The sequence below is a fragment of the Nocardia sp. 852002-51101_SCH5132738 genome (genome assembly GCF_001665695.1).
GTDB classification, from domain to species: domain Bacteria; phylum Actinomycetota; class Actinomycetes; order Mycobacteriales; family Mycobacteriaceae; genus Nocardia; species Nocardia nova.
Map to the genome: position 1 here is coordinate 1 of NZ_LZML01000024.1, position 115,343 is coordinate 115,343.

General features: G+C 69.0%; 108 protein-coding genes and 2 pseudogenes (1 of these 110 running past the window's edge). 81 read left to right on the forward strand and 29 right to left on the reverse strand.

Annotation, left to right across the window (positions count from 1 at the left end; translation table 11 throughout):
• From A5789_RS03085 to ruvB, 5 genes and pseudogenes are all read left to right on the forward strand, one after another.
• Positions 1–556: pseudogene (locus tag A5789_RS03085) on the forward strand (hypothetical protein); the annotation flags it as partial.
• A gap of 91 nt (positions 557–647) precedes the next feature.
• Positions 648–1,166, forward strand: coding sequence for an O-acetyl-ADP-ribose deacetylase (locus A5789_RS03090; protein WP_063019257.1), 519 nt, complete (start codon positions 648–650; stop codon positions 1,164–1,166).
• Positions 1,167–1,287: 121 nt separating this feature from the next.
• On the forward strand, positions 1,288–1,857 hold the full coding sequence (gene ruvC, locus A5789_RS03095; protein WP_030513910.1) for a crossover junction endodeoxyribonuclease RuvC: 570 nt from the start codon (positions 1,288–1,290) through the stop codon (positions 1,855–1,857).
• Entirely contained in the window at positions 1,854–2,459 is a 606-nt protein-coding gene (gene ruvA, locus A5789_RS03100; RefSeq protein WP_030513911.1) for a Holliday junction branch migration protein RuvA, read from the forward strand. Before ruvC ends, ruvA begins: the two co-directional genes overlap by 4 nt.
• Before the next feature lie 5 nt (positions 2,460–2,464).
• Positions 2,465–3,604, forward strand: coding sequence for a Holliday junction branch migration DNA helicase RuvB (gene ruvB / locus A5789_RS03105; protein WP_227463130.1), 1,140 nt, complete (start codon positions 2,465–2,467; stop codon positions 3,602–3,604).
• Positions 3,605–3,632: 28 nt separating this feature from the next.
• Here the strand turns inward: ruvB and A5789_RS03110 are convergent, their stop codons facing one another.
• Complete coding sequence (locus A5789_RS03110) at positions 3,633–4,157, reverse strand: DivIVA domain-containing protein (RefSeq protein ID WP_030513913.1); 525 nt, start codon at positions 4,155–4,157, stop codon at positions 3,633–3,635.
• Between the two features lie 22 nt (positions 4,158–4,179).
• Positions 4,180–4,812 (reverse strand): TetR/AcrR family transcriptional regulator, encoded by a 633-nt coding sequence (locus tag A5789_RS03115; protein ID WP_369817498.1) that lies wholly within the window; start codon positions 4,810–4,812, stop codon positions 4,180–4,182.
• Between the two features lie 70 nt (positions 4,813–4,882).
• Between A5789_RS03115 and A5789_RS03120 the strand changes: the two genes are divergently transcribed.
• From A5789_RS03120 to A5789_RS03150, 7 genes are all read left to right on the forward strand, one after another.
• The gene (locus A5789_RS03120) at positions 4,883–6,376 is read left to right on the forward strand and encodes an NAD(P)/FAD-dependent oxidoreductase (protein WP_063019249.1); all 1,494 of its coding nucleotides are present in this window, start codon (positions 4,883–4,885) and stop codon (positions 6,374–6,376) included.
• Between the two features lie 136 nt (positions 6,377–6,512).
• Positions 6,513–6,974 carry a preprotein translocase subunit YajC gene (yajC, locus tag A5789_RS35270; protein ID WP_082940432.1) on the forward strand — a complete coding sequence of 154 codons (462 nt, stop codon included), beginning with the start codon at positions 6,513–6,515 and terminating at the stop codon, positions 6,972–6,974.
• A 138-nt stretch (positions 6,975–7,112) separates the two neighbouring features.
• Entirely contained in the window at positions 7,113–8,933 is a 1,821-nt protein-coding gene (secD, locus tag A5789_RS03130; protein ID WP_063019245.1) for a protein translocase subunit SecD, read from the forward strand.
• Positions 8,930–10,132: a protein translocase subunit SecF gene (gene secF / locus A5789_RS03135; RefSeq protein ID WP_064902601.1), complete on the forward strand. Its 1,203-nt coding sequence runs from the start codon at positions 8,930–8,932 to the stop codon at positions 10,130–10,132. The genes secD and secF overlap by 4 nt, the downstream gene beginning before the upstream one ends.
• Positions 10,132–11,868, forward strand: a complete 1,737-nt coding sequence (locus tag A5789_RS03140) for an ABC transporter substrate-binding protein (RefSeq protein ID WP_063019240.1) — start codon at positions 10,132–10,134, stop codon at positions 11,866–11,868. Before secF ends, A5789_RS03140 begins: the two co-directional genes overlap by 1 nt.
• A 50-nt stretch (positions 11,869–11,918) precedes the next feature.
• Positions 11,919–12,476 carry an adenine phosphoribosyltransferase gene (locus A5789_RS03145; RefSeq protein WP_369801481.1) on the forward strand — a complete coding sequence of 186 codons (558 nt, stop codon included), beginning with the start codon at positions 11,919–11,921 and terminating at the stop codon, positions 12,474–12,476.
• Positions 12,477–12,625: 149 nt separating this feature from the next.
• Positions 12,626–13,039 (forward strand): hypothetical protein, encoded by a 414-nt coding sequence (locus tag A5789_RS03150; RefSeq protein ID WP_146098662.1) that lies wholly within the window; start codon positions 12,626–12,628, stop codon positions 13,037–13,039.
• 53 nt (positions 13,040–13,092) lie between these two features.
• On the opposite strand, the gene A5789_RS03155 is transcribed toward A5789_RS03150, so the two are convergent.
• Positions 13,093–13,395: a hypothetical protein gene (locus tag A5789_RS03155; protein WP_064902602.1), complete on the reverse strand. Its 303-nt coding sequence runs from the start codon at positions 13,393–13,395 to the stop codon at positions 13,093–13,095.
• Positions 13,396–13,551: 156 nt separating this feature from the next.
• On the opposite strand from A5789_RS03155, the gene A5789_RS03160 reads away from it, so the two are divergent.
• The 3 genes from A5789_RS03160 to A5789_RS03170 all read left to right on the forward strand — a co-directional run bounded on the left by A5789_RS03160 (position 13,552) and on the right by A5789_RS03170 (position 18,368).
• On the forward strand, positions 13,552–13,995 hold the full coding sequence (locus tag A5789_RS03160) for a nitroreductase/quinone reductase family protein (protein ID WP_063019237.1): 444 nt from the start codon (positions 13,552–13,554) through the stop codon (positions 13,993–13,995).
• A 187-nt stretch (positions 13,996–14,182) separates the two neighbouring features.
• Positions 14,183–15,787: an ABC-F family ATP-binding cassette domain-containing protein gene (locus A5789_RS03165; RefSeq protein ID WP_064902603.1), complete on the forward strand. Its 1,605-nt coding sequence runs from the start codon at positions 14,183–14,185 to the stop codon at positions 15,785–15,787.
• Positions 15,788–15,908: 121 nt separating this feature from the next.
• Positions 15,909–18,368, forward strand: a complete 2,460-nt coding sequence (locus A5789_RS03170) for a bifunctional (p)ppGpp synthetase/guanosine-3',5'-bis(diphosphate) 3'-pyrophosphohydrolase (RefSeq protein ID WP_082940433.1) — start codon at positions 15,909–15,911, stop codon at positions 18,366–18,368.
• Here the strand turns inward: A5789_RS03170 and A5789_RS03175 are convergent.
• Positions 18,344–19,222: a DMT family transporter gene (locus tag A5789_RS03175; protein ID WP_064902604.1), complete on the reverse strand. Its 879-nt coding sequence runs from the start codon at positions 19,220–19,222 to the stop codon at positions 18,344–18,346. The two genes, A5789_RS03170 and A5789_RS03175, sit on opposite strands and share 25 nt — an antisense overlap.
• 883 nt (positions 19,223–20,105) lie before the next feature.
• Here A5789_RS03175 and A5789_RS03180 point away from each other — a divergent pair.
• The 14 genes from A5789_RS03180 (at position 20,106) to A5789_RS03245 (ending at position 35,722) form a co-directional block, all read left to right on the forward strand.
• Entirely contained in the window at positions 20,106–21,233 is a 1,128-nt protein-coding gene (locus A5789_RS03180) for a hypothetical protein (RefSeq protein ID WP_064902605.1), read from the forward strand.
• Positions 21,234–21,246: 13 nt separating this feature from the next.
• Positions 21,247–22,119, forward strand: coding sequence for a hypothetical protein (locus A5789_RS03185; protein ID WP_030513929.1), 873 nt, complete (start codon positions 21,247–21,249; stop codon positions 22,117–22,119).
• Positions 22,116–22,760, forward strand: coding sequence for a hypothetical protein (locus A5789_RS03190; RefSeq protein ID WP_030513930.1), 645 nt, complete (start codon positions 22,116–22,118; stop codon positions 22,758–22,760). Before A5789_RS03185 ends, A5789_RS03190 begins: the two co-directional genes overlap by 4 nt.
• Positions 22,761–22,866: 106 nt before the next feature.
• Positions 22,867–23,163 carry a hypothetical protein gene (locus A5789_RS03195; protein ID WP_030513931.1) on the forward strand — a complete coding sequence of 99 codons (297 nt, stop codon included), beginning with the start codon at positions 22,867–22,869 and terminating at the stop codon, positions 23,161–23,163.
• Positions 23,160–23,423 carry a hypothetical protein gene (locus A5789_RS03200; protein ID WP_308248237.1) on the forward strand — a complete coding sequence of 88 codons (264 nt, stop codon included), beginning with the start codon at positions 23,160–23,162 and terminating at the stop codon, positions 23,421–23,423. Before A5789_RS03195 ends, A5789_RS03200 begins: the two co-directional genes overlap by 4 nt.
• Positions 23,424–23,522: 99 nt before the next feature.
• Positions 23,523–24,356 (forward strand): hypothetical protein, encoded by an 834-nt coding sequence (locus tag A5789_RS03205; RefSeq protein WP_064902606.1) that lies wholly within the window; start codon positions 23,523–23,525, stop codon positions 24,354–24,356.
• Between the two features lie 80 nt (positions 24,357–24,436).
• Positions 24,437–25,912 carry a hypothetical protein gene (locus A5789_RS03210; RefSeq protein ID WP_030513934.1) on the forward strand — a complete coding sequence of 492 codons (1,476 nt, stop codon included), beginning with the start codon at positions 24,437–24,439 and terminating at the stop codon, positions 25,910–25,912.
• A complete protein-coding gene (locus tag A5789_RS03215) occupies positions 25,909–27,399 on the forward strand; it encodes an SCO6880 family protein (RefSeq protein ID WP_030513935.1) in 1,491 nt (496 codons plus the stop codon). The genes A5789_RS03210 and A5789_RS03215 overlap by 4 nt, the downstream gene beginning before the upstream one ends.
• A 6-nt stretch (positions 27,400–27,405) precedes the next feature.
• A complete protein-coding gene (locus A5789_RS37610) occupies positions 27,406–30,789 on the forward strand; it encodes a hypothetical protein (protein ID WP_227463132.1) in 3,384 nt (1,127 codons plus the stop codon).
• Between the two features lie 35 nt (positions 30,790–30,824).
• Positions 30,825–31,094: a transposase gene (locus A5789_RS03225; RefSeq protein ID WP_227463133.1), complete on the forward strand. Its 270-nt coding sequence runs from the start codon at positions 30,825–30,827 to the stop codon at positions 31,092–31,094.
• Between the two features lie 10 nt (positions 31,095–31,104).
• Positions 31,105–32,808 carry a peptidoglycan DD-metalloendopeptidase family protein gene (locus A5789_RS03230; protein ID WP_064902607.1) on the forward strand — a complete coding sequence of 568 codons (1,704 nt, stop codon included), beginning with the start codon at positions 31,105–31,107 and terminating at the stop codon, positions 32,806–32,808.
• Positions 32,809–32,957: 149 nt separating this feature from the next.
• On the forward strand, positions 32,958–33,467 hold the full coding sequence (locus tag A5789_RS03235; RefSeq protein ID WP_082940443.1) for a hypothetical protein: 510 nt from the start codon (positions 32,958–32,960) through the stop codon (positions 33,465–33,467).
• 36 nt (positions 33,468–33,503) lie between these two features.
• Positions 33,504–35,339 (forward strand): type IV secretory system conjugative DNA transfer family protein, encoded by a 1,836-nt coding sequence (locus A5789_RS03240; RefSeq protein ID WP_063019269.1) that lies wholly within the window; start codon positions 33,504–33,506, stop codon positions 35,337–35,339.
• Positions 35,336–35,722: a DUF4913 domain-containing protein gene (locus A5789_RS03245; protein WP_227463134.1), complete on the forward strand. Its 387-nt coding sequence runs from the start codon at positions 35,336–35,338 to the stop codon at positions 35,720–35,722. Before A5789_RS03240 ends, A5789_RS03245 begins: the two co-directional genes overlap by 4 nt.
• Positions 35,723–35,813: 91 nt before the next feature.
• On the opposite strand, the gene A5789_RS03250 is transcribed toward A5789_RS03245, so the two are convergent.
• Positions 35,814–36,386, reverse strand: coding sequence for a hypothetical protein (locus A5789_RS03250; protein WP_063019267.1), 573 nt, complete (start codon positions 36,384–36,386; stop codon positions 35,814–35,816).
• A gap of 198 nt (positions 36,387–36,584) precedes the next feature.
• Positions 36,585–37,451, reverse strand: coding sequence for a peptidylprolyl isomerase (locus tag A5789_RS03255; protein ID WP_064902609.1), 867 nt, complete (start codon positions 37,449–37,451; stop codon positions 36,585–36,587).
• Between the two features lie 165 nt (positions 37,452–37,616).
• On the opposite strand from A5789_RS03255, the gene hisS reads away from it, so the two are divergent.
• The 4 genes from hisS to A5789_RS03275 all read left to right on the forward strand — a co-directional run bounded on the left by hisS (position 37,617) and on the right by A5789_RS03275 (position 41,278).
• A complete protein-coding gene (gene hisS, locus A5789_RS03260; RefSeq protein ID WP_064902610.1) occupies positions 37,617–38,894 on the forward strand; it encodes a histidine--tRNA ligase in 1,278 nt (425 codons plus the stop codon).
• A 14-nt stretch (positions 38,895–38,908) separates the two neighbouring features.
• Entirely contained in the window at positions 38,909–39,565 is a 657-nt protein-coding gene (locus A5789_RS03265) for a hypothetical protein (protein ID WP_063019261.1), read from the forward strand.
• A 309-nt stretch (positions 39,566–39,874) separates the two neighbouring features.
• A complete protein-coding gene (locus A5789_RS03270) occupies positions 39,875–40,054 on the forward strand; it encodes a hypothetical protein (protein ID WP_063019260.1) in 180 nt (59 codons plus the stop codon).
• A 216-nt stretch (positions 40,055–40,270) separates the two neighbouring features.
• Positions 40,271–41,278: a malate dehydrogenase gene (locus A5789_RS03275; protein WP_063019259.1), complete on the forward strand. Its 1,008-nt coding sequence runs from the start codon at positions 40,271–40,273 to the stop codon at positions 41,276–41,278.
• 25 nt (positions 41,279–41,303) lie between these two features.
• Here A5789_RS03275 and A5789_RS03280 read toward each other — a convergent pair whose 3' ends face one another.
• The 3 genes from A5789_RS03280 to A5789_RS03290 all read right to left on the reverse strand — a co-directional run bounded on the left by A5789_RS03280 (position 41,304) and on the right by A5789_RS03290 (position 44,382).
• Entirely contained in the window at positions 41,304–42,173 is an 870-nt protein-coding gene (locus A5789_RS03280; RefSeq protein ID WP_063014369.1) for a TIGR03619 family F420-dependent LLM class oxidoreductase, read from the reverse strand.
• Between the two features lie 208 nt (positions 42,174–42,381).
• On the reverse strand, positions 42,382–44,055 hold the full coding sequence (locus A5789_RS38350) for a hypothetical protein (RefSeq protein ID WP_104365099.1): 1,674 nt from the start codon (positions 44,053–44,055) through the stop codon (positions 42,382–42,384).
• A 3-nt stretch (positions 44,056–44,058) separates the two neighbouring features.
• Entirely contained in the window at positions 44,059–44,382 is a 324-nt protein-coding gene (locus A5789_RS03290) for a type VII secretion target (RefSeq protein ID WP_030513950.1), read from the reverse strand.
• 175 nt (positions 44,383–44,557) lie between these two features.
• On the opposite strand from A5789_RS03290, the gene A5789_RS03295 reads away from it, so the two are divergent.
• The 4 genes from A5789_RS03295 to A5789_RS03310 all read left to right on the forward strand — a co-directional run bounded on the left by A5789_RS03295 (position 44,558) and on the right by A5789_RS03310 (position 49,884).
• A complete protein-coding gene (locus A5789_RS03295) occupies positions 44,558–45,550 on the forward strand; it encodes an NAD-dependent epimerase/dehydratase family protein (RefSeq protein ID WP_063018875.1) in 993 nt (330 codons plus the stop codon).
• A gap of 90 nt (positions 45,551–45,640) precedes the next feature.
• Entirely contained in the window at positions 45,641–46,684 is a 1,044-nt protein-coding gene (locus tag A5789_RS03300; RefSeq protein WP_064906032.1) for an Rv2578c family radical SAM protein, read from the forward strand.
• A gap of 171 nt (positions 46,685–46,855) precedes the next feature.
• A complete protein-coding gene (locus A5789_RS03305; RefSeq protein WP_064906034.1) occupies positions 46,856–48,808 on the forward strand; it encodes a 2-oxoacid:acceptor oxidoreductase subunit alpha in 1,953 nt (650 codons plus the stop codon).
• Positions 48,805–49,884, forward strand: a complete 1,080-nt coding sequence (locus tag A5789_RS03310; protein ID WP_064906036.1) for a 2-oxoacid:ferredoxin oxidoreductase subunit beta — start codon at positions 48,805–48,807, stop codon at positions 49,882–49,884. The genes A5789_RS03305 and A5789_RS03310 overlap by 4 nt, the downstream gene beginning before the upstream one ends.
• A 15-nt stretch (positions 49,885–49,899) precedes the next feature.
• Here A5789_RS03310 and A5789_RS03315 read toward each other — a convergent pair whose 3' ends face one another.
• Entirely contained in the window at positions 49,900–50,448 is a 549-nt protein-coding gene (locus A5789_RS03315) for a hypothetical protein (protein WP_063018867.1), read from the reverse strand.
• Between the two features lie 98 nt (positions 50,449–50,546).
• A complete protein-coding gene (locus A5789_RS03320) occupies positions 50,547–51,446 on the reverse strand; it encodes a neutral zinc metallopeptidase (protein ID WP_030513956.1) in 900 nt (299 codons plus the stop codon).
• 306 nt (positions 51,447–51,752) lie between these two features.
• Here A5789_RS03320 and aspS point away from each other — a divergent pair, with 306 nt between their 5' ends.
• Both aspS and A5789_RS03330 read left to right on the forward strand, forming a co-directional pair.
• Entirely contained in the window at positions 51,753–53,537 is a 1,785-nt protein-coding gene (gene aspS, locus A5789_RS03325) for an aspartate--tRNA ligase (RefSeq protein WP_063018883.1), read from the forward strand.
• A 138-nt stretch (positions 53,538–53,675) separates the two neighbouring features.
• Positions 53,676–54,650: a DUF389 domain-containing protein gene (locus A5789_RS03330; protein ID WP_064906038.1), complete on the forward strand. Its 975-nt coding sequence runs from the start codon at positions 53,676–53,678 to the stop codon at positions 54,648–54,650.
• 13 nt (positions 54,651–54,663) lie between these two features.
• Here the strand turns inward: A5789_RS03330 and A5789_RS03335 are convergent, their stop codons facing one another.
• Complete coding sequence (locus A5789_RS03335) at positions 54,664–55,731, reverse strand: hypothetical protein (RefSeq protein WP_064906039.1); 1,068 nt, start codon at positions 55,729–55,731, stop codon at positions 54,664–54,666.
• Positions 55,732–55,980: 249 nt separating this feature from the next.
• On the opposite strand from A5789_RS03335, the gene A5789_RS03340 reads away from it, so the two are divergent.
• Entirely contained in the window at positions 55,981–57,150 is a 1,170-nt protein-coding gene (locus A5789_RS03340; protein WP_030513960.1) for a phosphotransferase family protein, read from the forward strand.
• A 1-nt stretch (position 57,151) separates the two neighbouring features.
• Here the strand turns inward: A5789_RS03340 and A5789_RS03345 are convergent, their stop codons facing one another.
• The gene (locus A5789_RS03345) at positions 57,152–58,111 is read right to left on the reverse strand and encodes a TauD/TfdA family dioxygenase (RefSeq protein WP_082940434.1); all 960 of its coding nucleotides are present in this window, start codon (positions 58,109–58,111) and stop codon (positions 57,152–57,154) included.
• 67 nt (positions 58,112–58,178) lie between these two features.
• Between A5789_RS03345 and A5789_RS03350 the strand changes: the two genes are divergently transcribed.
• The 7 genes from A5789_RS03350 to A5789_RS03380 all read left to right on the forward strand — a co-directional run bounded on the left by A5789_RS03350 (position 58,179) and on the right by A5789_RS03380 (position 66,569).
• Complete coding sequence (locus tag A5789_RS03350; protein ID WP_064906043.1) at positions 58,179–58,769, forward strand: helix-turn-helix domain-containing protein; 591 nt, start codon at positions 58,179–58,181, stop codon at positions 58,767–58,769.
• Between the two features lie 29 nt (positions 58,770–58,798).
• Positions 58,799–60,151: a replication-associated recombination protein A gene (locus A5789_RS03355; RefSeq protein WP_082940435.1), complete on the forward strand. Its 1,353-nt coding sequence runs from the start codon at positions 58,799–58,801 to the stop codon at positions 60,149–60,151.
• 63 nt (positions 60,152–60,214) lie between these two features.
• Entirely contained in the window at positions 60,215–62,881 is a 2,667-nt protein-coding gene (gene alaS / locus A5789_RS03360) for an alanine--tRNA ligase (RefSeq protein WP_064906045.1), read from the forward strand.
• Entirely contained in the window at positions 62,881–63,489 is a 609-nt protein-coding gene (gene ruvX, locus A5789_RS03365) for a Holliday junction resolvase RuvX (protein WP_082857441.1), read from the forward strand. Before alaS ends, ruvX begins: the two co-directional genes overlap by 1 nt.
• Positions 63,482–65,215: an endolytic transglycosylase MltG gene (gene mltG, locus A5789_RS37620; protein WP_064906047.1), complete on the forward strand. Its 1,734-nt coding sequence runs from the start codon at positions 63,482–63,484 to the stop codon at positions 65,213–65,215. The genes ruvX and mltG overlap by 8 nt, the downstream gene beginning before the upstream one ends.
• A complete protein-coding gene (locus A5789_RS03375) occupies positions 65,205–66,047 on the forward strand; it encodes a shikimate dehydrogenase (protein WP_064906049.1) in 843 nt (280 codons plus the stop codon). The genes mltG and A5789_RS03375 overlap by 11 nt, the downstream gene beginning before the upstream one ends.
• A gap of 48 nt (positions 66,048–66,095) precedes the next feature.
• The gene (locus A5789_RS03380) at positions 66,096–66,569 is read left to right on the forward strand and encodes a B-4DMT family transporter (RefSeq protein WP_030513968.1); all 474 of its coding nucleotides are present in this window, start codon (positions 66,096–66,098) and stop codon (positions 66,567–66,569) included.
• A gap of 60 nt (positions 66,570–66,629) precedes the next feature.
• Here the strand turns inward: A5789_RS03380 and aroB are convergent, their stop codons facing one another.
• The 4 genes and pseudogenes from aroB to A5789_RS03400 form a co-directional block, all read right to left on the reverse strand.
• Positions 66,630–67,766, reverse strand: a complete 1,137-nt coding sequence (aroB, locus tag A5789_RS03385) for a 3-dehydroquinate synthase (RefSeq protein WP_064906051.1) — start codon at positions 67,764–67,766, stop codon at positions 66,630–66,632.
• A gap of 659 nt (positions 67,767–68,425) precedes the next feature.
• A pseudogene (locus A5789_RS37625) lies at positions 68,426–68,941 on the reverse strand (shikimate kinase); the annotation flags it as partial.
• A gap of 56 nt (positions 68,942–68,997) precedes the next feature.
• Positions 68,998–70,218, reverse strand: coding sequence for a chorismate synthase (gene aroC, locus A5789_RS03395; RefSeq protein ID WP_063019646.1), 1,221 nt, complete (start codon positions 70,216–70,218; stop codon positions 68,998–69,000).
• Between the two features lie 44 nt (positions 70,219–70,262).
• Positions 70,263–70,835 (reverse strand): A24 family peptidase, encoded by a 573-nt coding sequence (locus tag A5789_RS03400; RefSeq protein WP_064906053.1) that lies wholly within the window; start codon positions 70,833–70,835, stop codon positions 70,263–70,265.
• Between the two features lie 172 nt (positions 70,836–71,007).
• Between A5789_RS03400 and A5789_RS03405 the strand changes: the two genes are divergently transcribed.
• The 5 genes from A5789_RS03405 (at position 71,008) to A5789_RS03425 (ending at position 74,321) form a co-directional block, all read left to right on the forward strand.
• Positions 71,008–72,144 carry a Xaa-Pro peptidase family protein gene (locus A5789_RS03405; protein ID WP_063013415.1) on the forward strand — a complete coding sequence of 379 codons (1,137 nt, stop codon included), beginning with the start codon at positions 71,008–71,010 and terminating at the stop codon, positions 72,142–72,144.
• A gap of 80 nt (positions 72,145–72,224) precedes the next feature.
• Positions 72,225–72,788: an elongation factor P gene (efp, locus tag A5789_RS03410; protein WP_063013413.1), complete on the forward strand. Its 564-nt coding sequence runs from the start codon at positions 72,225–72,227 to the stop codon at positions 72,786–72,788.
• 99 nt (positions 72,789–72,887) lie between these two features.
• Complete coding sequence (gene nusB / locus A5789_RS03415; RefSeq protein WP_063013411.1) at positions 72,888–73,397, forward strand: transcription antitermination factor NusB; 510 nt, start codon at positions 72,888–72,890, stop codon at positions 73,395–73,397.
• On the forward strand, positions 73,397–73,654 hold the full coding sequence (locus tag A5789_RS03420) for a YciI family protein (protein ID WP_064906055.1): 258 nt from the start codon (positions 73,397–73,399) through the stop codon (positions 73,652–73,654). Before nusB ends, A5789_RS03420 begins: the two co-directional genes overlap by 1 nt.
• Before the next feature lie 109 nt (positions 73,655–73,763).
• The gene (locus tag A5789_RS03425) at positions 73,764–74,321 is read left to right on the forward strand and encodes a hypothetical protein (RefSeq protein ID WP_104364371.1); all 558 of its coding nucleotides are present in this window, start codon (positions 73,764–73,766) and stop codon (positions 74,319–74,321) included.
• Between the two features lie 14 nt (positions 74,322–74,335).
• Here the strand turns inward: A5789_RS03425 and A5789_RS03430 are convergent, their stop codons facing one another.
• On the reverse strand, positions 74,336–75,313 hold the full coding sequence (locus A5789_RS03430; protein ID WP_064906057.1) for a zinc-binding dehydrogenase: 978 nt from the start codon (positions 75,311–75,313) through the stop codon (positions 74,336–74,338).
• Positions 75,314–75,404: 91 nt separating this feature from the next.
• On the opposite strand from A5789_RS03430, the gene A5789_RS03435 reads away from it, so the two are divergent.
• Positions 75,405–75,977, forward strand: a complete 573-nt coding sequence (locus A5789_RS03435) for a TetR/AcrR family transcriptional regulator (protein ID WP_227463135.1) — start codon at positions 75,405–75,407, stop codon at positions 75,975–75,977.
• Here A5789_RS03435 and A5789_RS03440 read toward each other — a convergent pair.
• Together A5789_RS03440 and A5789_RS03445 are read right to left on the reverse strand one after the other, a co-directional pair.
• Positions 75,967–77,211, reverse strand: coding sequence for an SLC13 family permease (locus A5789_RS03440; protein ID WP_063013403.1), 1,245 nt, complete (start codon positions 77,209–77,211; stop codon positions 75,967–75,969). The genes A5789_RS03435 and A5789_RS03440 overlap by 11 nt on opposite strands.
• Positions 77,212–77,273: 62 nt before the next feature.
• Positions 77,274–78,416: a serpin family protein gene (locus A5789_RS03445; protein WP_064906062.1), complete on the reverse strand. Its 1,143-nt coding sequence runs from the start codon at positions 78,414–78,416 to the stop codon at positions 77,274–77,276.
• 293 nt (positions 78,417–78,709) lie between these two features.
• On the opposite strand from A5789_RS03445, the gene A5789_RS03450 reads away from it, so the two are divergent.
• Positions 78,710–79,261: a DUF4334 domain-containing protein gene (locus A5789_RS03450; RefSeq protein WP_064906064.1), complete on the forward strand. Its 552-nt coding sequence runs from the start codon at positions 78,710–78,712 to the stop codon at positions 79,259–79,261.
• Between the two features lie 4 nt (positions 79,262–79,265).
• Here A5789_RS03450 and A5789_RS03455 read toward each other — a convergent pair whose 3' ends face one another.
• The 3 genes from A5789_RS03455 to A5789_RS03465 form a co-directional block, all read right to left on the reverse strand.
• Positions 79,266–80,006, reverse strand: a complete 741-nt coding sequence (locus tag A5789_RS03455) for an HD domain-containing protein (RefSeq protein WP_064906066.1) — start codon at positions 80,004–80,006, stop codon at positions 79,266–79,268.
• Positions 80,007–80,053: 47 nt separating this feature from the next.
• Positions 80,054–80,680, reverse strand: a complete 627-nt coding sequence (locus A5789_RS03460; RefSeq protein WP_064906068.1) for an alpha-ketoglutarate-dependent dioxygenase AlkB — start codon at positions 80,678–80,680, stop codon at positions 80,054–80,056.
• 81 nt (positions 80,681–80,761) lie between these two features.
• Complete coding sequence (locus tag A5789_RS03465; protein ID WP_227463136.1) at positions 80,762–81,628, reverse strand: alpha/beta fold hydrolase; 867 nt, start codon at positions 81,626–81,628, stop codon at positions 80,762–80,764.
• 208 nt (positions 81,629–81,836) lie between these two features.
• On the opposite strand from A5789_RS03465, the gene pyrR reads away from it, so the two are divergent.
• From pyrR to A5789_RS37630, 14 genes are all read left to right on the forward strand, one after another.
• On the forward strand, positions 81,837–82,499 hold the full coding sequence (gene pyrR / locus A5789_RS03470) for a bifunctional pyr operon transcriptional regulator/uracil phosphoribosyltransferase PyrR (protein ID WP_082856957.1): 663 nt from the start codon (positions 81,837–81,839) through the stop codon (positions 82,497–82,499).
• Positions 82,496–83,461, forward strand: a complete 966-nt coding sequence (locus A5789_RS03475; RefSeq protein WP_063013393.1) for an aspartate carbamoyltransferase catalytic subunit — start codon at positions 82,496–82,498, stop codon at positions 83,459–83,461. The genes pyrR and A5789_RS03475 overlap by 4 nt, the downstream gene beginning before the upstream one ends.
• A 109-nt stretch (positions 83,462–83,570) precedes the next feature.
• Positions 83,571–84,911, forward strand: a complete 1,341-nt coding sequence (locus tag A5789_RS03480; protein WP_064906072.1) for a dihydroorotase — start codon at positions 83,571–83,573, stop codon at positions 84,909–84,911.
• A complete protein-coding gene (locus tag A5789_RS03485) occupies positions 84,911–85,426 on the forward strand; it encodes a hypothetical protein (RefSeq protein WP_063013389.1) in 516 nt (171 codons plus the stop codon). The genes A5789_RS03480 and A5789_RS03485 overlap by 1 nt, the downstream gene beginning before the upstream one ends.
• 37 nt (positions 85,427–85,463) lie before the next feature.
• On the forward strand, positions 85,464–86,582 hold the full coding sequence (carA, locus tag A5789_RS03490; protein ID WP_063013387.1) for a glutamine-hydrolyzing carbamoyl-phosphate synthase small subunit: 1,119 nt from the start codon (positions 85,464–85,466) through the stop codon (positions 86,580–86,582).
• Positions 86,582–89,908, forward strand: coding sequence for a carbamoyl-phosphate synthase large subunit (gene carB, locus A5789_RS03495; RefSeq protein WP_064906074.1), 3,327 nt, complete (start codon positions 86,582–86,584; stop codon positions 89,906–89,908). Before carA ends, carB begins: the two co-directional genes overlap by 1 nt.
• Positions 89,909–89,922: 14 nt before the next feature.
• On the forward strand, positions 89,923–90,312 hold the full coding sequence (locus A5789_RS03500; RefSeq protein WP_063013383.1) for a hypothetical protein: 390 nt from the start codon (positions 89,923–89,925) through the stop codon (positions 90,310–90,312).
• Positions 90,309–91,133: an orotidine-5'-phosphate decarboxylase gene (pyrF, locus tag A5789_RS03505; RefSeq protein WP_064922846.1), complete on the forward strand. Its 825-nt coding sequence runs from the start codon at positions 90,309–90,311 to the stop codon at positions 91,131–91,133. Before A5789_RS03500 ends, pyrF begins: the two co-directional genes overlap by 4 nt.
• A 611-nt stretch (positions 91,134–91,744) precedes the next feature.
• Positions 91,745–92,065, forward strand: coding sequence for an integration host factor, actinobacterial type (gene mihF, locus A5789_RS03510; RefSeq protein WP_030513994.1), 321 nt, complete (start codon positions 91,745–91,747; stop codon positions 92,063–92,065).
• 7 nt (positions 92,066–92,072) lie between these two features.
• Positions 92,073–92,654, forward strand: coding sequence for a guanylate kinase (gmk, locus tag A5789_RS03515; protein WP_063013381.1), 582 nt, complete (start codon positions 92,073–92,075; stop codon positions 92,652–92,654).
• Between the two features lie 64 nt (positions 92,655–92,718).
• Positions 92,719–92,994 (forward strand): DNA-directed RNA polymerase subunit omega, encoded by a 276-nt coding sequence (gene rpoZ, locus A5789_RS03520; RefSeq protein ID WP_025350704.1) that lies wholly within the window; start codon positions 92,719–92,721, stop codon positions 92,992–92,994.
• 53 nt (positions 92,995–93,047) lie between these two features.
• The gene (gene coaBC / locus A5789_RS03525) at positions 93,048–94,265 is read left to right on the forward strand and encodes a bifunctional phosphopantothenoylcysteine decarboxylase/phosphopantothenate--cysteine ligase CoaBC (RefSeq protein WP_030513996.1); all 1,218 of its coding nucleotides are present in this window, start codon (positions 93,048–93,050) and stop codon (positions 94,263–94,265) included.
• 200 nt (positions 94,266–94,465) lie between these two features.
• Entirely contained in the window at positions 94,466–95,680 is a 1,215-nt protein-coding gene (metK, locus tag A5789_RS03530; protein WP_064902668.1) for a methionine adenosyltransferase, read from the forward strand.
• A 290-nt stretch (positions 95,681–95,970) separates the two neighbouring features.
• Complete coding sequence (locus A5789_RS37630; protein WP_228794680.1) at positions 95,971–98,211, forward strand: primosomal protein N'; 2,241 nt, start codon at positions 95,971–95,973, stop codon at positions 98,209–98,211.
• Between the two features lie 45 nt (positions 98,212–98,256).
• Here the strand turns inward: A5789_RS37630 and A5789_RS03545 are convergent, their stop codons facing one another.
• On the reverse strand, positions 98,257–99,096 hold the full coding sequence (locus A5789_RS03545; RefSeq protein WP_063013375.1) for an NAD(P)H-binding protein: 840 nt from the start codon (positions 99,094–99,096) through the stop codon (positions 98,257–98,259).
• A 73-nt stretch (positions 99,097–99,169) separates the two neighbouring features.
• Between A5789_RS03545 and A5789_RS03550 the strand changes: the two genes are divergently transcribed.
• From A5789_RS03550 to A5789_RS03575, 6 genes are all read left to right on the forward strand, one after another.
• Positions 99,170–99,751: a TetR/AcrR family transcriptional regulator gene (locus A5789_RS03550; RefSeq protein WP_064902667.1), complete on the forward strand. Its 582-nt coding sequence runs from the start codon at positions 99,170–99,172 to the stop codon at positions 99,749–99,751.
• Positions 99,752–99,850: 99 nt separating this feature from the next.
• On the forward strand, positions 99,851–100,507 hold the full coding sequence (locus A5789_RS03555) for a PadR family transcriptional regulator (RefSeq protein WP_369817501.1): 657 nt from the start codon (positions 99,851–99,853) through the stop codon (positions 100,505–100,507).
• 55 nt (positions 100,508–100,562) lie between these two features.
• On the forward strand, positions 100,563–101,585 hold the full coding sequence (locus tag A5789_RS03560) for a triacylglycerol lipase (protein WP_082940437.1): 1,023 nt from the start codon (positions 100,563–100,565) through the stop codon (positions 101,583–101,585).
• A gap of 67 nt (positions 101,586–101,652) precedes the next feature.
• Positions 101,653–102,213, forward strand: coding sequence for a peptide deformylase (def, locus tag A5789_RS03565; RefSeq protein WP_036523470.1), 561 nt, complete (start codon positions 101,653–101,655; stop codon positions 102,211–102,213).
• Positions 102,214–103,137 carry a methionyl-tRNA formyltransferase gene (fmt, locus tag A5789_RS03570; protein ID WP_064902666.1) on the forward strand — a complete coding sequence of 308 codons (924 nt, stop codon included), beginning with the start codon at positions 102,214–102,216 and terminating at the stop codon, positions 103,135–103,137.
• Positions 103,138–103,565: 428 nt separating this feature from the next.
• Positions 103,566–104,897 (forward strand): RsmB/NOP family class I SAM-dependent RNA methyltransferase, encoded by a 1,332-nt coding sequence (locus tag A5789_RS03575; RefSeq protein WP_030514005.1) that lies wholly within the window; start codon positions 103,566–103,568, stop codon positions 104,895–104,897.
• A gap of 13 nt (positions 104,898–104,910) precedes the next feature.
• Here A5789_RS03575 and A5789_RS03580 read toward each other — a convergent pair whose 3' ends face one another.
• A complete protein-coding gene (locus tag A5789_RS03580; RefSeq protein ID WP_082940438.1) occupies positions 104,911–106,116 on the reverse strand; it encodes a YeiH family protein in 1,206 nt (401 codons plus the stop codon).
• Between the two features lie 103 nt (positions 106,117–106,219).
• Between A5789_RS03580 and A5789_RS03585 the strand changes: the two genes are divergently transcribed.
• The gene (locus A5789_RS03585; protein ID WP_063013369.1) at positions 106,220–107,149 is read left to right on the forward strand and encodes a LysR family transcriptional regulator; all 930 of its coding nucleotides are present in this window, start codon (positions 106,220–106,222) and stop codon (positions 107,147–107,149) included.
• Positions 107,150–107,158: 9 nt separating this feature from the next.
• Here A5789_RS03585 and A5789_RS03590 read toward each other — a convergent pair whose 3' ends face one another.
• Complete coding sequence (locus A5789_RS03590) at positions 107,159–107,890, reverse strand: RNA polymerase sigma factor SigF (RefSeq protein ID WP_063013420.1); 732 nt, start codon at positions 107,888–107,890, stop codon at positions 107,159–107,161.
• 194 nt (positions 107,891–108,084) lie between these two features.
• Entirely contained in the window at positions 108,085–108,498 is a 414-nt protein-coding gene (locus A5789_RS03595) for an ATP-binding protein (protein WP_227462764.1), read from the reverse strand.
• 132 nt (positions 108,499–108,630) lie between these two features.
• Here A5789_RS03595 and rpe point away from each other — a divergent pair, with 132 nt between their 5' ends.
• Entirely contained in the window at positions 108,631–109,296 is a 666-nt protein-coding gene (rpe, locus tag A5789_RS03600; RefSeq protein WP_030514010.1) for a ribulose-phosphate 3-epimerase, read from the forward strand.
• Here the strand turns inward: rpe and A5789_RS03605 are convergent.
• Positions 109,265–109,735: a hypothetical protein gene (locus tag A5789_RS03605; RefSeq protein WP_030514011.1), complete on the reverse strand. Its 471-nt coding sequence runs from the start codon at positions 109,733–109,735 to the stop codon at positions 109,265–109,267. The genes rpe and A5789_RS03605 overlap by 32 nt on opposite strands.
• A 491-nt stretch (positions 109,736–110,226) precedes the next feature.
• Between A5789_RS03605 and A5789_RS03610 the strand changes: the two genes are divergently transcribed.
• The 4 genes from A5789_RS03610 to A5789_RS03625 all read left to right on the forward strand — a co-directional run bounded on the left by A5789_RS03610 (position 110,227) and on the right by A5789_RS03625 (position 113,195).
• Positions 110,227–110,847 (forward strand): riboflavin synthase, encoded by a 621-nt coding sequence (locus A5789_RS03610; RefSeq protein ID WP_064902665.1) that lies wholly within the window; start codon positions 110,227–110,229, stop codon positions 110,845–110,847.
• 81 nt (positions 110,848–110,928) lie between these two features.
• Positions 110,929–112,179, forward strand: a complete 1,251-nt coding sequence (locus A5789_RS03615) for a bifunctional 3,4-dihydroxy-2-butanone-4-phosphate synthase/GTP cyclohydrolase II (RefSeq protein ID WP_063013364.1) — start codon at positions 110,929–110,931, stop codon at positions 112,177–112,179.
• Positions 112,180–112,207: 28 nt separating this feature from the next.
• Positions 112,208–112,687 (forward strand): 6,7-dimethyl-8-ribityllumazine synthase, encoded by a 480-nt coding sequence (gene ribH / locus A5789_RS03620; protein ID WP_030514014.1) that lies wholly within the window; start codon positions 112,208–112,210, stop codon positions 112,685–112,687.
• A gap of 4 nt (positions 112,688–112,691) precedes the next feature.
• The gene (locus tag A5789_RS03625) at positions 112,692–113,195 is read left to right on the forward strand and encodes a PH domain-containing protein (RefSeq protein ID WP_082940439.1); all 504 of its coding nucleotides are present in this window, start codon (positions 112,692–112,694) and stop codon (positions 113,193–113,195) included.
• A 4-nt stretch (positions 113,196–113,199) separates the two neighbouring features.
• Here the strand turns inward: A5789_RS03625 and ggt are convergent, their stop codons facing one another.
• Complete coding sequence (gene ggt / locus A5789_RS03630; protein WP_064902664.1) at positions 113,200–115,143, reverse strand: gamma-glutamyltransferase; 1,944 nt, start codon at positions 115,141–115,143, stop codon at positions 113,200–113,202.
• A gap of 100 nt (positions 115,144–115,243) precedes the next feature.
• Here ggt and A5789_RS03635 point away from each other — a divergent pair, with 100 nt between their 5' ends.
• Positions 115,244–115,343, forward strand: partial view of an amino acid permease gene (locus A5789_RS03635; protein WP_064902663.1) — the 5' end (the start) only. Its footprint extends 1,370 nt past the window's final position; the window shows 100 of its 1,470 coding nt (coding positions 1–100); its start codon is at positions 115,244–115,246; its stop codon lies beyond the right edge, outside the window.

Genomic DNA, 115,343 nt, shown 5'->3' on the forward strand with positions numbered 1-115,343 from the left:
CTCCATCGGGCTGGGATTGGTGAAGTCGGACGCGCCGGCGGATACCTCGCCGGCCCGCAGGTCGCGCGCCCCCCGCGCCAGGCGCTCACGCGCCCGATCGCGGCCCCGCGGCTCTGCGGTCGCGCGCGCGCCGACCGCCGCCCCCGCGGTGGCGCCGCCTCCGCCACCTCAGCTCCCCTCGGCGAAACTGAACCCCTACAACGGTTTTCATCACGGCGTCTCGCTGCTGCACGGCTGGCTACCGCTGACCATCGAGATCGTCGCCGCCGTCCTGCTCGTGGTCGCCATCGTGCGCTGGAGCCGGCGGTGGTGGCTGATCCGGGTGCCGATCTGCCTAGCCCTCGGGGTGGTGGCCGCCTTCGCCGCCCGCACCGTGATGAACAACGAGGGCCTGGCCTCCGATCCCGCTCCGGTGCGGCTGTGGATCTGGGTGGGCGTCGCGGTCGCCGCGATCGCGCTGGTGGTCGTCGGCTGGCCGGGCGCGCGGTGGTGGCACATCCATGGGCGCTGGGAACACGGCGTAATTGTCGGTGGCGTTCCTCGAGAAACCCTGTGAACTCGCTCGGAGTCCGGTCCGGCCGGGCGGCCGGGGAAGATGGGGTCGAAGTCCGGCGCCGCGCGAGCCCCGCGCGGGCACAATGGGGAATATGGCCGAAATCGTGCTGTTGCGCGGGGATATCACCGAACAAGACGTGGACGCTGTGGTCAATGCCGCCAACTCCGGGCTGCTGGGTGGCGGTGGGGTCGACGGTGCGATCCACCGCCGCGGCGGACCCGACATCCTCGCCGCGTGCAAGCAGTTGCGGGCGACGACCTATCCCGATGGCCTGCCCACCGGGGCGGCCGTGGCGACGACGGCCGGCAACCTTCCCGCCCGCTGGGTGATCCACACCGTCGGCCCGGTCTGGGCGGCGAAACACGACCGCTCCGCCCTGCTGGCCTCCTGCTACCGCGAATCCCTGCGTGTCGCAGAGGAATTGGGAGCCCGCACGATCGCCTTCCCGGCGATCTCCACCGGCGTGTACGGCTGGCCTCTCGACGACGGCGCCCGGATCGCCCTCGACACCGTCCGGACGGCGCGTACCGGCGCCGCCGAGATCCGTTTCGTCCTGTTCGGCGCGACCGCGCATCGGGTGTTCGAGTCCGCGCTGGCCGCACTGGAATAGCCGGCTTCGTCGCTCCGCGGTGCGGGGTCGCGGCGTCCCGGCTCCGTGTCGGTGGCCGCCGGTGCGGGGGCTCTCGGTTAGACTTCGAACAATTGTTCGCGAATCGACAGGGGTGCATTTCGTGCGGGTGATGGGTGTCGACCCCGGGCTCACCCGGTGCGGCCTGAGCATCGTCGAGGGCGGTCTGGGGCGGCAGGTCACCGCGCTCGACGTCGACGTCGTGCGGACACCGGCCGATATGGACCTCGCGCAGCGGCTGCTGGGCGTCGCCGACGCCGCCGAGCACTGGATGGACACCCATCGGCCCGAGGCGGTCGCGATCGAGCGGGTCTTCTCCCAGCACAACGTCCGCACCGCGATGGGCACCGCACAGGCCGGCGGGGTGATCGCGCTGGCCGCCGCGCGGCGCGGCATACCCGTCGCCTTCCACACTCCGAGCCAGGTCAAAGCGGCGGTGACCGGCAACGGTTCCGCGGACAAGGCTCAGGTGACGGCGATGGTGACCCGCATTTTAGGCTTGCAGACGGCGCCGAAACCGGCCGACGCGGCCGACGCCCTGGCGCTGGCGATCTGCCACTGCTGGCGGGCGCCGATGCTGGAGCGGATGGCGAAGGCGGAGGCCCAGGCCGAACAGGCGCGGCGCAGATACGCCGAAAGGCTTGCCCAGCAACGAAAGGCGGTGACCAGGTGATCGCGTCGGTGCGCGGTGAGGTGCTCGAGATCGGGCTCGACCACGCGGTGCTGGAGGCTGCGGGCGTCGGATACCGGCTCAACGCCACCCCCTCCACGCTGGCCGGTCTCACCCGCGGCGACGAGGCCCGCCTCTACACCGCGATGATCGTGCGCGAGGATTCGATGACGCTGTACGGCTTCGCCGATACCGAGGCGCGCGATCTGTTCGGGCTGCTGCAAACCGTCTCCGGTGTCGGTCCCCGGCTGGCGATGGCGGTGCTGGCGGTGCTCGAGCCCGAGGCGCTGCGAAAAGCGTTGGCGGAGAGCAACGTCGCCGCACTGACCCGCGTACCGGGCATCGGTAAACGCGGGGCCGAGCGCATGGTGGTCGAATTGCGCGACAAGGTGAATCTGGTTCCCGTGCAGTCCGCCCCGCCCGGCGCGGCGCCCACCCCGGTCGTCACCCCGGTGCGTGATCAGGTCGTGGAGGCGTTGACCGGTCTCGGGTTCCCGGTGAAGCAGGCCGAGCCCGCCGTGGACGGTGTCCTCGCCGAACAGCCCGAACTGGGTACCTCGCAGGCCCTGCGGGCCGCACTGGCGATCCTCGGCCGGAATCGGTGACGCCGATGCACGACGACGAATTCCCTTCCGGCAGTGACGGTATCGCGCCCGGCACCGACGATGTCGACACCGGTGCGGACGGCGGCGAATCCGCGGTCACCGCGAACTACCTGACCTCCGACGGCGACATCGAGGCCGGCCTGCGCCCGAAATCCCTGGACGACTTCATCGGCCAGCCCCGGGTGCGCGAGCAGCTGGCTCTGGTCCTGCGCGGTGCGACCCAGCGCGGCGGCACCCCCGACCACGTCCTGCTGTCCGGCCCGCCCGGGCTCGGCAAGACCAGTATGGCGATGATCATCGCCGCCGAACTCGGTACCGCGCTGCGCATCACGTCCGGACCGGCTCTGGAACGCGCCGGTGACCTGGCCGCGATGCTGAGCAATCTCGTCGAGGGCGACGTGCTGTTCATCGACGAGATCCACCGCATGGCCCGCCCGGCCGAGGAGATGCTGTACCTGGCGATGGAGGATTTCCGGGTCGACGTCGTGGTCGGCAAGGGACCGGGAGCGACCTCGATCCCCTTGGAGATCGCGCCGTTCACCCTGGTCGGTGCCACCACGCGCTCGGGCGCGCTGACCGGCCCGCTGCGCGACCGCTTCGGCTTCACCGGCCATATGGACTTCTACGAGCCCGAGGAACTGCAGCGCATTCTGCAGCGTTCGGCGGCGATCCTCGGCGTGCGCATCGAATCCGATGCGGCGGCAGAGATCGCCGGCCGCTCCCGGGGTACACCTCGCATCGCCAACCGGCTGCTGCGCCGGGTCCGCGACTATGCCGAGGTACGGGCCGACGGCCTGGTCACCCGGGACATCGCCAAGGCCGCGCTGGCGGTCTACGACGTGGATTCGCTGGGATTGGACCGGCTCGACCGCGCCGTCCTGGGCGCGCTGGTCCGCGGCTTCGGCGGCGGCCCGGTCGGTGTGTCGACGCTGGCGGTGGCCGTGGGGGAGGAGGCTGCCACCGTCGAGGAGGTGTGCGAACCGTTCCTGGTTCGCGCCGGTATGGTCGCGCGCACCCCGCGCGGGCGGGTCGCCACCGCCGCCGCCTGGGAGCATCTGGGCCTGGTGCCGCCGCCGGATCTGGTTTTCGGATCCATCGAGGTCCGAGGCCGCGAAATCCAGCCCACCCTCGACCTGTTCGACTGATCGCGTCCGGCCCGCCAGTTCGATCGCGTCAGCTCACCAGCGCCGCGACCGCATCCACGAAGGCATCCACCTCGCCGCGATGGTAGGCCCGGACCCCTGCCGCGGCGGTGCCGAATGCGGGGCGGATCGCCGCCGCGTCCCATCCCGTCGCGGCCTGTGCCAGTAGCGCGGCGACGCGCTCGCGGAACGCGTCGACCTCGTCGGCGACATATCCGCTCCGGCCCAGCGGCGGCGCCGAAAACCGCAGCCGGGAAACATATTCCGGCGACGGCGGCCACGCCACCTGCGGCCGGGCCGGGCCGTAGCGCGCGGATTCCAGCGCCACGCAGGCGCGATCGAGAAATGCGTCCACCTCGTCGCGGTCGTAATCGCGGCGGCCGGGAGCGGCCAGGCCGAATTCGTGTCCGCGAATGGCGGCCGCGCTCACAATGGCCCGGCCCGCGAAGGCATCGGCGAGGGCGGCGCAGAACGCGTCGACCTCGGCGGGGTCGTAGCCGCGGTGCCCGATCGGGGCCCGGCCGAAACGGATCCCTCGCACATACTCCGGCGTCACCCGCACATTGTTACAACACCGCTCAGCCGGCGCGCACCCCGTCGATCAACAATCGCGGAATCGCCTGGGCCAGTCCGGCGGTCGACTCCGGATCGGGATCGCGCAGGCCGTGCACGATGGCCGCGAGCAGCATGCCGGTCACCGCCTTGGCCGTATTGGCGGCGTCGAGGTCGGCCCGCAGATAGCCCAATTCCACACCGTGCTCGAGATATCCGGTGGTCAGCGCGTCGGCGGTGTCGAGCAGGCCGTAGAGCCGCATCGTCAACTCCGGATCGATGCCGGTCGCCTGGAACAGCAGCAACTGCGCGACCCGGCGGTCTTCGAGGAAGATCCGGTGCAGCGCGACGCCGATGCGGTCCAGCTGACGCCGGTAATCGGCGAGCGAGGTCGCCGCGTCGGGCGCGTTCTCCGTTCCGAGCGCCTCGATGATCCGCGCGGCGAGATCGTCGATCACGTGGTCGATGATGTCGCGCTTGTTCTCGAAGTAGCGATAGAACGTCCCGTGCCCGATTCCGAGGGCCGTGGCGATATCGGCGATTCCGGTGGCGTGATAGCCCTTGTCGGCGAAGCAGGCGAAGGCGGTGTCGATGATCTGTTGCCGCAGTTCGGCCTTGCGTCGCTCCAGATGTGTGGATGGCTTCGGCACGGACCCGATGATACGGTGTTCCGCAACGGAATGATGTGTCATTCCGTATCAGATACGTCAGGTAACAGGGAGGTTCGGCGTGGCACCTCAGTACGACGCCGTGGTGGTCGGTGCGGGATTCGGCGGTATGGGGGCCGGAATTCAGCTGGATCGTCTCGGTCTGAAGAATTTCGTGATCCTCGAGCGCGAGGACGGCCTGGGCGGGACCTGGCACGTCAATCACTACCCGGGCCTGGCCGTCGATATCGCGTCGGTGACCTACTCGTATTCGTTCGAACCGAATCCGCACTGGTCGCGGCTGTTCGCCCCGGGGGCCGAGCTCAAGAAGTACGCCGAGCACATCGCGGACAAATACGACCTGCGCCGCCGGATGCGGTTCAACCAGGTCGTCGGCGGCGCTCGCTGGGATTCCGAACACGCGCACTGGGTGGTGTCGGTCGAGGGTGGCGAAACCCTCACCGCGCGCTATCTGCTCACCGCGACCGGATTCCTGTCCCAGCCCTACACCCCGCCGTTCCCGGGCATCGACAGCTTCGCCGGCAAGATCATCCACACCACCGCGTGGGAGGACGATTTCGATCTGACCGGCCGGCGCGCCGCCGTCATCGGCACCGGCGCCACCGCCGTACAGCTCGTGCCGGAGGCCGCGAAGAAGGTCGCGGAACTGACCGTCTTCCAGCGCACGCCGATCTGGGTCGTACCCAAGGTCGACACCGCCATTCCGAAGCGCGTTCAACGGCTGTTCGAGAAGGTGCCGCTGACCCAGAAGGCGGCGCGACTGGTCAACACCGGCGCTCTGGAACTGCTGATGGTCTCCGGTGTCCTGCACTACAAGCAGGCCAAACTCGGCAACAAGGGCGCCGCACTGCTGGCGAAGGCGCATCTGCGCGCGCAGGTGCGCGACAAGGAGACCCGCGACAAGCTGACGCCGCACTACGACTTCGGCTGCAAGCGGCCCACCTTCTCCAACACCTACTTCAAGACCTTCAACGAACCGCACGTGCGGCTCGAGACCAATGCGATCGACCATGTCGAGGCCGACGGCATCGTGACCGCGGACGGGCACAAGACCGAGATCGACACGCTGATCCTCGCGACCGGCTTCAATCTCTGGGATGTGAACTTCCCGGCCGTCGAGATCATCGGACGCGACGGGGTGAATCTCGGAAAGTTTTGGCGCGACAACCGATTCCAGGCCTACGAGGGCATCACGGTGCCGAAGTTCCCGAACTTCTTCAGCCTCAACAGCCCTTACTCCTACAGCGGTCTGTCCTACTTCACCACCATCGAGGCGCAGATGAAGCACATGGACCGGCTGCTGCGCGAGGCTCGCCGGCGCGGTGAGGAGGTCTTCGAGGTGCGGGAAGAGGCCAACGCGCGCTTCCTGGACTACGTGACCGAGAAGCTCGGCTCGTCGGTCTTCTACGCCGGGAGTTGCTCGACGGCCCGCAGCTACTACTTCAACCAGCACGGCGAGGCCGCGCTGCTGCGCCCGAACAGCACGATCACCACCCACCGCGAAGCGGTGAACTTCCCGCTCGACGACTACGTCTACGGCGCGCCCGCCGCCTGAGGCACCGCTGCGGCGGGGTTCGCGCCGGTGTGGCGCACCTCGCCGCGCGCACCGCGGGTGTGGCGATATTCCAGGTTGCTGGCAGACTGTGTGGGTACAGCCCATCCAACCCACCAAACTAGGACCGACTACGACGATGGCGAACCTGCTGTTTCCGCTGCTACTGGTAGTTCTGCTCGTACCGATGTTTCTCGGTGTCCGCCGCCAGAAGCGCGAAGCGCAGAAGGTCGCCGATATGCAGGAGAGCGTGAAGGTCGGTGACCAGGTCACCACCACCTCCGGCCTCTACGGCACCGTGGTCGACCTCGACGAGGAGACCGTCGACCTGGAGATCGCCGAGGATGTGGTGACCACCTGGCTGCGCGCCGCCATTCGCGATGTGCGCCCCGGTGGCGACACCGCCGACTCCGCCGAGGCGACTTCCGACACCGAGGAGTCCGGCGACGGGGCGATCGCCGCCCCCGCAGCGGAGACTGCCGGCACCAACGGGACGAACGGTTCGGCCTCCGCGAACGGCTCGGCGGCCAACGGATCGGCCTCGGCCTCCGGTGTGGAGGAATCCGTCGAGGACACCGCAGCCCGGCTGCGCAAAGACTGACCCGCTTCCGCCGTCGCAGCGCTCCGCCGCCGCGACGGCGGTGCGGCGTGTCCGTGGGCCCGCGTTCGCCGGTGCTCCGTGCTCGCAGGTCATGCCGCAATTCCGGCCGCCACCCTCACCGCCTAGGAGATATGTACTGTGCCACCTTCCAAGGGAACGGGGCATCCGCTGCGGCTGCTCGGCGTCTACGCCGTGCTGCTCGCGGTGATCTACGCGTTGGTGTTCTTCACCGGTGACAAGTCGCCGGAACCCAAACTGGGAATCGACCTGCAGGGTGGAACCCAGGTCACGCTGACCCCGCGCACGCCCGACGGCGGTAAGCCGAGCAAGGACAGCCTCAAGCAGGCCCAGCAGATCATCGAATCCCGGGTCAACGGCCTCGGTGTGGCCGGTTCCGAGGTGGTGATCGACGGCAACAACCTGGTCATCACCGTGCCCGGCAGCGACGGGCAGCAGGCGAAGTCGCTGGCCACCACGGCCAAGCTGTACATCCGCCCGGTGGTCGGACAGCCACTCCCGGTCGGGCCCGACGGCAAGGTCCAGACCGGTGGCGAGCCCGCTCCCGGCGCGGAGCAGCCCGGCACCCCGCCCGCCAACCCCCCGGCGCCGGCTCCGGGGGCGGGCCAGCAGGCACCCGCACCGGGTGCGTCGCCCGGTACCGAGTCGAAGCCGTCGAACGAATCCGGCACCGCCTCGGGGACGGCCTCTTCGGGTGAGACGTCCGGCACCGGCGAATCCTCGGGCACGACCGCGCAGAACCGGGTCTTCCCGGCTCCGGCGCAGGCTCCGACGACGCCGGCTCCGGCACCCTCTCCGGAGCCCGGTGCGCCGAATCCGGCGCTGACGCCGCAGCAACAGGCCAAGCAGGAGATCGACGCGGCGCGTGCGCTGCGGCAGAGCACCGACCCGCAGGTCCAGCAGCTGGCGGCCCAGCAACTGGACTGCCACAAGCCCGACCCGCTGGCCGGTAACGACGATCCGAAGCTGCCGCTGGTGACCTGCTCGTCGGACGGCAACGCGGTGTACCTGCTGGCCCCGATGCGCATCGACGGCCAGGACATCAAGGATGCGAGTTCGTCGCTGAACCAGCAGTCGCAGTGGGCGGTCGATCTGACGTTCAAGAACGCCGACGCGTGGGCCGATCTCACCAAGGAATACCTGCAGAAGCAGGTGGCCTTCACCCTCGACTCGAAGGTGATCAGCGCGCCCGTCGTGCAGCAGGGGCCGCAGCTCGGCGGTACCACCCAGATCACCGGCCAGTTCAACGCCTCCACCGCCAAGGAACTCGCCAACTCGCTGAAGTACGGCTCGCTGCCGCTGTCGTTCGAGGTCTCGGAAGCCTCCACGGTGTCGGCGACGCTCGGCCTGGCCTCGCTGCACGCCGGTCTGATCGCCGGTGCGATCGGTTTGGTCGCGGTGCTGCTGTACTGCCTGCTCTACTACCGGATGCTCGGCTTCCTGGCCGGGTTCTCGCTGGTGGCCTCGGGTGTGGCGGTATACGGGATCATCGTGCTGCTCGGCAGGTGGATCAACTTCACCCTCGACCTGGCCGGTATCGCCGGTCTGATCATCGGTATCGGTATGACCGCGGACTCGTTCGTGGTGTTCTTCGAACGCATCAAGGACGAGATGCGCGAGGGCCGCAGTTTCCGCTCGGCCGTCCCGCGCGGCTGGGCTCGCGCGCAGCGCACCAACCTCTCGGGTAAGACCGTCAGCCTCATCGCCTCGGTGGTGCTCTACATCCTGGCGGCCGGGCAGGTGAAGGGCTTCGCGTTCACCCTCGGCCTCACCACCGTGCTCGACGTGGTGGTGCTCTACCTGGTGACCTCGCCGCTGATGATGCTGGCCTCGCGCTCGCCGTTCTGGGCGAAGCCGTCGGTCAACGGTCTGGGCGCGGTGCAGCAGATCGCGCGGGAGCGTAAGGCGGCGGGCACACTCGTAGGGACGGGGTCACGATGAGCGACAATCGCTGTCAGGTGTTGGAGGAACCGATCGTGGACGAGTCGCTGCCCGCCGGGGAAGCGCCGAAGCACGGATTCTTCGAACGCCTCTACACCGGTACCGGCGGCTTCCGGATCGTCGGCCGGCGCAAGCTGTACTACGGCATCGCCGCCGTGCTGGTCCTGATCGCGGTGCTGAGCATCGCGGTGCGCGGCTTCACCCTCGGCATCGATTTCGCCGGTGGTACGAAGATCCAGATCCCGGCGACCAGCGGTATGACCACGACCTCGGTCGAGGACACCTACTCCCAAGCCCTGGGACACAGCCCGGTCACCGTGCAGAAGGTCGGATCCGGTTCCTCGGCCTCCTTCGAGATCCGTTCCGAGACACTGGATTCCGCGCAGCAGGACAAGATCGCGGACGCGCTGTTCACGAAGTACCACCCGAAGGATTCCAGCGGTACGGCCAGCCGCAGCGTCATCAGCGTCACCGAGATCAGCGAGACCTGGGGTGGGCAGATCACCCGCAAGGCGATCATCGCGCTGGTGGTGTTCGTCCTGTTGACGATGGTCTACATCGCCATTCGATTCGAACGCGATATGTCGATCGCCGCCATCGCCTCGCTGTTCTTCAACCTGATCGTCACCGCCGGCATCTATTCGATCGTCGGCTTCGAGGTGACGCCCGCCGCGGTGATCGGTCTGCTGACCATCCTGGGCTACGTGCTCTACGACAACGTCGTGGTGTTCGACAAGGTCGAGGAGAACACCCGCGGTGTTCTGCATCTGACTCGGCGCACCTATGGTGAACAGGCCAATCTCGCCGCCAACCAGACGCTGATGCGCTCGATCAACACGACGGTGATCGGCATTCTGCCCATCGTCGGCATGCTGGTGATCGCGGTCTGGCTGCTCGGTGTGGGCACGCTGAAGGACCTCGCGCTGGTGCAGCTGGTCGGCATGATCGTCGGCGCCTACTCGTCGATCTTCTTCGCCGTGCCGCTGCTGGTGTCGATCAAGGAACGCTTCGGCCCGGTGGCCGCGCACACCCGTAAGGTGCTCGCCAAGCGCGCCGCCGGCGATACCGGCCGCACGGGTGAGGCGCTGGGTCGTCGCACCTCCGGTGCCCCGGTCGCGACCCGCACCCGCGACAGCGGTTCCGCCGCACCGAGACCCGGTGCCCGGCCCACCGGGAAGCGGCACAAGAGAACCCACTGATGAGGCGAAGGGGGTCGGATCGCGTGCGGCGGACGCTCCGGCGGACATTCGGTGTGATCGCGGCCGGGGCACTGCTCACCGGGGTGATCGCGGGTTGTTCGAGCAAGAACCAGGTGCCATCCATCGGATATGCCGTCGACGCGGTGCCGGCCACCTACAACGGCGGGAGTTCGGCCGGTGTCGCGGGCGGCTCCGCGGCGCTGTTCGCCCGCGTGCTGACCGGGTTCTACTACACCGGTCCGGACGGCCAGCCCGTCGCCGACACCGATGTCGGCACCGCGAACGAGGTGGCCGGTGAGGCGCAGACCATCCGGTACCGGCTCAACCGCGACGCGGTCTATTCCGACGGCGTACCCACCTCGTGCGATGATCTCGTGCTCGAATGGGCCGCGCGCAGTGGGCGATTCACCAAACCGGGCCCGGGCGGCGCGATTCCGCTGTTCGACGCCGCCTCCACCACCGGCTACTCCGATATCGAGCGGGTCGAATGCCAGCCCGGATCCAAGGACGCCACCGTCGTGTTCCGGCCCGATCATCACTTCCTGGCGTGGCGGACGCTGTTCAACGCCGGGGATCTGATGCCGTCCCATATCGCGGCCAAGGCCGCGGGTGTGCCGAATGTGGTGGCGGCGGTGCAGTCCGGCGACCAGGCCGCATTGGACCGGCTGGCGCAGTTCTGGAATACCGGCTGGAATCTGAAATCCGGTGACATCAACGCCGACCTGCTGCCGTCGTCGGGGCCGTATCGCATCGAGTCCTACAGCGACGGTGACGGTTTGGTGCTGGTCAAGAACGACAAGTGGTGGGGCAACAAGCCCGCCACTCCCCGAATCGTGGTGTGGCCCAAGAACGCCGACCTGAAGAAGAAGATCTCCGACAACTCCGTCGAGGTGGTCGACATCGGCGCAGGCTCGGTGAAAGACCTGGGCCTGAACAAGTTTTCGGTGAATCAGGAACCGGGCCGCGGCGCCGAGCAGTTGGTGCTGTCCACCGCGGGCGTCTTCGCCTCCGCCGATGCCCGGCGCGCGTTCGCACTGTGCGTCCCGCGGCAGGCGTTGTTCGACACGCTGGGACATCCGGGTTTCGACAACAAGTCCGGCCTGGGATCCGGCCCCCTCGATTCCCGGACGGTCCAGGCCGATTCGGTGTACTACCCGGCGATCACGGGTCCGGCGGACAAATACCGCGCGGGCGACGCGCCGGGCGCGCAGCGCGCCCTGTCCGCGGCCGGGGTGGCCAATCCGACGATCCGGATCGGCTATCGCAGTCCCGACGACCGTCGTGCGCGCACGGTGGCGATGATCGCGGATGCCTGCAAGGCGGCGGGCGTGACCGTCGTCGACGCCGGTGCGGCGGACTTCACGCCCGCGGAACTGGGCGCCGGCAAGGTGGATGCCGTACTCGGTGGCACCGCGGCCGCCGTGGGCCCCGCCGGTTCCCTGCCGGGGATCGAGGCGACCGCTGCGTTGCGCACCGGCCAGGGCGCGAATTTCGGGCGGTTCGGCAACGGGCGTTACGATGCGATCGCGGATCAGCTTGCGGCGGACGACAATTCGGTGACGGTGTTGAATCTGGACACCGAGGCCGAGAATCTGCTGTGGAACGAGATGCCGTCGATCCCGCTGTTCAACACGCCTCGGACCGTAGCGTTCGGGAAAGGGCTGGAGAACGGGGTCGCGAGCCCCACCAAGGCCGGTGCGGGCTGGAATATGGACCGCTGGGTGTTGCGGCGGTGAGCGTCCTCGGACGCTGGATGAGGGAGCGGGTGTAGATGAGTAAGCACACGATGGTGGAAACGGCCGAAACCGCGGAGGAGAAGGTTGCGCGGACCGCCGAGGTGGTCGGGCGACTGACGCGCTGGCACGACGATTTTCCCACCCCCGGTGTGCGTTTCGCGGATCTGACCCCGGTATTCGCCGATGCCGAAGGCTTCCACGCGGTGATCGAATGCCTGGCCGCCTGTGCTCCCGACGCCGATCTGGTGGCCGGCGTGGACGCGCGCGGATTCCTGCTGGGCGCGGGTGTGGCGGCGCTGCTGGGGACCGGGGTCGTGGCCGTGCGCAAGGGTGGCAAGCTGCCGCCACCGGTGCTCTCGCGTGAGTACACCCTCGAATACGGCTCCGCCGCACTGGAAATTCCGGCCGACGGCATCGACCTCGGTGGCCGCAAGGTGCTGCTGCTCGACGATGTCCTCGCCACCGGCGGCACGCTGGCCGCCGCGGCGGAACTGTTCCGCAGTGCCGGGGCGCAGGTGGTCGCGACCGCGGTGGTACTCGAGATCGGCGAGCTCGGCGGGCGCGCTCGCCAGGGCGAATACCCGCTGACTTCGATCGTGCAGGTGTAAATCGCGTGTCGGTTGTGGGGCCCGCGCGGGGGTCGTTATGCTGACGTGCGGCAAGGGGGCCCGGATGAACGACCGACGGACGATCGCATGAACGAGTACCGCAGTGCGCGCGACAATGCCGGAGCAGGAGGCGCCGACCGGTGGTGGCGATGAGCCGTAGTCGGCGTACCCGAATCGGGGCCGCTCTGGCGGGCGCGGTGGGCGTGGCGTTCATCGTCGGCGCCGCGACCGCCGCGGCTACTCCTTCGGTGGCGCTGCGCGGCGGCGCCACCGTCACGGCCCGGGTCACGGGGGAGAAGGCCGGGCAAACCTGCCGGATCACCGGCTCGGATATCGATATGCCCTGGCGTACGGTCGGTTCGGACGGCTCGGTGGAGCTGGACAGCGGACCGGTCTCGTCCGGACGCCACAGCGCTCGCGTCGTCTGCCGAGATCCGCGCACGGGCGCGGCCTCACAGCATGCGGTGGGTAAGGAAGAGGACGTCTTCACCGGGCATTGGGCCCCGGCCTTCGAATTCCTGCACCATCACCGGATGGAGTTCCTTACCCCGCACGAGCCCTGAGCTGGTTCGACCCCGGGCTGATCGAACACCGAGTCGATCCGCTTCCGGCGCCACTAGATCCGCGCCAGCAGCCGGGCGATGATCCCGGTCACCACGAGCCAGAACACCGCTGCCAGACCGTAGTTGATGATGATGTCCCAATCTCGGGAGCCGGTGTTGAACAGGCCCGGGAAGAACAGCGCCAGCGGTTCGGCCAACCCCTTGATGAAGGTGAAGAACCGGTTGGTCTGGTTGGCGTCGAAGACCTGCAGCAGGATGTAGACGATTTCGATCAGAGCGAGCACACCGCCGATCGTGCTGACGATCGCCGCCGGCCCACCCGTGCGGTTCGTGCCATAGGTTCTATATCTGTACATGCCGGCCGGATACCCGCCTGACGGCGTTGAACGCAGCCGATTTTGTCCAGAGGTCTGAACTTCTACAAATGTGAGCGCTGCTCTTGACAGGGGTGCGCCCGTGGGCGATGATTGAGTCATCGAAGAGAGCAGCGCTCACAAAAGCGAGGAGTAGTCATGAACGCCACCCGGTACATCGCGCCCACCGGCATCGACCCGATCATGAACCGGATGTTCAACGCCCTGCCGAAATGGGGCATCAGCGTGATGGGTTCCCGGCTGCTTGCCGTGCGCGGTCGCACCTCCGGGGAGTGGCGGACCACGATGGTCAACGTCCTGCAGGATGCGGACGGAACCCGGTATCTGGTCGCTCCTCGCGGTCGTACCCAGTGGGTCCGCAATATCCGCGTCGCCGGCGGCGGAGAGTTGCGGCTCGGGCGCAAGACCGAGGTGTTCACGGTGACCGAGGTCGCCGATGCCGACAAGGTACCCGTGCTGCGGCTGTACCTGAAGAAGTGGGGCTGGGAGGTCGGCAAATTCTTCGAGGGCGTGACCGCAAACGCCACCGACGCCGAACTCGCCGCCATCGCGCCCGGCTTCCCGGTCTTCCGAATCAACTGAGCCGCAACGGCTTCCGTCGCCGGTGACGCGTATCACCGGCGACATGATCTTGCGGCCCGCCTTTCGGTCCGCTAAAGTTGCCGAGTCTTGTTTCCGTTGATCGGAGTTCTGCCGTTGCTCTTCTGAGGTAGCCATCGCGTGGCCCGCATATCTGCGCGCCATTCCCGCCGCCCTCAGGAGCACGCATATGTCTATTTCGACTATTTCTCTGTCCGATCTCACCTTCGTATGGCCCGACGGCACCCCTGTGTTCGACGGTCTCGACGCGGTGCTCGGACCCGGCCACGTCGGTGTGGTGGGCAGTAACGGAGCCGGAAAATCCACGCTGTTGCGCCTGGTCACCGGGGAATTGCGCCCGGTGCGTGGTTCGGTGACGGTGGCGGGGCGGCTCGGATATCTGCGCCAGGATCTCGGCTTGGCCGCGGGACAGCGCGTCGACGCCGTACTCGGCATCGGCGAGGTGCGCGCCGCGCTGCATCGCATCGAATCCGGCGCCGGAACCGAGGCCGATTTCGAGCAGGTCGGAAACCGCTGGGATGTCGAGGAATCGGCGATCGCGCTGCTCGGCCGGCTGGGCCTGAACTACCTCGCCGACGATGTCGCGCAGCTGGATCGGCGCCTGGACACCCTGTCCGGCGGGGAGACGGTACTGCTCGGACTGGTGGCCGAACTGCTGCGCGAACCCGATGTGCTGTTGCTCGACGAACCCACCAACAATCTGGATTCCGCTGCGCGGCAACGCCTTTACGACGTGGTCGAGGGATTCTCCGGCACCGTGCTCACCGTCAGCCACGACCGCGAACTGTTGCGGCGGGTCACCACCGTCGCCGAACTGCGGCGCGGTGAGATCCGCACCTTCGGCGGGAATTTCGACGATTACGAGCAGATCATCGAGGCCGAGCAAGAGGCCGCGCGCGCGGCGATCCGCGATGCCCGCAGCGATGTGCGTAAACAGTCGCGCGAACTGGTGGAGGCCAGGATCAAACTGGACCGGCGCCAGCGCTACGGGCAGAAGATGTGGGACACCAAACGCGAGCCGAAGATCGTGATGGCCGAGCGCAAACGCCAGGCGCAGGTGTCGGCGGGCAAACTGCGCAACAACCACATCGCGAAAGTGGAGGACGCCAGATCGACCCTGGAGCAGGCCCAGGAACTGCTGCGCGACGATCGGGAGATCCGCGTCGACCTGCCGGGAACCAGGCTCTATCCCGGCCAGGACGTGGTGACGATGGAACAGGTGCGGCTGGCCAACGGACCGGTGGTCACGCTGCGGGTGAACGGTCCCGAACGCATCGCCCTCACCGGGCGCAACGGCGCCGGCAAGACGACCCTGCTGCACCGTCTCGTCGAGGAACCGCCGAAGGTGCCGTGGCGGCTGCTGCCGCAGCGACTCGACATCTTCGACGAGCGGCTGTCGGTCTTCGACAACGTCTCCGCGGCGGCGCCACACGCCGGCGCCGAGCAGATCCGCGCACAACTGGCGCGGTTCCTGTTCCGCGGCGCCGACGCCGATGTCGCGGCCGGGGCGCTGTCGGGCGGCGAGCGGTTGCGGGCCGCGCTGGCGATGCTGCTGCTCGCCGAACCGGCGCCGAAACTGCTGCTGCTCGACGAGCCCACCAACAACCTCGACCTGCCCAGTCTCCGCCACCTCGCCGAGGCGCTGACCAGCTTCGAGGGTGCGCTGATCGTAGTCAGCCACGACCCGCGCTTCCTCGATGAGATCGGCATCACGCGCCGCCTCGAATTGACCCCGGACGGGTTGGTGGATGAATCGGACTCCGGAACCGGTTGAACGAACGGGGTGCGTCGGGCCGGACCGGTGCGCCTTGGGGAAAACTCCTACTAAAGTGGGTGTTCTGGGCTGTTGAAGCGGTCGGCTAGGGTGTGGCGATCGAGGCGTGAGAGGTGGTGGCATGACTCAGCATCTGGAGAAGGCGAATGCCGGGAATTCGGCAGCTGGTGATGCCGCGCCGGCTGCCGCACCGGCGGCTCCGCCGGCCACCCCCGCCGCGCCGCGTCCGGCGGCGTCGAAGTCGGGCGCCGACCGGAGCGGGCAGCCCGCGGCGCCCTCGCCGCGGAACATGCCGATGAAGCAGCCGGGTACGTCGGCGGCGGTGCCGAGTTCGGCCTCGCGCCGGGTGCGGGCCCGGCTGGCCCGCCGGATGACCGGGCAGCGGGGTATCGCCGCGGTCAAGCCGGTGCTGGAGCCGCTGGCGACCGTGCACCGGGAGCTGTATCCCAAGGCGAATCTGCAGTTGCTGCAGCGCGCCTTCGACGTGGCCGACGAGAAGCATTCGCATCAGTTCCGCAAGTCGGGCGACCCGTACATCACCCACCCACTGGCGGTGGCCAACATCCTCGCCGAACTGGGGATGGACACCACCACGCTGGTGGCCGCTCTGCTGCACGACACCGTCGAGGACACCGGCTATTCGCTGGACGAGCTGACCGCGGATTTCGGATCCGAGGTGGCGCATCTGGTCGACGGCGTGACCAAGCTGGACAAGGTCAACCTCGGCGCGGCCGCGGAGGCCGAGACGATCCGCAAGATGATCATCGCGATGGCCCGCGATCCCCGGGTGCTGGTGATCAAGGTCGCCGACCGGCTGCACAATATGCGCACCATGCGCTTCCTGCCGCCGGAGAAGCAGGCGAAGAAGGCGCGCGAAACGCTGGAAGTCATTGCGCCACTGGCGCATCGGCTCGGTATGGCCACGGTCAAATGGGAGCTCGAGGATCTGGCGTTCGCGATCCTGCACCCCAAGAAGTACGACGAGATCGTGCGGCTGGTCGCCGACCGCGCACCGTCGCGCGACACCTACCTGGCGCGGGTGCGGGCCGAGATCGTGAACACGCTGGCGGCGAGCCGCATCAACGCCATCGTCGAGGGCCGGCCCAAGCACTACTGGTCGATCTATCAGAAGATGATCGTCAAGGGTAAGGATTTCGACGACATCCACGACCTGGTCGGCATCCGGATCCTGTGCGACGAGGTGCGCGACTGCTACGCCGCCGTCGGCGTGGTGCATTCGCTGTGGCAGCCGATGGCGGGCCGGTTCAAGGACTACATCGCCCAGCCGCGCTACGGCGTCTACCAGTCGCTGCACACTACCGTGGTGGGACCGGACGGCAAACCGCTGGAGGTGCAGATCCGTACCCAGGACATGCATCGCACCGCCGAATTCGGTATCGCCGCGCACTGGCGCTACAAGGAGACCAAGGGCAAACATTCCGGCGACGTCGCCGAGGTCGACGATATGGCCTGGATGCGGCAGCTGCTGGACTGGCAGCGGGAGGCGGCGGATCCGGCCGAGTTCCTGGAGTCGCTGCGGTTCGACCTGAAATCCCCGGAGATCTTCGTGTTCACGCCGAAGGGCGATGTGATCACGCTGCCGCAGGAGTCGACTCCCGTCGACTTCGCCTACGCGGTCCATACCGAGGTGGGCCATCGCTGCATCGGCGCGCGCGTCAACGGGCGGTTGGTGGCGCTGGAACGGCAGCTGGAGAACGGTGAGGTCGTGGAGATCTTCACCTCGAAGGCGCAGAACGCCGGCCCAAGCCGGGACTGGCAGAACTTCGTGGTGTCGCCGCGGGCGAAGGCCAAGATCCGGCAGTGGTTCGCCAAGGAACGCCGCGAGGAGGCGCTCGAGGCCGGTAAGGAGCAGATCTCCAAGGAGGTCCGTCGCTCCGGTCTGCCGCTGCAGCGGCTGATGAGCGTGGACGCGATGTCCGCATTGGCGCACGAACTGCACTATGCCGACATCTCCGCGCTGTACGCGGCGGTGGGCGAGAACCAGGTCTCGGCGCACCACGTCGTGCAACGCCTGATGGCGCAGCTCGGCGGCGTCGGCGACGTGGAAAACGAACTGGCCGAACGGAGTACGCCGTCGACGCTGCCGGCGCGGCAGCGCACCATCGGCGATGCCGGGGTCGAAATCCCCGGCGCTCCCGGTACGGTCGCGAAGCTGGCCAAATGTTGTACACCGGTGCCGGGCGACGAGATCATGGGCTTCGTGACCCGCGGCGGCGCGGTGAGTGTGCACCGGACCGACTGCACGAACGCGGATTCGCTACGCGCGCAACAGGAACGGATCATCGAGGTCAAATGGGCGCCCTCGCCGTCGTCGGTCTTCCTGGTGGCGATTCAGATCGAGGCGCTGGACCGCACCCGGCTGCTGTCGGATGTGACCAAGGTGCTGGCCGACGAGAAGGTCAACATCCTGTCCGCGTCGGTGATGACCTCCGGTGACCGGGTGGCGATCAGCAAGTTCACCTTCGAGATGGGCGATCCGAAGCATCTGGGTCATCTGCTGAACGTGGTCCGCAATGTGGAGGGCGTCTACGACGTCTACCGGGTGACCTCGGCGGCCTGATCCGCCGGGGGCAGCTCCGCCTGGGCACGCGACAGCTGTACCGCGGCCACGCACATCACCAGCACGGAAGCGATGACGACGATCGTGCCGATCGTGCCGGTCCGCAGTCGCTCGTCGAGCACGGTGAGGCCGAGGAAGGCCGCGCCGAGCGGTTCGGCGACGGTGAAGGCCGGCAGCGAGGCCGACAGCGCCCCGACCTGGTAGCCGCGCTGTTGCAGATAGAGCCCCACGATGCCCGCGGCGACCAGGGTGTACAGCTGCCAACTGGTGAGCGCCGTGCCGAGTCCGCGCCCGAACAGATGGATGACGTGCTGGGTGAGCGCGGCGGAGACGCCGAACAGCAGACCGGCCGCGGTTCCCAGCATGAGCGCCTGCAATCCGGTCACCCGGACCACCACCGCCACCACGACCGCGGCGGCGACCACGCCGAGAACCAGCACCAGCGGCCACATCCAGGTCGACCACGGCGCATCGGGGATGCCCTCGGTGGGGTCGCCGACGACGAGGAAACAGGCCAGCGCGGCCGAGAGGGCGATCGCGTGTGCCCACATGACCGGCGAGACCGGGCGGCGGCTGTAGTGCGCGGCCAGCGGCAACGCGAAGACCAGGGCCGTCACCAGGATCGGCTGCACGATCAGTACCGATCCCAGCGCGAGCGCCACCACCTGGAAGATGAAGCCGCCGGCGTCGCCGATGATGCCGGCCCACCAGCGCGGATTGCGAACGAGCTGGGCTACCAGCGCGTCACCGGCCGGCACGTCGGCCGCCGCGCGTTGCTGGGCGACCGCCGACACGGCGAACAGCAGGGCGCCGACGAAGGCGCAGACGACCGCGGCGACGGGAAAGTTGCTCACCCGATCAGTCTGCCGTCCGCGACCGGGTGCCCGGCATCGGGGACCGGTCTGCCGATCCGAGGGGGTGTGGTGACGGCGCTGCGAGACCGCGGAACCGCGATGGCTGTATCGGAATAGGCGGAATGTGCGCTACGGGCGAATGGCAATTGTTCGGCAACACATTTCGGGCCGCTGTCCGCAGTGGCGGCGAGTTGCCCTCCGCCGGGCGCGAATTGCGCATTCGCCGCAAATTTGCCGAGGCTCATACCGACTCTCGGTGCCGGTCGGCCGGTCCGGCCGCGGCGAATCCTTCGCGCAGGTAGGAAGGTTCGCGGGCGGCGATCGAGGATGTGCTCACGCGCCGACGGGGGCCTGCACTCCGAGCCGGATTCTGTTACGGTTTATTGCGTTTCGGGGCGCGCGCGATGTTCGGCGACAACTCGAATCCACATGATGATCGCCGGACGGGTCGCAGTGGCACTCGACCCTCAGAACTGTTGCAGACAGCGGGTTTAAAGGGGGTCAGATCATGCTGACCGTGCTGACATGCTCGGCGGCGACCGTACCGGTCGCGTCGGGTCCTCATTGCGGATTTCGCGCATCCACATCCGCGCCGGCCCTCGATTCGGCGTTCGAGATACCCCCGTTCACACCCGTTGACCTGCCTGGATGTGGTATTGCCCGAATCTCGGCGGCCTCGGACGGCGCGTCGAGTTCGCCGAATTCGTCGGGTACGGGACAATTTCCGTTCGGGAAGGGCCTCGGTGACGCCGCACCCGGTGGTGTGCCGTTGGCGACGTCCCATGGCGGTACCGCTGACAACAACTACCCGTTCTCCACGAACTGATCGCCGAGAGGGTCCGACGATGCTGCACGACGTGCCCGGCTCCGCGGGGATGAGGGAATGTTGAAGCCGTACAAAGAAGTCCAACGGTGGTTCCCGGCGCTGGAACCCGAACATGCCGTTCCCGCGGCCGCGCCGGGAGAATCCGACGCCGTCGACGACGAGGCGGAACCTGGAGCGGCGCGGTACCCGCACTACATCCGTGACACCGAGCCCGAGCCGTTCGACATTCCGTTCGCCGACGAACCGGCCACCCGGCGCAGCGAATTCGTCGGGGGCTGGACCGACTGGGTCGGCAGCCACGCACCCGGGCCGGACGACGACTACCCGGTCCACGAGGGTGAGGTACTGCGCCTGCCCCGCGACGCCGAGACCGGCGACGGCCGGGCTCGTGGCCGCCGCCGGACCCGCCCGGCCGGTGCCGACGGCGACGATGCGGAGGGATCCGGGGCGCGCTCACCGGGCGACGACGCGGACGAGCGCGACGATGTGGACACTCCCGAGTGGATTCTGCCGCCCCGGCGCGAACACGGCGACGGCGCCGCCGGCCGGATCGTGCGCCGCGCCCCCGGCCCGGCCTCACCGGCCCTGCGCGACTACATCCGCCCGAGCCGGCTGCGGGTCGCGCTCGTCCTCGCGGTAGCCCTGTTATTGCTGGTCGCCGCAGGCGGTTTCGCCCTGTACGTGCTGCGCTCCGGTCACGACGGAAAACAGTCGGTGGCGCCGCTGCCGGCGCGCCCGGCCGTGGGTGACGACGCGCCGATGCTGCGGCTCACCTCGGCGTTCGGCGCCGATTCCGGCCCGCGGGTGGGTTCGGCCGGGCACTGCCCGACCGAACGGTCCGCGCGCGTGGTGCGCGGCGCCGAGGTCGGCGGCACCGATTCCGGGCCGGACGCGATCATGTGGTTCCAGCACGCCTTCTACGTCGAACGCTCGGCCGAGCGTGCGCGCGAGGTGGTGGCGCCGGATGCGGTGGTCTCGCCGGCGCCGGTGATCCAGCGCGGCATCGCCTCGGTGCCGCTGGGCACCGACTATTGCGTGCGGGTGGTCACTTTGGACGACAACAGGTATTCGGTGGAGGTGACCGAACGGCGGCCGGGCGCGGCCCCCGCCACCTACGACAAGCAGTTGGTGACCACCGCGGTGGTCGGCGGCCGCACCCTGATCACGGGCATCACGGCCGGGTAAGAGGAGAGCTGAGATGGGACAGGACTGGAGCCGATGGCTCGACGAGACGTCCGACGCGGACGTCGCGGCGGGCTCGCGACCGCGTGGACGGGCGCCGGTGGTCCGGTTACGCAAGGGGCGGCGTGACGACGGCGAGGGCGGCGGCCTGCCGCGTCCGATCCTGGTCGTTGGCGGCTGCGGTGGCGCCGGAACCACCACCACCGCACTGGGACTCGCGGGTGAACTGGGCGCGGAGGCGGCGGCCGTCGCCGTCGACGCCACCGTGGCCGGCAGCGATCTGGCCCTGCGCGGCGCCGACGAACATCTGAGCCCGATCAGTCTGCAGCAGTGGCTGTACGGCCGCGGTGACGACGAACCGGCGCCGCTGAAGGAATGTCTCTCGCAAGCGAGCTCCGGTATCGGCCTGCTGTGGCGCGACGCCTCCCCGTTGCGCCGCCGCGCCACGTATCTGACGGTGGCCCGGGCCGTCGCCGACGCCGGGTACACGCCGGTGTACGACGGCGGCAGCCCGATCGCCGCCCGTCAGCTGCGGCCGCTGCTCGAGGACGCGGAAGTGGCTCTGGTGCTGTCGATTCCGGCGCGTGCCGACGCCGCCAATCGTTTGCGGGTCACGCTGGAATGGCTCGACGACGAATTCGGCGGTCACGCCGAGGGGCAGGGTGGCGGCATAGTGGGTGACACCACCATCGTGATCTCACATCAATTGCCCGGCAACAACTCTCGGGTGGCCGACCATCTGCGCGAACACCTCACCGGCTGGGTGCGCGACATCCGCGAGATCCCGTACGACACCCACCTGGCGCGCGGAGAGCTGGTGCGCCACAACGCACTCGATGCCGAAACCCGGAGGGCGTACCGGCGGCTGCTCAGCGGGATGGCATCATGACCGCGGCCATGAAGGAACCTCGCTCTTCCGAAAACCCGCCTGCGGCAGGCGTTGTCGCACCGGCGGAGTCTCGTCGCGCACCCATCTGGGACCGTCCGGTACCGGGCGCCGGACGTGCGCCGCTGGTGTGGTTGCTGGGGGTGCACGGCGGCGCCGGAGCCAGTACCCTCGCGCATGTGCTTGCGCCTGCGGCGGATTCGCACCGGCGCTGGCCCGGTGTGTTCGAACGCGAATCACCTTTCGTGGTGCTGGTCGCCCGCGAGACCATCGCCGGGCTGACCCGCGCCCATGATCTGCTGCGCCAGCACCGGGCCGGGCTCGCGGGGCCGAGCGAGGTGCTGGGCCTGGTGACCGTGGCCGCGCGCCCGGGCCGGATCCCGGCCGAGATCCGGCGCTACCGCGATGTGGTCGGCGCATTGGCCGGGGAGGTGTGGCAGATGCCCTGGATCGAGGAGTGGACGCTGGTCGAACCCGATCAGCTGCCGGTGTGGTCGCCCAGCGACCCGCCGCCACAGCAGCGCAAACGCAAACTCGATCCGCTGCAAGAAGTTCCGCACGAGGTGGACGCGCTGGGAATGAGCATCGTCGACCTCGTGCGGGAGACGGTCGGCGCCGGTTCGCAACAGGAGGAGCAACGATGATCGTGCCCGGACGTTGTGCTGCCGCGAACACGCCGACAGCTGTTTCCGACGGTGTACCTCCGGTACCCGGCTTTGTATTCCGATCACCTATTGAGAAGGACGCTCGATGAGTACCATCCTGGCCGCTGTACACGAGACGTACGGCGTTGTTCTCGCTCAGGTCGGGAATCCGACACCCGAGACGCCGCCGGCCGCCGACAAGCTCATGAAACTGGTGCGCTACTTCACGTGGTTCGTGCTGCTGTCGGGCATCTTGGGCATCACCTACGCCGGTGGCCGCTTCGCCTGGGAGAAGTGGACCGGTGGCGGCCTGGAATCGCCGAAGATGGTGGCGGGCGCCATGATCGGCGGCATCGTCGCCACCAGTGCGGGCACGATCATGAACGCAGTCATCGGATCGTGAGGGGCGCCGCGATCGTGCTGGCCTACAAGCAGATGCCCGCGGACGTGATCGAACCGATCATGCAACTGATCAACTGGTTACTGTGGTGCGTGCTGTTGCTGTGCCTGGCCTGGATGATCATCTCCGCGGGCCGGCTGTGGTCGGCGATGCGCGACGACATGGCCGTCAACGACGCCTCGCACGGCATCGTGATGAGCCTGCTCGGCGCCATCGTGGCCAGTTCGGCGAGTGCGATCGCATTGACCCTGCTTCCTGCGTGAGCCGGTGACAGATTTCCGTATGCACGCCGACGACACCACGGCGACAACAACATTCGACGAAACGACATTCGACGACGACCTGCGACGGGAGGTGACGGTATGAGTAACAAGGACACCTACGACGAGCGCAGCGGCGTCTCCTTCGGCGTCATCGTCTCCGCTGCCGTGATCGCCCTGATCGTGATCGTCGGCGTCTTCGTCTACGTCGGCCGCGACACCTCCTCTTCCGGCGCCCGGAAAGCGGATCCGCCGCCCTCGCCCGTCGCGGGCTCGGGCGCGACCGGATTCGCCGGACCCGATACGGATCTGTTCGGCCGGCGAGTCGATATTCCCAACAACCCTGCGGGACAACCGCTTCCGCAGAATTCCGCGCAGCAGCACAGCTCGTCGGATTCGGACTGGCTGACCGCGGCACCCGCCGGCACCACCGAACCGCGCGGCTGGCAGCGGGTCTACGGCGCCTCGGTGCCGTTCTCCACCAGCGACGGTCCGACCCGGATCGACGACAAGGGGCTGGCCGTCGGCTATTCCCACACACCGCAGGGGGCGGCATTGGCGGCGGCGCAGATCACCTATCGGCTCAACGCGCGGCCCGGCGACCGGGATCTGTACGTGCGCCAGGTGCGGGTCTCGGCCCAGCAGATCGCGGCCTACGACAAGGCGCGCGGTGACGGCAAGCTGCCCGATCAGCAGCCGGCGCGGATCACCAAGTACCTTGTCGCACCCGATGCGTTCCAGATCGAGAACTACGCCGACGATATGGCGATCGTGCGGCTGGCCGCCCGCGGGCCGAACAACGACGGCAAGCAGGTGTGGGCGGCGATCCGGCTGATCATGGTGTGGGACAACGGGGATTGGCGACTCAAACCCACCGACACCAGAGCCACGCCGAGTGAATACGTCGACACCCTGCAGGGGTGGACCCGATGGTGAGCACAGCGTTTTCGAGAAAGGCACGAGAGTCAGCCGATGGTCCGGATCGATTCCCTGCGACGCATCGAGGAGTGGATCTCATGGTGAGGCGCATCGTCACGATCCTCGCGGTCGTGTTCACCGTCATGATCGCGACCCCGACGGTGGCCTACGGGCAGACCTACGGATTCGACCAGACCTGTAACGAGATTCACGACGATCTCGACGGTCTGGGCTTGCCCGGCGTATCGCTCGGCGACGCCGCCTCCGCGGCGTGCAAGGCCGGCAACGCCGCCACCCATCCCGGTGACGCCGCGAACGCGGTGAAGGACAAGGCGTGGGATTCCACCTTCGGCAAGGTGGTCGACTCGTTGATGAACGGTCTGGGCGAGGCGCTGATCCTGGCGCTCACCTTCTGGATGAAGGTGCCCAACGATCGCATCAGCGACGGAGGAGCGCTGTTCCAGAAGATCAACGACTACACCTATCAAGCGCAGATTCTGCTGCTGATCGTGTCGGTGATCCTGTCCGGCGCCAGACTCGCCGAAGCCAGACGCGGTGCGGCACTGAGCGAGGCCGCGGAATCGTTCCGGATGTTCGCCCGCGTGGTCTTCAGCTCCTGGATGCTGGGTGCGGTGGTGGTCGCGGGTACGCAGGCATCGGACCGCTTCTCGCAGTGGGTGATCGAGGACGCCACCAACGGCAATGCTCGCAGCCTCGCCGAGTTGATGGTGAAAACCTCCAAGCTGCAAGCCTTTTCGCCCGGCCTGGTGCTGATCATCGCGATCGTCGGCCTGCTCGGCGCGCTGGCGCAGATCGTGCTGGCTATCGTGCGCCAGGGCATGCTGGTGGTGGCCGCGGGTGTGTTGCCGCTGGCCGCGGCGGCGTCGGGCACCAGTACCGGCCGCCAGGCGTATCCGAAGCTGATCGGCTGGATCATCGCGTTCATGCTGTGGAAACCGGTGGCCGCGATCGTCTACATGATCGCCTTCGTCACCGCCGGTGACACCAACTCGACGACTCCGACCTCGGGTCTGCCGGACGCCGACCAGGCGCAGCGGATGCTGGTCGCGATCGTACTGCTGTGCAGTGTCGCCTTCGTCCTGCCCGCGCTGATGCGGCTGGTCACCCCGGCGGTGGCGATCGCCGGCAGCGGTGGATCCGGCCTGGGCGCCACCGGAGCGGTGCTGCTGGGAGCAGCCGCACTGGGCGCGGTGGGTACCAAGGCGGTCGGCGTGCGCACCCAGGCGGCGGCGGGAGCGCCGGGATATGTGGGGCGCAACGGAGGTCAGCGTCCGCCCGGCGGTACCGGTCGCGGCGGCAGTCCCCGGCCCGTTCCGCCGCGCGGCCCGCGCCCCGGCGGCGGTGGCGGGGGTCAGCAGGCGCCCGCGAGTCCACGCGCACCCGGCGGTGCCGCGGCGGTACCATCCGGCGCGTCGCGAGCCATGAACAACATCGCGACGGCCCGGGCCGCGGGCGCGCACCTCAACCGCGCCGACGAAGCCATGGGCGATATCGCCGGTGACCGCTGGACCAACCGCGCACCCGACCTCGGCAGGAGCACCATCCCGCGATGACGACGACCGACACCTACGAGCGCCGCTCGTACGGGCTGTGGCAGAAGCCCCGCAGCGCAGGCCTTTTCGGGTTGCGCTGGGGGGAGACGGTGCTCGGCTTCGTCGTCGTCATCACCGCCCTGATGACGGCGCTGGTCGCCGGGCCGAAACCGGCGCTGTTCGTCGCGATCATCGGTGTGGTCGTGATGGTTCCACTGGTGTGGCGGACGGGGGGCCGCTCCGGTTACGAGACGGGATTGATGATGTTCCATTGGTTGCGCGGCCGCAGCAAGGGCGAGCACGTCTATCGCGGCGGCCGGTTCTCCCGCATCCCCGGCGGCGTCGCGCGCCTGCCCGGACTGATGGCGCCCTCGCGGCTGTACGAGGGAATCGACGCCGGCGGCTACAGCTTCGGCATGATCCACCTGCCGCAATTCGCGCAGTACACGGTCGTGCTCCGGGCTTGGCCGCAGGGACACGAGGCGGTCGACCAGCCGGTGATCGATCGGTGGGTGTCCGCCTGGGGAACCTTCCTGGCCTCGCTGGGCCAGACCTCCGACATCGTCGCGGTGGTTCCGGTGATCGATACCGTGCCGGAGACCGGAAACCGTTTGCTCACCGAGGTTTCCACCATCACCCGGCCGGAATCGCCGGCGCTGGCGCAGCAGGTGATGTACGAGCTGGCGACCGAATTGCCGCAGGAGCGCGTGCAACTGCTGCCGCGCGTGGCGATCACGTTCAAGGCCACCACCGCCGAGCGACGCAAGAATCCGGCCGAGGAGGCCGTCGAGATCGGTCGCCGGCTGCCGGGGATCTGCGCGGCGCTGGCCGAAGCGGGCGTGCGGGCGCAGCCGATGTCGGCCGACGAGGTGATCTCGTTCATCCGTCGCAGCTACGACCCGGCCGCGCAGGCCGATCTAGAAGTGGCCGCCGGCGAGATCGGCGGGCACGGGCTGGATTGGGCCGACGCGGGCCCGATCTCGCACGAGGAACGCTGGGATCAGTTCATCCACGACGGCGGCCGCTCGGTCACCTGGGAGATGGACGCCGCACCCGAGGGCGCGGTCGACGAGCGGGTGCTGCAGCGCCTGCTGGCACCGAATCCGGAGGTCCCGCGCAAGCGGATCGCGATCGTCTACCGTCCGCATTCGGCCGCCGACGCCGCCGAGATCGTGGACGACGACTACAAGAACGCGCTGGTCGCGCAGCAGAGCGAACGGGGCGTGGTCTCCGCCTCGGCGACGCTGCGGGTGGGCGCCACCCAGCAGGCGCGTGAGGAACAGGCGCGCGGTCACGGCGTGACCCGATTCGGTGCGCTCGTCACCATCACCGAACCGCTGCGCGGTGATCTGCCGCGGATCGAAGCCATTACCCGCGACCTGTCCACACAGGCCCGGTTGAAGATCCGGCGTTGCTACCGCTACCAGGCGGCGGCCTTCGCGGCCTCACTCGGCTGCGGGGTGATCCTGCCGGAACACGCGAGTATTCCCAAGGCATTGGCGGGGTGAGCGCAGATGGCAGGTGAGCACGAGCCGCCGGTTCGCTACCGGGGCGAACCACCGCGCTACAGCGAACGGGTGGTGGATCCGGAGAACCCGGTCCAGGCCCGGCCGCGCACGCGCACGGGCCACGACGACGAATGGGGCATCGAGGCCTACGCGCCCGGCCTGCCCCGCTCGGAATACGGTGGCGCACCTGCCGATTGGGACGACGTACCGCTGCGCCCGGCGCGCCGGCGAGCACGACGCGAGGAGGGTGAGCGCACCCGACCGGACGCCGCCGCGCCCCAGGAACGCGGTGGGCGCGCGACGGGGCACTCGCGCACGGATGCCGGCGCGGACGGTTCGGGACGCACCCGAGGAACGGCTCCCCGGCGGGAGACCGAGCGTCGCCCGGCACCCGAACCGGACGTGAGCGGCGGTGCGCCGCACCGTGGTTCGGGCAGTGACCCGATCTCCGGCGAGCGAGGCTCGGGAAGTCCGCGGCGGCGCGGTGACGATGCGGCGAGGCCCGGATCCGCCGGGGGCGACCGTGCGATGCGGCGGGCCGAGTCGGAGCCGGGGCGTCGTCGTCCGGCGGACGGCGACCGAGACGGATCGGCCGGGCGCGACGGGAACCGCCGCGGGACCGGCGATGCGGGCGGCGCCCGCGGCCGTGCGGGCGGGGATGGGGTGGAGTCCGAGCGGAACCGGGGCGGCCGGTCGACATCGGAGTCGGCGCGCAACCGGTCCTACGGTGGCCGGGACATCGACCGGTCGAGCACGCACCCGGGCCGTGATACCGGATCGAACGGTGACGCGGCACCGCGAACGACCCTGTCCGAGAACGACGAGACGCGCGACGACGTCGCGACGACCCGCACGGCGACGCCGCGAGCCGGTCGCCGGGTCGTGGGCGCGGAGGACAGCGCGGACCGTGAAAGCCATGGCGCCGAGCGCGATACGGTGACGCCGACGACAGCGAGCGGCCTTCGACAGCAAGGGGCCGGCACGGCCGAGGAGTCCGGGCGGGACGGGAGCGCGGCCGGAGCGGTTCCGCCACCGCCCGGAGATGCGGACTCGCCGACCGCGACGCGCCCGGCGCCGAGCGACCACGACTCACCGGACCAGGGTGCGGACCTCGTGGACGGCGACCGCGCCGCTCGTGCCGAGGAGGCCGAGCGGGACGCCTCCACGGACCGCACCGGGTCCGCGCGCACCCGCGCGAGCGGTCGAGCCGGTGCGGCGGACGGCGCCGCCGCCGACGACCGGACCGCGGCACGCTCCGGCGGCGACACCGCGTCCGCGTCCCGCGTCGCCGACCACGATGCGCCGCACGACAATTCGGCCGGTGCCCGCACCCGGCGCCGGGTGAGCGGGCCGGAGGACCGGTCCGACGATCGAGAGATTTCCTATGCGCATGGCACCCCGCACTCGGCCGAGCTGCCGGCCGGATTCGACCAGGTATCGCCCGAGACGCGCGGAGGGCGCTACATGACCGGCGACTACGAGCCGGCGCCGCGGCGGAGTACGCGCACCGAATACAATTCGGGGTCGTCGCGCCGCCGGACGGAAGCGCCCGCGCGGCGATCCGGCCGGGGACAGCGCACGCTCCGTGATCGCAACGGCTCCAAAATGGCGTCCTACGAACAGCTTTCGCGGACCGCTCGTGCCGACGCCGAAGCGGGCAATCGGCGGGATCGGCGCAGTAAACCGGTCAAGAAGAAGAATCAGGGCCCGCCTCTGCTCGACGACGCGGCCCGGGCGCGGCTGGAGGCGGTGGCCCGCGAGGGCGCCGGATTGCGCGCCGCCTGGGCGGCGTTCCGGATTCGCACCGACGACCTGCGCCGCGTCAACGCCGCGGCCCGCATCGAATCGGTCGTCGAGGACGGATTCGACCGCGGCACGGCGCAATTGACCGATCGCGGCTATGTCGGCCCCGGCGGCGGCCGGATGAACGTGGTGGGCCGCCCGGTCGAATACCGGGCCACCACCGCGCAGGTCGCCGGACTGTGGCCGTGGTCGGTGGGCGCCGGCGCCCCGCTGATCGGCACCCCGCTCGGCTCGCATCTGCACACCGGCGCGCCGGTGTGCTTCGACCCGATGAACTGGTTCATGCGCGGCAGTTTCATCACCGCCCCGAGCCTGTTCGTGCTGGGGCTCAACGGTTTCGGTAAGTCGTCGCTGGTGCGCCGCATCGTGCTCGGCGGTGTGGCCCAGGGCATCACGCCGCTGATCCTGGCCGATGTGAAACCCGACTACCGCAAGCTGGTGGAGATGGTCGGCGGCCAGGTCATCGACCTCGGCTACGGCCACGGCAAACTGAATCCGCTCGCCGGTGGTGTGCTCGGCTCGATCGTGCCGCTGCTGGACGACCTGCCCGCACTGCAACTGCAGGTGACCCAGGAATTGCGGGCCCGCCAGGTCACGTTGATCGCGGGTCTGGTGGAACTCGTGCGCGGCGCCCGCGTGCGCGACTACGAGGAGACGTTGATCTCCACGGCGCTGCGCATCCTGTACCGCGAGGGCAGCGGCTTCGCTCCGGAATCGCCGCCGATCATGGAGGATCTGCTCGAGGTGGTGGTCGGCGGCGGCCAGGAGCTGATGCTCGATGCCGGCGCCGACAACGCCGAGGAATACCACGAGGCCACCAAGGGGCTGCGGCGGTCGCTGCGCGCACTGACCCAGGGACCGTTCGGCGCGGTCTTCAACGGTCAGACCACGACACCGATCGACACCTCCTCGGTGGCGGTCTGCATCGACGTCTCGCACATCCCGACCGGGGACAAGAAGCTCAAAGCCGGTGTGATGCTGGCCTGCTGGGCCGACGGCTTCGCCTCGGTGGAGGCCGCGCACGTCCTCGCCGACGGCAAACTGGGACCACAGCGCTACTTCCAGGTCGTCATGGACGAGCTGTGGCAGGTGCTGGGACTGGGCGACTTCATGGTCGACCGCGTCGACGAACTGACCCGTCTGCAGCGCGGCATGGCGACCTCGCTGATCATGATCAGCCACACCATCAAGGACCTGCAGTCGCTCGGATCCGAGGCCGCGATCGCCAAGGCGCTGGGCTTCCTGGAACGCGCGCGCGCCAAGATCTTCGGTGCGCTGCCGCCCGAGGAGATCAGCCGCCTGGACTCGACGATCCCGTTCACCTCCGCCGAGGAGGAGATGGTCACCAGCTGGTCGGCCCCGCAGGCGCTGACCGGCGAGGCGCTCAAACCCGGCCAGGCCCGACCGCCCGCGCCCGGCACCGGAAAGTTCCTGCTCAAGATCGGTGAGGATCGCCGCCCCGGCATCCCGTTCCATATGGAGTTCACCGTGTCGGAAAAAGAGAGCGGAATCCACGAGACCAACCAGCGTTTCAGCGAATTCACCGAATCCACGGCCCGGCGGGGCGACGAGGGGAGTGCCGCGTGATGCCGCACAGGTCATACCGAAGAGTGTCGCCGCAGGTGCGGAAGGCGGCGGTGGAGCAGGTCGTCGCGCTGACCGACAAACTGCGCAGCGAGTCGGAGGCCTGCCGGGTCGTCGCCGAACAGATCGGCGTGCACACCAATTCGGTGCGCAACTGGGTGCGTGCCGCGGAGGGGCCCAGCCTGGAACGGATGGACGCGGTGGCCCTGCGCCGCAAAGTGGCGCTGCTGCAGCAGCAGTTGGCGGCCGCGGCGGAAATGAATCGCACCCTGGTGGAAACCCTGAACGAAACCCGCCGCGCGACATGACGGGTGCGCGGTGAACGCGAAAACCCTCACCGCCCTCGTCCTCGGCGGTGTCGTCTCTCTGATCACCCTCGTGGTGGTGATCGTGTTGCCCTCCTCGGAGGATCCGTGCGCCGATCAGCCGACCGCGCCCGGTTCCGGCCTGCCGGACACCTCCGGCGCGCCGTGGGCAGCGGGGGCGCCGGAGTCGGGCTCCACCACACCGACCGCCACGACGGACCCGCGCGGCTCCACCTCCGCCTCCACCAGTGCCGCCGATATCCCTGCGGCACAGGCGAATCCGAGTGCGACCGGCGCGCCCTCGCTGGCCGCGGGGATCGCGCCGATCCGGCGCACCTGGCCGCTGCCGGGCGGATCCTTCACGGTGTCGGACACCTTCGGTGCGCGCGGAGGCACCCATCTCGGTGTGGATCTGGCCGCACCGGACGGCACCCCGGAGTTCTCGGTGGCGGACGGCGTCGTCGTCGCCGCCGGTCCCGCCTCCGGCTTCGGCAACTGGATCGTGATCGACTCCGTCGACGTCAACGGCCGTCCCTTCTCCGCCGTCTACGGCCACGAGTGGGCGAGCGGGGTGAAGGTGCGGGTCGGGCAGCGGGTGCGGGCCGGTGAGGAGATCGGCGCGGTCGGGTCGGCGGGCGAATCCTCCGGTCCGCATCTGCATTTCGAGATCGTGCCCGGCGGGCGCCTGACCGGCGGGCGTCAGATCGATCCGCTGCCGTGGCTCGACGGCGCGCTGACACCCAATGCCGGTGGCGCCTTCCCGTATTCGACGAACCCGCTGTGCAGCCGCGGATTCGGCAGCGCCGGCGGCGCGCTCGCCGACGGCAAGGTGCCGCCGGAGCTCGAAATCTGGTATCGCCGTGCGGGTTCGCTGTGCCCGGAGATCACCGCCTCGGTGCTGGCCGCGCAGGGCCGTCAGGAATCGGGATTCCAGCGCGGGCTCACCTCGCCCGCCGGCGCCGAGGGACTGGCTCAATTCCTGCCCACCACAGCGCGGGCCACCGATCCCGACGACGGGCGGCCGTATCTGCTCGACGCGGACGGCAACGGGGAGACCAGTCTGTGGGACGACGGCGACGCGATCATCGCTCAGGGGCGCTACATGTGTTCGATCGCCCATCAGGTCGAGCGGTGGATCGGCGAGGGCAAGGTGCACGGTGATGTGGTGCCGCTGTCGCTGGCCGCCTACAACGCCGGCGAGGGTGCGGTCCTCGCCTCGGGCGGGATGCCCAATCAGGTGGCCGCGCACTTCTCCGAAACCCGGCCCTACGTCACGAATATCCTCGCGATGGAGGCGCAGTACCGGGCGCCGGGGTCGATGGGCCGATTCCAGCCCGGTCACGGTTCGGCGGGCGCCGATATCCTCGCCGCGGCCCAGCAGTGGATGGGCACGCCGTACGTGTGGGGCGGCGGTGGCCCGCAGGGGCCGACCGGCGGTGGACTGGACGGCCCGGGGCTGACCTCGGCCGCGGTGTTCGCGGCGTCCTCGGGCGCGAAGACGTTGCCGCAGACCGCCGAACAACAGTGGGAGGCGGGGGCCGAGGTGCCGATGCGCAACGCGCAGCCGGGCGATCTGGTGTTCTCCCGCTTCGGGGTGCGCGGGCCGGCCGAGGTCGGCATCTACGCCGGCAACGGCCGGATGATCCGTTCCACCGACCCCTCGGGCGTGAGCGAAGCGCCCGTGCCCGGCGACGCGCGGTTACGGAGGGTGTTGTGACGGTACGACGATCGGGACACGCCGGGATCGCCGGATCGCCGGGAGTCGCCCGGCACCGACCGGGACCGATAATCTGGAGACAGCGTCCGGAGTTCCGGGCGCCGGGCCGCCGACCTACGGGACGGGCCGTCTACGCGAACCTGGTGGTGATGCTGGTGGTGAGCGTCGCACTGCTGTCCGGCTGCGCGGGCGGGTCCGAACGAGCCGAACCACCGGCGGCCACGTCGACTCCGCGTCAGCTCGAGGCCGCCCCGGCACCGGATCCCGGCACTCCCGACGGCGTCGCCGTCGCCGCGCTGCGCGAGATCTTCACCTGGTATCCGGCCACCGAGACGCAGGGCGCCTCGCTCGCCCGGGCCCGGAAGTGGCTGGGCCCCAGCCTGCTTCGCACACTCGACGCACCGCCGGGCGAGGAGACTCCGAAACCGACGCTGCGCTGGGCCGAATGGGGGCGTTCGGGTGTGCGCGTGGAAGCGTTCACCTTCGCATCCGGCGAGCAGGCCCCGGGCAACGGCGATTCGGACCACCAGCAGTTCAAGATCGGTATCGAGCAGACCGCCGTGCACACCGACGGTACCCGCGAGACGCTACCCCCCACGACGGTGATCGCCACCGTCGTCCGCACCCCCGACGGCTGGCGGCTCGACGGATTCCGTTGAGCCGCAGCCACATACTCGGTCATTCCAGGAGGCGAGATGGCGAAGAAGGTGAAGGACCCGGCCGATCCGGGACCGGACCTCGCGCTGTATCTGATCTACATCGGTTTCGCGGTGGTCGGCACCCTCTGGGGCGCACTGCATCTGGGCAACAAGCTGTCGACGGTGCCCCAGGACGTGCCGATCAATCCGATCGCCTGCATCGCGAAGATCGCGCGGGGACAACTGACGTGGCCGACCGCCTCCACGGTGATCGTGCTGCTCGTCGTGCTCGTCGTCGTCGGCATCGTGTTCATGCGGCGGGAGATGAAGAAGCGCCGCAGCCGCGGAAAACTGCCGGTTGACGACAAGGCCCAGTACATGGGGAGCGGCGGGGCGATCGCGGCACTCACCGAGGCCGGGGTGCGGGACAAGGCCCGGCAGCTGGGCGTGCGGCTCGGCTACGAGGATTCGCCCGGCGTGCCGATCGGTGTCGGGGTGATCGATGGTGTGATGCTGTTCGGTTCGTACGAGGATTTGCATCTCGACATCTGGGGCCCCCGCCAGGGTAAGACCTCCGCGCGGGTGATTCCGGCGATCCTGTCGGCGATCGGCCCGGTCCTCGTCACCTCCAACAAGCGCGATGTGGTCGACGCGACCCGAGATGTGCGGGAGAGCAAGGGTTCTCGCACGTTCGTCTTCGACCCACAGGGCGTCGCGGGTGAAGAGCACGCCCTCTGGTATTGGGATCCGCTGGGCTGGGTGGACGCCCGGCACGAAGGATGTGAGATGCGAGCGGCACGACTCGCAGGTCACTTCGCCGACGCCGACGACGGTGGCGAAGGTACCCCCGACAGCTTCTTCGACCCGGAGGCCGAAGATCTGCTGGCGGGTATGTTCCTCGCTGCCGCCGTAGCCAACCGGTCGATCACCCAGGTATGGGACTGGGTGACGGATCCGAGCGACACCGAATCCGTCCAGTTGTTGCGCGCCGCCGGGCACCATTACGTGGCCTCGGGTCTGGCACAGCAGTACAACGCCTCCGAACGGGTCCGTGACAGCATCTTCGGTACGGCGAAGAAGATGGTCCGCTGCCTGAAGTTGTCGAATGTGCACCAATGGGTCACGCCGGGCACCGATCGCTACGCGTTCGATGAATGGGACTTCCTGAACCGCAACGGAACCCTGTACTGCCTGTCGCTGGAGGGCCGCGGTTCGGCCGGCCCGCTGGTCAGTGCCCTCACCGAAGCGGTCGTCGACGTCGCGATGCGTAAGGCGACCCATGAACACATGGGCCGGCTCTCCATTCCGCTGCTCGCGGTGCTCGACGAGGCGGCCAACATCGTGCGCTGGAAGGATCTGCCGAAGCAGTACAGCCACTTCGGATCTCGCGGCATCGTCGTGATGACCGTCCTGCAGTCGTGGGCGCAGGGCGTGCGGTGCTGGGGTCAGGCCGGTATGGAGGCGCTGTGGGCGGCGGCCAATATCAAGGTCCTCGGCCCCGGCGTCGACGATATGGCATTCCTGGCGGCCCGTTCGGAGGCGATCGGCGACTACGACTCCATCTCGTCGTCGGTCTCGGAATCCAAAGGCGGCAAGAGTTATTCGCGTTCGCTGGGCTCCTCGCGGACCCTCAACGCGAACGCGCTGGCAACCCTGCCGCGCGGGCGGGCCGTGGTGTTCTCCTCGGGTGCGCCCGCGGTGCTCGTCCGGACCGTGCCGTGGTGGGAAGGGGAGTACGCTGCCGAGGTGCGCAAGTCGATCGAACAGCATGATCCGCAGCGTCGCACCACGATGAGCGACCTCGTGGGTGAGCGGACCGTCCTCGACGGCGGATCGATGCCCGGTGAGCCGCCCGAGACCTACGGACAGCCCGAGGAGGTTCGCCCGCTGTGAACGACCAGCCCCAGGACATGATCTACTCGAACGTGGTCGAGTTCGTGGAGAACTACCTCAGCCTCGTCTACCGGCGTCAGGTCACCGACCTCACCGATACGGTGTGGTGCCCCGAGTGGTGGAAGCACGCCGAGGCGGCCATGCGCCTCGAAGCACTCTGGCGCGCATGGGAGTACCTGCGCCAGGATCCGCAGACGGGGATGAGTGTGTGGTTCCTCGACCACGCGGACCCGCATATGGGGCGGTTGTTCGATCCGCGCGGGCCGTTCAAATACTGCAGTGTCCGCAACGGCCACAAGGATATGCTCAGCCCCCTCCCGCTCACCCCGCCGCAGCAGGGCATGTTCGGCGAACCCAGCAAGGCCGACCCGAACAAGGGCTGATCCGCGACCCGTCTCCGCGAGAACGACCGTCGCCGAAAACGACTGTGCCGCCACCCGTTCCGGGTCGGCGGCACAGTCGTGAGCGGGTTCGTCAGCGAGAACGATCGCGGCCGCGTTCGCGTTCGCGCATCCGCTCGTCGTGTTCACGCGCGCGGGTGACCCGCGGCGGTTCCTCCGGCCGGGTGCGGACCGCGGCCTGCGGCGGCTGCGCCTGACTGACGTCCATGAGCATGCGCACGGCCGCCAATTCCGGCGCCACCCCGACGCGGGACAGATGGGCGGCCAAGGCCTGGCGCCGCTCGGGGGAGTCGTAGCGGGTCAGTTCGCGTTCACGCGCCTTCTGCCGCTCGGCGGTGCGGGCGCCGCGCGCCACCCGGGAATGTTCCAGGCGGTCCTTCTCCAGCGAGATACCGCGTTCCAGGGCGGGCCGCTCGAGCATCCGGGCCAATTCCAGGTTGCGCGGATCCTTCGCCTTGGCTTCGCGAGCCTCGCGCAGCAACCGCTCCCGGGTCTCCTTGACCCGCTCCTGGGTGACCTTCACGCGCGCTTCGGCTTCTCGCTGACCACGTTCGCGGGTGCGCAGTGCGACCAGTGTCGCAAGCTGCAACATTTGCCTCATCAAAGCCGCTGTCTCGCGGCCGATGTCGTCGAGTTCCTCGGCCATTGCCTGCTCCCCGATGCTGCAGTTGTCTCTGTGGACGATTGTGGTGCTTCGTATCGGACTCCGCCACACGAACGGTCGATCCGTGGTGGCGGCGCCCCACCTTCAGCGCTGTCCGTTCTATGAGGTTACCAGCGCGGAGCAGGGCAGCCTAACCCCGGATCCGGTCCATCGCAGGCGGATCCGGGCCCGCGCCGGGGATCAGCTCAGCTGCATCGTCTTCACCGTGACCGGCTGCTTCGGCGCGCCGTCGCCGGTCGACGGGTCCTCGACGCCGTCCTTGGCGATGGCGTCGAGGGTCTTCAGCCCGGCCTCGTCGACGGTGCCGAAGATGGTGTACTGCGGCGGCAGCTGGGAATCGCCGTAGACGAGGAAGAACTGGCTGCCGTTGGTGTCGGGGCCGCTGTTGGCCATCGCCACCACACCACGCTTGTACTGCACCGGAACCCGCTGGGCGTTGGGGTCGCCGGGCGCGAATTGGTCGGTCGGGTACTCGTTGGGGAAGGCATAACCCGGCCCACCGTTGCCCTGACCGCTCGGATCACCGCACTGCAGCACCTTCAGTCCCTCGCCGGTGGTCAGGCGGTGGCAGGGGGTGCCGTCGTAGAACTTCTGCTGCACCAGGCTGACGAAACTGTTGACCGTGCAGGGCGATTCACCGGCGTTGAGCGAAATGCCGATCGGCCCCCGGTTGGTGTCGACGGCGACCTTCGGCGAGTCCGCGGTCGAGACCTCCGCCTGCTCGGGCTTGTGCACCGGTTTGGCGGCCTGGCCGGCATCGGTGTAGGCGCAGCTCACCGTCGCGGTCTTGGGCTTGGCCTCCGGCGGGGGAGCGGCCTGCGGGGTGGACGAGAGCGAGGCGTCGGGGGTCTTGGCCGCGGCGTTCACGGTGTCGTCGCCGCGGGTCAGGTAGTAGATCCCGACGCCGGCCGCGACGACCACGACCACACCGAGCGCCGATCCGGCGATCGCCAGCTGCTTACGCTTGCGCGCACGCTGCGCCTGTCGCTCCAGTCGGCGTTCCAGCTTGCGCTTGGCCGCCGCTCGTCGCTGTTCGTTGGTCGGCACTACCCGGTCCTCCCGTGTCGGTTGCGTATCGGCATAAGAGTGTGCCATCACTTCCTGAGACGACCCCTAACTTCCCCGGATCGTTCCGTACAATCGCGCTGCTCGGCCTCGTGCTGGGTGAACCGGTTGGACTTGCCGCGTCCGGGTGGGGGAAACTGGACCATTGTGACCAAGACCAGCAGCTTCACCGCCCCGAAAGGGATTCCGGATTATGTGCCGCCCACCTCGGCGGAGTTCGTCGCCGTACGGGACGGGCTCGTGCACGCGGCGCGACTGGCCGGATACGGACATGTGGAGTTGCCGATCTTCGAGGACACCGCGCTGTTCGCGCGCGGTGTGGGCGAATCGACCGATGTGGTCACCAAGGAGATGTACACCTTCGCCGACCGCGGTGAACGCAGTGTGACCCTGCGGCCGGAGGGTACGGCCGGGGTCATGCGGGCGGTGATCGAACACGGCCTCGACCGCGGTCAGCTGCCGGTCAAGCTGTGCTATTCCGGCCCGTTCTTCCGCTACGAGCGGCCCCAGGCCGGACGTTACCGGCAGTTGCAGCAGGTGGGCGTGGAAGCGATCGGCGTCGACGATCCGGCGCTGGACGCCGAGGTGATCGCCATCGCCGACGCGGGCTTCCGGTCGCTGGGGCTCGAGGGCTTCCGGCTCGAGATCACCTCGCTCGGCGACGAGACCTGCCGGCCGCAGTATCGCGAACTTCTCCAGGAGTTCCTGTTCGCCCTGCCGCTGGACGAGGAGACCCGCCGCCGCGCCGAGATCAACCCGCTGCGGGTGCTCGACGACAAGCGCAAGGAGGTCCGCGCCCTCACCGGCGAGGCGCCGCTGATGCTCGACCACCTCTCCGACTCGGCGAAGGCGCACTTCGAGCAGGTGCTGGGCCACCTGGACGCGCTCGGCGTGCCGTATGTGGTCAACCCCCGCATGGTGCGCGGCCTGGACTACTACACCAAAACCACGTTCGAATTCGTGCACGACGGCCTGGGCGCGCAGTCGGGTATCGGCGGCGGTGGGCGCTACGACGGGCTGATGGCGGAACTGGGCGGCCAGCCGCTGTCCGGGATCGGGTTCGGGCTCGGTGTCGACCGCACCATGCTGGCGTTGCAGGCCGAGGGTAAGGCCGCGGGCGAACCCGCGCGGGTCGATGTGTTCGGGGTGCCGCTCGGGGAGGCGGCGATGGCCCGGCTGGTGGTGCTCGCGGCCGACCTGCGCGCGGCCGGGATCCGGGTCGACCTGGCCTATGGCGGGCGTGGCGTGAAGGGCGCGATGAAGGCCGCCGACCGGTCCGGTGCGGCGTTCGCGCTGGTCCTCGGCGACCGGGACCTGGCCGACGAACAGGTGGGCTTGAAGGATCTCGGCTCCGGTGAGCAGCGCCAGATCCCGCTCGCCGAGGTGGTGGCGCAGGTGTCGGCGGCGCTGGGCGCGCAGCGGTAGTACGGCGCGGCCTAGTGAACGACGCGAATTCCGCGGCGCAGCAGCCGGTCGGCCTCGACCTCATCGCACCGGAGCTGTACGCGCCGATGCTGCGGCGGCTGGCGCTGGGTGCCATCGGTGCGGGTGTCGTCGTCGGCGTGGTGGTCGGGCTGGTCGTGAGCTGGCCGGCCGGTGTCGTGGTCGGCGCGGTGCTCGGCGCGCCGACGGCGATCTACGCGCTGGCGGTGCGGCGACGGCGAATGTGGTTGTCGGGCACCGTGATCGAGGCTCGGACGCTGGTGGGGCGACGGCGGCTCGACGTCGCCGCGGCGACGGGTGTCGAGGTGCTCGTGTATCCGGGACGGCTGAGCCGGATAGCGCTGCGGATCACCGCGGGCGGCCGGACCCAGACCGTGCCGCTAGCCATGTACACCGACGCCGGCAGCGGACGTGAACTGCACATCCTGGGATTGCGGAAGCTCGCCGACGCGCTTTCCTCCACCGAGTTGGCCGCCGCGCTGGCGCTGTCCGGATTGCTGGTCGGACAGTTGCGGGCCGAGGCTCGGGACGCCGGACTGGAGGAGCGGCCGCTGTATCGGGCGGTGCAGCTGGTGCGGGCGCGCGATATCGTGCAGCCGGTGCGGCTGAGCGACAGTGACATCGCCACACTGAGCCGAGATATCGCTTCCTGAGCGGCGATCGGTATGAAACGGACATAAATTCGTCGGCTCGGAGCGCCGCGCGAACGATATGCCGTCACGGTTCGATAACGGGGTTCCGATCGGGAGCAGCACAGGGCGAATCGGCATTTGCCCCGGTGGGCAACCTCTCGGCTTACTCCGCCGATTGTGATTCGCAGCTCCTGACCGGGGCTGTGACCACACCGGTATCCGGCAAGTCCGGGGTTTGACTCTTTCATGTCTGGAAATACTGATGCGCGCAGCGAACACTGAGAGTCGCAAGTCTTTCAGGATCGGAAGAGTTCGAACGAAGGGTTCGCCATGCATACCATCAAATTCCGCAAAGCAGCCGCGGTTGCCGCCATTGCAGTGGCCCTCGGTGCTGTCGTCGCCCCCGCCGCGTCTGCCGCGACCCCATCGGGCACCTCTCCGACGGCGAGCGACATCGACGGTTCCGTCGCGATCTGCGTCCCCTTGGGCAGTGTCGTATTCTGCATCTGAGCTACCGCGAGAAGGGGTGCCGCCGGAGGGGCGGCGCCCCTTCTCCGTGCTGTGAGTGGCGGGCGAGACCGCCGGGCGGATCATCGAAATCGGTTGCGGGACGGTACCGATGCGCTAGCGCTGTCTGGTTGCTCACGGTGCCGGCTTTCGGCCGGTGAGGGTCGTTAGGGTGAAGATCGAAGCCGACCGTCGAGTTCTCGTGAACAAGGAGTTGTCGTGAGCAATGCCACCCGCACGCCCGTGACCGTCACCGTCACCGGAGCCGCCGGTCAGATCGCCTACGGGTTGCTGTTCCGCATCGCCTCCGGCGCCATGCTCGGCCCGCAGACGCCGGTGCGGCTGCGGTTGCTCGAGATTCCGGCGGCGGTCGGCGCCGTCGAGGGGGTGGCGATGGAGCTCGAGGACGGTGCCTTCCCGCTGCTCGATTCGATCGATATCAGCGACGATCCGTGGGTGGGATTCGACGGCGCCTCGGTCGCCGTTCTGGTCGGCGCCCGCCCGCGCACCGCGGGGATGGAGCGTTCGGATCTGCTGGCGGCCAACGGGCCGATCTTCACCGATCAGGGCGCGGCGATCAATGCCAGCGCGGCCGGCGACGTGAAGGTGCTGGTGGTCGGAAATCCGGCCAACACCAACGCCTTCATCGCGATGAGCAACGCACCCGACGTCCCGGCCGCGCGCTTCACCGCGTTGACCCGGCTCGACCACAACCGGGCCATCGCCCAACTCGCCGCGCGCAGTGGCGCCCCGGCCGCCTCGATCACGCGAATGACGGTGTGGGGCAACCACTCCGCGACGCAGTATCCGGATATCAGCCACACACTGATCGGCGGGCAACCGGCCGATCGCGTGGTCGACGATCCGGCCTGGGTGCGCGAGAGCTTCATTCCCACCGTCCAGCAGCGCGGTACGGCGATCATCGCCGCGCGCGGGGCGTCCTCGGCGGCCAGTGCGGCGAGTGCGGCCATCGACCACATTCACGATTGGGTGCTGGGCACGCCGGCCGGTGACTGGGTGTCGATGGCGGTGCCCTCCGACGGCTCCTACGGGGTGCCGGAGGGGCTCATCAGTTCGTTCCCCGTGACGTGCGCCGGCGGCGAGTACTCGATCGTGCCGGATCTGGAGATCGACGAATTCTCGCGCGAGCGTATCGATCTCAGCGTTGCCGAGCTGGCGGCCGAGCGCGAGGCGGTGATCGATCTCGGCTTCGCCAAGCGCGGCTGAGCCGATCGACCGCTCGCGCCGCCGATCACACCTTGGCGATGACCTTCTCCGCGTACTTCTCCAGATGCGCGATCTTGTCCGCGAGCGGCTCGGTGTCGTCGCCGGCGACGTAGGGGTAGCGGAAGCCGACGATCACGTCGGTGACGCCCTTGTCCTCGAGCCGCTTGATGCCGTCGGTGGTGTAGGCGTCCAGCGAGGCCGCATGAATCTCGAACGGCGTGGACGCGTCACGCTCGGAACGCAATTCGTTCAGCCGGGCGAGCATGCGGTCGAGATCCTCCGGATCGCCACCGGCATGCATCCAGCCGTCGCACAGCCGCACGGCGCGCCGCAACGCGGCATCGCTGTGGCCGCCGACCAGGATCGGCAGCGGTTCGGTGGCACCCGGGGTGATCTTGATCTTCGGGATGTCGTAGAACTCGCCGTGGTATTCGAAGTACTCGCCCCGCGAGAGGCCGCGCACGATTTCGATGCATTCGTCCATGCGCTTGCCGCGCCGCTCGAACGGCACCCCCATGATCTGGAAGTCCTCGGGCCACGGGCTGATGCCGACTCCGAGCGAGAAGCGGTTGCCGCTGAGGTAGGCGAGCGAGGCGGCCTGTTTGGCCACCAGCACCGGCGGGCGGATCGGCAGTTTCACCACGAAGGGGGTGAACCGCAGCGTGGTGGTCACCGCCGCCAGCGCGGCGGAGAGGATGAACGCCTCGATGAACGGTTTGCCGTCGAGGAATTCCCGGTTGCCGTCCGGGGTGTACGGGTAGGTCGAATCCGACTCCGCGGGATAGGCGACGCTGTCGGCGATGGTCATACTGTGGAATCCGGCCGCCTCGGCGGCCTGTGCCAGCGGTACGTAGTGCGCCGGATCGGTCATCGCCTCCGCGTAGGTGAAACGCATCGGTGGTCCTCTCGGGTGTTGCCGATATGAAACTAGAACAGATTCTAGTTGTGCTGGCGATCCTAGTGGGATAGGCAGTGCGTTGTCCCGAGTTCGGCCACTGATCGGGCTAATGAACCTGTTCTAAGTACGGCTCCCGACGACGAATGGCCCGGACCGTACGGTCCGGGCCATTCCGGGTCATGATTCGGCCGACGCGCCGCGGCGATCAGAGCTGGTCGTTCTCGTAATCGCTGATGAGCTCGTCGGAATGGGTCTGGCCGATGACCTCGGGCGCGGTCTCTCCCAGCGGGCCGGTGAGGTCGGTGTTGCCGGTGAGGCTCTGGTAGTTCTGCACCGTGCGGCCGCGCTCGTCGTCGGAGTTGCGCTGCCCGGCGGCCGGTGTGCCGCCGCCCATGAAACCCGAACCGGGCGTGCCCTGGCCGGGCATTCCGGGCATGCCCGGACCGAACGGCATCCCGGGGATTCCCGGCCGGGCGCCCGGAACCGAGGAGCCCAGGCCCGGTTTGGCCGCTGCGCCGCCACCGGACGCGGTGCCGCCGAGCCCGCCCATGAGACCGCTCAGCCCGCCGCCGGCACCACTGCCGCTCATCGAACCCGGGTGCGCGCCGTTACCGCCGAAGGCGCTGGCATGCGTCGAAGCCCCGGGCAGGCCGGAACCGGTCAGGTCACCGAGACCGGCGGCCTGGGTGTCCGCGCCGCCGCCCGACAGCAGATTCTGGGCCTGCTCCACGATCGGCTGCCCGACGTTCTGCGCGACCGCCTGGGCGGCATCGGCCGCCTGCGGCGCGTACTGGCCGGCGAGCTGGTTGACCACATTCGCCAATTGGCCGGTGTAGCCGCCCAATTCGCCGCGGGTGGCGTTGACGATCGTGACCGCCTGGCCGAGATATTCGGTGGCCGTGGCGATCAGCGTGGCCTGACCGGGCGGAGTCAGGGCAACCGGCGCGAGCGCGGTGGCCTGAGTCGCGAACGACTGGGCGACCTGAGTGAGCTGGACGTTGCCGCGCTGCACCACCGCCGCTGCCTCGTCGGTGAGTTTCGAGATGTCGAAGCCGCGCTGGCTGGCGTCCTCACCGTGCGCCTGGACCTGTTGGCCCGCCGCCTGGGCGCTACCGGCCGACTGGCCCTGCCAGACCTGCTCGACCGACTTCATCGCGCCCATGCCGATCTGCATGGCGCTCTGGATGACCTGTGAGGACTGGCTGAGCAGATCGGCCGGATTCAGGGCCCCCATCACACCGGTGCCGAAACTCGACAGCAGGTCGAGGAACGGTTTGAACAGCACGTCGATACCCGGCAGCGCGGGCAGGGCCATACCGTTCATCAGCGCGGCCACCGGATCGGCGGGCATCGGCGGCAGATTCGCCGGCAATGCCGCGGCGACCGGGGCGCCGGCCTGCTGGACCGCGCCGGCGGCACCGTCGAGTGCGGCCGGCGCCTGGTTCAGCGCGGCCTGGGCCCCCTCGAGCACGTGCTGCGCGCCGGGCACTGCGCCGAGCGCTCCGGCGGCCTGATGCAGCGCCTCGTGGCCCGCGCCGAGCAGCGGCGACGCGGCGTCGCCCAGCACACCGGTATGGGCGTCGCCGGCATCGGGGGTGCCGGAACCTCCGCCGGGCAGGTGCGGAGCGCCGACTCCGTGGGAACCGTTGTCCTCGAACTCTTTCCGTGCGGTGGTGAAGGCCGGCGCCGATGCGGGCGGCGTATCCGGCGGCAGCTGCGGCAGCGGGATATCGGTGATCGGGCCCTGCTGTGCGGCCGAGGCCAGCACGGGATCCGGGGTGGATACCGGTGCGGCGGGCGCGATCGGTGAGGTGTCGGCGGCGGGTGCGGCCGGGGCGGCGATGACGCCGGAGTCTGTTCCGGAACCGATGGTGTGCACCGATCAGCCTCCGATCGCGTTGCCGATGGCGCCCAGGGCGCCGGCGGCGGCTCCGTCGTTGTCGCCGAGGATCGCGACGGTGCCGAATGCGGACTGCCCCAAGTGATTACATTTGGCCGACAGGTCGTTGACATCGCTGCAATGCAGTACCTGCGCGGCGGCGAACATCGCCAGATAGTCGGCGCCGATGAGCCCGAAAACGGGCGTCATCGCGGCTACATGCGTCGCGGTGTCCATATCGGCCGCTCCCGCGATTTCGGTTCCGATGCTCTGATGTGTCGCCCCGAACGCGCTGATCGCGCTCTGGTCGGCGGTGAGATCGCTCATCGAACTGCCCCCCAATCATCGTTGGTCAACTGAGTCGTCAACGTCGAACAAGCCTCGCGACCGGGCGTCGACCGGAGGCTGGGCTGGGCTCAATATAACCGACCCGGCCGACGCGATTCGAGTCCGACAAACTAGAACATGTTGCAAATTAGAACGGGTTCTATATTCTCGTCGCATGAAGGTCGCAGTCACCGGCGCAGCCGGCTTCCTTGGCACGAATCTGCTCCACCAGCTGGTGGAGCGCGGTCACGAGGTGACCGCCATCGACCGGGTAAGGCCCTCCGGCGCAACGGATCCGAGTGTGACCTGGGTGAGTGGCGACGTGCTGGATCCGGTGTCGATGCGTTCGGCACTGGCCGGGGCCGAGGTGGTCTACCACCTCGTCGCCGTGATCACCCTCGCGCATCGCAACGATCTGGCCTGGCGGGTGAACACCGAGGGAGTGCGGGTGGTGGCCGAAGCGGCACTCGCCGTCGGCGCCCGGCGCATGGTGCACGCGAGTTCGATCCACGCGTTCGATCAGTACACCTGCGGCGGCCGTATCGACGAGAACGCGCCGCGCTCGGTCGATCCGGGGTTGCCGGTCTACGACCGCTCCAAATTCCAGGGCGAGGTCGAATTGCGCGCGGTCGTCGACCAGGGTCTCGACGCCGTGATCTGCAATCCGACCGGTGTCTACGGCCCGGTCGACCACTCCGACTCCAGGATCAACACGACGCTGTGGGACGCCGCGCGCGGCCGGGTGCCGGTGATGATCGGCGGCGGATTCGATCTGGTCGATGTGCGTGACGTCGCCACCGGCCTGATTCTCGCGGGCGAGCGCGGGCGTACCGGCGAGAACTATCTGCTCTCGGGCGCGATGGTGACGATGCTCGAGGTCACCCAGCTCGCCGCCCAGGTCAACGGAAAGCGGGGCCCGCGCTTCGCCATCCCGGCCAAGGTGATCTCCGGTGCGCTGCCCGTGCTGGAACCGATCGGGAAGATGCTGGGCAGCGATCGGGTGTCGCGGGCGGCGATGGGCGCATTGCTGTCGGCACCCGTGATCGACGGAACCAAGGCGCGGACCGAACTCGGATACCTGCCCCGGCCGACCGAGGAAACCGTGCGTGACCTGGTGGCTTTCTATAAGGGTGAGTCCGTGCGCACGGTCGCGAGCAGTATGGCCTGAGATCGTTGCGGGGTCGGCGCCGCGGCGTGCGCGGGGTGCGTCCGCGGCGCGGTCCTTGACATCGTATCGAACGGGTGTTCGACTTGATGGGTGCGATGGCAGAACCAGAACCCGGCAGCCGACGACGGCGCGCTTCCAGGGCTGGAGCGTGCCGGTTTCGTCCGCAGCGTGCAGACGCCGGAATTCGAGGGCGTCACCTTTCACGAGGTGCTGTGCAAGAGCGCGCTGAACAAGGTGCCGCAGCGTTCGGCGGTGCCGTTCGAATGGACGATCAATCCGATGCGCGGCTGTTCACACGCTTGCAGATACTGCTTCGCCCGGCCCACCCACGAATATCTGGACCTGGACGCCGGCCGTGATTTCGACACCCAGATCGTGGTCAAGACGAATGTGGCCGCGGTGCTGCGCGAGGAACTGCGCCGTCGCTCGTGGCGGCGCGAGCCGGTCGCGCTGGGCACCAATACCGATCCCTATCAACGGGCCGAGGGGCGCTATCGCTTGATGCCGGGGATCATCGCCGCCCTCACCGACGCGGGTACGCCGTTCTCGATTCTCACCAAGGGCACGTTGTTGCGGCGGGACCTGCCGCTGCTCGTGCAATCGGCCCAGGTGGTCCCGGTGAGTCTGGCGGTGTCGATCGCGACGGTCGATGAAGAACTGCACCGCGCGGTCGAGCCGGGTACGCCCGGCCCGCGGGCGCGGTTGGAACTGGTGCGCGCGCTGGCCGAGGCCGGATTCGACGTGAACGTGATGGTGGCTCCCGTCATTCCGTACCTCACCGACGACGTCGCCCACCTGGACCGGTTGCTCGTCGCGATCGCGGCGTCCGGCGGGGCGCGGGCCACCGTGCTGCCCATGCATCTGCGCGGCAGTACCCGGGGCTGGTTCCTGCAGTGGCTGGCCGAACATCACCCGGCGCTCCTGCGGCGATACCGGCAGTTGTACGGTCGTGGGGCGTACGTCACACCGGAGTATTCTGCGTGGTTACGGCAGCGGGTGGACCCGCTGCTCACCCGGTATCGGCTCGACCGGCACCGGGAACGACCGGCACGGGGCCGGGCCGCGGGCCCCTCCGAGCCGGGCGATGACATACAGGCAGTACGGTCCGACCCGCAGTTGGCGTTGTTCGGTTGATCGCTCCGCCGGATACCGGCGGACCCACCGGCCCCTGGGGGCCCGGCCGCGTGCGGCCGAAATTCGTTGTACCGCATGCTCGCCGGGTTGTTCGTTCCACGGATTCTCCGGCGAGCCGCGGAGTAACTTGGCGTGTGGTACCTCATCCCTACGAGGAAGTGATGCAGGCGCATGGTGTCGAATCAGGGCGTTGACGGCCCCACCGGCAGCGAAAAATTGGAGAAGGTCGTCATCCGCTTCGCCGGTGATTCCGGCGACGGTATGCAGCTGACCGGAGACCGATTCACCCACGAGGCGGCCGCCTTCGGCAACGACCTCGCCACCCAGCCGAACTTTCCGGCCGAGATCCGAGCACCCCAGGGCACGCTCCCCGGGGTGTCGTCGTTCCAGATCCAGATCGCCGACTACGACATTCTCACCGCGGGCGATCAGCCCGACGTACTGGTCGCCATGAACCCGGCCGCGCTGAAGGCGAACGTCGACGATCTCGCACGGGGCGCGACGGTCATCGTCAATACCGACGAGTTCACCAAACGCACCCTCGCGAAGGTCGGCTACGAGCGAGATCCGCTGACCGACGACAGCCTCGGTGACTTCGTGGTGCACCGGGTGCCGATGACGTCGCTGACACTGGCCGCCACCGAACCGGCCGGAGTCGGCAAGAAGGACGGCCAGCGCGCGAAGAACATGTTCGCCCTGGGACTGCTGTCGTGGATGTACGGCCGGCCGCTCGGCGGTACCGAGGCCTTCATGCGCGAGAAGTTCGCCGCCACGCCGGAAATCGGCGAGGCGAACGTGCTGGCGTTCCGGGCCGGCTGGAACTACGGCGAAACGACCGAAACCTTCGCCACCACATACGAAGTCGCGCCCGCCGCGTTGCCGCCGGGCACCTACCGGCAGGTCACGGGCAATACCGCCCTGGCCTACGGCGTGATCGCGGCCGGGCAGCTGTCCGGGCTACCGGTATTCCTGGGCACCTATCCGATCACGCCGGCCTCCGACATCCTGCACGAGCTGAGCAAGCACAAGAACTTCGGCGTCACCACCTTCCAGGCCGAGGACGAGATCGCGGGAATCGGTGCGGCACTGGGAGCTTCGATCGGCGGCGCACTCGGCGTGACCAGCACCTCGGGTCCCGGGCTGGCGCTCAAGAGCGAGACCATCGGGCTGGCGGTGATGACGGAACTGCCGCTGGTGATCATCGACGTCCAGCGCGGCGGGCCCTCGACCGGTCTGCCCACCAAGACCGAACAGGCCGATCTGCTGCAGGCGCTGTACGGGCGCAACGGCGAATCGCCCGTCGCCGTCGTGGCTCCCCGCTCACCGGCGGACTGTTTCGCCGCCGCGGTGGACGCGGCGCGGATCGCGCTCACCTATCGCACTCCGGTGCTGCTGCTGTCCGACGGCGCCATCGCCAACGGATCCGAACCCTGGTCGATTCCGCGGGTGTCCGACCTCGAGCCGATCGACCCGGCATTCGAGCCACCGGTGGACGACGGCGCCGCGGCCGGGGCACCGTTCCAGCCCTACGCGCGCGACCCGGAAACCCTCGCCAGGCCGCTGGCCAGGCCCGGCACCGGCGGCCTGGCCCACCGGATCGGCGGGCTGGAGAAGGCGGACGGCAGTGGCAACATCTCCTACGATCCGGCCAACCACGAACTGATGGTTCGCCTGCGTCAGGCGAAGATCGACGGCATCGCGGTGCCCGATCTCGAGGTCGACGACCCCGACGGCACCGCCGAATTGCTGCTGATCGGCTGGGGCAGTTCCTACGGCCCGATCGGTGAGGCGTGCCGGCGGGCGCGCCGCCGCGGCGTGCCGGTCGCGCAAGCACATCTGCGGCACCTCAATCCGCTCCCCGCCAATACCGGCGACGTGTTGCGGCGCTATCGCCGGGTGGTGGCGCCGGAGATGAACGGCGGCCAGCTCGCGCTGCTGCTGCGCGGCAAATACCTGGTCGACGTGCAGCCGTGGACGAAGGTGGCCGGGACCGCCTTCTCCGCCCAGGAGCTGGTCGGCGTCATCGACGCGGCACTGGACGGATCCATCGGCGAGCTGGAACAGAACAAGGCCTTCGATGCCCGGGCCCGGGCGACCTACCGCACGACAGGGGGATACCGATGACCATCCTCGACACCTCGCTCATCGGCGCCGATCTCGGCCTGACCGGCGTGTCCGGAGTACCCGGCGCCGAGGGGCCGCAGAAGGTCAAGGACTTCACGTCCGATCAGGAGGTGCGCTGGTGCCCGGGATGCGGTGACTACGTCATTCTCGCGACCGTCCGCGGCTTCCTCGCCGAGCTGGGTCTGCGGCGGGAAAACCTGATGTTCGTCTCGGGAATCGGATGTTCCAGCCGATTCCCGTACTACCTGGACGCCTACGGCATCCACTCCATCCACGGTCGCGCCCCGGCCATCGCCACCGGACTCGCGGTGACCAGGCCGGATCTGTCGGTCTGGGTGGTCACCGGTGACGGCGACGCCCTCTCGATCGGCGGCAATCACCTGATCCACGCGCTGCGCCGCAACGTGAACATGACGATCCTGCTGTTCAACAACCGGATCTACGGCCTGACCAAGGGCCAGTACTCACCGACCTCCGAATTGGGGAAGGTGACCAAGTCGACGCCGCTCGGTTCGATCGACCATCCGTTCAACACATTGTCGGTGGCGCTGGGAGCGGAGGCGAGTTTCGCCGCGCGCGCCCTCGACTCCGATCGCGCCGGCCTCACCGAGGTGCTGCGCGCCGCGGCCGAACACCGCGGGACCTCGTTCGTGGAGATCCTCCAGGATTGCCCGATCTTCAACGACGGCTCCTTCGACGCGCTGCGCCGCGACAACGCCGAATCGCACCTCATCCGCTTGCGGCACGGGGAACCGATCCGGTTCGGCGCCGACGGTGAATTCGCGGTGGTACGCAACGGTTTCGGGCTCGAGGTCGTCGCGACCGCGGAGGTTGCCGAGAGGGAGATCGTGGTGCACGACGCCCACTGCGAACGATCCGAATACGCCTATGCGCTCTCGCGGTTGACCTCCCAGGACCTGACTCACGTCCCGATCGGCATCTTCCGCGACGTCACCCGCCCCACCTACGACGACGGCGTCCGTGCGCAAACCGCGATGGCCGTCGAGCGCAAACCGGTTGGGCCGCAGTCGCTTCAGGACCTGTTGAACGGCAGGGAAACCTGGACGGTCGGCTGAGCCGGCCGGGCCGGCTCAGCGGTCGGCGACGAAGGCGTCGACCAATTTCTTGCACAGGTCCGCGAAACGGCTGCGGTCGGCCTTCTGTGCGTCGGTGAGTCCGTCGGTGCCGCCGGGGGAGTACACCACCAGATGCACATCCTGGTCGGGTGTGGCTCCCAGGAAGTCGAGCAGGGTGGATCCGCCGTTGCCGTCCTTGGGCATGCCCAGATCCGCTGCCGCCAGCTTCTTGGCGTCCTCGGCGGCGGCGTGGACGGCGTCGAGGGAGACGTGTCCGTTGCGCTGCCGCGGTGCCTTGTCGGCCGGACGATCCGGATCGGCGGCGTCGGGGCTGTCGACCGCATGCCCGTCGGAATAGACGAGCAGGGTCGGGACCGGGGTCACCCCGGCGTGCTCCCCGCCCGGGATCGTGGTCAGAGCCACCGACAGTCCGGCCGCGGGTTCGTCGGCCACGGCGGTCATCGCGCCGCCGGCGATCGTCAGCGCCGCGGCGCATACCGCCACGGCCGCCCGCACACCCGGCAATCCTCGTCTCGCACCGCCGAATTCCCGCACAATGTTCACTTCTGCCCTCCACCCGTCTCGGTCTCGCCGACCATTGTGAACCGCACCGCTACCGACATCCGAGCGACCCGCCCGCTCGAAGAGCTGGCCGCCCACGCTCAGCGCAGGGCCGGCGGATTGTTCAGATCCGCTGCCGAGAAGGTGTCACACGCCGCGACCTGGCCGTTCCGGTAGCCGGTCAGGAACCATTTCTGCCGTTCGGTGGACGAACCGTGCGTCCATCCTTCCGGATTCACCCGCCCGGTGGCGGCCTTCTGGATCCGATCGTCGCCGACCGCCGCCGCGGCGGAGAGCGCGTCTTGGATATCGTTGTCGGACAACGGCTTCAGCAGCGGCTGGGATCCGCCGGGCGCCGGTGTCTTGTCCGCGTAGCTCGCCCACAGGCCCGCGTAGCAATCGGCCTGCAATTCCAGGCGAACCGATCCCGAGTCGGGGCCTTTGGGATCGCGCTGGGCACGGCCGCTGTCGCCCAGCAGGTTCTGGATGTGGTGCCCGAACTCGTGCGCCACCACGTACTCCTCGGCCAGCGGACCACCCGCCGCACCGAACTTGTCCCGCAGCTCCTGGAAGAACCCGGTATCGAAATAGGCCTTGCGGTCCGCCGGGCAGTAGAAGGGTCCGACAGCGCTGGTCGCATTGCCGCATCGAGTGTTGACCGAGCCGGTGAACAGCGTCACACCGGGCTTCGTGTATTGCACCCGGGTCTGACGCGGCAGCACCCCGCCCCAGACGCCGTCGAGACTCTGCGCGGTCAGCACCACCCGGCACTGCGCATACCGGTTCGCGTCACCGTTGGTTTTGCAGACGGAGGTGTCGACACCGCCGGTCTGCGTTCCCGATGTTCCGCTGCCGAGCAGATTGCCCGGATTCACGCCGAACAGCACCGCCAGAATCAGCACGATCAGGCCACCGCCACCGCCCAGGGCGAGTTTGGGACCCATTCCGCCTCCGGTGGAGACCCGGTCCGGATCGATATCCATACCTTCGTTGAAGGTCATCGTTGCTGCTCCTGTGGATCGAGTGGGCTGCTCGGCGCTCGGTCAGCCGAAACAACCTTTACAGCTTTGCATGAGCGCCCGCGGCTCGAGGGCCGAGTGGCTTTCGTGTCCGCCGAGTGCCCCGACGGCGAACCCCGCGGGCGCGACGGCGGATCCGCGGGTGTCCGCCGTCGGGGCCGAGGCGTGCGCGACCCGGCGGGACGCGGGAGCCGGATATCGGTTTCCGTCCGCCGAACCTGTCTCACTACCATGGGGGCGCACCAGGTCATCCCGCGCCCGGTGCACCGTGTCGTCGAAAGGAATCCCGTGCTGCGCACCCACTTGGCTGGTTCGCTGCGAAGCGAGCACGCCGGTCTGACCGTCACCCTCACCGGCTGGGTGGCCCGGCGGCGAGACCACGGTGGCGTGATCTTCATCGATCTGCGCGATGCGTCGGGGGTCGCGCAGGTGGTCTTCCGCGAGGGTGAGCCGGCCGAGCAGGCCCACAGGCTGCGCGCGGAGTACTGCGTGCGGGTCACCGGTGTGGTCGAGGCGCGTCCGGACGGCAGTGAGAACCCGAACCTGCCCACGGGTGCGATCGAGGTGAACGTCACCGAACTCGAGGTGCTCAACGAGGCCGCGCCGCTGCCGTTCCAGCTCGACGATCAGCCCGGTGAGGAGGCGCGCCTGAAGTATCGCTACCTCGATCTGCGCCGCGAGGGCCCCGCCCACGCCATCCGGCTGCGGTCGAAGGTCAACGCCGCGGCCCGCGAGGTGCTGGCCCAGCACGCGTTCGTCGAGGTCGAGACTCCGACGATGACGCGGTCCACCCCCGAGGGCGCGCGTGACTTCGTGGTGCCCGCACGCCTGCAGCCCGGCAAGTTCTACGCCCTGCCGCAGAGCCCGCAGCTGTTCAAGCAGTTGCTGATGGTCTCCGGTGTGGAGCGCTACTACCAGATCGCCCGCTGCTACCGCGACGAGGATTTCCGCGCCGACCGCCAGCCCGAGTTCACCCAGCTCGACCTGGAGATGAGCTTCGTGACGCAGGAGGATGTGATCCTGCTGTCCGAGGACATCCTGGTCGCGCTGTGGAAGCTGATCGGCCACGAGATCCCGACCCCCATTCCGCACATGACCTACGCCGAGTCGATGCGCCGCTACGGCACCGACAAGCCCGACCTGCGCTTCGGCATCGAGATCACCGAATGTGCCGAGTACTTCAAGGACACGCCCTTCCGGGTCTTCCAGGCGCCGTATGTCGGCGCGGTGGTGATGCCGGGTGGGGCCAGCCAGCCGCGGCGCCAGCTCGACGCCTGGCAGGAGTGGGCCAAGCAGCGCGGGGCCAAGGGCCTGGCCTACATCCTGGTCGGCGAAGACGGCACCCTCGGCGGCCCGGTCGCCAAGAACCTGTCCGACGCCGAACGCGAGGGGCTGGCAAAGCACGTCGGTGCCGCGCCGGGCGACTGCATCTTCTTCGGCGCCGGAGAGGAGAAGTCGAGCCGGGCGCTGCTGGGCGCGGCGCGTGGCGAGATCGCGCGCAAGTGCGGCCTGATCGACGAGGACGCCTGGGCGTTCGTGTGGATCGTGGACGCGCCGATGTTCGAACCCGCCGCCGACGCCACCGCGAGCGGTGATGTGGCCCTTGGGCATTCGGCCTGGACCGCGGTGCACCATGCGTTCACCTCGCCGAAGCCGGAGTCCATCGACACCTTCGACACCGATCCCGGCTCGGCGCTGGCCTACGCCTACGACATCGTCTGCAACGGCAACGAGATCGGCGGCGGCAGCATCCGCATCCATCGCCGCGACGTGCAGGAGCGGGTGTTCGAGGTCATGGGCATCAGCCACGACGAGGCGCAGGAGAAATTCGGATTCCTGTTGGACGCCTTCGCTTTCGGCGCGCCGCCGCACGGTGGTATCGCCTTCGGCTGGGACCGCATCACCGCACTGCTGGCCGGAGTGGATTCGATCCGCGAGGTCATCGCGTTCCCGAAGTCCGGCGGCGGTGTGGACCCGCTGACCGACGCGCCGGCCCCGATCACCGCGCAGCAGCGCAAGGAAGCCGGGCTCGACGTGGTGCTCGACGAGCACGGCAAGCCGAAGACCACGTAGGTCCGATCCGCGAACCGCTTCGATCCGAACCCGTGAGCGCCGCCGTGGTTGGGGGCAGCCGCGGCCGCGCACCGGTTAGTCTGCAGATCGTCCGGCGCCACTCGGTGCCGGACGATCTGCAGACGACAGGGGATTGAGGTGCTGCACCTGCGGGCGGTGTGCCCACCGGAGTCGACCGACGCCGCGGTGACCGCGCTGCGGTCCGAGCCCGGCGCCACGCTCATCACCGTGCAGCGCGGCGCCTCGGTCGAACCGCCCGGTGATCTCGTCCAAGCCGATATCGCGCGCGAGTCGGCCAACGACGTGCTGGCCGGTCTGCGCGGGCTGGGCATCAACGACTACGGCGGCATCATGCTCTCCCCGGTGGAAACGGTGCTGTCGACCCCGGCCGACCGCGCGGTCGAGGCGGCGCCGGGCGATCCGTCGGATGCGATCGTCTGGGAGGAGCTGCTCGCCCAGACCCACGAGGAATCGACGCTCAGCCCCACATTCCTGTCGTTCATCACGATCGCGTGCCTGCTGGCCGTCGTCGGTGTGGCCACCGATTCGCCGGTGACGGTCGTCGGCGCCATGGTGGTCGGCCCCGAGTTCGGGCCGCTGGCCGCCATCGCGGTCGCGGTGGTGCGCAGGAACTTTCGCCTCGCCCGCCGCTCGATCCTGGCCTTGCTGATCGGCTTCCCGGTGGCGATGGGGATCGCGGCACTGGCCTCACTGGTGTGGGAACAGTTCGGCTGGATCACCGTCGATCGCATCCACGCCATCCGCAACGTGGACTTCATCTACGAGGTGGGGCCGTTTTCACTGGTGGTGGCGCTGCTCGCGGGTGCGGCGGGGATGATGTCGCTGGTGACCGCGAAGTCGGCGGCGCTGGTCGGGGTGTTCATCTCGGTGACGACGATTCCGGCCGCGGGTTTCGCCGCGGTCGCCGCCACCGTCGGCGAATGGCACAAGGCCTTCGAGTCGATCGGCCAGCTGGGCGTGAACATGGTCGGCATCGTCGTGGCGGGCATCATCGTGCTGCAACTGCGTCCCCACCACGGGCACGCGCTGGGCCCGCCACGTCCGAAGCGGCTGAATGTGCTGGCGCGCTGGTGGTCCGGCGACGACCGCTGAGCCGGCGGCCGGCTCAGGCGATCAATCCGCCGGTGAGCATCCGGTAGGAGTAGGTGACCGCGATAACAGTGAGCGGTCCCACCACCAGCAGGCCGATGCCGCACAGTGCGGTGGCGACGATGGTCAGCGCGGCGACGGTCAGGGCCAGCAGCAGCGTCGGGACGAAATTCGAGACCACCAGTTGCACACTGGCTTTGATCGCGCTGAACGGATCGAGGTCCTGGTCGATGACGTAGTGCAGCGAGAACATGCACAGATAGCCGACGATGAGTGCCGGCAGGATGCACAACACCGCGCCGACGCAGGCCGCCACGAAGACGAGCAGCGCGGTGATCAGCACGTTGCCGGCGTTGACGAAGCCGAAGAACGAGGCGAAATCCGGTGGTGTGCCGTCGGTTTCGTACAACGCGCCGCGAATCATCGCCGCCTGCAGCAGCCAGACCACGACCGCCGCGAGCAAGCCGATCAGCATCACCGGCATCAGCGAGTTCATATGCGTGACGTTCACCACCACCGTCACCATCAGATAGGCGACGAATCCGACGAGCGTGATCGCGACCCAGGGAATCGGATTGGCGCGGAAGCGATCCCACGCGAAGCTGAGCGCCCGGCCGATATTGAGACCCGGTGCCGCGGCGTAGCCCGGTCCGCCGGGGTATCCCTGCGGCGCGCCGTAACCGGGCGTGCCCTGTGGCGGCATGCCGTTATCCGGTGCGCCCCAGGTCGGATCGGCGGGCGGCGGATAGGCGCCCGGCGGGACGCTGCCGGGCGGACCGTAGGTGGGCCCGGGCTGTCCCTGTGCTCCGGACGCCACCGGGGGCACCCCGCCCGGAGTGACCGGCGGCGGCTCGCCCGGCGCCCCGCCGTACCGGGAGGCGCCGTACTGCGGGGCCCCGGTGCCCTCGAACTGCGGATATCCCGTGGCTCCGGCCATTTCGGGCCCGCCCGGCGTTGCGGGATGTTCGCCTGTCCCGGCGCCGGGTCGTCCTGGACCGGTGGGATGCTGCCCGGGCCGGCTCTCCGGTCGCCGTTCACCGCCTTCGCCGGTGTCGCGGGGTGCGGACTGCGGGGAGTCGGTCATCGTCGGACCTTTCGAATCACCTGGGTTCTGGTGCGGCACACTGCAGTTGAGATTTCGACACAACCGGACACGGCCGGGCGTGTCAAGTGACGGGCCGCGGTATCCGGCCGGATCCGCGACCCGGCCGACGATGAGCGTAATGAGCATCTCGGTCCGGTCGCAGCCGCTCGGCGGGGACACGCCGACGACGCGCGAAAGGTTGCCGAACCGCTCGCTGAAAGTGACCTGGAGCGAGTAACTTGGTTGGCGATGACCGCACTACTGGCCGAACGCGCCGCCGAAGTCGTGTCCGCGGCACAACAGTTGCTCACGAAGCGCATGGGTGCTGCGGTGAAGCTGAGCGATCCCATCGAACTCAGCGGCAGTGGCAGGACGACGGTGCTGCGCGTACGCGTAGCGGAGAACTCGTTCTCACTTCCCCGTACCCTGATCGTCAAGCAGGTCCGTGGCGCCGCCCAGGAGCGCCGGATCGGTGGTTTGGCACCCGGGGTCGCGAGTATCGATTCGGCGTTTCTGCGTGAGGCGGTGTCCTATCAGTTCACCACCGCGCTCAGCAGCGAGCACCGTCCCGGCGCCTATCTGCTGGCGCACAGCCTGCCGGATCGGCTGCTGATCCTCAGCGATCTGGGCGAGAACATGTCGCTCACCTCGGTGCTGCAAACCGGCGCCGAACCCGCCACCCGCAACGCTCAGATGGCGTTCGCGCAGGCATTGGGCCGCATGCACGCCGCAACGGTCGGCCGGGAGGCCGATTTCGTGGCGCTGCTGCGGCGGGTGGAGGTGGTGCACCGGGTCGACGGGATCGCCCAGCAGGCCGAGGCCGCCATCGGTGAGGTCCCCGGAATGCTGGCCCGTGAGGTCGGCATCGACGTGCCGGGCGAGATCGCGGAGCGCATCGTGCGGGGCAATCGCCTCTTCTCCGCGGGCCGCTTCCGCGCGTTCAGCCCCTCCGACCTGTGCCCCGACAACGTGATCCTCAACGACGAGGGCGCTCGGTTCCTCGACTACGAATGGGGCGGTTTCCGCGACGCCACGCTCGATATCGCCTACGCGCTGGTGTCGTTCCCCGGCTGCCTGTGCGACTTCGAACTCTCCCGCGAGCGGGCGCATCAGATGGTCGAGGCCTGGCGCTCGGAGGTCGTGGGCGTGTGGCCGGCCCTCGCCGACGACGATCTGCTTGCCGAACGCATCCTCGAGGCCCGGCTCATCTGGGTCTGGCTGACGACGTTCTGGTTCCTGCCCGCCGATCACACCCGCATCGCGGCGGCCCGCGAACACGGACTGTCGGTGCCGCGCTCGGCCGCCCTGATCAATCGCTGGGCCGCCCTCGCCGAGGATGCGCGCTGCACCGGCGACGACACGCTCGGCGACTTCGCCGAGCATGTCTCCGCCACCCTCGAGGAACTCTGGGAGGAGTGACTCAGCGGGCCGGGCGCGGCCCGACGATCGAGGCTCGTTCCATGATCCGGGTCTGCGGCCAATAGTCGCTGGCGGCATAGTGCTGCACGGCCCGGTTGTCCCAGAAGGCGACGGTGTCGGGCTCCCAGTGCAGCCGCACCTGGTGTTCGGGATAGTCGGCCTGGCGGCAGAGCCGGTCCAGCAACTCGCGGCTCGCCTCGGGATCCATGCCGTCGATGCGGTCCACGAAGATCCGGTTGACGTAGAGGTGGCGGCGTCCGGTCGCCTCGTGCGTGCACACCACCGGGTGGCTGACCGGCGGATGCTGTGCTCGCATCGCCTCCTGCGCTTCGGTCGTCTGCCCGCGGCCGAATGCCCGGGTGTAGTCGTGGGTCGCGGTGAGGTCGTCGATCTCGGCGCGGGTGGCGGCATCGAGCGCCTCGTAGGCGGCGTACATATCCGAGAACAGGGTGTCGCCGCCGATCGCGGGAACGGCGACGGCGTGCAGGATCGCACCCATGGACGGCTGCGGCCGCCACGTCACGTCGTGATGCCAGATGTTCTCGACCCCCGCGATGGTCGGCGTCTTCTCGAAGCGGACCAGTTCCGGCTGTTCGGTGTTGGACGGAATGAACGGATGCACCTCGAGCGTGCCGAAGCGCGCCGCGAACGCGACATGCTGCCCGGCCGTCAGCGGCTGATCGCGGAAGAACAGCACCTTGTACTCGTGCAGTGCCCGGCGCAGTTCCGCGATCACCTCCGCGGGCAGCTCCCGGGTCAGGTCCACGCCGCTGATCTCCGCGCCGAGGGTGACGCCGGCCTGCCGCGCGTCGAAATGCTGCCAGCGCAGCGCGGCCAGTCGGTCACGCTCGGCGACCAGATGGGTGAACGGGCCCGCGATCAGCGGAAATTCGGGCAGTGGGAACGAGCTCACGCCGTAGTGGGCGACCGGTTCGGTCTCCGCGGCGGTGGTGTGCGTCATGGCGTTTCCTTCGGCGATCGGGCGACTGTAGTCAATTGACTACACCGGTATTCGCTACTGTAGCCCGATGTCCGAGAACCCGCCATCGACTCCGCGTCGCGACGACTCCGGCGCCGGACCGGTCGGTCGTGCGGCGGTCGTCGCGGCGGTCACGGAGGCCGCCGCCGACCTGTTCGCCGAGCGCGGCCCGGCCGCGACCTCGATCCGGGATATCGCCGACCGTGCGGGGGTGAACCACGGCCTGGTGTTCCGGCATCTCGGTGCGAAGGACAAGCTGGTCGGAGCCGTGCTGAGCTATCTCGGCGAACAATCGGGCGCACTGGCCGCCGCCGGACAGCTCACCGCCACCGATCCCCGGCTGCGCCGGCATCTGACCGTGCTGGCCCGCTGCATCCTGGACGGCTATCCGGTCGGTGAGCTGCAAGAACAGTTCCCGGTGATGGCGATGCTGATCGAGAACCTGCGGCCGCAGATGGACAGCGACCGCGCCGCCGGACTGGCGGTGGCACATCTGGCCGCGTTCGCCATGGGCTGGCAACTGCTCGAGCCGTTCCTGCGCAGCGCCGCGGGCCTGCGCGAGCTGACCGACGCCGAACTGCGCGCGTCGATCGAGGCGCAGGCCGCGCGGATTCTGCGTCACGACCCCACCTCGTCCTGAATGTCGGTGCTCATCGGTACCGTCGAGGCGTGAGCGAAGGGTTGTTCGAGGCGCCGGAGGTGGAGGAGTCGTCTGAGTCGTCCGGCATATCCACCGCACTACCGCCGGCGGGCCGGATGTCCCCGCTGGCGGTGCGCATGCGGCCGGCGAGCCTGGACGAGGTGGTCGGTCAGCAACATCTGCTCGGCCCCGGATCACCGCTGCGCCGGCTGATCGAAGGATCCGGCGCGGCGTCGGTGCTGCTCTACGGCCCGCCCGGGACAGGCAAGACGACGTTGGCCGCCCTCATCTCGACCGCCACCGGCCGTCGCTTCGAGGCGCTGTCGGCGTTGTCGGCGGGCGTGAAGGAAGTGCGGGCGGTCATCGAGCTGGCGCGACGGCGGCTGCTCGTGGGGGAGCAGACCGTGCTGTTCATCGACGAGGTGCACCGGTTCTCGAAAACCCAGCAGGACGCCCTGCTGGCCGCGGTGGAGAACCGGGTGGTGCTGCTGGTCGGGGCGACGACGGAGAACCCGTCTTTCTCGGTGGTGTCGCCGCTGCTGTCGCGATCGCTGGTGCTGCAGCTGAAGTCGTTGTCGGACAACGACATTCGCACCGTGCTGCGTCGCGCGATCGACGACGGGCGAGGCTTGGCCGGGCAGTACACCGTCACCGAGGCGGCGCTCGACCACATCGTCCGCATCGCCGGCGGCGACGCGCGCCGATCGCTCACCGCCCTGGAGGCCTCGGCGGAATCGTCGCTCGACGGCACGGTGGACGTGGATCTGGTCGAGGCCAGTGTCGACAAGGCCGCGGTACGCTACGACCGCGCCGGCGACCAGCACTACGACGTGATCAGCGCGTTCATCAAATCGCTGCGCGGGTCGGATGTCGACGCGGCGCTGCACTATCTGGCCCGGATGATCAGCGCGGGGGAGGATCCGCGCTTCATCGCGCGGCGATTGATGATCCAGGCCTCCGAGGACGTCGGCATGGCCGACCCCACCGCCCTGCAGACCGCGGTCGCCGCCGCGCAGGTGGTCCAGCTGGTCGGTATGCCGGAGGCGCAGCTGGCGCTCGCGCACGCGACCATCCACGTCGCTACCGCACCCAAGTCGGGTGCGGTCGCGGCGGCCATCGGCGCGGCCATGTCCGACATCGCGGCGGGTAAGGCCGGCGCGGTGCCGCCCCACCTGCGCGACGGGCATTACGCGGGCGCGGCGAAACTCGGCAACGCGCAGGGCTACAAATATCCGCACGACCACCCGGACGGGATCCTCGCGCAGCAGTACCCGCCCGACGAACTGGTCGGCGCCGACTACTACACCGCGACCGATCACGGCTACGAGCGCGAGATCGGGCCGCGGGTCACCAAGTTGCGCCGCATCGTCCGAGGTCGCTGAGCCGGGTGCGCGCCGCACGACCGCTGAAAACCGGCTGGACCGCGCCCGGTAGGCTGGATATTCGTGCAGACCCACGAGATCCGACGGCGTTTCCTGGACCACTTCGTCCGTGCCGGCCACACCGAGGTACCGAGTGCCTCGTTGATCCTGCCGGACCCGAACCTGCTGTTCGTCAATGCGGGCATGGTGCAGTTCAAGCCGTATTTCCTGGGCCAGGAGGCGCCGCCGTTCTCGCGCGCGACCAGCGTGCAGAAGTGCGTGCGCACCGGCGATATCGAAGAGGTGGGCGTCACCACCCGCCACAACACGTTCTTCCAGATGGCGGGCAACTTCTCCTTCGGTGACTACTTCAAGGAAGGCGCGATCACCTTCGCCTGGGAGCTGATCAGCAGATCTCAGGAAGAAGGCGGATTCGGCTTCGATCCGGAGCGGATCTGGGTCACCGCCTACGAAAGTGATCCCGAGGCCGCCGAGATCTGGCATCGCGTCGCCGGAATCCCGAAGGAGCGCACCCAGTTCCGCGACGGCAAGGACAACTACTGGGATATGGGTGTGCCGGGTCCCGGCGGGCCGTGCTCGGAGATCTACTACGACCGCGGGCCGGAATACGGCGCCGAGGGCGGCCCGGTCGCCGACGAGGATCGCTACCTCGAGATCTGGAATCTCGTGTTCATGCAGGACATCCGCGGCGAGCAGAGCCCCAAGCTGGGCTATCCGCCGGTCGGATCGCTGCCGAAGAAGAACATCGACACCGGCATGGGCATCGAACGCGTGGCGATGCTGCTGCAGGGCGTGGACAACGTCTACGAAACCGATCTGCTGCGCCCCATCATCTCCAAGGCCGAGGAGCTGACCGGCAAGAGCTACGGCGTCGAACACGCCGACGATGTGCGCTTCCGGGTCATCGCCGACCATGCCCGCACCTCGGCGATGCTGATCGCCGACGGCGTCAATCCCGGCAACGACGGCCGCGGCTACGTGCTGCGCCGGCTGCTGCGCCGGATCGTGCGCTCGGCCCGGCTGCTGGGTGCCGAGAAGCCGGTGATCGGCGAATTCATGAAGGTCGTCAGCGAGCTGATGTCGCCCTCGTACCCGGAACTGGCCACCGATTTCACCCGCATCGAGACCGTCGCCGTCGGTGAGGAGACCGCCTTCCTCAAGACGCTGAGCACCGGGTCGAAGCTGTTCGACGACGCGGTCGCCGAGGTGAAGGCCACCGGTGGGCGCACGATCGCGGGCAGTGAGGCGTTCACCCTGCACGACACCTACGGTTTCCCGATCGATCTGACCCTGGAGATGGCCGCCGAGGCCGGGCTCGAGGTCGACGAGTCGGGCTTCCGCACGCTCATGGCCGAGCAACGGCAGCGAGCCAAGGACGATGCGCAGGCGCGCAAGCACGCCCACGCCGATTTGTCGATCTACAAGGAACTGGTCGACCGCGGCGCCACCGAATTCACCGGCTTCGACGAGCTCGCCACCGAGGCGCGGGTTCTCGCCCTCATCGCCGATGGTGTCCGGGTCCCCACCGCGACCGCCGGGCAGGACGTCGAGGTCATCCTCGATCGCAGTCCCCTCTATGCCGAATCCGGTGGTCAGATCGCCGACCGCGGCACCCTCACGGCGTCGGGCACGGAGTTGCGCGTCAACGACGTGCAGAAGATCGCCAAGAAGCTGTGGGTGCACAAGACCACCGTCGAACGCGGTCGGATCACCGAGGGCGATGCCGTCCTCGCCCAGGTCGATCCGGCGTGGCGGCGTGGCGCCACCCAGGGACACTCCGGCACGCACATGGTGCATGCCGCGCTGCGGCAGGTGCTGGGCCCGAACGCCGTGCAGGCCGGTTCGCTGAACAAGCCCGGCTATCTGCGCTTCGACTTCAACTGGCAGGGCCAGCTGTCCGAGTCGCAGAAGGCCGACATCGAGGCCGTGTCCAACGATGCGGTGGGCTCGGACTTCCCGGTGAACACCTTCGTCACCGATCTGCCCAAGGCCAAGGCGATGGGCGCGCTGGCGCTGTTCGGCGAGAACTACGGGTCCGAGGTGCGCGTCGTCGAGATCGGCGGGCCGTTCTCGATGGAACTGTGCGGCGGTACCCACGTCGAACACTCGTCGCAGATCGGGCCGATCACACTACTCGGCGAATCGTCGGTCGGTTCCGGCGTGCGCCGCGTGGAGGCTTTCGTCGGGCTGGATTCCTACAAGTACCTGGCCAAGGAGCGAGCCCTGCTGGCCGGTGTGGCCGCCTCGCTCAAGGTGCCCTCCGAAGATGTGCCGGCTCGGGTCGAGCAACTGGTGGAACGGTTGAAGGTCGCCGAGAAGGAACTCGAGCGCACCAAGGCCGCGGCCGTGCTCTCGCAGGCGGGTGCGTACGTCGAGCAGGCGCAGCGGGTCGGCGAGGTGCTGCTGGTCGCGGCGGCCGCCCCCAAGGGTGTCGGCGCGGGCGATCTGCGGACCCTGGCCACCGATATCCGCGGCCGATTCGGCAGCGAGCCGGCGGTGGTCGTTCTGCTCGGCAATGCCGACGGCAAGGTGCCGTTCGTGGTCGCGGTGAACAAGCCCGCCCAGGCGCTCGGCGTCAAGGCCGGTGAGCTGGTCGGCAGTTTCGGCCCGAGTATCGCGGGCCGCGGCGGCGGTAAGCCGGAGATGGCGCAGGGCGCCGGCTCCGACCCGTCCGGTATCGAGGCCGGCCTGGCCGGCGTGCGCGCACGGGTGGCCGAGATCGCCGCCTGATGGACCATTCCGAGAATTCGGAGCCTTCGGAACCGGAGCCGTCCCGATCGGGGGCGGCTCCGGAAGCCGGGGCCGCCCGGCCGGACGACATCCCGGCCGAACGCCCCGACGCGCGGACCGATCCCGGCCGCGGCCGGCGGATCGGCATCGACGTGGGGACCGTGCGCATCGGAGTCGCCGCGAGTGACCCGGACGGGATTCTGGCGACCCCGGTGGAGACGGTGCCGACCGTCAAGGGTGGAAAACGCGGTCCGGCAACCGATCTGCTCCGGGTAGCCGAGATTGTGCGGGAATACGAAGCGGTCGAGGTAATCGTCGGTCTACCACGGACATTACGGGGGGCCAGCGGCTCGTCGGCACAGCTGGCCGCCCGGTTCGCGCGACGTTTGCGGAACATGATTCCTGGTGTGCCGATACGACTTTCCGACGAACGTTTGACTACGGTGTCAGCTGCACGTGCATTGCGGGACAGTGGAGTTCGCGCGCGCGGCCGGCGGCAGGTGATCGACCAGGCGGCCGCCGTGTCGATCCTGCAAGGGTGGTTGGACGAACGGAGTGCGGTGTTGAACTCGGCCGGTGCAGACGAGGCCAGGTGGTCGGATGAGTGACCGCTGGTCGCGGGCCGGAGAACGCTCGCGCCGGCGCGCCGACGAGCAGCAGCGGCGCTACCGGCGTGGTGGTGCGCATCGCAGCGCCACCGACGAGTGGGACGACTACGAGGACGACGACACCGCCGTCATCCCGCGCTACGTCGACGAGGACGAGCCGGCCGCGCACTACGCCGACACCGCCGCCGGGTACGGCGCTCGCTATGACCACGAGCTCGCCGGCGCCGGATACGCGGATCCCGACTACCCCGACCCCGACTACCCCGACCCCGACTACGCCGAACCGGGGTACGAGCGGACCGGCGGCAGCGGCCATCGGTATCGCCGCGACGAGTACGACTCCGAAACCGATATCGAACCGATCGCCGACGACGAGCCGGAACCCGCGCCCGCGGCCGCCAGGCGCGGCGCCCGGGCGAGCGCGGCCTCGCCGCAGGAGGCGCAGCGGGGAAGCCGCCGCGGTTCCGGCGGCAAGTCCGCGGGGAGAGCGCAGGCTCGTGCCTCGGGCCGACCGGCACGGTCGGGCTCGTCCGGTGGGCGTAGCCGCCGCACTCGCGTGGCCTCCCGCAAGGCGGCCGAGCGGCAGCGTCGCCGCCGGAATCTGCTCGTCCTGGGGTGCGTGTTCGTCGTCCTGTTCGTGGTGGCCGGTGGTTACGCCGGATACAAATTCGTCCGCTCGATGGGCGGACCCGAGGATTTCGACGGCCCGCCCGGCCCGCTGGCCGTGGTCCAGGTGCACACCGGTGACACCGCCGAACAGATCTCGCAGACCATGGTCGAAAGGGGTGTCGTCCGTAGCAGCGGGGCCTTCTACCAAGCGGCCGTGCGGAATTCGGGCATCACCTCGGTGCAGCCGGGCTATTACGCGGTGCCGACGCACAGCAAGGGTGCCGACGCGGTCGCGGCCCTGCTGAAGAAGACCTCCCGGGTGGGCAACGTGGTGGTCTCCGAAGGACGGCGGCTGCACGATTCCACGGATGTGAACACCGGCGCCCGTAACGAGGGCATCTACCGCAAGATCGCCGACGCCAGCTGCGTCGGGACCGGTGCGGACAAGAAATGCGTCACCTACGAACAACTCGATGCCGCCGGGGCCACGGCCGACGCGACCGCGCTGGGCGTTCCGGCCTGGGCCGTCGACGCGGTGCGCAAGGTCCCCGATCGCACACGCCAGCTCGAGGGCATGATCGCCGCGGGCACCTGGGATTTCGATCCTTCCGGCACGCCCGAGCAGATTCTGGCGCAGCTGGTGAGCGAGAGTGCCGCCGGCTACGAGACGACCGGACTGCTGCAGTCGGGGGCGACCAACAAACTGAATCCCTATCAGACGCTGATCGCGGCCTCACTGGTCGAACGGGAAGCGCTGCCCCAGGACATGTCGAAGGTGGCCCGGGTGATCGTGAATCGGCTCGCGGTCGATCAGCCGTTGCAGCTGGATTCCACGGTCAACTACACCCTCGACCGCACCGAGGTCGCCACCACGGATGCCGACCGGGCGCGCAAGACACCGTGGAACACCTACGCCATGCCGGGGCTGCCGGCCACGCCGATCTCCTCGCCGTCGCTGGATGCCATGCGCGCGGTGGAGAATCCGGCGCCGGGACCGTGGCTGTACTTCGTCACCGTCGACAAGCAGGGCACCACCATGTTCGCCGAAAGCTACAGCGAACATCTGCGCAATATCCAACGCGCCCAGCAGAGCGGAATTCTCGACAGTGGCCGATAACGGAGCGGGATCGCCGGAATCGGGACGCAAGGCAGCGGTACTGGGCAGTCCGATCGCGCATTCGCGGTCCCCGCAATTGCATCTGGCCGCCTATCGTGCGCTGGGGCTGGACTGGACCTACGAGCGCATCGAATGCACCGGCGAGCAACTGCCCGCCCTCATCGACAGCTTGGATTCGTCCTGGGTCGGGCTGTCGGTGACGATGCCCGGCAAGGTCGCGGCCCTGAACTACGCCGGCGAACGGACCGAGCGCGCGGTTCTGGTCGGCTCCGCCAACACCTTGGTGCGCACCGCGACCGGGTGGCGAGCCGATTGCACCGATGTGGACGGCGTGCGTGGCGCGCTACAGGGCGGCGGCGTGGAAACGGTGCGCCGATCGGTCGTGCTCGGGGCGGGCGGTACCGCGCGACCGGCACTGCTGGCGCTGGCCGAACTCGGCGCCGAGACGGTCACCGTGGTCGCCCGTGACGCCGAGCGGGCCGAGCCGACCCTCGCGCTGGCTCGCCGGCTGGGAATGGCGACCGAGTTCTCCGACTTCGACGCCGATCGGGTGCGCGCGGCATGTGCGCGCGCCGACGCGGTGGTCAGCACGGTGCCGGCCGCCGGTGCGGCGGTGGTGGCCGAGGCGGTCGCGGCGGCGCCGGTGGTGCTGGACGCGATCTACGATCCGTGGCCGACGCCGCTCGCGACCGCCGTGCGGCGTGCGGGGCATACCGTCGTCAGCGGATTGCAGATGCTGCTGAATCAGGCCTACGGCCAGGTCGAACAGTTCACGGGCCGGCCCGCGCCACGGGCGGCGATGGCGGCGGCTCTGGATCTCCGTGACTTCTAGAACCGGTTCCAATTCGATGACGTCACAACACAGGCTAAGGTGATCGACATGAATTCGTGGGTGTTGCGCGCCATAGTCCTCGGTGCGCTGACCGTCGTACTGCGAACCCTGCTGGGTTTCGGCATGATCTACTGGCCGACCAACGGCTCGTGGATGCGCATCGTGTGCTTGATCGTGCTGGTCGTCGCGGGCGTCGCCTGGGGGCTGATCGACGGTCGCAGTGATCGGCGGGCCAATCCCGATCCGGAGCGCGGCGGTGCCGACCTCACCATGCGCTGGCTGAAGGCCGGTGTGGTCGGTGGTGTGGGCAGCGGGCTGGTGGCGTGGCTGCTGGATTTCGTGCCGAAGTTCGATCTCGGCGACAACGGTCTGCTGTTCGAACTGACCGCTGGTGCCTCGTTCATCGTGCTGATGATCTTCATTCCGGCGATGGTCGGCGTGGCGATCGGCCGTTTCCTGGTGGGCCGGGATCGGCGCAAGAGCGAATCCTCGGTACCCCCGGCGGCGGCCTCCCCGGCCTGATCGCCGAATGATCCGCTCATCCGGGCCGCGGATCCTGTCCGCGGCCCGGATTTTCGTGTGCTAGAGCAGGATTCCGCCGACGGGGCTGTCCTCGCGGGCGATGGTCGCATACGCCGCCGCCAGCAGCGACGGATCGGGACCCTCCAGCCGGCCCGGCTTGGCCAGACCGTCGAGAACGACGAATCGAACGATGCCCGAGCGGGTCTTCTTGTCGGTCTGCATGGTTTCGAGCAACTGCGGCAGCGCATCGGCGTCATAGGTGGTCGGCAGGCCGACGCTCTCCAGAATCGCGCGGTGCCGGTCGGCGGTCGCGTCGTCGAGGCGCCCGGCCAGCCGGCCGAGTTCGGCCGCGAAGACGAGGCCGACCGAGACCGCCGCACCGTGGCGCCACCGGTAGCGTTCCCGCCGTTCGATCGCGTGCCCGAGGGTATGACCGTAGTTGAGGATCTCGCGCAGGCTCGCCTCCTTGAGATCGGCGGCCACCACGTCGGCCTTCACCTGGATCGCCCGGCGGACCAACTCCGGCAACACGTCGCCCTTCGGGTCCAGTGCGGCGGCGGGGTCGCGTTCGATCAGGTCGAGGATCACCGGGTCGGCGATGAATCCGGCCTTGATGATCTCGGCCATTCCGGCGACGATCTCGTTGGGCGGCACCGTTTCGAGGGTGACCAGATCCACCAGCACGGCCGACGGTTCGTGGAAGCAGCCGACCAGGTTCTTCCCGGCCTCGGTGTTGATTCCGGTTTTGCCCCCGACCGCCGCGTCGACCATCGCCAGCAGCGTGGTGGGCACGTGGACGACCTTCACGCCGCGCATCCAGGTGGCGGCGACGAACCCGGCCAGATCGGTGGCCGCACCCCCGCCGAGGCTGATCACGACGTCCTGGCGGGTGAGGCCGATGCGGCCGAGCACCTCCCAGCAGAAGCCGGCGACCGGCAGGTCCTTCCCGGCCTCGGCATCCGGGATTTCGATGCGGTGCGCGTCGAGGGTGTCACCGTGCGAGCCGACGGCCTGCTCGGCGAGCGCCTGCCGCACCACCTCCGCGGTCTCGGTCAGCGGCGGCTGATGGAAGATCGCCACGGTCCGCACGCCGGGATGGCGGGCGACCTGCTCGACCAGTTCGCCCAGCAGCCCCCGGCCGATGATCACCGGATACGGATCGGCGGTTCGGACGTCGATGCGGGTGGGCTCGCTCATGTGTGCTGCTCCGATTCCTCTAGTGCTCGTCGTAGGCGTGCCCGGCGGGCGCGGGCGCGTCGGGACCGACCGGCCCCGGGTGCCGCTTCGTGCGCGGTCTGCGCGGCGTCACCCGCGAGACGTCCAGCGGGCGAAGGTGTTTCGTCGGGTGCGGGCACCGGCAGCGGCTCCGGTCCGGAGCCGACCGGGCGCACCGGCTCCGGATGGGGCGCCGCCGCCGGGCCGGGGTTCCGACTCGCGGCGGGAGGGCCGGCGGCGCGGGTGGCGGTACGCCGGATTCGTCCCGGTCGTGCATTCTGCTGTGCGGCGGATGGTTTCGCGTCGGTGTCGGCCGCCGCCGGTTCGGACGTGCGGGCGGGACGCTCGGCGGCGGGGTCGATGGGCGGCGTGTCGGCCGAGGTGCCGGTCCGGTTGCGGGAGTGTCGGCGGCCGCCGCGGCGGGACCGCCGGGCTCGGCGGCGCGGCTGGGTACGGTCCGTCTCGATCGAATCCGGTTGCGCGGCTTCGGTTTCACCGGGCTCGGGTGCGGTCCGCGCGGCGCTGTCGGCCGCGGCGCGGGTGCGGCGACGACGCCCACGCGGGCGGGAACGACGGGTGCCCGTGGGTTCGGCACTCGTCGAATCCGGTTGCGGCGCCGGTGTTTCGGCCGGTTCGACGCCGAGTTTGGTGAGGATGGCACGGACGACGCGGCCGGGACTGCGGCCGTCGGTGCGGATCCGGATGGAGGCCACCTCGCGATACAGCGGTCGGCGCACGCGCATGAGTTCGCGATATTTCGCGCTCGGATCGTCGCCGTTGAGCAGCGGCCGATTCGTCGACGCCCCGGTCCGGCGCAGTCCCTCGGACACGCTGATCTCCAGGTACACCACCGTGCGCCCGCGCAACAACTCCCGGGTCGCCGCGGACAGGATCGCACCGCCGCCGAGGGATACGACCCCGTGTTCGGCGAGGATCGCGCGGCGCACCACGCGTTCCTCGATGCGCCGGAATTCCGGCTCGCCGTCGGTGGCGAAGATGTCGGGGATGCTGCGACCGGTGTCCTGTTCGATCCCGGCGTCGGTGTCGTAGAGCGAGACGCCGAGTTCGCGAGCGAGCTTGCGCCCGATCGTCGACTTACCGGCCCCGGGCGGGCCGATGAGGATCACGCTGGGCCGGCCGGGGTCGCTGCGGACGATCACGACGGCTGTCCCGGGCGCCGGACCCGGGCGGTGCCGCGCGCGGGATCAGCCATTCATGCCTCCGACGCCACGACGCCCGGGATGTGCGGGCGGGTCTGGATGCGCTTCTGGTACGTCGTGAGGTTGTCGACGGTCTCGGCGAGGGAATCGCCGCCGAACTTCTCCAGCACCGCCTGCGCGACGACGAGCGCGACCATGGCCTCGGCGACCACACCGGCGGCAGGGACCGCGCAGACGTCGGAGCGCTGATGGATGGCCACCGCCTCGTCGCCGGTGGCCATATCCACGGTGGACAGCGCGCGCGGAACGGTGGAGATGGGCTTCATCGCCGCGCGCACGCGCAGGGCTTCGCCGTTGGTCATACCGCCCTCGAGGCCGCCGGCGCGGTTGGTGGAGCGCAGCACCCCGTCGGGACCAGGGCGCATTTCGTCGTGGGCGGCGCTGCCGCGCCGCCGCGCGGTCTCGAATCCGTCGCCGACCTCGACACCCTTGATGGCCTGGATCCCCATCAAGGCAGCGGCCAGCCGGGAATCCAGACGCTGTTCACCGCTGACGAACGATCCCAATCCGACCGGCAGTCCGGTGACCACCACCTCGACGACGCCACCGAGGGTGTCGCCGTCCTTCTTGGCGGCCTCGATCTCGGCGATCATCGCGGTTTCGGCCTCGGGGTCGAATGCGCGGACCGGGCTGGCGTCGACGGCCTCGAGATCGGCAGCGGACGGCACGAAACCCGGACGCGCGGCCGCGGTGCCGATCGAGACCACGTGGGAGACGACCTCGACGCCGAGGGCCTGGCGCAGGAACTGCCGCGCTACGGTGCCCGCGGCGACCCGAGCGGCGGTTTCGCGGGCACTGGCGCGTTCGAGCACGTTGCGGGCGTCGTCGAAGCCGTATTTGAGCATCCCCGAGTAGTCGGCGTGGCCGGGACGGGGGCGCGTCAGCGGGGCGTTGCGGGCCAGCTCGGCCAGTTCGGCCTCGTCGACCGGGTCGGCGGCCATGACCTCGGTCCACTTCGGCCATTCGGAATTGGCGATCTCGATCGCGACGGGGCCACCCATGGTGCGGCCGTGGCGGATCCCGCCGATCACGGTGACCTTGTCGGCCTCGAACTTCATCCGCGCGCCGCGGCCGTAGCCCAGTCGTCGCCGCGCCAGTTGCGCGGCGATATCGGCCGAGGTCACCTCGACACCGGCCACCATCCCCTCGACGATGGCGACAAGAGCGGGACCATGAGACTCACCAGCAGTAATCCAGCGCAACACGACCTCCATCTTTCCACGTCACAACGGTTCCCCGGACATCGGTGTCCACGCGGCTACACCGTGGGCCACAGTGCCGCAACGGTAGCCAGGCACATCGCGGGCCCGTGTGGCACCGTGATCGAGGCGCCGAACACACCATGGCGACGGTTCGAATCTCGGGCCGCGGCCGGACGGTCACCGGGATGCGCGGCACGGATCGCGGTGCCGTCTCGGACGTGCGCGATCGGCCTGCCGCCGGCGCCGACCGCGCGGGAGGCGCGGGCGGCGACCTGCATCGCGACCAGCGCGCCGAGTCCGGCCGAAGCGGTCAGCAGGGGTGCGCCGATCGCGGCCCACACCCAGCAGGACGGCCCGCCCACCGCCGCGGCGGCGCCGGTGCCGAGCGCCAGCTTCACATCTCCCGCCCCGCACGCCGCCGGCTCGACGAGATGCACCAGTAGGTACGGCACGGCGAGCAGCAGCGCACCGGCGATCGCCGCGCCGGCCCGGCCGGTCGATGCCGCGAGCACCGGCACCACCGCCGCACCCGGCAGGGTGAGCACGTCGGGCAGTCGCCCGGTCCGAATGTCGATCACGCTGAGTGCGACGCACCAGACGATCAGTGCGAGATAGGCGGTGGTGGTCATGCACTCATCGTCGCTCGCGGCACGTGCCCGCCCGGCCCCGCGAACCTGAAATGTGGACAACCGCAACAGTTGTGAACACGCGACGAGTAACACCGCCCCGCCGCCGGTCGCGGACGGGGTCGCGGGTGACTGCGTGACGGCCTCGCAATACGACAGCGGTAGCGTGGCAGCCATGTCTGCTGATGACGGTGCCCGGCGCCCCGACCACGCTGCGCGTCGGGCCGGGTTGCGAGACCTGTTGGTGGAGAACGGGGTCGATGCCCTGCTGGTGACCGATCTGGTGAATATCCGGTACCTGACCGGCTTCACCGGCTCCAACGCCGCCCTGCTCGTGCACTCCTGGGACGGCAGCCAGGTGGGCGAGGACGGCGAGCGGACGGTCATCTGCACCGACGGCCGCTACATCACCCAGGTCGGCGACCAGGTACCCGACGTGCACGCCGAGATCGCTCGCGCCAGTGCGCGCCGGTTGGTCGAACTGGCCGGGGAATGGCAGATCGGCCGCGTCGGCTTCGAAAGTCACGTCGTGACCGTCGACCAGCACCGCGGCTTCGTCGAGCAGGGCAGCGGCCTTCAATTCGTCCCCGCGCCCGGTCTGGTCGAACAACTGCGCACGGTCAAGGACGACTACGAGATCGAGCAGCTGCGGGCGGCGTGCGCGGCCGCCGACGCCGCGCTGGCGACCCTGCTGGAACGAGGGGGACTGCGTCCGGGCCGCACCGAGCGCCAGGTCGCCCGCGAGCTGGAGTGGCTGATGTTCGAGCACGGCGCCGACGCGATCGCCTTCGAGACCATCGTGGCCGCCGGTGCCAATTCCGCAGTGCCGCATCATCGCCCGACCGACGCGGTGCTGGCGGCGGGCGATTTCGTGAAGCTCGATTTCGGCGCGGTGGTCGGCGGCTACCACTCGGATATGACGCGCACCCTGGTGCTGGGCGAGCCGACAGATTGGCAGCGCGAGATCTACCAGCTCGTATACGAGGCGCAGCGGGCCGGCCGCGAGGCGCTGGCACCCGGTGTGCCGTGCGCGGCGGTCGATGCTGCGGCCCGCTCGGTGATCGCGTCGGCCGGGCACGGCGACCTGTTCGTGCACGGCCTCGGACACGGCGTCGGACTGCAGATCCACGAAGCGCCTCCGGTCGCCAAAACCGCGACCGGTACACTTCTGGATGGCGTGGCGGTGACCGTCGAGCCAGGTGTGTATTTCCCCGGCCGCGGCGGAGTTCGCATCGAGGACACGCTCGTGGTTCGTGCGGGGGGTCCGGAGTTGCTCACCCACACCACCAAAGACCTCACCGTGGTCGACTGACCCCGGCTGCCCCAACGGGCCGGTCCCTACGGCCCGGCCTACAGAACGTCGAACAGTACTAACAAGGAGATCCGAGGACAGTGGCGGACACCAGCGACTTCAAGAACGGCCTCGTGCTGAAGATCGACGGTCAGCTCCAGCAGATCGTCGAGTTCCAGCACGTCAAGCCGGGTAAAGGTCCCGCGTTCGTGCGGACCAAGCTGAAGAACGTGCTGTCCGGCAAGGTGGTCGACAAGACGTTCAACGCCGGCGTGAAGGTGGAGACCGCCACCGTGGACCGCCGGGACATGACCTACCTGTACCACGACGGGTCGGACTACATCTTCATGGACGGCCAGACCTTCGACCAGATCGGTATCGACGAGCAGACCATCGGTAAGGGCGCCGGCTTCCTGCTGGAGAACATGACCGTGCAGGTCGCCACGCACGAGGGCGCGCCGCTGTACGTCGAGCTCCCGGTCACCGTCGAACTCGAGGTCACCCACACCGAGCCCGGCCTGCAGGGCGACCGCTCCAGCGCCGGCACCAAGCCCGCGACGCTGGAGACCGGTGCCGAGGTGCAGGTGCCGCTGTTCATCAACGTCGGCGACAAGCTGAAGATCGACTCGCGCGACGGCGGCTATCTGGGCCGGGTCAACGCCTGATCCTCCGGATCCACCGGCCCGGCGCCGGAACCATGGGCGGCGCGCGCGTATCGGCTTTCCGGTATCGCTCGCGCCGCCGTCGACACTGCGAACGGGATAATGGTGATCGTGGCTGATCAGCCCGTGGACAAGAAGTCCACCCACAAGAAACTCGGAGCCCGGCACAAGGCCCGCCGCCGGGCTGTGGATCTGCTCTTCGAGGCCGAGGCGCGCGACATCGACCCGGCCGACCTGGTCGCGGAGCGCCTGGACCTGGCCGGTCGCGACGAACAGGTCGCCCCGGTGAATCCCTACACCCGCACCCTCGTCGAAGGCGTCGCCGACGATCTGGATCGCGTCGACGGCACCATCGAGTCCTATCTGCAGGACTGGACCCTGGGGCGGCTGCCCGCGGTGGACCGCGCCATTCTGCGGGTGGCGGTGTGGGAGTTGTTCCACGCCAACGATGTTCCGCCGGTGGTGGCGGTCGACGAGGCCGTCGAGCTGGCGAAGGAACTGTCGACCGACGATTCGCCCGCGTTCGTCAACGGCGTGCTCGGCCGCATCGTGACGCTGGCCGACCAGGTGCGCGCCGCCGCGGCCGCCACCCGCCGCGACAGCGGGGCGTGATGATCAAATACCTCGTCCTCGCGATGCGCACCTCGGCGTGGACCGACGCGGTCATCGAACCGCACCGCGAATGGCTGGCCGATGTGCGCGCGCGAGGACAGCTGGACTGCACCGGCCGATTCACCGACGGCAGCGGCGGCGCCTATCTGGTGCTGGCCGAGAACCTCTCGGCCGCACGGGAATTGGTGTTCACCGATCCCATTCACACCACCGGCGCCTCCGAGCTGACGATCCGCGAATGGGAGATCACGGGCTGAGTCGTATTCGCGACATGCCCGTCAGATTCGGACAAATCCGTCAAATTTCCCGGATGCCCGCCGCGCCCGCATACTGTTCCGGTCACTTGACCTAGAAAAGGTGGAACGGATGCGGTTCAATTCGGCGACAGTGCGTACGGCACTGCGTCTCGCCCCGGCGATCGTCGCGGCGGCGACCCTGGCCACGACCGGTTGCTCGGCGGTGGAAAAAGGTGTCGACAAGGGTGTTCAGGTCGCCAAGGACCACAACAAATCCGACACCGCCCGGGCGAAGGTGGGCGACTGCATCAACGTGATCAACGCCTCGGCCGTCGATTCCGATACCGCACCGGTCGCCTGCACCTCCGACAAAGCCGTCTACAAGGTGGCGCAGGTGCACGACGCCAAGGTCGAGTGCGGGGCAGATTTCACCTCGTACGAGGAAACCCTCAACGGCGGCACGCTGGCGTATCTGTGCCTGGCGCCGAATTTCAAAACGGGACTGTGCTATGCGGATTCGCCGCTCAGCGGCTACAAGTACGCCGACTGCACATCCTCGGAGGCGAGTTTCCGGGTCGCCCAGCGCATCGACGGACAGGCCGACGACACGCTGTGCGGCCCGGAGTCCGACAGTGTGATCACATTGTCGGACCCGCAGACGACATTCTGTCTGGCACAACCGAAGTGAGCCGGGTCCTCCGCTCAGACGGTCCCGGGGCGCAAGACGATCGTGCCGAAGGTCGTACGCTCGTCGACCCGCCGATGGGCCTCGGCCGCATCCGCCAGCGGTAGCACACTGTCGATCAGCACGGTGAGATCACCGGCGGCGGCGAGTTCGAACGCCGCCGCCCGCTTCGCCGCCACCCCGGCCAGCCACTGCGCTCCGGAGCATCCGGTGAACGTGAGCCCGCGCATGATCAGGTCCATCGTCGTGACCTGGGCGGGAGCGCCGGACAGCCAGCCGTATCCGAGCATACGGCCTCGCAACGGGGTCATGACATCGAGGACGGCCGCGGCGCTCTCGCCGCCGATCGAGTCGAAAACCACGTCCACCGTGGCGTTTTCGAGGCGTTCGCCGAGCCGGCGCGGCCAATCCGGATCGCGGTGGTCGACGACCGTGTGCGCGCCGAGTTCGCGGGCGCGCTCGGTTTTGGCCGCGCCGCCGGCGGTGGCGATGATGTGTGCGGCGCCGGATCGGGCGGCCAATTGGGTGAGGTAGCCGCCGATTCCGGTGGCCGCGGCTTCGATCAGAACGGTGTCGGTACCGGTGAGTGCCGCGGCCTCGAGCAGGGCCAGTGCCACCGATCCGCTCATCGCCACGGCCGCGGCGGCATCGCTCGCCAATCCGTCCGGTACGCGGACCGCGGATTCGGCGGGGGCGCACATCCATTCCGCGTAACTGCCGAAGTCGTTGCGCGCCACCAGGACCCGCTGCCCTTTCCATTCCGGGGCGACGTCTTCGGCCACGGCGGTGACGACCCCGACCGCCTGGGTTCCGAAGACCGCCGGGGTCGGCGTCGGTGTCGGGAACATGCCCGACCGCAACATCGTCTCCGGGTACAGCACCGGGACCGCCTCCACCCGGATCAGCACCTCGCCGGGCTGGGGGCTGGGCTCGCCCACCTCGCGCGCGACGAGGACCTCCGGTCCACCGACCCCGGTCATTACGATTGCCTGCATATCGACCTCATAACTTGACTAACGGTCCAGATACTTCGCCCGGAAGAATATGGACCGTCGGTCAAGTTTGTCAACGGGACTGGAGTGGGCAGTGGCGCAGCAGCGCAGAGAACGAGCCGATGCGGCGCGCAACCGTCGCGCGATCCTCGATGCGACGCGGGCGCTGCTGGCCGAAGGTGGGGCCGAGGCGGTGACCATGGACCGGGTGGCCGCCGCGGCGGGAGTCGGCAAGGGCACGGTGTTTCATCGTTTCGGCTCGCGCGCGGGACTGTTGCACGCGATGGTCGCCGAACCGGCCGAAACACTGCGGGCGGCGATCACCGACGGCCCGCCGCCGCTGGGCCCCGGCGCGCCTGCGGGGGAGCGGCTGCTCGCCTTCTTCGATGCGATGGCCACGATGGTCGCCGACAACGTCGAACTGATGGTCGCGGCCTACCGCAGCGTGCCCCCGCATCCGCGCACGTCCGAATTCCACGCCACCTGGGCGGAGCACATCACGAAGCTGCTGACCGAGGCGCGTCCGGATCTCGACGCCGAGGGGGTCGGCCACCTGCTGTTCGGCATGCTGGGCAGCGATTACGCCCTTTCCGCGGTGCGCGAAGGGCAGAGCGAAAGGTTGCGAGAATCCGTGCGGCAGGTGGTGCTCGCTGTGGTCAGCCCGTGAGCAGAACGCCGCCCACCGCACCCGCGGTCGCGATCACGGCCAGCGCCAGCCCGGTGCACACGAACCGGACCGGCGGCACCCGGACCGCGTGGGAACGGCAGAACTCCAGGCACAGCAGCGTGGCCAGCGAGGCCCACGGCGTGGCTATCGCGCCGACGTTCGTGCCGATCAGCAAGGACAGCAACTGGTTTCGGTGGTCGGGCGGTATCACCGCCTCACCGGCGGTGTAGGCGGGCAGGTTGTTGACGATATTCGACAGGCCGAGGCCCGCACCGGCAGCGCGATAGGCCCCGGCCGTGCCGGAATCGGTGCCGATGAGCGCGGCCATCAGATCCGAGAGCCCGTACCGGCCCAAGGTCGGGATGACCAGGAACAGTCCGATCACGAAGATCAGCAGCTGCCACGGGATCAGCGACGGGCGCAGCGCGCTGCGGTCGAACACGGCGAATCCGGCGATCGCGAGGACCGCCGCGGCGAGTGCGGCGTAGCCGATGTGGTCGCCGACGAAGGGAATCGCCAGGACGAACAGCGCGCAGGCGCCCCCGGCCGTCGCGAACAGCGCCCGGTCCCGGGTGTTGCGCAGCCGGATCGGGGCGGGCGCCAGGTAGCGATCGGTGCCGCGCCGGCCGCGTCGCCAGTACCAGATCCACAGCGCCGCCATGGTCGCGATGAGCGAGATCAACTGCGGCAGCCACATTCTGGCCGCGAAGCCGGTGGCATCGAGGCCGATCCGGTCGGCGGCGAGCAGATTGGTGAGGTTGGATACGGGCAGCAGCAGACTGGCGGTGTTCGCCAGCCACAATGTGGTCATCGCCAGCGGCAGCGGTGGAATGCGCGCGGGCTTGGCCAAGGCCAGCATGACCGGTGTCAGCAGGACCGCGGTGGTGTCGAGGTTGAGCACCATCGTCGTCAGGGCCGCGAAACCGACGCAGAGCACGAACAGCGCCGGATAGCGTCCCCGCCCGGCGATCGCGATTCGATGGGCGATGACGTCGAAAACCTGTGCGCGCCGGGCCAGGTGGGCCAGCACGATCACACTGCCGAGAAACAGCAGCAGCGGTCCGATCCGGCGCATATTCGCCTCGGCGTCGGCCCGCGGCAGCCATCCGGTCAGCACGCACAGCACCCCGGCCGCGAGGACGGCGATGCGGATCCAGTCCAGCAGACGCGGTGCGGCGGCTTCCTCCGGCTCCGTCTCGTGCGCGCTGCGTTCGGGCGCCACCGGTTCGGACATCCGGCCATCATCGCACCGTGGCGCAGACCCGCGCGTGCCGGACCGCCCGCATCTGGGCCGGTTCACGGCGTGGGGGTGGCGACCCAACCGGCCACGATCGCCAGTCCGGTGGGACGGTGGACGCCGAGGAAGCCGAAGGGCCGGTCGAAGTTCACTGCGATCATCAGGGCATCGGCCGGCGCCGGTGGCATGCCGGTCGGTTCCATCAGAACCCCGGTGACGGCTGCGGCCGCGAAACCGTCGGCGGTGAATCGGGCGCAGACGTCCTGGGCCGCCGCGGTCACCCGGAGCGCGACCGGTGAGAGGCCGGGGAAGGGGTTGTCCGTCGCGGTGGTCGCCGCGGTCAGTCCGAACAACTCCGGATCGCGCAGCAGGTCGTGGGTGGATCGAACAGCGAAGGGCGGCACCTGGATTCGCAGGGTGTCCGATACGGCGGTCACCGTCCGCACCTCGAGCCCGGGGGCGGCGGTGCCCAGGCCGGGCTGGTGGGTTTCCACCGAACCGTCGAGTGCCCCCAGCCCCGCGGCCAGTACCACCGGAGCGGTGTCCCCCTCCTCGCCGAGCAGCAGATGCACATCCAGATCGGACGCACCACGCACCACGACGCGTGAAACCGGTGTGCCGGCCGTCAGCACTGCGGCGTCGCCGAGGCCGGTGCTGTACCGGGCGAGGGCAGGTCCGCGGTGTCCACGCCACGGGCCGCTCGACGGTTCCAGCACATCGGCGTGAAAGCTCTGCCGCCAGGCGGTGCGGGCGACGACGGCGGTCGCCAGCGCGAGCGCCGTCGCCGCGCCGATCCGGGCGGGGAAGCGATCGATCAGGCCGTCGGTATGGCGACGTGCCCACTCGTCGAGTCCGTCCTGTCCGCGCAGCGCGGCGATCGTGGCCGGAGGCAGCGCCCGGATCCATTCGTCGCGCAGCGCGATATCGTCGCGCACCCACACGCCGAGTGCCGCGCGCATTGATTCGGCGGCCTCGATCCGGCGCAGCAGGGTGACCGCGGCGGCGTGAGCGGATGCGGCGGGAAGGCCGGTCGCCGCGGTGAGTTCGCCGCGGGCCGGTTCGCCGGCCGCCGCGGCCAGTAGTGCGAGCAGCGGCCAGATTCCGCATCCGGACAGGACGAAATCCCCGGAACCCGCTGCGGCACACCATTTTCCGGTGAGAGTGTTGGCGGCGGCCACATCGGGTGCGAGGCTCGGCTGCATGGACGAAAGCCTACCGACGGGTGCCGACGGCAGTGCGCCCCTGCCGGGGTGTACGTGGGCGGCAGGGGCGCGTCCGGATCCTGTGGCCCGGACGATCGGCCGGAACCGATCTGCCGACGAGTCTGGTTCCTCAACCGCACTCGAGGTCCAGGCATGCGGTGCGTGGTCTGCGTCACGCCGGCGCGAACACTGGCCGAAACTACGTCTTCGTGGCCGAACGTGTTGAGGCGTCGCGGCCGGTGTGTGTCATCCTTCCGAAGCGGAACGGTCCGCGAGAGGTCCAGGAGGTAGGGATGGCTGGTGCCGGTACGGCCCGTCTGGCGGAACTGCGCGCGGGTCGCACGACCCCGGAGCAGGCGTGGCAGCTGTACGACAGCCTGCCCGAGGTCGCGGTCACCGAGATCACCACCGGCCGCTGGAGCGGCGACGAACTGGACACCGGACATCCGTGGGCCGGTGTGCTGGTCGAATCGGGTTGGTACGGAAAGCAATTCGATTCACCGGACGAGGTGCAACCGCTGCTGTTCGCCGGGCCGGACGGCCGGGTATTTCCGGTCGACCCCCGCCGAGTGCCGCTGGCGCTGGCCGCAACGCTGCCGTCGGCGGGATTCCGGGCCGCACGGCGCATGCTGCCGGCGTTGCGCCCGCTGCTGCGGACCCGTACCGCTCGTGCGCGCCTGCGCGAGATCGAATTCCGCGGCAAGGTCAGCGCGGCCATGATCTACGACCACCTGCCCATCATCGACATCTTCCGCCGGGTCGACGAGGACACCCTGCTCGGTGTGATGGATATGCGCGGGCTGGCCGACCCCTACTTCTTCATCCTGCGCCGCGACCGCTCCTGATCGCTCAGTCGTCCCCGGCGGCGAGGATCACCTCGAAGCGGGCGTCGGCAGTGTCGAGTTGCTCGAGAATGTGCTGCTTGACATGCGGCGCCAGCGGCGTGTCCGGGCGGGTGATCAGTTCGCGGTAGACCGCGGTGAGCGGCCGGTATTTGGTGGCGAGTTTCGACATGACGGCCTGCTCGTCGGCGTACAGGATGCCGACGCCGTTGTCGGTGAAATCGGAGATCTTCACCACCCGGGCCCACGGATCGCGGTCCAGGCTCGCGGCGACGTGGTCGCGGTATCGGAGGTGCCGGTCCTCGTCCGAATCGGGTGCCGGGTTGGTCACCGCCGCAACGAGATTCGATACGCGTTCGCCGAACCGCTGGGTGAGCACCGCCAGCGCTGCCGCGGTCAGGTCCTCGTCCGGCTCGGGCACGCCACGGAGGGTGACCAGGTCGGCGGCGTGATCCTCGACGGCGTCGTGCAGGAGGCCGGCGAGCACCAGGTCCGTGTCGTGCACCTCGTAGTGGCTCACGATGCGGATCGCCACCCGCAGTAGATGATTCAGGTACGGCTCGCGGCCGTAGTTGTCGCCACGGTGCAGGTCGGCCACGAATTCGAGTGCCGCCTCGACCCGTTCGGGGCCGGGCAGTTTGCGCTGCGACTCCAGCAGCAGTCGTTGCCGCAGCCCTTCCTCGCCGTGCACGTCGCTGAGTGTGTGCAACGGCATGGCCGCCAGAATTCCCGCCCCGATGGACTCCATCCGCCCAATCTAGCGGGACGAGGTGACAATCCGCCGTCGCCGGGTTTTCAGCGAACCCCGCGCGGGCGGAATTGGATGCTGATCCGCGGACCCACGGGCCGCCGCGTCTTCGGCACCGCATGTTCCCAGGTGCGCTGGCAGGAGCCGCCCATCACGAGAAGATCGCCGTGCCCCACGTGATAGCGAATGCTCGCGCCGCCGCCGCGCGGACGCAGCAGCAGGGCCCGCGGCGCGCCGATCGACAGGATCGCGACCATGGTGTCGTGGGTGGAACCGCGGCCCCCGGTATCACCGTGCCAGGTCACACTGTCCTCGCCGTCGCGGTAGTAGCACAGTCCGGCTGTGCGGAACGGTTCGCCGAGTTCCGGGCCGTAACGGCCGCTCAGAGCCGCGCGGGCGTCCTCCAGGATCGGGTCCGGCCAGGGCTCGTTCTCGCCGTAATGGCGCAGCAGTCGCGGTACGTCCACCACGCGGTCGTACATCGGGCGACGGTCGGCTCGCCACGGGACGCGAGTGGCCAGCCGTTCGAACAGTTCGTCGGCCCCGCGCAACCATCCCGGAAGCAGGTCGACCCACGCGCCCTCGGTCAGCTGGGTGCGGCGGACGCCGTCCAACGACCCCAGTTCGATGTCGCCGAAGCCGTCGAACAGCGATCTCTGCAGCGGTGTCGACATGCGTTCGAATCTACGTTCTATCGAACATATGTTCAAGCATCGGGTCGCGCGGCTACTCGGGGCCGATCCGGGCGGTCCGGATCAGTTCAGGTGCGCACGCACGAAATCGACCACCGCGTCGGAGAATTCGTCGTTGACATCGCTGGCCGCGGTATGGGCGGCGTCGGAGATCTCGACATATTCCATCTGCGGCACCAGCGCGCGGAAGTCGGCGACCCCCTGTTCGCTGACCACGTCCGACAACCGTCCGCGCACCAGCAGGACCGGGATCTCCAGCGCGCGGGCGGCATCCTCGAGGTCGCTGGTCTGCAGTTCGATGTCTTCCGGCCGGCTCGACATCATCGCCGGATCCCAATGCCAGTACCAGCGCCCGTCCTCGCGCAGCCGCAGATTGCGCCGCAGACCCTCCGGGTTGCGGGGCCGGCGGCGGTGCGGCAGGTATTCGGCCACCGCATCGGCGGCTTCCTCGAGGGAGGCGAAGCCCTCGGGATGGCCGCCGAGGAAGTTCATGACCCGTTCCACGCCCTTGTGCTCCGGGCGCGGCACGACGTCGACCAGGACCAGTCCGGCGATGCGCTCCCGGCCGGGACGGGCGGTGGCCAGCAGTGCGGTCAATCCGCCCATGCTCGCGCCGACCACGATGGCGGGCCGGTCGAGTTCGGCGAGAATGTCGAGGAGGTCGGCGGTCATCGCCGTGCGCGAGTAGTCGCCGTCCGGCGCCCAGTCGCTCTCGCCGTGCCCGCGGGCGTCCAGCAAAATGGCGTGCATTCCCACCTTCGCCAGCGCGGCGCCCGATTCCTTCCACGAGTGCCGGGTCTGGCCGCCGCCGTGCAGGAAGATCGCCAGCGGGCCGTCGGCCGGCCCCCAGCTCTCCCCGGCCAGGGCGATGCCGCCGTGGCCGCGGAAGGTGATCCGGCGGGGCTCGGTGAAGTCGGCTTCGTTGCTCACCCTTCGAGCATCCCACATCCGGTTTACGCTGTATGAAACAGTCCCGGCCAACGGTTGTGCCGTTCGCGTGATGTGTCGGCATAGCCGCAGGTGGCGGGGCTCACAGCCGGACCCCCGCCGTCGGGAGGCCGCGGCGGCGCTGCTACGCTCAGGCATCGAAAAGACATCCTTTAACGGACCGTCCGGTGAGGCGGGGAAGGAGGTCGGCATGGCCGTGCCCGAAGAGCGCGGCGGCCGCGTCGCGCCTGAAGAACGGGCCGCCAGGTCGAGCGCTGCCGAATATTCGCAGCGGCACGACCCCGAGTGGGTCCGCGCCGGGCGTGAACTGTTGTCCGCCTCCGATGTCGGCCGGACCATCGCGCGCATGGCGCATCAGATCATCGAGAAGACCGCGCTGGATTCGTCGGATCCCGAGGCGCCCCGGGTGGTGCTGATCGGCATTCCCACCCGCGGCACCACCCTCGCCGCGCGGCTGACCGATCGCATCGAGGAATTCTCCGGCGTGCGTCCCGCGCTCGGTTCGCTCGACATCACGCTGTATCGCGACGATCTGCGCAACCGCCCGCATCGCCCGCTGGAACGGACCTCGGTCCCCGAGGGTGGCATCGACGACGCGCTCGTCGTACTCGTCGACGACGTGCTGTTCTCCGGTCGCAGCGTGCGCTCGGCGCTGGACGGGCTGCGCGATCTGGGCCGGCCGCGCGCGGTGCAACTGGCGGTACTGGTCGATCGCGGCCATCGCGAACTGCCCATCCGCGCCGACTACGTCGGCAAGAACGTGCCGACCTCGCGCAGTGAGGACGTCTCCGTACTGCTCAGCGAACACGACGGTCACGACGGCGTCTATCTGCATCAGGGGGATGAGCGGTGAGGCATCTGCTCTCGGTCACCGATCTCGACCGCACCGCCGCCACCGAACTGCTCGACGACGCCCAGCGCTTCGAACAGGCGCTGCTCGGCCGCGAAGTCCGCAAACTGCCCACGCTGCGCGGCCGCACCGTGATGACGGTGTTCTTCGAGAACTCCACCCGGACCCGGGTCTCGTTCGAGGTCGCCGGCAAATGGATGAGCGCCGATGTCATCAACGTGAGCGCCTCGAGCTCCTCGGTGTCGAAGGGCGAATCGCTGCGCGATACCGCGCTGACCCTGCACGCCGCGGGCGCCGACGCGCTGATCGTGCGGCATCCGGCCTCCGGGGCGGCCCATCAGATCGCGCGCTGGTTCGGCGAACTGGACGCCGGCTCGGGTGGATACACCGGAACCGGGCCCGCGATCGTCAATGCCGGCGACGGCACGCACGAACATCCCACCCAGGCCCTGCTGGACGCGCTGACGCTGCGGCAGCGACTGGGTGAGCTGACGGGCAAGCGCATCGTGATCGTCGGCGACATCCTGCACAGCCGCGTCGCGCGGTCCAATGCCTTCCTGCTCGACACCCTCGGCGCCGAAGTGGTGCTGGTCGCGCCGCGCACCCTGCTGCCGGTCGGGGTCGAGCAGTGGCCGGTGCAGGTCTCGCATTCGCTCGACGCCGCGCTGCCCGGCGCGGACGCGGTGATGATGCTGCGCGTGCAGGCCGAGCGGATGAACGGCGGCTTCTTCCCGTCGGCCCGCGAATACTCCATCGCCTATGGACTGAACGAGCGGCGCATGGCGCTGCTCGACGACGAGGCGGTCGTCCTGCATCCGGGCCCGATGCTGCGCGGTATGGAAATCGCGTCGGCGGTGGCCGATTCCCCGAAAGCCGCAGTGCTGCAACAGGTCACCAACGGTGTGCACATGCGCATGGCGGTGCTGTTCCGCCTGCTCGTCGGTGCGGGGGAGGCCGTCGCATGAGCGGAACACGGCCAGAGGCGGCAGCCTGCGTAACCCCCCAGGCCCCCGTTCATGCGCATCGACACCGCAGGAGGGTGAGCATGAGCTTCTTCGTGGAAGGTGAGGGCGCGTGAGCGATCTGGTTATCCGGGGCGTGCGGCCCTACGGCGAGGGTGAGCCGGTCGACGTGCTGGTGCGCGACGGCGTGATCGTCGCCCTCGGCGCGCGATCCGGCGACACCGTCGACGGCGTCGAGGTCGCCGCCGATGCCGAGGTGCTGGAGGCAGACGGCCGGATCCTGCTCCCCGGTTTCGTCGATCTGCACACCCACCTGCGCGAGCCCGGCCGCGAGGACACCGAGACCATCGAAAGCGGTTCGGCCGCAGCGGCATTGGGTGGCTACACCGCGGTGTTCGCGATGGCCAACACCAATCCCGTGGCCGACACCTCGGTCGTCACCGATCATGTGTGGCGGCGCGGGCAGGAGGTGGGGCTGGTCGATGTGCATCCGGTCGGCGCGGTGACCGTCGGCTTGGCCGGCAAGCAACTGGCCGAGATGGGCACCATGGCCGCCGGCGAGGGCCGGGTGCGGATCTTCTCCGACGACGGGCACTGCGTCTACGACCCGCTGATCATGCGCCGCGCCCTCGAGTACGCGAAATCGCTCGACGTCCTGATCGCTCAGCACGCCGAGGAGCCGCGGCTCACCCAGGGCGCCGTCGCGCACGAGGGGCCGAACGCCGCCCGTCTGGGCCTGGCCGGCTGGCCGCGCGCGGCCGAGGAGTCGATCGTCGCTCGCGACGCGCTGCTGGCCCGCGACGCCGGAGCCCGGGTGCACATCTGCCACGCGTCTACCGCCGGCACCGTCGAGCTGGTGAAATGGGCCAAGGCGCAAGGGATTTCGATCACCGCCGAGGTCACTCCGCATCATCTGCTGCTCGACGATTCGCGGCTCGAGACCTACGACGCGGTGAACAAGGTCAATCCGCCGCTGCGCGAGGCATCCGACGCCCAGGCGCTGCGCAAGGCCCTGGCCGACGGAGTGATCGACTGTGTGGCCACCGACCACGCCCCGCACGCCGAACAGGAGAAGTGCTGCGAGTTCGCCGCCGCCCGTCCCGGCATGCTGGGACTGGAGACCGCGCTGTCGATCATCGTCGAGACCCTGGTGGCTCCGGGCCTGCTCGACTGGCGTGGCGTGGCGAAGGTGATGAGCGAGAATCCGGCCCGCATCGCCGGACTCGACGATCAGGGCCGCCCGATCGCGGTCGGCGAGCCGGCCAACCTGACCCTGATCGACCCGGACGCGTCGTGGACCGTGCGGGCGCGGGAGCTGGCGAGCATTTCCGACAACACGCCGTACGAGGCGATGACCCTGCCCGCCAAGGTCGCCGCCACGATGCTGCGCGGACGGATCACCGCCCGCGACGGCGTGGTGACGACCGCCCTGGCGGGGAGAGTGGGGCAATAATGGAGCGAACACTGTGGGTGATCGGGCTGGCGGCCCTGTTCGTCCTGTTCCTCTGGTTGATGTATCGCTCCTGGCTCGTGCGGGCCAGGAAGCAGGCCTCCTCGGTCGGGGAGCTGCCCACGGTGCCGGCGGATCTGGGCGCGCAGGTGCTCGAGCCGACGACCGGGTTGTACACGGGGACCACGCTGGCTCCGAGCTGGCAGAACCGCATCGTGGTCGGAGATCTGGGTTTCCGGGCCACAGCGGAGCTGACCCGCTTCGAACGCGGGATCCTGCTGGAACGCGACGGCGCGGAGGTGATCTGGATTCCGCAGGAGTCCATCACCGCGGTCCGCACCGAACGCGGCCACGCGGGCAAGGTGATGACCGACAATGGTGTGCTGGTTATTCGCTGGAAACTGCCGACGGGAACCGAAGTCGATACCGGGTTCCGCGGCGACGACAAGACGGTGTATCCGGCCTGGACGGCCATATCCGCGACGGGACAGACCGGCGCGGCGACGGGAGACGAATAAACGTGAAGGCTGGATTTTTCGTGAACGAGGTGAGCGAATGAGCGACCGCGCCGCGGTGATGGTGCTCGAGGACGGACGGGTATTCCGGGGCCGGCGGTTCGGCGCCGAGGGTGAGACGCTGGGCGAAGCGGTGTTCTGCACCGCGATGACCGGCTATCAGGAGACCCTGACCGACCCCAGCTACCACCGCCAGATCGTGGTGGCCACCGCCCCGCAGATCGGCAACACCGGCTGGAACGACGAGGACGACGAGTCGAATCGGATCTGGGTGGCCGGATACGCGGTGCGCGACCCCGCCAAGCGGGCCTCGAACTGGCGCGCCACCACCACCCTGCAGGACGAACTGGAGCGCCAGCACATCGTCGGCATCGCCGGCATCGACACCCGCGCACTGGTGCGTCATCTGCGCACCCGCGGGTCGATGAAGGCGGGCATCTTCAGCGGTGACGCCGCTGCGGCCTCGCCCGAGGAATTGCTGAGCCGGGTCACCGGTCAGGCCTCGATGCTCGGCGCCGATCTGGCCGGCGAGGTCTCCACCGACGGCGTGTACACCATCGAGCCCGCCGGTGAGCATCGGTTCACCGTGGTCGCGGTCGACCTGGGTATCAAGACCAACACCCCGCGCATGTTCGCCGAGCGCGGCATCCGGGTGCACGTGGTGCCCTCCGGCGTCACGCTGGACCAGATCAGGGAGCTGAAGCCGGACGGCGTCTTCCTGTCCAACGGCCCCGGTGACCCGGCCACCCAGGACGACGCGGTCGAGCTGACCAAATCCGTTCTGGGCGAAGGACTTCCGCTGTTCGGAATCTGCTTCGGCAACCAGATCCTGGGCCGCGCGCTGGGCCTGGGCACGTACAAGATGAAGTTCGGCCACCGCGGCATCAACGTCCCGGTCATCGATCACGCCACCGGCGCGGTCTCGATCACCGCGCAGAACCATGGCTTCGCGCTCGAGGGGGAGGCCGGACAGCGCTTCGAGACCCCGTTCGGCACCGCCGAGGTCAGCCACACCTGCGCCAACGACGGCACCGTCGAGGGGGTGCGCCTGGTGGACGGTCGCGCGTTCTCGGTGCAGTACCACCCGGAGGCCGCCGCGGGGCCGCACGATGCCGCCTACCTGTTCGACCGCTTCGCGGGTTTGATGGAGGAAGCCTGATGCCACGTCGTAACGACCTGCACCACATCCTGGTCATCGGCTCCGGGCCGATCGTCATCGGCCAGGCCTGCGAGTTCGACTACTCCGGCACCCAGGCGTGCCGGGTGCTGCGGTCCGAGGGCCTGCGGGTGTCGCTGGTGAACTCCAACCCGGCCACGATCATGACCGACCCGGAATTCGCCGACTCCACCTACGTCGAGCCGATCACCCCGGAATTCGTCGAGAAGGTCATCGCCAAGGAGCGCCCCGACGCCATCCTCGCGACCCTGGGCGGCCAGACCGCGCTCAACACCGCGGTGGCGCTGCACGAGAACGGTGTGCTGGAGAAGTACAACGTCGAATTGATCGGCGCCGACTTCGAGGCCATCCAGCGCGGTGAGGACCGGCAGAAGTTCAAGGACATCGTCGCCAAGGTCGGCGGCGAGTCGGCCCGCTCCAAGGTCTGCTACACCATGGACGAGGTGCGCGAAACCGTTGCCGAGCTGGGCTTCCCGGTGGTCGTGCGGCCGTCGTTCACCATGGGTGGCCTGGGCTCGGGCATGGCCTACAACGACGAGGATCTCGACCGCATCGCCGGCGGCGGCCTGGCCGCCTCGCCCACCGCCAACGTCCTCATCGAGGAATCGATCCTCGGGTGGAAGGAATACGAACTCGAGCTGATGCGCGACGGCCGCGACAACGTGGTCATCGTCTGCTCGATCGAGAACGTGGACCCGATGGGCGTGCACACCGGCGATTCGGTGACCGTCGCCCCGGCCATGACCCTCACCGACCGCGAATATCAGAAGATGCGCGATCTGGGTATCGCGATTCTGCGCGAGGTCGGCGTCGACACCGGCGGCTGCAACATCCAGTTCGCGGTGGATCCGCGCGACGGACGCCTGATCGTCATCGAGATGAATCCGCGTGTCTCGCGCTCCTCCGCACTGGCCTCCAAGGCAACCGGTTTCCCGATCGCCAAGATCGCGGCGAAGCTGGCCATCGGCTACACGCTCGACGAGATCGTCAACGACATCACCAAGGAAACCCCGGCCTGTTTCGAGCCCACGCTCGACTACGTGGTCGTGAAGGCGCCGCGGTTCGCGTTCGAGAAGTTCCCGGGCGCCGACCCGACCCTCACCACCACCATGAAGTCGGTCGGTGAGGCGATGAGCCTGGGCCGCAACTTCTCCGAGGCGCTCGGCAAGGTGCTGCGCTCGCTGGAGACCAAGGCGGCCGGGTTCTGGACCCAGCCCGACGGCCGCTGGACCGACGTCGCCGAGATCCTCGACGACCTGCGCGTGCCGACCGAGGGTCGGCTCTACCAGGTGGAGCGGGCGCTGCGCCTGGGCGCGAGCGTCGAAGACGTCGCACAGGCCTCGGGCATCGACCCGTGGTTCGTCGCCGAGATCGCCGGACTCGTCGAGTTGCGCGCCGAGATCGCGCAGGCGCCGGTACTGGACGAGCCGCTGCTGCGCTACGCCAAGCACAACGGCCTGTCGGATCGCCAGATCTCCGCGCTGCGACCGGAACTGGCCGGCGAGAACGGGGTGCGCGAGCTGCGTCACCGCCTCGGCATCCGGCCGGTGTACAAGACGGTCGACACCTGTGCGGCCGAATTCGAGGCCAAGACGCCGTACCACTACTCGAGCTACGAACTCGATCCGGCCGCCGAGTCGGAGGTCGCGCCTCAGCCTGAGCGCGAGAAGGTGATCATCCTCGGCTCCGGGCCCAACCGCATCGGCCAGGGCATCGAATTCGACTACTCCTGCGTGCACGCCGCGCAGACGCTGTCGCAGGCCGGGTACGAGACCGTCATGGTCAACTGCAACCCCGAGACCGTGTCCACCGACTACGACACCGCCGACCGCCTGTACTTCGAGCCGCTGACCTTCGAGGACGTGCTCGAGGTGTACCACGCCGAATCGGAATCGGGCCAGGTGGCCGGAGTGATCGTGCAGCTCGGCGGCCAGACCCCGCTCGGTCTGGCGCAGCGGCTCACCGATGCCGGAGTGCCCGTGGTCGGCACCTCCGCGGCGGCGATCGACCTGGCCGAGGACCGCGGCGAATTCGGGCACGTGCTGGTCTCGGCCGGACTGCCCGCGCCGAAGTACGGCACGGCCACCACGTTCGAGCAGGCCAAGGAGATCGCGGCCGGAATCGGCTATCCGGTGCTGGTCCGCCCGTCCTACGTGCTGGGCGGGCGCGGTATGGAGATCGTCTACGACGAGGGCTCGCTCGAGGGCTACATCTCCCGCGCCACCGAACTCAGCCCCGAACATCCGGTGCTGGTCGACCGCTTCCTGGAAGACGCCATCGAGATCGATGTCGACGCGTTGTGCGACGGCGAGGAGGTCTACCTCGGCGGCGTGATGGAGCACATCGAGGAGGCCGGTATCCACTCCGGCGACTCGGCGTGCGCGCTGCCGCCGATCACCCTGGGCCGCAGCGATATCGAGGCGGTGCGCCGCTCGACCACCGCACTGGCCAAGGGCATCGGCGTCAAGGGCCTGCTGAATGTGCAGTACGCGCTCAAGGACGACGTGCTGTACGTGCTCGAGGCCAATCCGCGCGCCAGCCGGACCGTGCCGTTCGTCTCCAAGGCGACCGGCGTGCAGCTGGCCAAGGCCGCCGCGCGGGTGATGCTGGGGACGAGCATCGCCGAATTGCGCAAGGAGGGCATCCTGCCCGCCGAGGGCGACGGCGGTCACGCGCCGATGGACGCGCCGGTCGCGGTGAAGGAAGCGGTGCTGCCCTTCCACCGGTTCCGCCGTCCGGACGGCACCGGTATCGATTCGCTGCTGTCGCCGGAGATGAAGTCCACCGGCGAGGTGATGGGTATCGACGCCGATTTCGGTACCGCCTTCGCCAAGAGCCAGTCCGCGGCCTACGGTTCGCTGCCGGTCGCGGGCACGGTGTTCGTCTCGATCGCCAACCGCGACAAGCGGGCCATGGTGTTCCCGGTCAAGCGGCTGCACGATCTGGGCTTCCGGATCCTCGCCACCGACGGCACCGCGGAGATGTTGCGGCGCAACGGGATTCCGTGCGAGCGGGTGCGCAAGCAATCCGATCCGGTGCCCGCGTCGGCCAACGGCGATCCGATCGAACCCTCGATCGTCGATCAGATCAAGGACGGCGAGATCGACATCGTGTTCAACACGCCTTACGGTAACTCCGGGCCCCGCGTGGACGGCTACGAGATTCGTACCGCCGCGGTGGGCGCCAACATTCCGTGCATCACGACGGTTCAGGGTGCGGCTGCAGCCGTACAGGGCATCGAAGCAACCATCAACGGCGGTATCGGGGTGCGCTCGCTGCAGGAGCTGCACGCCGTATTGCGCGGCTAAGAGGAGAGATAACGGTGGGAGCCATCGGTTTCGGCGCGGGAGTCCGGCCCCCGGGGGCCGGACGGGCGACGACTCGGCGGATTCGGGGATTCGGTGCGGCGGAGGCCGCGCCGCCCGGAGGCGGTGACATCCGCCGGATGCGCAACGTCGGCGGCTACAGCACGGTCGGTTTCCGGGCGATCCCGCCGATCGGCCGCAAGCCGGCGCCCGACGCCGAGGCCGAGGCCGAGGCGGACGCGCTGACCGACGCGGTGCTCGCCCGGGCGGACGAGGTGCTCGCCCAGGCCGACGAACTGCTCGCTTACGCCGGTGAGGAGGCATACGCCGAATCCGGGTCCGCCGGTGCGCAGACACCGCCCGCCCATACCGGGGACGAACTGGCGGGCGCCGGGGCGAGCCGGTGACGCCGTTCGGCCTGCGGCTGGCCGACGCGATGGGCCGGCTGGGCCCGTTGTGCGCCGGCATCGACCCCCACCCGCAGTTGCTGCGTGCCTGGGGGCTCAGCGAGGACGTCGAAGGCCTGAAACGGTTCTCCGACATCTGCGTCGAGGTGTTCGCGGGCCGGGTGGCGCTGGTGAAACCCCAGGTGGCGTTCTTCGAGGAGTACGGCTCCGGCGGCATCGTGGTGCTCGAGGACACCATCGCCGCGCTGCGTGCGGCCGGCACGCTGGTGCTGGCCGACGCCAAGCGCGGCGATATCGGCTCCACGATGGCCGCCTACGCGCGGGCCTGGCTGGGCGACGGTCCGCTGGCCAGTGATGCGGTGACGGTATCGCCGTACCTCGGCTTCGGTGCGCTGTCTCCCGCCCTCGATGCCGCGCGCTCGGCCGGTCGCGGCGTCTTCGTGCTGGCAGCCACCTCGAATCCGGAGGCGGCCCAGGTGCAACGCATCACCGCGGCCGACGGTCGCAGTGTCGCGCAGATCATGATCGACGAGGCCGCCGGCTGCAACGCCGGGGCGGAATTCGGATCGGTCGGCGTCGTGGTCGGCGCGACCCTCACCGAACCCGTCGACTTGAGCAAACTCAACGGTCCCGTCCTGATGCCCGGCGTCGGCGCGCAGGGCGGGGGAGCGGGATCGATCCGTGCGCTGATCCCGTCCGACCGGTTCGCGGCGGTGGTACCCAACGTATCCCGGGAACTGCTCGACACCGGGCCTTCAGTGGCGGCGATGCGCACCAAGATGCACAAGCTCGCCGACGAATTCGCCTTCCTGCAGGCCTGATTCATTCCGCCCGGGTTCGCGAGCCGTCGCACCCGGGCGGGATTCGCTGATGTCCACCACGCGCGTCGCGCGGGAGCCGGCTGCCTCTCGGAAGGCGACCGGTCTGTTTGCGTTTGCGGCCCGTTCGCGCGCATCCGTGCTCGTTCCCGGGTGGAAGTTACACGCGCGTGTTTTTCCGGCTCAGCGGCCCTTCCGGGCCGTCTTACGGCCCCGCCGCGCACATCGCCGACCGGTGCCGAGAGTGCTCGCCACGCCGCGCCACGCCGCGACACGCTGGGGAAAAATTCGCGACACGCGGAGAATTTTCAGAAAGTTCCAGGTCGCGCGATTACGGGTCGGTTACGGTCGCATCCGGCCGGACTCGAATCCGGCGGGGAAGCCGTCGGAATCGGGATATGCCCAGGTCACCGGCATGGTGAAGAAAATCCCCGGACCGGTGCCACGACGTGGCGCAATCAGCCGCGCGACCTGCCCGGTAACGGGCTCGAATGCCCGAATCGGGCGCTGACCTGGGGGGTGGGTTCGCAATCGGCGCGCCGCGTGGGTACGGTCGCTGAGACCACCGGGTTACCGGAGGTAGATCTAGCAATGAACGATGAGACGGAGGAACCGTGGCCCTTCCCCAGCTGACTGACGAGCAGCGCGCCGCTGCTTTGGAGAAGGCGGCTGCCGCTCGCCGCGCTCGGGCAGAGCTCAAGGAGCGCTTGAAGCGTGGCGGCACTGACCTGAAGACGGTCCTGAAGGACGCCGAGACCGACGAGGTCCTCGGCAAGATGAAGGTATCCGCGCTGCTGGAGGCCCTGCCCAAGGTCGGCAAGGTCAAGGCGGCCGAGATCATGAGCGAGCTGGAGATCGCGCCGACCCGCCGCCTGCGGGGCCTGGGCGACCGGCAGCGCAAGGCGCTGCTGGCGAAGTTCGACTTCGAAGCCTGATCCGAGGGTGGTCGAACACACTCAGAAGGGTCGGCTGGTAGTACTGGTCGGCCCCTCGGCCGTCGGCAAGTCCACCGTGGTCCGTTGCGTCCGGGAACGGCTGCCGGAACTGGTGTTCAGTGTGTCGGCCACCACCCGGGCCCCCCGGCCCGGGGAGGTCGACGGCCGCGACTACCGGTTCGTGACCCGCGCCGACTTCGACGCCATGATCGAAGAAGGCGAACTACTCGAATGGGCCGACATTCACGGCGGCCTGCAACGGTCGGGAACCCCGGCCGCACCGGTGAAGGCGGCACTGGCCGCCGGGAAACCGGTCCTGGTGGAGGTGGACCTCGCCGGCGCCCGCTCGGTCCGAGCGGCGATGCCCGAGGCGCTGCTGGTCTTTCTGGCCCCGCCCAGCTGGGAGGAACTCGTGGCCCGGCTGACCGGCCGCGGCACCGAATCACCCGAGGTGATCGAGCGCCGGCTCGCCACCGCGAAGACCGAACTCGCCGCCTGTGACGAGTTCGACATCGTGATCGTGAACGACGACGTGACCACTGCCTGTGAGCAGTTGGTATCGTTGTTCGTTAGCACAAATTCGAGATGACCGCGGGCGATCCGCGAACTCCTCTCGAACAGCAACTCCCCATCGACCCGCAGGAGCCTCCCTAGTGAGCGACACCAAGACCGTGCCCGCCTACGACACCCCGGTCGGCCTCACCAACCCGCCGATCGACGAGTTGCTCGAGCGCACGTCGTCCAAGTACGCGCTGGTCATCTACGCGGCCAAGCGGGCGCGTCAGATCAACGACTACTACAACCAGCTCGGCGACGGCATCCTCGAGTACGTGGGTCCGCTGGTCGAGCCGGGCCTGCAGGAGAAGCCGCTCTCGGTCGCCATGCGCGAGATCCACTCCGACCTGCTCGAACACACCGAGGGCGAGTGACCCTGCGGTCGTAACCCGCTGTCTCTCCACCGGACCGAAGAGGCTTGATTCAGATGCGAATCGTTGTCGGCGTGGGCGGCGGGATCGCCGCCTACAAGGCGTGCTCGCTGGTGCGCAAGTTCACCGAGACCGGGCACCACGTCCGAGTCATTCCCACCGAGTCCGCGCTGCAGTTCGTCGGTAAGGCCACCTTCGAGGCACTGTCGGGCAATCCGGTGCAGACCGGGGTGTTCGCCGACGTGCCCGAGGTGCCGCATGTGCGCATCGGCCAGGAGGCCGATCTGGTGGTCATCGCCCCGGCCACCGCCGATCTGATGGCGCGCGCCGCCTCCGGCCGCGCCGACGATCTGCTCACCGCCACACTGCTCACCGCCCGATGTCCGGTGCTGTTCGCTCCCGCGATGCATACCGAGATGTGGGAGCATCCAGCCACGATCGCGAATGTCGCCACGCTGCGCGCCCACGGATCGACCGTGATGGAACCGGCCTCCGGGCGCCTCACCGGCGCCGACACCGGTCCGGGCCGGCTGCCCGAGCCGGAGGAGATCTTCGCGCTGGCCTCGCTGCTGCTCGAGCGCTCCGACGCGCTGCCGCGCGATCTGGAGGGCCGCCGCGTCGTCGTCTCCGCCGGTGGCACGCGCGAACCGCTGGATCCGGTCCGGTTCCTCGGCAACCGTAGTTCCGGCAAACAGGGCTATGCGATGGCCCGCGTGGCCGCTCAGCGCGGCGCCCAGGTCACCCTGATCGCCGGCAACACCATCGGCCTGGAGCCGCCCGCCGCGGTCGAGGTCGTGCACGTGACGACCGCCGAGCAGATGGGCACGGCCGTCGACAAGCACTCCGTGGGCGCCGACGCGGTCATCATGGCCGCCGCGGTCGCCGATTTCCGGCCGGTCAACGTGGCCGCCGCGAAAATCAAAAAGGGTGCGCACGAGCCGAATTCGATCGAATTGACCAAGAATCGCGACATCCTGGCCGGACTGGTGCAGGCGCGCCGCGACGGGCAGCTCGGCGGCCTGGCGATCGTCGGTTTCGCCGCCGAGACCGGCGACGAACACGGCGACGTCCTGACCCACGCGCGGGCGAAACTGGCTCGTAAGGGTTGTGACCTGTTGGTGGTCAATGCCGTCGGCGAGGGTAAGGCGTTCGAAGTCGACAACAACGACGGCTGGCTGCTCGGCGCCGACGGCACCGAACAGTCGCTCGATCACGGTTCCAAGGCGCTGCTCGCCAGCCGGGTGCTCGATGCGCTGGGCCCACTGTTGCGTTGAGCCCCAAATGATTCGGCCCCGCCGCCGTGGTGGCGACGCGGTCCGCACAGCCGTGGCGGCCGCCGCGGAGGCCCGAACGCCGGTGCTCCGCCCGGCCGTGGCAAGTTTGGAATAGTCTGAGGTAAAGGGTTGTGCGGTGACGCGATGCCGCTACTGTCGCATCCCGACATGAGAAACCCGTTGAGGGAGAGGGAACAACTGTGCGCACGTCCGGTAGCCGGCTATTCACGAGTGAGTCCGTCACAGAGGGTCACCCGGACAAGATCTGTGACGCGATCAGCGATTCCATCCTCGACGCGCTGCTCACCGAGGACCCGCACAGCCGGGTGGCGGTCGAGACCCTGGTGACCACCGGTCAGGTGCACGTCGCCGGTGAGGTCACCACCGAGGCCTATGCCGATATTCCGACCATCGTGCGCGAGAAGGTGCTCGAGATCGGTTACGACTCGTCGGCGAAGGGCTTCGACGGCGCCTCCTGCGGCGTGAACGTCGCCATCGGCGCGCAGTCGCCCGATATCGCCCAGGGTGTCGACCACTCGCACGAGGCGCGTGTCGGCGGCTCCGACGACGAGATCGAACGCCAGGGCGCCGGTGACCAGGGCCTGATGTTCGGGTACGCCACCAAGGAGACCCCCGAGCTGATGCCGCTGCCGATCGCGCTGGCGCACCGGCTCTCGCGGCGGCTGACCGAGGTCCGCAAGTCCGGCGTGCTGCCCTATCTGCGCCCGGACGGCAAGACCCAGGTCACCATCGAATACGAGGGCGACCGTCCGGTCCGGCTGGACACGGTCGTGCTCTCGACCCAGCACGCGGCGGATATCGACCTGGACAACCTGCTCGCGCCCGATATCCGCGAGAAGGTCGTCGACGCGGTCCTGGCCGATCTGGAACTGCCCAACCCGCTCGACACCTCCGATATCCGGCTGCTGGTCAACCCCACCGGCAAGTTCGTCCTCGGCGGACCGATGGGCGATGCCGGCCTGACCGGGCGCAAGATCATCGTCGACACCTACGGCGGTATGGCCCGTCACGGTGGTGGCGCCTTCTCCGGTAAGGATCCGTCGAAGGTGGACCGCTCGGCGGCCTACGCCATGCGCTGGGTGGCCAAGAACGTCGTCGCCGCCGGCCTGTCCGACCGGGTCGAGGTCCAGGTGGCCTATGCGATCGGCAAGGCCGCCCCGGTGGGCCTGTTCGTCGAGACCTTCGGCACCGAGCAGGTCGACCCGGCGCAGATCTCGAAGGCGATCAGCGAGGTCTTCGACCTGCGCCCGGGTGCGATCATCCGTGATCTGGATCTGCTGCGGCCGATCTACGCGCCGACCGCCGCCTACGGCCACTTCGGCCGCACCGACATCGACCTGCCGTGGGAGCGCACCGACCGCGCCGACAAACTGCGCGCGGCCGCCGGTCTCTGACCGGGTCCGCGCCTGCCGTGGCCGAAGCGGTAGCACCGACGGCGCCCTCCGTTCCGACGGAGGGCGCCGTTTGCATGCCCGGCTCGTCGTCCGCGGCGCCGCCATCCTCCGACATCCCCGAGGTTCCGGATATATCGCCGGAAGAGAACACTCCCGACGTGGCCCGTGAATCACTCCCGGACCCGGAATCCGTTGCGGTGAAGGAGTTATCGCCGCATTCCGAACACGACACAGCGGAGCCGGCGTCGCTCGGCGAACAGGGTTCGGACGCGGTGGACGACGCGGATCCGCTGACCTCGGCGAAGGGGGCCGGTGAAACCCGGCTCGACAAACCGATCGCCCGGGTGCTGCCGTTGCTCGAACCCGCCCATCTGGACCGCGATTTCGACTACTCGGTGCCGCCGGAGATGGATGAGCTCGCCCAGCCCGGGGTACGCGTGCGGGTGCGATTCTCTGGCCGCCTGGTCGACGGATACATCCTCGAAAGGCTCGCGCGCACCGAACATTCCGGAAAGATTCAGCCGCTGCAGCGGGTGGTGTCCGGCGAGCGCGTCCTCACCCCGGAGATCGTTCGCCTGGTATCGGCCGTGGCCGCCCGCTACGCCGGAACGCGGGCCGATGTGCTGCGGCTGGCGATTCCGCCGCGGCATGCGCGCACCGAGGCGGCCGAACCGAAATCCGTTGATCTGCCCGAGATTCCGCTCGATTTCCCGGCCTGGTCGCACTACGTGCACGGCGGTTCGTTCCTGTCCGCGCTGCGCCGGGGCAGCGGCCCGCGCGCGGCCTGGCAGGCGATGCCCGGGGAGCAATGGCCGCGGCGGCTCGCGGAATTGGCGGCCACCACGGTCGCGAGCGGGCGCAGTGCGATCGTGATGGTTCCGGATCAACGCGATCTGGACCGGGTCGTCGCGGAATGTGCTGCCCTGATAGGGGATTCGGTGGTGGGCCTGTCGGCCGGACTGGGGCCCGCGGCCCGGTACCGGCGCTGGCTCGCGGTGCTGCGTGGCACCGCACGGGTCGTGGTCGGAACGCGCAGTGCGGTTTTCGCGCCGGCGCGGGAACTGGGCTTGATCGTGGTGTGGGACGACGGCGACGACACCTATGCCGAACCGCGCGCACCTTATCCGCACGCCCGCGAGGTCGCGATGCTGCGTGCCCACGACACCGGCGCGGCCTTCGTGGTGGCCGGGTTCGCGCGGACCGCGGAGGCGCAGGCCATCGTCGAATCCGGATGGGCGCACGACCTGATCGCCGACCGGAAGACGTTGCGCGCCGGCACTCCTCGAATCCATGCGCCGGGCGACAGCGATATCGCCTTGGAGCGCGATCCGATGGCGCGCGCGATCCGCATCCCCGGCACCGCCTTCGCCGCGGCGCGCCGGGCCTTGGCAGCCGGTGACCCGGTGCTGGTGCAGGTCCCACGGCGCGGATACGTTCCGGCGCTGGCGTGCGCGACATGCCGCACCCCGGCCCGCTGCCGGCACTGCAACGGCCCGCTCTCGCTGCCGGAGAGCGGTACCTGGGGCAGGCGAGACGCCCGGCGGGCCGTCGATTCCCGGGCCGGGGCACAGTCCCGGCGTGGATCGACGCGGTCGGCCGATGATGCGACGGCGGCCGGCCGAGCCGGCGAGACATCCGTCGAGGATCATCGAGCGGAACATACCGGCCCGCGGCATCCGGAGCCCGCACGCTCGGACACGGCCGCAGGCGAACGCCGACCCGCGACAGTTCCCTTGGGCAGCAAGGGTTCCGGCGATATCGCCCAGAGCCCGAGCTGTCGCTGGTGCGGCAAGGTGGAACCGGCCTTCCGGTGCGGCGCGTGCGGTTCCCGGGTACTGCGGGCGGTGGTGATCGGCGCCCAGCGCACCGCGGAGGAATTGGGCCGTGCCTTTCCCGGGGTGCCGATCCGGGGTTCCGGCGGCGCCGCCGTGCTGGATTCGGTCCCGGAGGGCCCCCAGGTGGTGGTCGCGACCATCGGAGCCGAACCCGACGTGCCGGGTGGGTACGCGGTGGCGCTGCTGCTCGACGGCTGGGCGCTGCTCGGCCGCGCGGACCTGCGTGCCGCCGAGGACGCGCTGCGGCGCTGGATGTCGGCCGCCGCCCTGGTCCGCCCCGCGGGTGAGGTGCTCGTGATGGCCGAACCGTCGCTGCCGACCGTGCAGGCACTGGTGCGCTGGGATCCGATCGGCCACGCCCGCCACGAACTCGCCGCTCGCACCGAGGTTCGCTTCCCGCCCGCGGTGCGCCTGGCCGCCGTCGACGGCACGACCGCCACCATCGGCGAACTCCTCGGTGAGACGGCACTACCGGACGGTGTCGAGGTGCTGGGCCCGGTGCCGCTGCCGCCCGGCGCCCGCACGCCGTTCTCCGGCGATGCGGCGCCCGCCGAGGTCGAACGGATGATTCTCCGGGTCGACCGGCGAGCGGGCTCGGCGTTGTCGCGCTCGCTGGCCGGCGCCCTCGCAGTGCGCAGCAGTCATCGCTCGGACGGTCCGTTGCGGGTACAGATCGATCCGGTCGACATCGGCTGACGCACAAGCGAATTCGGCGTGCCGGGCCAGGGCACGGGGTGATGTTCAGCGGAACATGTCGATATTGCGTCGTGCCCACGCCGAGAAGGGTCGCGGTGCACGGCCGAGGACCGCCTCGACATCGTCGCTGACCCGCAATTCCTCGGGCGTCGGCGCACCGATGATCGCCAGGGTCGTGTCGGCGGCGTCGGCGGGCATCACGGTGAGCAGTTGCGCGCGCGCCTGCTCGGCTGTCTGCTCGACGAAACGCACCGGCTCGCCGAGCGTTTCGGCCAGGGCCCGCGCCCGATCGCGCGGAGATTCGGGCGCGGGACCGGTGAGCACGTAGGTCCGTCCGGTGTGACCGGCCTCGCGCAGGGCGGTGGCGGCCACGGCGGCGATATCGTCGGGGTCCACGAAGGGGATCGCGACATCACCGAACGGCGCGGTGACCGTCCGCTGCGTGCGTACCGCGTCCGCCCACATCGCTACGTTCGATTGAAAACCGCTCGGCCGCAATATGGTCCATTCCAGTCCCGAGTTCTGGACGGCAACTTCGACCTGCTTTCCGAACTGTCCGTGCGAGGCGCTGTCGGGCCGGGTTCCGACGCCCTGTGACGACAACAGGACGATTCGCCGCACACCCGCATCGCGTGCCGCGGTCAGCACTCCCGGCACATCTGCGGCCAGCGATCCCGGCGCGAGTAGCAGGAACAGCTGTTCCGCGCCATCGAGGGCCGCCGCGACCTCGCCCGTATTCGTCAGATCGGCCGCAACGTGCCGCACGCCGTGGGGGAGGTCGTCGGGACGGCGGCGGGATACGGCAGTCACCTTCTCGCCGGCTTCGGCGAGCATCCGCACCAACGGTCGTCCGACGTTGCCGGTCGCTCCGGTTACCACAATCATCTTCGCTCCTGAGTTAGTTGACTGACTAACTGGACCGTACGGCATGAGCTTCGATGTGTCTATAGTCAGTTGTATGACTAACTCGCTCGACAGCAAGCGGTCCGGCGGTAAGCGGGAACGGCTCGCCGCCGCGGCCGCCGAGGTCTTCCACCGGCAGGGGGTCGAGAAGACGACGATCGCCGACATCGCCCGGGCTGCCGAGGTGCCGGTCGGCAATGTGTACTACTACTTCAAGACCAAGGATCAGCTGATCCAGGCGGCAATCGGGGCTCACGCCCACAGCCTGGAGGGCTTCCTTGCCGAACTCGACCGGGAAGCCCGGCCGGCCGATCGGCTGCGGGCGTTGATCCGGTCCTGGGTCGACCAGCGCGATGTCGCGGCCCGATACGGATGTCCGTCCGGCACTCTGGCCGCCGAACTCGACAAACGCTCCGACGGTCTGGAGCGTGAGTTGGCCGAGGTGATGGGCGTCCTGCTGGACTGGGTGCAGCGGCAATTCGAGCAGATGGGCCGCGCCGATGCGCGCGAACTGGCCGTCGCGCTGATCGCCTCCTATCAAGGAATCTCCTTGCTCACCAACACTTTTCGTGATCCGGAGCTGATGCGCGCGGAGGGTGACCGGCTGGAGCGCTGGATCGGTTCGCTCGCCGCCTGAGCCACAGCACGCGCTGTGGCGCGTTCCATACTTGTCAAAGATGCATTGCCGATATATCGTTGATCGCGTCAACGTAAGACGATGCCCGAGGAGGCAATCATGGAACGCATGGAGAACATGGACAGGTTCGGCCGCGGCCGCCGTCGCGGACCCCGGCCGGACCCGCAGGAACGCGGCGGACACGAACAGTTCCGTCGCCACCCGCGCGGACACGGCTTCGGGCCGTTCGGTCCGGATTTCGGACCCGGATTCGGTCCGGGCGGCCATGTCGGTCGCGGTCGCGGCCGTGGTGGACGCGGACGGCGCGGAGATGTCCGCGCGGCGATTCTGCTGCTGGTGCAGGAACGTCCGATGCACGGCTACGAGCTGATCCAGCAGATCCGCGAGCGCAGCGACGACATCTGGCGGCCCAGCCCCGGCTCGATCTACCCGGCACTGTCCCAGCTCGAGGACGAGGGCCTGGTGATCATCGAGAAGGTGGCCGGTCGCAAAACCGCCAAACTCACCGACGCGGGCGCCGAGTATGTCACCGAACATCGCGACGAACTGGGCGATCCCTGGCAGGACGTCCGCGAGGGCGTCGGCGACCAGGCGCTGGACCTGCGCGAACTGGTCGGCCAGCTGATGGGTGCGGTCGGGCAGGTCGCCCGCGCCGGCACTCCGGAACAGGCCGGTAAGGCGGCCGAGGTCCTCACCGAGGCCCGGCGCTCGATCTACCGGATCCTCGCCGACGACGACACCACCGCGGCCGAGTGAGACGAATACCGTTGGCCCGTCGCATGTACCGGTCCGGACGGCGCACAATCGGAATATGGGACGAGGTCGGAAACATCGAGACGGGGGCCTCGCCTGGCGTAGGGCGTTCGCGGCGGTGGCGACGTGCGGGGCGGCGTTCGGCGGCAGCGCGAATGCCTGGGCCGAACCTCCCGCATCGCCGCCGCCGGACACCCGCCCGGTGGTGGTCCCGACCGAATGGGGACCACCGCAGGGCAACCATCTCACCGCCTCGCGCTATCTGAAAGCGCACCCCGGCGCAACGCCGTGGGGCACCAACGATTTCAGCTGCCGGCCCAGCGCCCGGCATCCGCGCCCGGTCATCCTGGCCCACGGGACCGACGCCACCGCCTATACCGACTGGGGCGGTATCGGCCCGCAACTCGTCACCGCGGGCTTCTGCGTCTTCGCCCCGGACTACGGGGGCAAACCGGATGCGACCAGTTACGGCACCGAGGATCTGTGGGCATCATCGCGACAGTTCGGCGCCTTCGTCGACCGGGTCCTGTCGGCCACCGGCGCAGACAAGGTCGACCTGGTCGGATTTTCCCAGGGCGCCAACATCACTCGGTACTACATCGACAAGCTCGGCGGGGCTCCCGAGGTCGATCAGTGGATCGGGCTCGCCTCGCCCAGCTACGGCGGCCAGATGTACGGGTTGGTTCCGCTCGCCGATGCCGTGCCGAATCTGTGGAACGCCTATCGGCAGGTCACCTCGCTCGCCGCCGTTCAGCAGGCCCAGGGCTCGCCGTTCATGCGCGAACTCAACGCGGGCGGCGACACGGTCCCCGGTGTGCGGTACACCACGGTCGGCAGCCGTGTCGACGAGATGATCCAGCCCTACACCAATATCGCCCTGACCGGTCCGGGTGCGCGCAACATCGTGCTCCAGGATCTGTGCCCGATCGACCTGACCGGGCATTTCCACATGGTGTACGACCCGTTCGTCCAGCAACTCCTGCTCACTCTGCTCGCCCCCGAGCAAGCACCGCTGCCGCACTGCGCCTACGTGCCGCTGGGCACCGGAATCGGTGAGGTGATCCTGGGCGCGCATTCCTGACGAAACGGATTTCCGGCCGCCCGTAAAATGGGGCGACCGCAATGTCGTCTCGCCCGGGAGTGTGCCTGTGACAATCCAGCCCGTTCGCCTGTTCGGCGATCCCGTCCTGCGCGCCCGCGCGGACGAGGTCGACGCCTTCGACAGGGAACTCGAGCAGCTGGTCACCGACCTCACCGACACCATGCACGCCAGTCGCGGAGTCGGCATGGCCGCCCCGCAGATCGGAGTCGGCCTGCGGGTGTTCGTCTACGACACCGGCGATGCCGCCGGACACGTGGTGAATCCGGTCTTCGAGGTCCTCGGGACCGACGAGCAGACCGGACCGGAGGGCTGCCTGTCGATTCCGGGGCTGCGCTACGACGTGACCCGTGCCCACCGCGTGGTGGCGCGCGGGCTCGACAGGCATGGTGAGCCGGTGAAATTCGAGGCCGAGGGGCTGCTCGCGCGCTGCGTGCAGCACGAAACCGATCATCTCGACGGCGTGCTGTATCTACAGCGGCTGGAACCGGCCACCCGAAAACAGGCCATGCGCGCGGTGCGGGAATCGGAGTGGTTCGCCGCCGGTAAGACGGTGATGTCGGCGGCCGAGGTCGCCGGCAGCCGTCCCGAGTCCGGGCGGGGCGAGTAGATGCGCCTGGTGTTCGCGGGGACTCCCGAACCGGCCGTTCCGTCCCTGCGGCGGCTCATCGAATCCGAGCGCCACGAGGTGGTGGCGGTGGTGACGAGGCCGGATGCGGTGGCCGGGCGCGGTCGCAAGGTCACGCGCTCGCCGATCGGGCGGCTGGCCGACGAATACGGCATTCCGGTGCTGACCCCGCGCAGACCCTCGGAGCCGGAATTCGTTGCGGCACTGACGGATCTGTCGCCCGACTGCTGTCCGGTGGTCGCGTACGGCGCGTTGCTGCCGCGGGGGGTGCTCGACATCCCGCGGCACGGCTGGGTCAATCTGCACTTCTCGCTGCTGCCCGCGTGGCGTGGCGCGGCGCCGGTGCAGGCGGCGGTCCTGGCCGGCGACGAAATCACCGGCGCCTCGACCTTCCGTATCGAGGAGGGCTTGGACACGGGGCCGGTCTACGGCGTGGTCACCGAACGCATCGGCATCACCGACACCGCCGGATCCCTGTTGGAGCGCCTGTCGATCTCCGGTGCGCAGCTGCTCGAATCCACCCTCGACGGCATCGAGGACGGCACCGTACAGGCCGTGCCGCAATCCGGTGAGGGCATTTCCTATGCGCCCAAGGTAGAGGCCGACGAAGGCCACATCCGCTGGGATCAACCGGCGCTGGCGGTCGGCCGCCGGATTCGCGCCGTTACGCCGGCGCCGGGCGCGTGGACCCAGATCGACGGTAAGCGACTGAAACTCGGGCCGGTCGAACTGGTCGAGGACCAACTGCCCGAGCGGGTGATCGAGGTGCGCAAATCCGGTGTCTACATCGGCACCGCCACCACGGCCGTGCGCTTGGATCAGGTGCAACCCCAGGGCAAGCGGATGATGCCGGCCCTGGACTGGGCCCGCGGTGCCCGCCTGCAGCCCGGCGCGGTGGTCGAGTGACCGGCCCACGTCGAGGAGGCGAACGACCCGACCGCGACGGCCGGACGGCCGACGATGCGCGCCGAGGAAAAGGCCGGGCGGACAACGGCTCTCGGCAGCACGGCGACGCGGGGAGAAGTTCGGGCAGCCATGGCGGTGACGCCCCTCGGGCTCGTCGGGGCGAGGGGCGCGATTCGTCGGACGACCGCGGCCGCCGCTCCGGCGCGAGTGGTGCTCGCGATGCCGGGCGCGCCGACGCCGGATCCGGACGAGCCCACGGTGCCGCCCCCGGAAGGACCGGCGGTGATGCGTCGAAACGGGCCTCCGAGAAGAAATCGGCAAGGAAATCCGCTGCGGGGCAGCAGAAGTCGTCGCGACCAGAAGCCGGCTCCGGTTCTGCGCGCCGGACCGGTGGCTCCGCAGCCCGGACTCGAGGACGCCGTGGTGTGGTGGGTGACGCTCCCCGGCTCGTCGCCCGGGACGTGCTCCGGGCGGTTCGCGAGCGTGACGCCTACGCGAATCTCGTGCTGCCCGTCCTGCTGCGGGAATACGGATTGTCCGGGCGCGATGCGGCTTTCGCGACCGAGCTCGCCTACGGATCCTGCCGGGCGATGGGGGTCCTCGACGCCGTGATCGCCGACTGCGCGGGACGTCCCATCACCGAGATCGACGGCCCGCTGCTCGACGTCCTGCGCTTGGGCGTCTATCAACTGCTGCGGACCCGAGTGGGATCACATGCCGCGGTGGATACGTCGGTCGATCTGGTGCGTACCGAATCCGGCAGCGGTAAAGCCGGTTTCGTGAACGCGGTGCTGCGCCGGGCCGCGGCGCGGACACCGGAGCAGTGGGTCGAGGATCTGGCGCCCGCGGATCCGATCGGCCGCATGGCATTCGAATTCGGGCATCCGGTCTGGATCGCGCAGGCCTTCGCCGACGCGCTCGGTGCGCGGGCGGGGGAGCTGCGCGATCTGCTCGCCGCCGACGACCAGCGGCCGATCGTCCACCTGGTGGCACGGCCCGGCGATATCACCGCCGAGGAATTGGCCCTGGTCAGTGGCGGTGAGGAAGGGCGTTGGTCACCGTATGCGGTGTACCTGGACAGTGGCGATCCGGGGCAGCTGGAAGCGGTGCGCGAGGGAATGGCCGCCGTGCAGGACGAGGGCAGCCAGCTCGTCGCATTGTCGCTGACCCGGGCGCCGCTGCTGGGCGAGGACGGCGGGCGCTGGCTCGATCTGTGCGCCGGCCCGGGCGGTAAGACCGCGCTGCTCGGCGCCCTGGCCGATATCGATCGGTATCGGGTGGATGCCGTCGAACCCGCCGAACACCGAGCCGATCTGGTGCGCAAGGCGACTCGCGGCCTGCCGGTCACCGTCCATGTGGTCGACGGCCGCGACTCCGGGCTGGAACCCGGCTACGACCGCATCCTGGTCGACGCACCGTGCACCGGACTGGGCGCGCTGCGCAGACGACCGGAGGCGAGGTGGCGGCGCACCCCGGCCGATGTGCGCGACCTGACCACCCTGCAGAGCCAATTGCTCACCGCCGCATGGGATCTGCTGCGCCCGGGCGGTGTGGTGGTGTATTCCACCTGTTCCCCGCACCTGCCCGAAACCGTCTCCGTCGTCTCCGATTTCGTCCGCCGCTCGAACGCCGAACAACTCGACACCCGAACGCTGCTGCCGGGCGTCACCGATATCGGCGACGGTCCCGCCGTCCAGCTCTGGCCGCACCGCCACGGCACCGACGCCATGTTCATGGCCGCGCTGCGCAAACCGCTCTGACACCGCGGGCCGCTCAGCCCGCGAGAACCGCACCGGCGAGGGCGACGCCGGCCACCCAGACGGTCGACAGGAGCGCCAGGATCAGCGGGCGTGGCCCGACTCGGCGCAGGGCGGCCAGGCGTACGCCCGCGCCGAGGGCGAACATGGCGGCGGTGAGCAGAGCGGTCTGAAGCAGTTTGGCCGTGGCGAGTGCCGATTCCGGCAGGAGCCCGGTGGTGCGCAGTGCGGCGCAGGCCAGGAAGGCCACGACGAACAGCGGAATCAGGGGCGGCCTGCGGGTGCCGGGCGCGGCGTCCTCGCGCCGCCGGACCTGCCAGCCGATCACCGCCAGTACCGGTGCCAGCAACACCACGCGCGCGAGTTTCACCACGACCGCGACGGTCAGTGCGGCACCACCGATGGCGCCTCCGGTCGCGACGACCTGTGCCACCTCGTGCACGGCGCCTCCGGCCCAGATCCCGGCGGTGCGATCGTCGAGGCCCAGCACGCTCGACAGCAGGGGCAGCGCGCCGATCATGATCGTGCCGAAAACGACCACGAGGGCGATCGCGGTGAGCACTTCCTCGTCCTCGGCGTCGACCACGCCGTCCACCGCCGCCGCGGCGGCCGCACCGCAGATGGAGAATCCGCACGCGATCAGCAGTCGCTGCGTCCAGCTCAGACCCAGCAGCCGGCCCATGAACATCGTGCCGCCGATTCCGAGGGCGACGATCGCGACGACCACCGCGATCACCGCGGGCCCGAGCCCGAGGATGTCGGCGAAGGTCAGCTGCAGACCGAGCAGCGCGACGCCGATACGCAGCAGCCGCTTCGCCGAGAACTGCAACCCCGGCTGCACCCGCTGCGGCAAGGGAACGCAATTGGCGAGGACCGCCCCGACCACGATGGCGAGCAGTAGCGGACTGACCGTCGGCGTGAACTGGGCGATGCCCAGCACGAGAGCTGTGATCGCGACGGTCAGGGCCAATCCGGGGACGATGCCGGCCCCGGCCGGCGCACCCGACTGCTGGGCTCGCCCCGCGAATCCGGTCGGTCCGAGCCACGCTCGCCGGCGGCGTCGTGACGTGCGGGCCGAGGTCTGCGTGCCGGAGGATTCGATGCCGCGCTGCGGACCGGCCGCGCGGTCGGTATCTCCGGTTCGGTCCGGCGCGCCGGGACCGGTGCTACCAGGCGCTTCGTCGGCGGACCCGGCCGCTCGCGAGGAATCCAGACTTGTCATGACGACAACGGTCTCGCGAATCGGTGCGGTCCGGTAGCGGCCGAAACGGCATCGGACTCATATCATGGTGATATGGGCTGTGTCCGATGCATATGATTACGCTATGGCCGATATCCGCCCCGACCTGGGTTTCCTGGAGCTGCTGGTCGCCATCGACGACCACGGCAGTCTCGGCGCCGCCGCACGCTCGATCGGCATGGCACAACCGAACGCCAGCCGCGCGGTGCGGCAGTGGGAGCATCGGCTGGGCCTCGCCCTGCTGCGGCGCTCACCGCGCGGCTCCACGCTCACTCCGGCGGGGACCGTCGTCGTGCACTGGGCGCGCGAGGTGCTGGCGGATGTGGACCGGCTACTCGATGCCGCCGCCGCGCTGCGCACCGATCAGGAGGCCGAACTCACCGTCGCTGCCAGCATGACGGTCGCGGAATGTCTGCTGCCGGGGTGGCTCGGCGCGTTCCGCCGCGGCCATCCGGATGTGAAAGTCCATCTCCAGGTGCATAATTCGCGACAAGTGTGCGATCGGCTGGTGGCGGGGGAATGCGATCTGGGATTCGTCGAATCGCCGGCCGTGCCCGAGGGATTGCCGCATGTGACCGTGGCGCACGATCGTCTGCTCGTCGTGGTCGATCCCGGGCATCCGTGGGCGCGGCGCCGCATCCCGCTCACCGTCGCCGAACTGGCCGCGACACCGCTGGTCGTACGTGAACCCGGTTCCGGTACCCGCAGCACACTCGATGTCGCATTGGCCGAATATCCGCGTGCCGAACCGCTTCTGGAGCTCGGCAGCGCCGCGGCCATCCGCACCAGCGTGCTCGGCGGCGTGGGACCCGCGGTCCTCAGCACCCTCGCGGTCGGCGATCAGCTCGAGCGCGGCGAACTGCGCGCCGTCGCCGTCGAGGGCCTGGACCTGCGGCGCACCCTGCGCGCGGTGTGGCGTCCACCGCGCAAACTCGGCGGCCCGGCCGGGCAACTGGTGTCGGCCATCGTGCACGCCCAGCGCGCCGCGCCACCGCGAGCGTCCGCTCCGGCGTAACCGCCGGCCTCACTCGCGGGCGCTCTGCTCCCGCAGCCGCGCAAGCGTTTTCGCGAGAATCCGGGATACGTGCATCTGCGATATCCCCATCCGCTGCGCGATCTGGGTCTGCGTCATCGATTCGAAGAACCGCATGGTGAGAATGCGCCGTTCGCGTTCGGGCAGGCCCGCGAGCAGCGGCCGGATCGCCACGTACTCCTCGACTCGGTCGAACTGCGACTCCTCTTCGCCGAGAGTGTCCAGCAGCGAGGCCTCGGTATCGCGGCCCACCGATACCGCGTCGATGGAACTGGGCTGATACGCGTTGCCCGCGATGACGGCCTGGGTCACCTCGTCGGGATGGATGTCGAGTTCGGCGGCGATCTCCTTGGCGGTCGGAGAGCGGCCCAGCGACTGCGAAAGCGAATCGATCGCGGAGCCGATGCGCAGATGGGTCTCCTTGACCCGCCGCGGCACCCGCATCGCCCAGGTGTTGTCGCGGAAGTAGCGCCGCACCTCGCCCATGATGGTGGGCACCGCGAAGGACAGGAAGTTCGAGCCCCGCGAGACGTCGAACCGATCGACCGCGTGGACCAGCCCGACGCGGGCCACCTGCGTCAGATCGTCGAACGGCTCGCCGCGACCGCTGAATTTGCGGGCGATGTGGTCCGCCAACGGAATACAGCGGTTGATCAACTCGTCGCGCAATTCGGCGCGGCGGTCCTCACCGGCCTCCGACAGTGCCTGGAACAGCAAATTCACATCGTCGTAGCCGGAGACCGAACCGGTGACTTCGGCGACCTCGTCGCCGTCTTCGTCGTCGTCCGGGGTGTTCTCGCCGCCGTGCGCGCGGCCGTCGCCGTCCTCGGCGCCGGTGTCGTCAGGGGATCCGCTCGCGGCCGTACCCGCGGTGTCCTCGGCGTCGTCGGCCTCGAACACGCTGTCGTGCTCGGCCACTACGCCTTCCCCCGGACCCGGCGAAATTCCACCACCGTCGGGTATCCGGAAATCGCCGAATCGAAGGGTTCCTGCGCGACCTCGATCCCATCGGTGAGGGTCCGCAGTACATGCCAGCCGAAGCTGCGCTGGTCGGGCAGTTTCGAGGTGGCCGCGATTCCGGCCACCCGGACGAGGAGATCGGTGTCGCCAACGGTGAAGCGGCACTGCAGGGTGCTGCCGGGAACGGCGAGTTCGATCAGCGTCGAGCACGCCTCGTCGACGGCCAGCCGGATGTCGGCGACCTCGTCGAGTGTGAAATCGCTGAGCAGGACCAGTGTTTCGGCCAATCCGCGCACGATGGGCAGTTGCGACACCGTGGCCGCTACTCCGATTTCGACGGGTGTGCTGCGCAGTCCCTCTTCAGCCGACATGTTGATCACCCTACGAAGGCTACCCAACTTCGCGTCGCGCAATCGTCGACAGTGCCGAAAACCGGTGTGATCGACCCAGTACACTCACGCGCTGTGTCCACCTCGAATTCCCACTTTCACCGGCCGTCGCCGATGATCGCACCGTCCATCCTGTCCGCTGATTTCGCTCGTCTGGCGGAGGAGGTACGCGCCGTCGAGGGAGCGGACTGGCTGCACGTCGATGTGATGGACAACCACTTCGTACCGAACCTGACCCTGGGTCTGCCCGTGGTGCAGAGTCTGCTGAAGACCACCGACATCCCGCTGGACTGCCATCTGATGATCGAGGACCCGGCCCGCTGGGCGCCCCCGTACGCGGAGGCCGGTGCCTACAACGTGACCTTCCACGCCGAGGCGACCGACGATCCGGTCGCGGTGGCCCGCGATATCCACGCCGCCGGCGCGAAGGCCGGATTGTCGGTGAAACCGAACACACCCATCGAGCCGTATCTGGAAATTCTCCGCGACTTCGACACCCTGCTGGTGATGAGCGTCGAGCCCGGATTCGGCGGGCAGTCGTTCATTCCGCACGTGCTGGAGAAGGCGCGCGCGGTTCGCCGGCTCGTCGACAGCGGCGAATTGCGTCTGGTCGTCGAAATCGACGGCGGCATCAATATGGACACCATCGAAGCCGCCGCGGAGGCCGGGGTGGACTGCTTCGTCGCCGGTTCCGCGGTCTACGGCACGGACGATCCGGCCGCGACCGTGGAAGCCTTGCGCGAGAAGGTCATCGCGACGGAGCAGGCGGCACGGCGCTGAGCCGCGCGGCCTCCACCACCGCGGCCATGGGGACGACCGCGTCGAGATGGTCGGGCGTCTGCACCCAGATTCGATAGCCTGTCCGTTCGTCCTCGGCCGAGGGCAGCACCACGTGGCTGCCCGTGCACGCGACGGTCGTGTACAGCCGGAACAGTTCGGCCGCAACGGATGTGCTGACGCCGGCGGAGCACGACGGGCCGGTGATGAAGGTCCAGCGCCGCGCGCGCGGATGGTGAACCACGGGAGTGACGAGTCCGGACTGGGTGAGCTGGCGCAAGACCCGCTCACCCAGATCGGCCGGCATGGTGACCGCACCGAATTGCTGCCCGACTTCGAGAACGATGTGCCGGGCCGCGTCGTCCACCGTCGCGGGGAGATGAAAAATGCGGCGATACCGCTCGCAACGATCCGTGAGAGACGTATCGATCACTGTGGTCACGCCACACCCCCATGAGGTTGTTGTCCAATGAACTGTTGGAATCAACTGCATAACAATATTGCTACCGAATTCGCCCTGGTTGCAAGCGCCGGGGTTGAATTCGCAGTCACGTGGGTAACAAATCGAATTCGGCCGCGATCCGGGCCGGTAGAAGCCGGATATCCGACCGGTGAAAACGTGAATCGAATTCCATTTCTCCGGAAATTGCCGACAATTCCTTTTCGGTATCCGGTGTACCCCCGAATCGCGGGGACGCCGATCGGCCCGCTCGGCGCGCCGCCGAGACGGCGTCCGGTTCAGTGCATATTTCCGGTCCGAAAGTCTCGAATGCCCGGACGCGACCGGTCGGTGGGACGGCCGGATGTGCTCTGCTACAGCGCGTCGTTACGCTGATGACACTGCGGCCCACGGGGGAATACCCCGGGCCGCCGGCACCGTTTGCGCTAGCGGACGCCCCGACGCGGTGGGCGCCGGGCTGACAGGAGATACGGATGTTCACAGGCATCGTCGAGGAGCTGGGCGAGGTCGTCGCCGCCGAGCGGTCCGCGGACGCGGCCAGGCTCACCATTCGCGGCGCGACCGTCACCTCCGATGCCCGCCACGGTGACTCCATCGCGGTCAACGGTGTCTGCCTGACCGTGGTCGACGTGGTCGACGGTGACAGCTTCACCACCGATGTGATGGGTGAGACGCTCAATCGCTCCGGCATCGGCAAACTCGACATCGGCTCGAAGGTGAACCTGGAGCGCGCCGCGGCGGTGAACAGCCGGCTCGGTGGCCACATCGTGCAGGGGCACGTCGACGGCACCGGGGTCATCCTGTCGCGCACACCCTCCGACAACTGGGAGGTGGTGCGAATCTCGTTGCCCGACAACCTCGCTCGCTATGTGGTCGAGAAGGGGTCGATCACCGTCGACGGCATCTCGCTGACCGTCTCGGGACTCGGCGTGGACGACGCCGGAGAGCCCGGGCACCGCGACTGGTTCGAGGTCTCGCTGATTCCCACCACCCGCGAACTCACCACCCTCGGGTCCGCGCCCGCCGGCACCACCGTGAATCTGGAGGTCGACGTCATCGCCAAATACGTCGAGCGACTCCAGCAGCGTGGCTAGCCGGAGCAACCGCGACGTCGTATCGGCGACCCGACCCAGTAGGCTCGAGTCGCACCTATTCCGAAGTGGAGCACAGCAGACGTGACCAGGTTCGACACCATCGAGCGCGCAGTCGCCGATCTCGCCGCCGGTAAGGCGGTAGTCGTCGTCGACGACGAGGGCCGGGAGAACGAGGGCGACCTCATCTTCGCCGCGGAGAAGGCGACCCCCGAGCTGGTGGCTTTCATGATCCGATACACCTCCGGCTACATCTGTGTGCCGTTGACCGGTGCGGACTGCGATCGGCTGGGCCTGCCGCCCATGTACTCGATGAATCAGGACAAGCACGGCACCGCGTACACGGTCTCGGTGGACGCGCGAGAAGGCATCAGTACCGGCATCTCCGCCGCCGACCGCGCGACGACCATGCGCCTGCTGGCCGATCCGGCCTCGCGCGCCGACGAGTTCACCCGGCCGGGCCACGTCGTGCCGCTGCGCGCCAAGGATGGCGGAGTGCTGCGCCGCCCGGGCCACACCGAGGCGGCCGTGGACCTGGCCCGGATGGCCGGTCTGAGTCCGGCGGGTGTGATCTGCGAGATCGTCAGCCAGAAGAACGAGGGCGATATGGCCCGCACCGAAGAGTTGCGGATCTTCGCCGACGAGCACGAGCTCGCGCTGATCTCGATCGCCGATATGATCGCGTGGCGCCGCAAGCACGAGAAGCAGGTGGAGCGGATCGCCGAGGCGCGCATCCCCACCAAGTACGGCGAGTTCAAGGCCGTCGGCTACAAGAGCATCTACGACGATGTCGAGCATGTGGCGCTGGTGCGCGGCGATCTGAGCGTCGACGCCGGTGACGATGTTCTGGTGCGTGTGCACTCGGAATGCCTGACCGGTGACGTTTTCGGCTCGCTGCGCTGTGACTGCGGCCCGCAGCTGGACGCGGCGATGGAGATGGTCGCCGCCGAGGGGCGCGGTGTGGTGCTCTACATGCGCGGGCACGAGGGCCGCGGCATCGGCCTGATGCACAAGCTGCAGGCCTATCAGCTGCAGGATTCCGGCCACGACACCGTGGACGCGAATATCGAACTCGGCCTGCCCGCCGATGCCCGCGACTACGGCACGGGCGCGCAGATCCTGGTCGATCTCGGGATCAAGTCGATGCGGCTGCTCACCAACAATCCGGCCAAGCGGGTCGGTCTGGACGGCTACGGCTTGAGCATCACCGAGCGGGTGCCGATGCCGGTGCGCGCCAATGCCGAGAATCTGCGGTATCTGCGTACCAAGCGCGACCGGATGGGCCACGACCTGGTCGGCTTGGACGACCTGGATCTCGGCGAGACCGCACAGTAGTCGGAATTCGAAGAAGGGGTATCGGTCGATGAGCGGTACGGGCGTACCGGAGTTCGCGCTGGCGGACGCGAAGGAGCTGACGGTCGGCATCGTCGCCTCGCGCTGGCACACCACCATCTGCGACACGTTGCTCGCCAACGCCGAGCGGGTGGCCCGGGAAGCGGGCGTCGAGCAGATCACCGTGGTGCGCTGTGCCGGGGCGATGGAGTTGCCGGTAGTCGCGCAGGCGCTGGCCCGCACGCACGACGCGGTCGTGGCGCTGGGCGTCGTGATCCGCGGCGAGACACCGCATTTCGAATACGTCTGCGATGCGGTCACCGCCGGTTTGACGCGAGTGTCGCTGGACGAGGGCACACCGGTCACCAACGGAGTGCTCACGGTGAACACCGAGGAGCAGGCCCTCGACCGTGCGGGCCTGCCGGATTCGGCCGAGAACAAGGGCGAGCAGGCGGGTGCGGCGGCATTGGACGCGGCGCTGACCCTGCGCGCGCTGCGCCGGGAAGTCTGAGCCGATGCCGCCGGTCGTTCGCCTGTTCAAACGCGGTCCCCAGCCCCCGGCGGCGGAGGCGCCGCAGTGGGATCTCGAGGTGCGCCCGCGACGGGCGGTGCGCACCGCGCGCATCGTGGCGGCGGTGATCGCGGTGTTGTTCGTCTTGGCCGGGGTGCTGTCGAGTAATTCGGCGACCGGCGTGAACTTCCGCGGGGCCGACCAGGTCGCCATCATCTGCTTCGGGTTGTTGCTGGCCGGTGCCGTGCTGCTGCTGACCCGGCCGCGGGTGCGCGTCGGGCCGCAGGGCGTGGTGGTCCGCAACATCCTGGGCGACAACGAGTTCCGCTGGGCCGATATTCGCGGCGTCGCGATTCCGGACAAGAAGGCCTGGGCACGGCTGGAATTGGCCGGCGACGAATACGTGCCGATGCTGGCGATCCGCGTCAACGACAAGGATCACGCCGCCCGCGCGATGGACCGCTTCCGCGAACTCGGCGCGAAATACACCGCCGCACAGCAGGACTGAGCCGTCAGCGGGTATCGCCCAGGACGATGCCCTCCCGCCGCGGATCGGCCCCGCCGATCCAGCCGCCGTTCTCGCGCTGCAGAGCGCTGAGGCCGCTGGACTGCGGGTCGACCGAGACCTGATGCCCCATCTCGCGCAGCTTCTGCACCAGCGGGTCGTGGGCGCCGTTGTCGGTGGCGTCGATCGCGGGATGTTCCCCGCCGACGCCGGTCACCGGTGTGTTCGCCGCGCCGAAGGCCACCTGGGATACCGCCTGCTGCGGGTCCAGCTGCCAATCCAGCAGCCCCACCAGCGCTTTCACGACGAACTGGATGATCACCGAACCGCCGGGCGAACCGGTCACGTCCACCAGCTGTCCGCGTGACCCGTCCGGCGCCCGATCGAACACCAGCGTGGGACTCATCGAACTGCGCGGTCGCTTCCCCGGCTGTACCCGGTTGGCCAGCGGCGTACCGGTTGCATCGGCGGGTTCGGCGCTGAAGTCGGTGAGCTGATTGTTCAGCACGAATCCGTCGACCAGATGGAACGATCCGAACGCCGATTCGACGGTGGTGGTCATGGTGGCGGCGTTGCCGTACCGGTCCACGACGGAGATGTGGCTGGTGCCGTGTTCGGGTTGCTGCACGCCGGTGCCGAGCGGGACCGGTCCGAAGTCACCGGGCTTCGCGGTGCCCATGGCATGGTTCGGATCGATGAGGGCGGCCCGCTGCTTCAGATAGTCCTTGTTCACCAGCGCGGCGGGTGAGCCGCCGGGCAGCGGGACGAAATCGGGGTCGGCGATGTACTTGTCGCGGTCAGCGTAGGCCAGCCGCTCGGCCTCCGAGACCAGATGCACCGCTTCGGCTTTCGGGGTGCCGCCGTTGCGGTCGAGACGGTCCGGGGGCAGGCCGGCGAGATCGAAGTTCTCCAGAATCCCGAGGGTCGCGGCGACGGTGATGCCGCCCGAGGACGGATTGGGCATCCCGCAGATCCGGTGGGTGCGGTAGTCGGTGCACAGGGCGGTGCGCTTCTTCGCCTGGTACCGGGCGAGATCGTCGAGCGAGATCTGCCCCGGGGTACGGCCACCACTGGTGGTCGCGGTGGCGTCGACGATGTCGCGGGCGACCGCGCCGGTGTAGAAGGCGTCGGGACCGTCGGAGGCGATGGCGCTCAACGTCTTCGCCATGGCCGGATTGGCGAGGTGGAAGCCTCGCGGTTTGGGGGAGCCGTCGGGCTGCAGGAAGTACTGCCTGGCATTCGCGTCCCGGGCGAGGTCCGGGGCAGACTGCGCGATCTGGCTCGCCATCCGGGCGCTGATGTCGAAACCGTTGTCCGCCAGCGAGATCGCCGGATCGAACAAATCGCGCCAGGACTGCTTGCCGTGGTCGCGATGGGCCGCCTCGAGCAGTCGCAGCACACCCGGCACGCCGATCGACCGGCCGCTGGCGCGCGTATTCGGTTGCGGCACCGAATGATCGGTGTCGCTGATCCAGCGCAGATAGTTCTCGGTCGCGGCGGCGGGCGCGACCTCGCGCCCGTCGTAGGCGTCGACCGATCCGGACGCGGCGTCGTAGTAGAGCAGGAATGCGCCGCCGCCGATGCCGGAGGCCTGGGGTTCGACCAATCCCAGGACTGTCTGCGCGGCGATCAGCGCATCGGCCGCGGTGCCGCCGTCGGCCAGGACCACGCAGGCGGCGTGGGTAGCCAGCGGGTTCGCGGTGGAGACCGCGAAGGTGTGCGTGCGCACCGGGGTCATACCGCTGCGATAGCCGGTGGCGATCTCGGGATTGGTGGCCAGATTCGTCGCCCCCGCCGCGGATCCCGCCACTACGGTGATCGGGGTGCCGGCCGGACCCTCGACGCAGCTTCGGCCGGCCTCGGAGGTGGTGGACGAGCAGCCCGTGAGCGGCCCGGTGATCAGCAGCAGGACGACGCTCGCGCCGCCCAGAATCGCTCGCGTGCGCCTCATGCAGGCACTTTAGCCCGCGTCGGCCCCACCACGCGGGGTGTCGTTCCCATACCGGGTAACGTCGAGCCGCCCCGACCTCGACCAAGGGATCACCCGACCGATGAGCGAGACACCAGCACAGACGCACCTGTCCGCGGAGGACAGTGGCTATCACAAGAGCCTCAAGCCGCGGCAGTTGCAGATGATCGCGATCGGTGGCG

What these genes read in the sequence shown, in the direction of transcription:
- A5789_RS03090 (WP_063019257.1), top strand. Translation starts at nt 648, where the DNA reads ATGGCCGAAATCGTGCTGTTGCGCGGGGATATCACCGAACAAGACGTG.
- ruvB (WP_227463130.1), top strand. Translation starts at nt 2,465, where the DNA reads ATGCACGACGACGAATTCCCTTCCGGCAGTGACGGTATCGCGCCCGGC.
- yajC (WP_082940432.1), top strand. Translation starts at nt 6,513, where the DNA reads ATGGCGAACCTGCTGTTTCCGCTGCTACTGGTAGTTCTGCTCGTACCG.
- secF (WP_064902601.1), top strand. Translation starts at nt 8,930, where the DNA reads ATGAGCGACAATCGCTGTCAGGTGTTGGAGGAACCGATCGTGGACGAG.
- A5789_RS03140 (WP_063019240.1), top strand. Translation starts at nt 10,132, where the DNA reads ATGAGGCGAAGGGGGTCGGATCGCGTGCGGCGGACGCTCCGGCGGACA.
- A5789_RS03145 (WP_369801481.1), top strand. Translation starts at nt 11,919, where the DNA reads ATGGTGGAAACGGCCGAAACCGCGGAGGAGAAGGTTGCGCGGACCGCC.
- A5789_RS03150 (WP_146098662.1), top strand. Translation starts at nt 12,626, where the DNA reads ATGAGCCGTAGTCGGCGTACCCGAATCGGGGCCGCTCTGGCGGGCGCG.
- A5789_RS03155 (WP_064902602.1), bottom strand. Translation starts at nt 13,395, where the DNA reads ATGTACAGATATAGAACCTATGGCACGAACCGCACGGGTGGGCCGGCG.
- A5789_RS03160 (WP_063019237.1), top strand. Translation starts at nt 13,552, where the DNA reads ATGAACGCCACCCGGTACATCGCGCCCACCGGCATCGACCCGATCATG.
- A5789_RS03165 (WP_064902603.1), top strand. Translation starts at nt 14,183, where the DNA reads ATGTCTATTTCGACTATTTCTCTGTCCGATCTCACCTTCGTATGGCCC.
- A5789_RS03170 (WP_082940433.1), top strand. Translation starts at nt 15,909, where the DNA reads ATGACTCAGCATCTGGAGAAGGCGAATGCCGGGAATTCGGCAGCTGGT.
- A5789_RS03180 (WP_064902605.1), top strand. Translation starts at nt 20,106, where the DNA reads ATGTTGAAGCCGTACAAAGAAGTCCAACGGTGGTTCCCGGCGCTGGAA.
- A5789_RS03185 (WP_030513929.1), top strand. Translation starts at nt 21,247, where the DNA reads ATGGGACAGGACTGGAGCCGATGGCTCGACGAGACGTCCGACGCGGAC.
- A5789_RS03190 (WP_030513930.1), top strand. Translation starts at nt 22,116, where the DNA reads ATGACCGCGGCCATGAAGGAACCTCGCTCTTCCGAAAACCCGCCTGCG.
- A5789_RS03195 (WP_030513931.1), top strand. Translation starts at nt 22,867, where the DNA reads ATGAGTACCATCCTGGCCGCTGTACACGAGACGTACGGCGTTGTTCTC.
- A5789_RS03205 (WP_064902606.1), top strand. Translation starts at nt 23,523, where the DNA reads ATGAGTAACAAGGACACCTACGACGAGCGCAGCGGCGTCTCCTTCGGC.
- A5789_RS03210 (WP_030513934.1), top strand. Translation starts at nt 24,437, where the DNA reads ATGGTGAGGCGCATCGTCACGATCCTCGCGGTCGTGTTCACCGTCATG.
- A5789_RS03215 (WP_030513935.1), top strand. Translation starts at nt 25,909, where the DNA reads ATGACGACGACCGACACCTACGAGCGCCGCTCGTACGGGCTGTGGCAG.
- A5789_RS37610 (WP_227463132.1), top strand. Translation starts at nt 27,406, where the DNA reads ATGGCAGGTGAGCACGAGCCGCCGGTTCGCTACCGGGGCGAACCACCG.
- A5789_RS03235 (WP_082940443.1), top strand. Translation starts at nt 32,958, where the DNA reads ATGCTGGTGGTGAGCGTCGCACTGCTGTCCGGCTGCGCGGGCGGGTCC.
- A5789_RS03240 (WP_063019269.1), top strand. Translation starts at nt 33,504, where the DNA reads ATGGCGAAGAAGGTGAAGGACCCGGCCGATCCGGGACCGGACCTCGCG.
- A5789_RS03250 (WP_063019267.1), bottom strand. Translation starts at nt 36,386, where the DNA reads ATGGCCGAGGAACTCGACGACATCGGCCGCGAGACAGCGGCTTTGATG.
- A5789_RS03270 (WP_063019260.1), top strand. Translation starts at nt 39,875, where the DNA reads ATGCATACCATCAAATTCCGCAAAGCAGCCGCGGTTGCCGCCATTGCA.
- A5789_RS03280 (WP_063014369.1), bottom strand. Translation starts at nt 42,173, where the DNA reads ATGCGTTTCACCTACGCGGAGGCGATGACCGATCCGGCGCACTACGTA.
- A5789_RS03290 (WP_030513950.1), bottom strand. Translation starts at nt 44,382, where the DNA reads ATGAGCGATCTCACCGCCGACCAGAGCGCGATCAGCGCGTTCGGGGCG.
- A5789_RS03295 (WP_063018875.1), top strand. Translation starts at nt 44,558, where the DNA reads ATGAAGGTCGCAGTCACCGGCGCAGCCGGCTTCCTTGGCACGAATCTG.
- A5789_RS03305 (WP_064906034.1), top strand. Translation starts at nt 46,856, where the DNA reads ATGGTGTCGAATCAGGGCGTTGACGGCCCCACCGGCAGCGAAAAATTG.
- A5789_RS03310 (WP_064906036.1), top strand. Translation starts at nt 48,805, where the DNA reads ATGACCATCCTCGACACCTCGCTCATCGGCGCCGATCTCGGCCTGACC.
- A5789_RS03320 (WP_030513956.1), bottom strand. Translation starts at nt 51,446, where the DNA reads ATGACCTTCAACGAAGGTATGGATATCGATCCGGACCGGGTCTCCACC.
- A5789_RS03335 (WP_064906039.1), bottom strand. Translation starts at nt 55,731, where the DNA reads ATGACCGACTCCCCGCAGTCCGCACCCCGCGACACCGGCGAAGGCGGT.
- A5789_RS03340 (WP_030513960.1), top strand. Translation starts at nt 55,981, where the DNA reads ATGACCGCACTACTGGCCGAACGCGCCGCCGAAGTCGTGTCCGCGGCA.
- A5789_RS03345 (WP_082940434.1), bottom strand. Translation starts at nt 58,111, where the DNA reads ATGACGCACACCACCGCCGCGGAGACCGAACCGGTCGCCCACTACGGC.
- A5789_RS03350 (WP_064906043.1), top strand. Translation starts at nt 58,179, where the DNA reads ATGTCCGAGAACCCGCCATCGACTCCGCGTCGCGACGACTCCGGCGCC.
- ruvX (WP_082857441.1), top strand. Translation starts at nt 62,881, where the DNA reads ATGGACCATTCCGAGAATTCGGAGCCTTCGGAACCGGAGCCGTCCCGA.
- mltG (WP_064906047.1), top strand. Translation starts at nt 63,482, where the DNA reads ATGAGTGACCGCTGGTCGCGGGCCGGAGAACGCTCGCGCCGGCGCGCC.
- A5789_RS03380 (WP_030513968.1), top strand. Translation starts at nt 66,096, where the DNA reads ATGAATTCGTGGGTGTTGCGCGCCATAGTCCTCGGTGCGCTGACCGTC.
- aroB (WP_064906051.1), bottom strand. Translation starts at nt 67,766, where the DNA reads ATGAGCGAGCCCACCCGCATCGACGTCCGAACCGCCGATCCGTATCCG.
- aroC (WP_063019646.1), bottom strand. Translation starts at nt 70,218, where the DNA reads ATGGAGGTCGTGTTGCGCTGGATTACTGCTGGTGAGTCTCATGGTCCC.
- A5789_RS03400 (WP_064906053.1), bottom strand. Translation starts at nt 70,835, where the DNA reads ATGACCACCACCGCCTATCTCGCACTGATCGTCTGGTGCGTCGCACTC.
- A5789_RS03405 (WP_063013415.1), top strand. Translation starts at nt 71,008, where the DNA reads ATGTCTGCTGATGACGGTGCCCGGCGCCCCGACCACGCTGCGCGTCGG.
- nusB (WP_063013411.1), top strand. Translation starts at nt 72,888, where the DNA reads ATGGTGATCGTGGCTGATCAGCCCGTGGACAAGAAGTCCACCCACAAG.
- A5789_RS03420 (WP_064906055.1), top strand. Translation starts at nt 73,397, where the DNA reads ATGATCAAATACCTCGTCCTCGCGATGCGCACCTCGGCGTGGACCGAC.
- A5789_RS03425 (WP_104364371.1), top strand. Translation starts at nt 73,764, where the DNA reads ATGCGGTTCAATTCGGCGACAGTGCGTACGGCACTGCGTCTCGCCCCG.
- A5789_RS03430 (WP_064906057.1), bottom strand. Translation starts at nt 75,313, where the DNA reads ATGCAGGCAATCGTAATGACCGGGGTCGGTGGACCGGAGGTCCTCGTC.
- A5789_RS03440 (WP_063013403.1), bottom strand. Translation starts at nt 77,211, where the DNA reads ATGTCCGAACCGGTGGCGCCCGAACGCAGCGCGCACGAGACGGAGCCG.
- A5789_RS03445 (WP_064906062.1), bottom strand. Translation starts at nt 78,416, where the DNA reads ATGCAGCCGAGCCTCGCACCCGATGTGGCCGCCGCCAACACTCTCACC.
- A5789_RS03450 (WP_064906064.1), top strand. Translation starts at nt 78,710, where the DNA reads ATGGCTGGTGCCGGTACGGCCCGTCTGGCGGAACTGCGCGCGGGTCGC.
- A5789_RS03455 (WP_064906066.1), bottom strand. Translation starts at nt 80,006, where the DNA reads ATGGAGTCCATCGGGGCGGGAATTCTGGCGGCCATGCCGTTGCACACA.
- A5789_RS03460 (WP_064906068.1), bottom strand. Translation starts at nt 80,680, where the DNA reads ATGTCGACACCGCTGCAGAGATCGCTGTTCGACGGCTTCGGCGACATC.
- pyrR (WP_082856957.1), top strand. Translation starts at nt 81,837, where the DNA reads ATGGCCGTGCCCGAAGAGCGCGGCGGCCGCGTCGCGCCTGAAGAACGG.
- A5789_RS03485 (WP_063013389.1), top strand. Translation starts at nt 84,911, where the DNA reads ATGGAGCGAACACTGTGGGTGATCGGGCTGGCGGCCCTGTTCGTCCTG.
- carA (WP_063013387.1), top strand. Translation starts at nt 85,464, where the DNA reads ATGAGCGACCGCGCCGCGGTGATGGTGCTCGAGGACGGACGGGTATTC.
- carB (WP_064906074.1), top strand. Translation starts at nt 86,582, where the DNA reads ATGCCACGTCGTAACGACCTGCACCACATCCTGGTCATCGGCTCCGGG.
- coaBC (WP_030513996.1), top strand. Translation starts at nt 93,048, where the DNA reads ATGCGAATCGTTGTCGGCGTGGGCGGCGGGATCGCCGCCTACAAGGCG.
- A5789_RS03545 (WP_063013375.1), bottom strand. Translation starts at nt 99,096, where the DNA reads ATGATTGTGGTAACCGGAGCGACCGGCAACGTCGGACGACCGTTGGTG.
- A5789_RS03550 (WP_064902667.1), top strand. Translation starts at nt 99,170, where the DNA reads ATGACTAACTCGCTCGACAGCAAGCGGTCCGGCGGTAAGCGGGAACGG.
- A5789_RS03555 (WP_369817501.1), top strand. Translation starts at nt 99,851, where the DNA reads ATGGAACGCATGGAGAACATGGACAGGTTCGGCCGCGGCCGCCGTCGC.
- A5789_RS03560 (WP_082940437.1), top strand. Translation starts at nt 100,563, where the DNA reads ATGGGACGAGGTCGGAAACATCGAGACGGGGGCCTCGCCTGGCGTAGG.
- fmt (WP_064902666.1), top strand. Translation starts at nt 102,214, where the DNA reads ATGCGCCTGGTGTTCGCGGGGACTCCCGAACCGGCCGTTCCGTCCCTG.
- A5789_RS03580 (WP_082940438.1), bottom strand. Translation starts at nt 106,116, where the DNA reads ATGACAAGTCTGGATTCCTCGCGAGCGGCCGGGTCCGCCGACGAAGCG.
- A5789_RS03585 (WP_063013369.1), top strand. Translation starts at nt 106,220, where the DNA reads ATGGCCGATATCCGCCCCGACCTGGGTTTCCTGGAGCTGCTGGTCGCC.
- A5789_RS03595 (WP_227462764.1), bottom strand. Translation starts at nt 108,498, where the DNA reads ATGTCGGCTGAAGAGGGACTGCGCAGCACACCCGTCGAAATCGGAGTA.
- rpe (WP_030514010.1), top strand. Translation starts at nt 108,631, where the DNA reads ATGATCGCACCGTCCATCCTGTCCGCTGATTTCGCTCGTCTGGCGGAG.
- A5789_RS03610 (WP_064902665.1), top strand. Translation starts at nt 110,227, where the DNA reads ATGTTCACAGGCATCGTCGAGGAGCTGGGCGAGGTCGTCGCCGCCGAG.
- ribH (WP_030514014.1), top strand. Translation starts at nt 112,208, where the DNA reads ATGAGCGGTACGGGCGTACCGGAGTTCGCGCTGGCGGACGCGAAGGAG.
- A5789_RS03625 (WP_082940439.1), top strand. Translation starts at nt 112,692, where the DNA reads ATGCCGCCGGTCGTTCGCCTGTTCAAACGCGGTCCCCAGCCCCCGGCG.
- ggt (WP_064902664.1), bottom strand. Translation starts at nt 115,143, where the DNA reads ATGAGGCGCACGCGAGCGATTCTGGGCGGCGCGAGCGTCGTCCTGCTG.